The sequence below is a fragment of the Desulfocurvus sp. DL1XJH-121 genome (genome assembly GCF_054819825.1).
This window is the reverse complement of record NZ_JBTVWW010000009.1, coordinates 1-114,310: the sequence shown is the minus strand read 5'-3', so window position 1 is coordinate 114,310 and position 114,310 is coordinate 1. Positions and strand designations below refer to the sequence as shown.

The following is a 114,310-nucleotide window of genomic DNA, read 5'->3' as shown; positions in this document are numbered from 1 at the left end:
TGCATAGCCGGTGCAGCCAGGCGTCCACCAGCGGGGCGGCCAGATGGGGCGCCATGCCGCTGGGCAGGAAGGAATTGAAGCTGACCCGCACGTCGATGTAAGGCCTGCCGGCAACCAGAACCATCAGCTCCTCGGCCGGAAGGGGCTTATAACCCATAACCTCGCGGGCTTTGCGCCATTCCGAGGAGGTAATCAATTCGCGGTACAGGGACGCCGCAAGGGGCCGCGGCGTAACGCCGATCATCTCCGCCGGATTCCAATCCGGCATGACGCCGAGCACCGAACTCTCCCCGAACAGACCAGGCCTGGGCAGCATGCAGCGCTGAACAAAAGACTCCAGATAGCCCATGCGCCGGACTATGCGCCGGTCCATCTCCTCGGACCACAGGCGGCGAGCCGCTATGGGCCGGACCTGGAAGAGATGAACTCGCTCCTGGCCGTCGATGCCGAATTCTATATCCAGGGAACTGGAGCCGAATATTCCCTCCAGGCGCCCCGCCAAGGCCACCAGAGACTTCAGACGCGGGGAACGGAACATGTCCCCCCCTGCGCCGCGAAAAACGTGAACGGTCTTTGACGCGCCCTGTCCACCCGTGACCCGGTCGGTCTTACCTGACTCGTCGTAGTTGATGACGATGTAGGGCGAACCGTCCTCAATGCAACGGGTCATGATCACCCCGGAGACCCGCACGTCCTCCACCATGGGCTGGACCAGAACCTGGTCGCCGGATTCGCCGGGCAGGGCCCGCGCAACGGCCTCCACGGCCTCGCGCAGCTTGACCTCGTTGCCGGAATCCACATCCAGCAGAGACAAAAACGCCCCGGCATTGGAGCATTCGGCCGTGTCCTCGGCTCGGGCGCTGGAACGCACCACCAGCAGGCGCCCCACAAAGGCCGCGCGGATTTCGGCAAGCACAGCCTCCGGCTCACGGCGCCAGCGGGCCAAGGTGAAATAGATCAACTCAGGGATGTTCAGGTCCGGATAGACTGCACGCAGCCGCTCCAGGGTCACGGCCTTGCTGCCGGGAGCCATGCCGCCCACCGCCGCCCCTGTGGCGGATTCTGTTGCGCTGCGTTTGTCGTCCATGACACGGCCTCCGGCTAGATGACCAACGGTTTCATCTTCACGAAAAACAAACTCTCGATCTCCTCAGCGGAACGCTTGAGCAGACGTCCCTTGTTATCGATTGATATCCCTCTGTAATCAAAAGGAGTATCCAGTCTGACATGGACATCATAGTCCACGAGGAAACGCTTGATCAGAGTCACAGAGTGTTCGGCGTAGTGCAACATGTTGCCAGCGGCCACGGCGTCCGCCCCGCCCAAGAACGCCTGCTGGAAATGCTCCGGCCGGCCAGCCCCGCCAGCCAGGATCACGGGCACGCTCACCGCCCCGGCCACATGGAGCAGAAGATCAACATCCAGGCCCTGGCCCTGACCATCGCGGTCAATGGAGGCAAGCAGAATCTCCCCAGCTCCCAGGTCTTGGGCGCGGCGAGCAAGTTCGGCCGGGTCCAGGCCTGTGGGGGTCGCCCCCCCGTTGATCCAGGCGCGCCACTGCCCCTCCTGGCCACGCACGTCGATACTGGCCACCACGCTCTGGCTGCCGAAGCTTTTGGCAGCCGCGGTAACAGTGTCGGGAACCGTCACCAAGGCCGTGTTCAGCACGGCCTTGTCCGCTCCATAATACAAGACCTTGCGCACGGCCTCCAAACTGTCGAGGCCGCCGCCCACGGCCAGGGGAACCTGGCAACAAGAAGCGTAGCGCTTGACCCGCTCAAAAGCGGAATCATCGCCAAGCCCCCCCCGGTGCAGGCAGACGATCTCGTCCGCGCCCCAGGAATTGAAGTGCCTAATGGAGATTTCCGGACGCCCCAGGGGAAAATACCTAGAAAAGTCCACGCTCTGCACACAGATATCTTCCCGGATCAGGAGCTTGGCGATGACTCGCGGCTTAGGCATCAGGCATCCTCCGGGGGCAATGCAAAATCCAAAAAGTTGCGCAGCAGCATCAATCCGTAGACCTGGCTCTTCTCCGGATGGAACTGCGTACCCCAGATGTTGCCCCTGCGTACGGCGGCCACAAAGGATTGCCCGTGGACACAACGGGCCGCAACCACCTCTTCCGGGGTCTGCATATGATAGGTGTGGGCGAAATAGAAATGCGCGTCATGGGGAACGCCCTTGGCCATGGCGAATTCCCTGAATTCCGGCACGCTCCACCCCATGTGAGGCAGGCACACGCCCTGCGGCAAGGCGGCCACATGGCCGTCGATCCATCCCAGCCCCCGGCTGTACCCGAACTCATCGGAACTTTGGGCGAACAACTGCATGCCCAGACAGATGCCGAGAACTGGCTTTCCCTGTTCCATGACAGCCCGGGTAAGCGGCTCCTCAAGCCCTTGGGCACGTAGGTTGCGCATGGCCTCGGGGAACGCCCCGACACCCGGCAGAATGATGGCGTCGGCCTGCTCCAGCCCCTGGGCGGAAACGACCTCCGTGGTCCGCGCACCCAGAAGATGCAGAGCGTTGTGCACAGAATGAATGTTGCCGATCTTGTAGTCCACCACGGCCACGCGCGGCGTACGGCCCGAAGGAGCCCGCAGCCTGACGGAAAACCCGATGCTTCGGCCCGGGGCCAGAGGGATATCTACCTTGAACATGACGCCGTTTCCCATTTCCAGGCTCTGTTGTGCTACAAGGGACGCGGCCACCTCGGACCGCTTCTCCCTCTCGAGAATTCTAGCAAAAACCGATCCATCCTCCCGGGCGGATCATCCCCGGGCCAAGCCCCCCCGCAGAGCCCAGACCTTGACGAAGGCCCGCACCACATCGTCCACATCCTCATCGGCAAGCATAGCGTGCATGATATCGCTAATGAACAGGCGCCTCTGGTGCAGTTCCTCCACCACCGGGCACAGGCCTCGGTGGTAGCGCACGTGCGGGGCCAAGGTGAAGGGGAACCCCTGTGAGCCCATGGCCACCCGATGCTGGAACAGGGGCAGCCAGTAGATGGGCTGCACATACCCCCCGTAAATCTTTACCCCTTCCTTCTCGCGACCGCTGGTGGGCTGCAACTCGGCGCATACGGCCGCCAAAAAATCGTCACGTCCCACCCCGGCCCGATCCTCATCGAAAAGCAGCGGCAGCAGATAATAGGAATGCGTGGCCCCGGGGCGCAGGCCGCCGAATTCCAACGCGGGCAATTCGCTCAGGCCTCGCAAGGTCCGTTCGCAATGCTCCCGCCTGCGCTCAACCAGGGGATGCAGCTTGCGCAGTTGGCAACGCGCCACTGCGGCCTCCAGTTCCGTCATGCGCAGATTCTGGCCCACGAGGTTGGTAAGATCGGTCTCTCCCTTGGGACCGGCCACGGCCTCGGCATGGTTGCGCAGCATGCACATGCGTTCGGCCAGGGCCTGGTCGTCCGTGACCGCGATCCCGCCTTCTCCACAGTGGATATGCTTGTGGCAATTGAGGGAAAACACGCCGATGTGGCCCAGGGTCCCGGCCCTGCGGCCGTGCAACAGGGAATACGGGGCCTGCGCGGCATCCTCAATGACGGCGATCCCGTACCGGGAGGCGATGTCCATGATGGCTTGGAAATCCGCGGGCAGGCCGAAGATATCCACGGCCACGATGGCCTTGGTGCGCGGGGAAATCAATTCCTCCAGGCGTTGCGGATCCAGACAATAGTGGCGTGGCTCCACATCGCAGAACACAGGCACGGCCCCGAAGAACAAGGGCGCGGTGGCCGAGATGCACATGCTGTAGGGCGAGACGATGACCTCGTCACCCGGGCCCACACCGACCGCGCCCAAAGCGCAGAACAGGGCCGACGAGGCGCTGTTCACCGAGACCGCGCGGGCGCAGCCATACTCCGCGCACCACTCCTCTTCCAGGGCCCGCACTTCCGACCCCCCGTAGAAGCCCTCGGTCCAGCCACCCATGAACCGCGACAAATGGCCCGATTCCACCACGCGGACGACGGCCTCGCGCTCCTCCACGCCAATGGGATTATATCGCGGAAAGGGTTTTGTCCTGACTGCGGGGCCGCCCTTGACGGCCAATTCGTCATAGCTCTTCATGCAACACGATCCTCCTCAAGATACGGATTGCTCTGGGCCTCACCCTTGGCCGTACGCCCGGGCTGGAAGCTCTTCACGACCTTGCCGCACAAACGAGCCAGGACCAGTACCACGGAAGTCGAGCCCCAGACTTCGTCCGCGGCGGCGACCAGCGGCGCAACCCCGTGGCGGGCAAAAGCCCAGGGCACGCCCCGCTCATCCCAAGCCGCGAAATCAGCGGACCCAAGTGGCTGGGGCTGGCGAGGATGAGGCTTGACCAGAACCACTGTGCCCGGGGCTTGGCGCGGAATCCAATCCCCCAGATACGCGACAAGGGAAGACACGTCGTAGCCCAGCCCGTCCGAGGACCGGATCGGGTCCAAAAAAAGCACGGCCAAAGGCCCGTCTCCACCCCCCGCCGATCGCCGGACCTCGTCCCGGACTGCGGCGGGGACTGCGGCCACCTCCCGGGCATCGGCCTCCAGGGCCGGCTGGCCGCAGATAAGTGTCCGCCCAGGGCGTTTGCCCGCGAACCGGGGCTCCGCGTCCAGGGCCCGCTCCAGCATACGCTCGGCCGCGGCATCGGGCAGGCATACGAAATCCGGCATCGCGAGCTCTCCATCGCCCAGGAAATGCTCACTCCAATTCTTCCAGGCGTCGAATAACAGCACGCTGGTGATGCCAAGGTCGCTGCATTCCCGGATCAAGCGGCCGGTAAGCGCAAAGTCTGTGCAGGCACCCAAAAACAAGCAATCCGGCCGCAGCTTGGCCAGCAGCCCAGGGGCCAGGGCCAAGCTATCCCCGGGGTCGTGCTCCCGGGCCCAGCCCGTGGTGATCTGGAAGACCCCGGGCACGACCTCCGCAAGCTCCCGGCGCAGCTGGCGCATCACGGCATGGGCGCCGGGGTCGGCGGACAGCAGGCCCAGACGGCGCACCCCGGCCAAGGCCGGGGCCAGCATGGCCGCACGCTCAGGCACGGCCCATCTCCACGGCCAGGGCTTGGCACAAGGTCTCGGCGGCCAGGGCATCGGTGCCGCTGCAAACCGGTTCGGCCCGACCGGCCAAGACTGCGGCGACATTGTCGTAGAGGCTCTGCAGGGCTCCCTCTTTGCCCGTGGGACGTTCCTCCCCCGGACGCAGGCAGGGGCAGTGGTAGCGGGGGCTGTCCTGCACCTCGTACCCCCGGACCGAAAAGTCGTCCCGTCCGAACACCACCCTGCCGTCGGGCAAAAACACATCGCAATCGAAATGGGTGTAGCAGCGCTCGTCCAGCCCCTGGAGCAACACCGCGTCGCAGCGTTCGCAACGCAGGCAGGCAGTGACTGTGGGATCGTCGGCCCAATGATCGTAGCGCGCATCCAGGGCGCTGAAGCCCAGGACCTCCCCGAACAGATAGCGGGCCAGGTCCGCGGCATGCACCCCGTTGTGGCGCAGGCCCTTGGCGTAGCGGATGGTGGCCGCTACCGCCCCGCCTTGCAGGATGCGCGCACGCAGTTGTGCATAAGCCGGAATGAAGCGCCGGGTGTAGTGGACCACAAGGGGCACGCCCGCGTCCGCGCAGCGGCGCACCACCTCTTGGGACGCGGCCAAGGAAGAGGTCAGGGGCTTCTCGGCCACAATGGCACGCACCCCATGCTCCAAGGCCGCCTCCACGACCTGGGCATGGGCCAGTGTAGGGGTGCACACGGCCAGCACGTCGAGCCGTTCTGCGCGCAGCATGTCGGCGACGTCCGCATAGGCTCGAACGCCCCGGCGCGCGGCCTCGGAGCGGACAAGGTCCACATCCGTGTCGGCCAGGGCGCAAAGCTCGAACAGGCCGTGGGCCGCAAGGGCCCCGGCGTGGGTGATGGGCGCGGAGGCGCCCTCGGCGTCCAGGCGCGAGCCGATGCGCCCGGCTCCGGCCACTGCCGCCCGCAGCATCTCAGCCCTCCTCCGGGCGCTTCTGGCGCACGCCCCGGTTCAAGGCGGCCAGTTCGGGATGTTGCCGCAGGTATGTGACGATGTCCTCGGCCGAAAAATCGGGCAGCACCGGCAACAGGGCCTCAAACACGCGCCGCGCCAGCCTGAAGTCCAGATACTCGTCCACGGTCAGGCGCAGTTCGGGCCACATGTCCCTGGTCTCGGTCCAGCTGCTGGCGCTATACAACTCGGGATGCGTGTAGATGTAGTAGGAACCGTGCACACGGTCGATAGGGTCTTGGGTGCGCCGGCCCACATCCTCCAGCACGCTGGAGGGAAACATGCGCACGTCGAAGCCAATGGGCAGGGACGGGGGCATGTTGTTGCATGCGTAGTCGGGCCGCCCGGCCAAATAATGTTCGATGGTGCGGTCGATGTGCCGGTGGTCGATGAGCGGACAGTCCCCGGTGAGCTGCACGATGACGTCGGCCCCGTGTTCCCGGGCCGCGGCCAGCAGGCGGTCCAGGACGTCGTTTTCCGAACCCCGGAAGACTTTGACCCCGTTGTCCGCGCAGGTCTGGGCCACGATGTCGTCGGAGGGGGTATCCGTGGTGGCCACGACCACGTCGTCCAGCAGACGGCTGCGGGCCACGCGCGCGGCCATCTGCATCAGCATGGGCCTGCCCGCAAGGTCCAGCATGACCTTTCCGGGCAGGCGCGAGGACTTCATGCGCGCCTCGATCAGGGCCACAATCCTGGGTTTTCCGGTTGCTTCCATGTGCATCACTCCACGGGATTGTTGTCGAAATCCACCTTCAGCCGCCAGGACCCGTCCGGTTTCCGCCGCCAGAGGTCCCTGTTCCGGTAGCTTTCGATGATGTCGGTAAATTCCTGTTCGTCCATTTCCATGTAGCGCCGAAACTTCTCCAGATACCTTGGGGCGCATTTCCCGTCGTACAACTGGACAAGGCGGATCGCCTCCTCGCGGGCCATACGGCCCAGGCGGATCTCCTCGCAGACCTGGTCCGTGGCCTTGCCGAAGCCCAACTTGAGATACTTCATCATCTGGCCGGGGATGACGAAATCCTCGTCCAGGGCCTCGTGGCCGGTGATGTCCCCAATATCCTCTGGCGGATCGTCGCGCACCTCAAGCCCCCGGGCCATAGAGAACTCGGCGTTGTCCTTCCTGTTGAAGTCGAAAAAATACCCCAGATACACGACACGCAGCGCAGCCAGATCCATATCCCTGTCGCTGGGATAGCGATACCAGAACAGGTCTTTGGGCCCCACGCCCTCCGGGGCCAACTCATCGGGTCCACTGGCTATTGTGTTGCTGTACTTCATCTTGTTGGCGTCGCCGGTCTTGGAGCCGGTGCTCAACTCACCCATGGACGTGGCCGGATTGTCGCCCAAAAAGACCACGGGAATCTGATAGGCGATGGCCACGCGCGGGGCGCTGGCGTAAAGGGCCATCTCTGTGGATTTACACCAGTTTCCGTAACGTATGAAGCCCTCACGCAGCATCCTCTTCCAGACGCCCGGGGCCGGAGCCACCGTGGTCAGGTCGAACCCCAGGCTGATGAGGTTGGACAGATTGCGGGCCCCGCGTTCGGTCAACTGCTCCGGGGGGTAGCTACAGCACAAAAGCAAGGGATTCAGCCCGAGTTCGTCGCGCACGAATACGGCCTGGCGCGTGCTGTCCTTACCCCCGCTGACCCCAACGATGCAGTCGTAGCCGGACACGTTGTGCACCCGGCAATAGTCAGCAATTTTCTCAAGCTCACGACGGCGCTCACTCCAATCAAGACGCCGCCGCTCCTCGGCATAGCGGCAGGCCGGGCACACGCCCTCTTCGTCAAAGGCGATGCCGGGGCGGGTATCCGGCTGAACGCAATATTTGCAATAGCGCATGACTCCTCCCTCACCCGGCCCGGGGTTCCGGATCGGCTTCCGGCCGCAACAGCGCCGATTCGTTCCTGGCGATCCAGGGGTTGTCGAATTCTCCACGCGCCACGAGCCGCAGCAACTGGATCCGCGACACAAAGCCGAACAGCGGGAACACGCAGGCGTAGAACAGACGTCGGGCCCCCTCGGCCAGGCCCAAACCCCACCCCCGGGACAACCAGCGCACGGAAGGCAGCTCGCCGCTGAAGGGGCACAGCAGCAGGGGCCAGAGCCGCGGGCGCGGCCCTGCTTCGTGCCCATACCCCAGATCCGACATTTCCTGATCGAACAGGGCGTCCAGCAGCCGGACCTCATGCCCGGGCAACCGGGATCTCCAGCGTTCGGTCACGTAGCGGTTGGGTCCCGTGACCGTGTCCGCAACGCTCTGGGGGTCGTTGGCCAGGGGACCATCCGTGGCGACCTGGTAACGGCTGTTGTACGCGCCCGTGCCGCGCCAGGGCAGGCCCACGCTGGTGGGCTCAAAGCCCTCCTCGGCCCAGGGCCCGTAAAAATCGACTCCCAGCCAGGCGCAAAGCCTCTTCAGGGTATCTGTAAAACACAAATTGATATCTTCGTTGCGCAGGGTCAAAAACCGCCCACCGTGTTCGCTCTTGAGACGGTAGATGGTCCTGCCCGTGGCCGCCGCGTACCAGAGCCAATAGAGCCAGACGCTGTTCTCCGGGTGCAGGTCCAAACGCACAAGCTCGGCCAGGCGCGCAAGGCAGGCCGCAGGAGTGACGGCGTACATGTTGTCGTTGGCGTTCACGAACTGGTGGCGATTGGAGGCGAACATGGCTCTGGGATCTCGCACCAAGCTTACCATCCGCGCCTCAGGAAAATCGTGCAGGGCGGAATCGGCGATGCGCCCGGAAAAGCCCCCGCGCAGCGATTCGTGGCGCAGGCTCACGGCATCGGGAATCAGGATATACTTCACCTCGTCCAGATTGCGCCCCGTGCCCACGGCGTAGGCCCCATAGGCGGCGGCCACAAGATCACGACGAGATATCCTCGGGCCGCCCTGCACGCAGGCGGCAAAAAATTCGCGGGCCGCCCTGCGATCCAGCGGGCTTTCCGGGGACGCGCCGAAGCGGCGCATCGTCGCGGCCATTTCTTCTGTAACATCTTGGAAAACATATCGGAAATAGCTGCGGGTTGCGACGAAGTCGTAAGCCTGCTTCGCTTCGTAGGAAACCGACTCACCGAATTCAGCATCAAGATACGAGTACAAATAATGCACCCAGGGACACGTCAACACCTGGGGATGGCGGTCGAACAAACAGAGGAAAAAACCGTTTCCCGCGCGGCCCACATGGTCGAAGAGCAGTATGAGGTTCACACGCCCAGCAAAGTCCTTGAAAGCGGAAGAGGTCACGACTGCCCTCCCGTCTTCCGTTCCTGCCAGCAGGATTCCGGATACCAGGCGAGCCAATCCTCCCGGAACAGGGCGAAATGCACGATGTCCACTTCCTGCCCGTCCAGCAGGTAGTGGCGGCGGCGAACGCCGTCCTCCCGCATGCCGACCCCGCGGGCCAGTGCCGCCATGGCCCAATTGCAACGCATGGTTCCGGCCTGCACCTTACGCATGCCCAAGGCGCGGAACAAATGATCGCAGACGGCCGTCCAGGCCACGCGCCCCAAGCCCCTGCCCCGGGAAACGCCCAAAACGATGGAGACGTTGGCTAGGCCGTTGGCCGGGTCCACGGCCACGCCCACATTGCCGATGTGCACCCCGTCCGGCTTGGCACACACGGCCAGGAACAGGTCCGGAGGCTGTACGCCATGCAGATAGGCGCGGCAGGATTCCAGGGTATGCCTGCGGTGGCGTTGCTCGCTGTAGGCCGTGGTCTGCGGATCGTTGAGCCAGGAGACATACTCCGGCGTGAGGTGCTCCTCGGTGAACGGAACAAGGAACAGATCCGGGGCATCAATCATGGCCAGCCTCCCCGTCTTCCCAGCCCCGGCCCACGAGAATGGCTCGGCCCGAGCCTTCGGGCGTGTCATCCACCGAAGCGTGGGTGGTCCTGAAACGGCAGTCCTGCTCCACGGGCAGGCGCGCCTGCTCCACGCCCTCGTCATGCATATGGTTGAGCACGCTGTCCGCGAGTACCCAGTCCCGACCCTCGCGGGTCCAGACGTCCGGACTGCGGTGGGTGTCCACCAGTTCCGTAAACTCCCCGCGCTCCATGCCCAGCCAATGAAAGAAAACGTCCATGTCCGCAGGCTCGACCTGTTGATGCCTCCGTACCAGTTCGATGCCCTGCTCACGGGTCAGGCGCTTGAGCCGGATTTCGCGGCAGCAATGGTCCAGGACCTTGGAATAGCCCCATTTGCAGTATTTGGTGTAGTCGTGGACACCGGTGTAGTGCAGGGAATCCACGTCGCTGTAGGTGTCGAAGGTCCGCAGGACCGAAGCGGCCGCGTACCCGTAGCGGTCGATCATGGCCTCGTGCTGGGCCTTGGAATCCCAACGCAGGAAATTGCCCAGATAGATGCCCCGCACGCCCACAGCCTCGAGCTCGTTGTCGTCCGGGTACAGGAAGCCAAGCACGTCCCGCTCCTCCAGGGAGGGGTCGAAGGCCAGCAAATCCTCGGCCTCGAAACCCATGAGATCGTGTTCCCTGCGGTACTTCCTGGTCATCTCGGGTTCGTGCAGGTGCGAAAACATGCCCACCTGGTCCAGACCCTGATGCGCGCCCCAGATGATCAGGGGGATTTTCAGCCGCGCGGCGATCTGCACAGGATACGCGGTCTCCCCGGCCAGGCAGTGCCAGTACATGCTGCCCATGGCGCGCAGGGTGGCACGGGTCACGCGCCTCACAGAATCCGGGGACGCGGTGTGAGACATGAAGTCGCAGTCAAAAATCGTACGCAGCCGGGCTAGGTTCCTGATGCCCAGGGCGGTGTTGTACTGCTTGTTGTAGCTCACCAGCAGAGGATGCAGCCCGAGGACATGCTTGACCACATGCACGATGAAAAAGGAGTCCCGTGCCCCGCTCACGGGCACGATGCAGTCGGCCCGTCCACCCGAGGGGTCCTTGAAGGGCGCCACGACCCGCCGCAGGCGCCGCAGGCGCTCGTCCCAGTCCAGGACGTCCTTTTCCTCGTGCACCCGGCAGCCGCTGCAGACCCCCTCGTCGTCGAACACGATGTTCAGAGGGTGGTTGGCCGGATACAGACAGCGAGTGCAGTAGCGCATGGTCAACCCCTCGAAAACGGCGGCGGCGTCACCGGGAGCCCCCGCTGCAGGCAATAGGCTTTCTCGGCCGCGGCGAGGATCGCCCGCATCTGCCCCCTGGTCTTGACGTTGCGTACGCCGCAGAGGTCCTCGACGAACTCAACCTGTGCCGGAATCAGCTCCTCGGAGTAGGTGGAAAAAACCTTGCCCATAAGGTCGCGCTTGGCGCTCTTGGCGGACAGATTCTGCGCATGGGCGGCGGCTATGGCTTCGCTGTCGTAGCTCATGGAAAATTCCTTGCGCCTGACCAGGGCCGGCGTCCCGAGCAACGCGGCGTAGCAGATCTCCGTTCCCGAAAGCCCGGACACCAGCAAATCCGCGGAGCGAATGATGTCCGCTAGGCGGTACAGGAACCCGGGATCATACATGTGCCCGGCGGTGACGCAGTGGAAGCCGTGGCTGCGGTACAATTCGTGGCGGCCCAACAGCACGTCCTTCCAATAGACGCAGGCCACCAATCTATCGAATTTATTGAGCAACGGCTCCATCTCGCGCAACTGGCCCTCGGCGTCGAACTCCGCGGTGATATGGTGCGTGGAATGCAGCGGGAAGAAGACCAGGGTGCGGGTGCCATCGCGCGGGGGGGCGGGCGTGTCCAGATAGGACAGGACCGGCCCTATGGCCAGCGCGGTCTTGCCGCCCTTATTGCTGGCGTTGAAAAACTCAGCGTAGCGGGCCGATGAGCAGCACAGCACCGGCAGGGCGGACTTCTCCTCGGTGGGCCAGATGTAGAATTCCTCGCCCGGAGAATGCTCCAGCATGACCTTGAGAGGGTACTCCTCGGGCAGCCCCACGAAGCGCTTAATCACGTGGGCGTGACCATAATAGCCGTTGACGCTGTGCAGTTCCGAGCTCTCAAGGGGCCTGTCGACCGCCAGCTCCTCGATATTGGAACAATGAGGCAAAAACGTCACGAACCCACTCCTTTGCGGCGGACATCCGCCGCGCATTTCAGCGATTGCATCCGCACTCTTCAGCCCCTGGCCTCGTCCGGAAGGTCCTCCCGCAACTCAAAGGGATACAACGTGGAGCCGCAGGGCGGCATGTCCACGTTGACGTAGGATTCACAGCCCAGGCACGGCTCACAGAACTCGCCCCTGACCTGGCCCCGGCGCAGGCGGAAATGCTCCCCGCGCCACACCGAGGCTATGGACTCCTGCCGCAGGTCCCCCACGGGATGCTGCAGGTCCGCGTCCTGGAAGCAAAGGCTCACCTGCCCGGTCCAGGCAATACTAAGCCCGCTCCAGAGCCTGGGGCACGGGGACTTGCGCGTTGCTTGGCGCGTGTGGATCTCCGTCAACCCGTCCACTCCGGTTTCGGGCACGTCCTTGCGCAGCCCACCCCAAGTGTGCATGGTCACGAGCTTGTATTCGTAGCCCCCCTCCTCGCACCACTGCCGGAAGGGTTCAATGTCCCCCTCGTTGATGCCCGGATAGATCTGATAGGCGATCTCGATGCGCGGGCCTCCGCCCATGGCCGCCGTGCGGGCGTAAAGCTCCTCGATCCCGGTCTTGGCGATTTCGAATTCTCCGCCCACCCGGATCTGGCCGTAGGTCTCCTGGCTGAACCCATCCAGATCCACGCCCAGGATCGCCACCCCGGAATCCAGGAGCCGGGAAATATTGTCGTTCCTCCACAGAAGCTGGCCGTTGGTGAAGAGCACGGAGTTGGTCAGCCCCTTTTCCCGGGAATAGGCCAGCCGCTCGAACAGATCGGGGTCCATCAGCGGGTCGCCGATGCCGTAGTAGTGGATGTATGCGTTGGGATTTTCCCGCACTATCTCGTCCACGATCCTGCGGTACAGGCCCATGTCCATGACCCCGTGCGAGCGGGTCATTTTCTCCCGCGCGCACATGATGCAGCGCAGGTTGCAGTGCGAGGTGGTCTCCAGATAGATTTCGTCGGGAAAGAGCTCGGCCCGCTCGAAGTAGACCCGCGTCAACTCGTCGTCGAGCTCGCGTTCGCTGATGGAAAAATGGAAGGCCCCGCGTTCATGCTGCCATGAATCGGAAAAGGCGTGGGCCTTGAGCCTATCCAGGAAGAAATTGAGCGCCCCTTTGGCCCGCAGGTGCTTCTGCCATTTTCTGTTCGTGGATTGCATGGCTACCTCTCGTTTTCCTTACGCGTCATGCCGAAGCGGATGTGCTGCTGGCACGTCTCGTCGTCGCCCCCCTCGGGGAAGACCATGGGCAAGACGCCCTGCTCGTGGCAAAAGTCGAAAAACGACGTGTTGACGTCGATGTTGTCGCAAACCAGCACTCCGCCGGGGCGAAGGGCCGGAAAGGCCGCGTCCATCTCGAAACGCATGGTCTCGTAGGTGTGCTCGCTGTCGTGAAGGAAGAAATCAATGGCCTCGCCCTCGCGCAGCACCTGCGGCAGGACCTCTTCGGAACGGCCCAGGCGCAGGTCCCAGATCTCTTTGTAGGGTGCCGCCACCACCCAGCCGGGCTCACAGCCCCGGGGCAGCACGTCGTGGAAATTGTCCTGGTTGGCCGGCCCCGTGGCCGGATAGGACGGCAGGTCTATGGAGACCAGCCTGCCCGTTTTGTTGCGCAGCAAGGCGGCCAGGATGAACACGCTGGTCAGGCCGTGCAGGACCCCGGTCTCCACGAAGCGCTCGGCCCGCAGGGCGCGGCACAGGGCGTACATGGCCACCCGGTAGATGCCCAGGTCCAGAACCGAGGACCAGGACTTGGTCCGAAAGTCGCCCACGTCCCGCACCGCACCCTCGATGCTGTCCAGCAGGGCGCGGTCGCCCTCAAGCTCGCGCACGAACTCCGTGAGGTCGCCCATACCGAGCCTGGGCCCCAGATAGGCCATACGGTCGTAGATCATGTCCCGATTTGTCATGTTCACCTCGGCTTCTTGGTGAATGCGGCGCGCACCTCGCCCTCGGGGCCGAAGATCGTCCGGCCGTGGGGGGAGGCGAGCTGCCTGGGAATACTGTCAAAGTCCGCTGGCCCATCCAGGAGCCGAGTCTCGCAGGGCCAGAGGCCCTCGAACAGGGCCTGGACTTCGCTTTGGCGGTAATAGGTCCTAATGGGCGCGTAGACGTTGTCCAGGAACGTATACACCGTGCCCGGCCTGAGCTGAAATTCCATGAGGATAGTCTTGGCTTCCTCGGGGTCGATGTCGGCGAACAACTCCCTCAGCAGGTCGTAGCAGCGCCAAAACAAGCTGTCCGCGCCGTACAGATAGAGCCAGAACACGCCCCCGGGACGGGTGATGCGATAATGCTCCCGCAGCCCCCGATCCTGCTCCACGGTATGGTGCAGGACCCCGTTGGAGACCACCATGTCAAAGGACTCGTCGGCCCAGGCCGAAAGATCGGTGATGTCGGCCTGCACGAATTCCACATTCTCCAAGTCACGCTCCCTGGCCCGCTCGGCTGCGAAATCCAGGCTCTTCCGGCCGATGTCCGCCGCCACCACGCGGGCCGCCCCGAGTTCGGCCATGGCGATGCCGAAACGCCCGGTCCCGCAACCGCCGTCAAAACAAATCTTGCCCTCGAAAAACTCCCGGCCAAAGCCGTTGGCCGCCAACCTGCCCTTGATCAAGCCAACGGAATGGTCATAGGTCTTGCGGTCGTAGACGGTCCAGGCCTCCTCGTAGAGCCGCCGCACGCTTTCGCGCGGGGCCAGGGCGGAGCGTTCAGTTCCGCCGGGCAAAAACAGATTCAGCCCCGAATCCACAGACTTCAGCAAAGCCAGCTGCCGCTCCAGGCAGTCCGCCAGCGGGGGATACGGGTCCTGATCCAGGTCTTCGGCCAGTCGCGCCAGGACATCGAACAGCTGAATGCCGCACACAAAACGAACGTATCGATACATGCCCGCCATAGGCAGGTCCCGCATGCGTGCGGCGAAATCGGAAAGCCGCGATTCGAACATTTCTTTCATCTTCGTCGCCCCTGTAGGCTGAATAGGATTCACCCGTCGTCCCGGACGGCCAGAATATGACGCGCATCGCAAAAAAAGCCCTCATCCACCGCGTGCTGCAAAGGGTCCTCCAGGCGGCGCAACGCCTCGTCGGCCTCGCTCAGCAAGGCTTGTGGGCAATGGCCGTCCAACGCCAGCAGCAGTAGGCGGCGCAGGTCGCTGGCATCCTGTCCGAATACCCATTGGGCCAGCGGCTTGAGCCCGCCAAGACGAAGGCAGCGGTCCAAAGAGTTCGTGGTGAACAACTGCGTGTGCACCGCGCCGTCCAGGCTGCGCGCCGCGTGGCCGGAAATCACATGCTCCAGCAAGGTGGACAGGGAAAAGACCGGAACGCTCAGGGCCACCAGGGTCCCTTGGGGCCTAGTGGAAAACGCACTGAAAACGCTATGCAAATCGGGAACATGTTCGAAAACGAAAAAAGCCGCGAACACATCGACGTCACTGTCCTTGATGCGGCGGGCCAGATCCACGTCTCCGGCTTCCACCTTGGCTCGGGCCAGGATTTCAGCGGCACGCCGGGCCAGAAACGGATTCCTCTCACAGCCCGAAACCCGTCGCACCCCCACGTCTTCCAGGCACGACAGGAAAAGACCTTCCCCACACCCCAGTTCCATCCAGGATCGTGACAACAGGTCACTGCGGGTCAGGCCCGCTTCGGTGGCGGCGTCAATTATCCAGCGCAGCTTGGGCTCGTACACGCGCGAGCGCCGGTCAGCGGCCTGTGCCGCTGACAAAGGCGGATAAATGGCATCAAAAGACAGATCGCCGTCCCCCTCGGGCGGATAATCCGACGGAGGCTGGCAAGAGAGCATGATGTGGTCGCAATCGGGGCACTGCAGATATTCGACCCCGCGGTGCAAGAACACCTCCGCCCCAGCCAGGGAGCCACGGCAAACCGTGCAGACCGTACGCTTGGGGTATCTGGCCAAAGAATCGACGGCCCGTTGGGCCGCGGCCATGCAATCAAGGTCGATCTTCCGTATTCTCTCGAATTCCTTGCTCACGTCTGCCAACGGCTTGGAAAAAGCCGTACGCATGCCGCTTCTCCTCGCGTTAGGGCGCCTCGTCATCCTCCATTGCCGCCCACCGCTCCACTCCGGGAACGGAAGCCCCACAGGGGACTGCGTACAACATCGCGGAAGTCCTTTCCGCAACAGCAGAGGACGCACCCAGAAACCATATGCAAGGAAAGGACCAGAAAATCTCGATCAAGACAGAAAGGCATCGCGCCGCAGTATCCGCTGGCCAAGACCCCGCAAAAATTCTAGAGAAAGAATATATTACATAGAATTCCAGCCTGTCAAAAAAACCGAAAAAAGCTGCAGGGCAGCCTGCAGCCTTTTCCTCATTACCGAAAACCGATCTTCCGCTAGCGCATGATGGTCTGGCTGCGGTCCGGGCCCACCGAGGCGATGGTCACGGGCACGCCCAGGATCTCCTCGATGCGCGCGATGTAGTCCTGGGCGGCCTGGGGCAGGTCGGACAGGGCCTTGGCCCCGGAGATGTCCCCGCTCCAGCCGGGCAGGGTCTCGTACACGGGCTCCACGTCGGCCAAGCCGTTCTCCTCCAGCGGGGGATAGGCGATCTCCTGGCCCCGGTATTTGTAGGACGTACAGAGCTTCAGCTCGTCCAGCCCGCCCAGCACGTCCAGCTTGGTCAGGGCGATGCCCGTGGGGCCGTTGAGGCGCACGGACTCGCGCAGGATGACCAGGTCCAGCCAGCCGCAGCGGCGCTTGCGCCCGGTGGTGGCCCCGAACTCCGCGCCCACGCTCTGCAGGTGCCCGCCGTCGGCGTCTTCCAGTTCCGTGGGGAAGGGGCCCGCGCCCACGCGGGTGGTGTAGGCCTTGACCACGGCCACGATGGACGTCAGCGAACGCGCGGAGCAGCCCGAGCCGCTGGCCGCGTTGCCGGACACGGTGTTGGACGAGGTCACGAAGGGATAGGTGCCGTGGTCGATGTCCAGGTGCGTGCCCTGGGCGCCCTCGAAGAGCACGTTGCCGCCCTCTTCCATGGTCTCGCCCACGATGCCCGCCACGTCGCCCAAGTAGGGCACCATCCGCTCGGCAGCCCCGCAGATCTCCTCGAACACGGCGTCGGGGTCCAGGGGGGCGATGCCGTACATGTGCTCGAAGAGCGCGTTCTTCTCGGCCAGGGCGCGGCCGATCTTGGCGCGCAACAGGCCCAGGTCCGCCAGGTCGCCGGCGCGCACGCCGATGCGCGACATCTTGTCCTCGTAGCAGGGGCCGATGCCCCGGCCCGTGGTGCCGATCTTGTCGCTGGCGGCCTTGTAAGCCTCGCGCGCCCCGTCCAGGACCTTGTGATAGGGCATGATCACGTGGGTCTTCTTGCTGACCACCAGCCGCCCGGGGCCCGTGTCGATGCCCTTGGCCGCCAATTTGTCCACCTCTTGCAAAAAAACAACGGGATCGAGCACCACGCCGTTGCCGATGAGACAGCGCTTGGAACCATGCAGGATGCCGGAAGGAATCAGGTGCAGGATGACCTGCTCGCCTTCCACCACGAGGGTGTGCCCGGCATTGTTTCCGCCCTGGAAACGGACGATGACGTCGGCCTTTTCGGTAAGAATATCAACGATCTTACCTTTGCCCTCGTCACCCCACTGGGCGCCCATGACAACGGTATTTGACATTTCGATCTCCTTTGGTAAGGAACTGCGGTCTTGATCGCTTCCGCCGCCAGAAGCGCGGCAAAAGGCATCCTTGTCTAAGAAACGCCAGCAACAAAGTCAATGCTCTTGTATCGAAGGCCCTTGGCCCCGATCTTGCTTTATTTTAGATTATGATTTCTTTACCCAAACGATATACCAAGCCCGAAGTGCTTGTGGCCCTTGCCGTGGCCCTGGTGATCCTGGTGCAGCTGGCACTGGCCCTGCAATGGCGCTTCGGCGGCTTCGCCAGCAAGCGCGTGCTGCGCGTGGCCGCGCCCGGGCACGAATGGCTCGACGGAGAATTGACGCCCTTCGGCAAGGGCTTCGAGCACGAACTCCTGGACCGCTTCGCCGAAAACAGCGGCATGACCTGGACCTGGATCCGCACGGACAGCTGGGCCGAGGCCTGGACCATGGTCAAGAACGGCCGCGCCGACGTGGTGCCCGCCCTGGGCAGCCGCCCGCCCGAGGCCCTGGGCGTCGAGGTGGCCGCCGGGCCGGTCTACGCCCGCACCCGCCCGGTCATCGTGCACAGCGACAAGCGCCACGGCATCCGCGAGGACTGCGAGGTCTGCGAACGGCCCATCCTGGTGACCTCCAACCCCGTGCTCACCGACTCCCTGGCCGACGGCGCCGAGGACCTGGACTGCACCCCGCGCACCGTGGTCAGCCAGGGCCTGGACCTGACCCCGCTGTTGGACACCCTGTCCCGCAACCAGGCGCGCTTCGCCCTGGTGGACCAGCGGCGCTTCGCCCTCTGGCAACCCTTCTACCAGGGCATCCGGCCCACGCGCTCCCTGTCCAGGGACCTGGAGTACCGCTGGTACTGGAGCCGCCGCTCCCCCGAGCTGGCCAAGACCCTGGAGGTCTTCTGGGGCGACGTGCAGAAGAACGGGGCCCTGGCCGACCTGTACGACAAATATTTCGGATTCCTGCCCAAGGAGACCGACCGCTTCGAGCTCAGGAACCTGACCCGCACCCTGCTGGACGAGTTCCCCCGCTACCGCGAGACCATCCTCCAGGCGGCCCGGGACAACGGCATCGACCCCCTGCTGCTGGTGGCCATGATCTACCAGGAGTCGCGCTTCGACTCCGCAGCGCGCAGCAAGACCGGGGTGCGCGGCCTGATGCAGATCACCAGGGCCACGGCCCGCATCCTGGGCGTGAACCGCATGGACCCCTTCGAAAGCATCCAGGGCGGCGCGCGCTACCTGCGGCAACTCTACGACGGGCTGGAGGGCATGGGCCTGGACGAGCAGACCCGCTGGCTCTTCGCCCTGGCCGCCTACAACCGCGGCCCCGGGCATTTGCAGGACGCCGTGGACGTGGCCCGGGCCCTGGGCGGGCAAGGCCATTCCTGGCGCGAGCTGAAGACCGCCTTCCCCAAGCTCTGCTACAAGCGCTGGTTCAGCCGCGCCAAGTACGGGTACACCAAGGGATACGAAGTGGTCAGCTACGTGGAGAGCATCCGCTACTTCCGCTACGTGCTACACGGGCTCGTCGTCCTCTCGCGGCCGGAAGCGCAGCAGCTTGCCGCGCTTGTCGGCCCCGACGTCGGCGTCAGCTCCGTGCTCTGACATCTCGCCGAAGGGCGGCCTTGAGGACCCCACCAGATGGGGCTCCTCGGGCAGGTCGCCCAGGCCGCTGGACTGCTTCCAGTGGTAGTTGAACAGCTGGTTCTTCCAGCGCACGCCCTGGATCAGGCCGAAGATCGTGGCGGCCTCCTCCCAGCGCTTGGTGGGCTCGAAATTCTGAACTATGGCGGCGTACTTCTCCCACAGGGAGGTCAGGGACGCCTCGTCGAACGCCAAAAGCTGGCGGGCTATCTTTTCCAGGGCTCGTTCCACCCTCTCGCTCCCTCTGTTGTACGGATTCGACGCCCGGCCAGGACGCCTCGCCCAGGCCGGATTTTTGCGCCGCGTCCCGGTTTGCCCCCCGGACGGCGGTATGGTAACAGCACGTCTCCGACACGTAAATCCAGGAGGCCTCCCATGAGCGACCTGAAAAAGATGTATAAAACCCTGCTTCACGACCCCTTTCCCGGGGAAGTGACCCTCACCGTGGGCGGCCAGGAGCTGCGCTTCACCAAGCGCACCTGGACCATCGACGGCGAGGAAAAGGGCATCCGATACGGCGAGAACCCGGACCAGCCCGCTGCGCTCTTCGAGCTCACGGGCGGCGGCCTGACCCTGGAGGGCGTGCAGTTCCGCGGCCCGGGCCAGGGGCTGGTGTCCGCCCTGACCGAGGAGAACATGCTCCAGGCGGGCAAGCACCCGGGCAAGATCAATTTGACGGACGTGGACAACGGCCTGAACATCCTGCAGTACCTGACCGCCAAGCCCGCGGCCGTGATCCTCAAGCACAACAACCCCAGCGGCGCGGCCTGGAGCGGCGAGGGCGTGGCCGACGCCCTGGAAAAGGCCTGGAAGTCCGATCGCATCGCGGCCTTCGGCGGCACCGTGGTGGTCAACCGGCCCATCGACGACGCCACGGCGGCCATCATCAACGCCTCCTATTTCGAGGTGGTGGCGGCCCCCGGATACCTGGGTGACAGCCTGGCCACCCTCAAACAGCGCAAGAACCTGCGCATCCTGGAGATGCCCGGCCTGGCCAGCCTGGAGACCCTGGTGGGCCAGCCCTTCCTGGACATCAAGTCCCTGGCCGACGGGGGCATGGTCCTGCAGCTCTCCTTCCGCAACCGCATCCTCTCCACCGAGGACTTCATCCCGGCCACCGCCGAAAAGGACGGCTCGTCCTTCGCCGCGCGCAAGCCCACCCCGGCCGAGGCCGAGGATCTGCTCTTCGCCTGGGCCGTGGAGGCGGGCGTGACCTCCAACTCCATCATCTTCGTGCGCGACGGCGCCACCGTGGCCATCGGCACGGGCGAGCAGGACCGCGTGGGCTGCGCCGAATTGACCATCCACAAGGCCTACACCAAGTATTCCGACCTCCTCAGCTTCGAGGAGGAGGGCAAGAGCATCTACGAACTCAAGCTCCTGGCCGCCAAGGACCAGGGGGCCGCGGCCAAGCTGGCGGACATCGAGGAGAGCACCCGCGCGGCCCGGGGCGGCCTGCCCGGCAGCGTGGTGGTCTCCGACGGGTTCTTCCCGTTCCGCGACGGCGTGGACGTGGTCATGGCCCAGGGCGTGACGGCCATCGCCCAGCCCGGCGGATCCATCCGCGACTGGGAGGTCATCACCGCGGTGAACGAGGCCGCGCCCCAGGTGGCCATGGTCTTCACGGGCCAGCGTTCGTTCAGGCACTAGCGGACAACCGTAACCGCCGCCGGACCTTGCGCGAGCCGGAACCCGGACCCCCAGGGCGTCCGGGTTTCGTGCGTCCCGAGCCCGGCACAGGCAAAGGCGACACCGTGCATATCCATAAGGACCCGCGCGCATGAGCGACCTGGTACGCTATCCCGGAGCGGGCTGCGTCGTGGAGTTCCTCCAGGGCAACAAGCCGCAGATCGCCTGGGTGCTGGAAGAGCAGTCCGGCCGCTTCCGCGTGCTCACGGCCAACCGCCGGGAATCCAAGCTGCCCGGGGCGCGGCTGCTGCCCTGGTCCGGCCCGGCCCTGTCCCCGGACATGACCCGCGAGGAGGCCGTGCGCGCCCTGACCGAACGCGAGGAGGCCCGCGAGGCCCTGGCCGCGGGCGTGGACCCGGCCGAGATCTGGGAGCTGTCCCAGGGCGAGGTGGAGCGGGCCCCGGTGCTCTGGTTCGCGCAGCTGGTCTGGGACGAGCCCGGCGCGGACCAGGTGGCGGCCATGGGCCGCCGCATGCTGGAGCACAAGACCCATTTCAAGTTCCACCCCCCCGAGTTCGAGGTCCACCCCGAGGACAAGGTGGCCGCGCGCGAGGTGGAGGAGCAGGCCCGCCAGGAACGCGAGCGCCTGGTCTCCGCCGGCCAGGCCTTTTTCCACGGCCTGTGGGAGGCGCGCACCAAGGGCAAGGCCGCGCCTAAGCCCGAGCCGGAACTGGCCGAGGCCCTCAAGGACATGCTCTTCGCGGCCATGGCCGACACCTCCGGCTCCACGGAACTGACCACCTGGAACGCCGTGCGCAAGGGCCTGCCCGACCTCCCGCACCTGCCCCTGTTCCTGGCCCAGGCCTGGGGCGTGGCGCCCGAGCATTTCAACGTGCAGCTCCTGCAGGAGCGCTACGACTGGGGCGACGACTGGGCCCGGGAATTCGACGCGGACATGGACGAGCTGGAACGCCGCCTCAAGGAGCGCGAAGGGGAGCCCGAGGACGCGGCCTACGTGAGCATCGACTCGGCCAGCACCCACGACATCGACGACGCCTTTTTCATCGAGGCCGGGGAGAACGGCGGCTACCGCCTGCGCATCGCCCTGGCCTGCCCGGCCCTGGGCTGGGAATTCGGCTCGCCCCTGGACCGGGCCGTGCGCGACCGGGCCAGCTCCCTGTACCTGCCCGAGGGCGTGAGCCACATGCTGCCCGAACGCTACGGCATCGCCCGCTTCAGCCTGCATCAGGGCCAGGTGCGACCGGCCCTGGTCCTGGACTGCGACCTGGACGCCGAGGCCCGGCTGCTCGGCACCGCGCCGCGCGCCGCCTGGGTACGCGTGGCGGCCAACAGCACCTACGACGCCATGGAAGAGGCCCTCGAGGACGGCTCCGACCCCTTCCTGGCCATGGCCGCTGAGCTGGGCGAAAAACTCCGCCAGCGCCGCATCGACGGCGGGGCCGTGGTGGTGGACAGGCCCGACCCCAGGATTTTCCTGGAGGGCGAGGGCGCCGAGACCCGGGTGCGCATCGAGGAATATCCCAAGCACGAGCGCGCCCAGACCACGGTCAGCGAATTCATGATCCTGGCCAACTCGGCCGTGGGCCAGTGGGCCGCAGACCGCGACCTGCCCATGATCTACCGCACCCAGGACATCACCCTGCCCGGGGACGCGGCCGGGGTCTGGACCAGACCCGAGGACGCCCACCGCGTGGTGCGCCTCATGGCCCCCACCTGCCAGGAACTGACCCCCCGGCTGCACGCCACCATCGGGGCCACGGCCTACGCCCCCCTGACCTCGCCGCTGAGGCGCTACACGGACCTGGTGAACATGGCCCAGGTGCTTTCCTTCGTGGAGCGCGGCGAACCCAGATGGGACCGCGAGGAGCTGGGGCTGATGCTGCCGCTGATCACCGTGCGCACCGAGGCGGCCGGGCGCATCCAGCGCTACAGGCCGCGCTACTGGAAGCTGGTCTACTTCCGCCAGCGCAAGAAGGAGCTGTTCTCCGCCACGGTGGTGGAGGACGGCCAGCTGGTGATCCTGGCCCTGCCCAGGGAGCAAATGTTCGTGCGCTGCCCGCGCAATATCCTGGGGGACAAGATCTACCCGGGCCAGCAATTCCAGATCCGCCTGGGCAAGGTGGACCCGCTGAACAACGAGATCCGCGTGGTGGAGGCCCTGGAGGAATAGGCCCCAACCCCATAGCTTTCCGAATCAAAAAGCCCCATCCGAATATTCGGATGGGGCTTTTTGATTCGGAAAGCCGCGCCCGGGCGTTCTCCAAAAACAAGACCCCCTCGATCCGCACGGACCGTGGGCTTTTCCTTTTACCCCCGGCGTCCCAATAGCTTGGCGCTCATAATCGCCCTGCCATGGATCAGGTCCGAAAAATCCGAATCCTCTATGCCGCACCGCTCGGGATCAAAGGAACCTACCACCTCCAGCCCTTTGCGGGCGGCTATTTCCCTGACAAGAGCCTCGGCGCCGGTGATGATGGCATAGCGGCTGTCCGCGGCCATGCGCTGATACGCCAAACGCACGAAAGGCGGCAGGTAGATAACAACGGCAACCCCTACCCCATTAAGATAATCCAGAAAATCCTCAAACATTTTGATATGATACAGACGATGAAAATTTTCCATAGCATAGACGGACTGAGCCATCATCGCGTCCACCATCGCCGGGATCTCACTCTCCGGTATTGGCGCGCGCTTGCTCAACGGAGGCTCCATGCTGTTGTCTTTTCGCCGGATCACATGCTCGACGTCCAACTCTTCCGTAGCCCTCACACTTTCTCTCGCCCCAGAGAAAAACCTTTTGACATTCTCTTTGGTGTACCGAAACGATAACAGATTTGCATATTTCATGAAACCAGCATGTGCTGGAAAAGCAATTTTCCGACCCTGCTCAGCCGAAACATAGTGGACATATTCTTCCAGGCTTTTCCACTCCATCATCCCGCTGTTTTCGTTAAAATACCAAGGATCAACTCCAAGAACCACACAGCCCGGAACATAACCTTTTTCCTTCATGTATATCCCAACGACAGCCATGCAATCTTCCAACGTCGATCCACTCATGGCATGATTCAAATACGGCTTCGGATATGGCACATGCTCGGATCGGACTTTCAGCAGACGAGATGAACCCACCGCAATCGTCCCCACTTTTCCCTTGTACCTGAGGATGAGCTCTCTCTGATACGTCCTTTCATCGAAATTCAAAAAACCCAAAACATTGCTCCCTGATGCAACGAGTTGCGCAGCCTTTTGGAGTTGCCCGTCGTGGAACTGATTCGAAGCATCGACCGTCCTATTGAACAGCGCGATGCAAACAAGCGTAGCAATGACGAAGCAGACGAAGCTAAAAACCCATTTCTTACTCATAGAACACCTTAAAACTGGAAATACAGGAATTCGCTGGCTCTGTTGATATACAAAATTCCAACCACCGCCAGGGCCCAAGCAGCTGCGAAATGGGTCTTATCCACCCTAAAATCATCAGTCATCTGACTGGAATTCCGACAGAAAAAAGCCACCGCCAGCGAAACACCCAAAACAGCAAGAGGAACAACCCCTTCGCCGGGGGCGACATGCCGCAGCCATGCGCCGAATTGCAGGCCCGTCCCTTGCAAGGCGGGAAACACAAAGGCCGCTGTCTGCGGAAAGACCACGCCGTTCACCCCCGCCATGCCTTTGAGCACATCCAAGGCCTCGGAAAAGGAAGGAGCCCTGAAAAACACCCAGCAAACATTCACGAAATTGAATGTCACAAACCAAGCCAGCAAAGAGGGTAGCTTCCGGCCGGACAATTGCCAGAGACGATGAAGGCACAGGGCTAGACCGTGCAAGGCGCCCCAGGCCACAAAGGTCCACCCCGCTCCATGCCACAGCCCGCCGATCAGGAAGGTGACAAATAGATTCCGCAAGGTCTTCGGCACGCCCCACCGGTTTCCGCCCAGCGGAATGTAGACGTAATCCCGCAGAAAACGACTCAGGGTAATGTGCCAACGACCCCAGAAGTCCCGGACGGAAAGGGCCTTATACGGCGAATGGAAATTCTCGGGCAGGACGATGTTGAACATGCGCCCAATACCCAGGGCCATATCCGTGTAACCGCTGAAATCATAATACAACTGGATCGTGTAGGACAGGCTCGTAAACCAGGCTTCGAAAAAATTCAGACCTTGCGTCGCCCCGTATCCGTTGCCCACCCACACCGACAAGGTGTCCGCTATGACGGCTTTTTTGAACAGGCCGATAAAAAATAGGGAAAAACCCGCTGCGATGTTGTCATAGTTTATTGTTTGAATTTTTCTCGAGAACTGGGGCATCATTTCGCGATGATGAACAATCGGGCCAGCAATAAGCTGCGGAAAAAACAAGACAAACGCTGTGTAACTGACGACGCCATGCCTCTCGACCTTTCCTCTGCTGCAGTCGACAAGATAGGCTATCTGCTGAAACGTAAAGAAGCTGATCCCGAGCGGAAGCAATATATCTTTCTTTTCGAATTCTGATCCTGCAATAATGGCTATATTAGAAAATAAAAAATTATAGTATTTAAAATATGACAATGCCACCAAATTTATAACAACACCCGCACAAACAAAAAAAGACGTTTTTCTACTGAACCCCTCTTCTGCACATTCTTGAACCTTCTTTCCGACCCAATAATTGGATAAAGCAGAGCACATAATCATCGGTATATAGTATACGTTCCACCAACCATAAAAAAATAAAGAGCATGCAACGATCCACAAACAAAGCCTTTCACCGCTCGTACGCCGCGCCAACACCCAATACACACACAGAGCGAAAGGTAAAAAGAAAAATATAAATTCAAATGAATTAAACAGCATACTTCACCCTAAGCAAAAACGACACACCAGACACAAGAGACGCCCTTCTTCGAGCAGTCTATCACTTCACGCACCGGCAAAAGAAAAAACTCAAACGAAACCGACTGGTACACGATACCCGGCAAGACAGTCAACGCGCCGCTTGCCGCGCCGCCGCCAAATCCTATTTCTCCCCTAACGGAAGTCGGAGGCTCGCAGCCCGTGGCGCGAAAGCCGGTATTGCAGGGTGGTGCGCGGCATGCCCAGGATGTCCGCGGCCCCGCCCGCGCCGCCCACCACGCCCTTGGTCGCGGCCAGGGCGCGCTTCAGATGCTCGCACTCCATCTCTTCCATGGTCTGGAACCGGCCCTCGGGCCCCTGGCCGTTGCCCCGGCCCAGGAAGCCCTCCACGTCCGAGAGCAGCACGCGCTCGCCGGACCTGAGCAGCAGCATGCGCTGCACCATGTTCTTGACCTCGCGCACGTTGCCCGGCCAGGCGTAGCGCATGAGCCGGTCCATGACCTCGTCGGTGTACACGGGCCCGGGCTTGTGGAACTGCTCCATATAGAGGCTCGTGAGCCGGTGGATGAGCACGGGCACATCGTCCGGACGCTCGCGCAGGGCCGGGATGTGGATGCGCATGGTGTTCAGGCGGTAGTAGAGGTCCGAACGGAAATCGCCCTCCACGATGGCCCCCTCAAGGTCCTTGTTGGTGGCCGAGACCACCCGGAAATCCACGCTGATGGGCTTGCTCTCGCCCACGCGCTCCAGCTGCCCGTCCTGGAGCACGGTGAGCAGCTTGGCCTGCTGGGGCATGGGCAGGTCCCCGATTTCGTCCAGGAACACGGTGCCGCCCTGAGCCATTTCGAAGCGGCCCAGGCGCTTGGCCGCCGCGCCGGTGAACGCGCCCTTGGCGTGGCCGAACAACTCGCTCTCGAACAGGCTGGCGGCCAGGGCCGGACAGTTGACCTTGACCATCAGGGCGGCGTTGCGCGCGGACATCTCGTGGATGCAGTGGGCCACGCATTCCTTGCCCGTGCCGGTCTCGCCGGTGATGAGCACCGAGGCGTCAGTGGCCGCCACCATGCGCACCTGGCTCATGACGTCGAGCATGCTGTCCGATGAATAATAGAACTTCTCGGGGTCGTACTGCTGGTCCGCCTGCTTGCGCAGGTAGCTTTTCTGGCTCTGGAGGTTCTCGTTGATGGTCTGCAGACGGATGTGGTTGAGCATGTTGTCCACGGCGATGGCCACCTGGGGCGAGAGATCGTCCAGAAAGTCCACAATCTCGTCTAGATTCTCGGGCCGCTCCACAAAGGAAAAGTGCAGGGAGCCCAGGACCACGTCGCGGACCACCAGGGGAAAGGCCATGGTGGTGCGCAGCCCCGCGTCGCGCATGGTGTCCAGGTTGACGAAATAGCTCTGGTTGGTGACGTCGGGGATGACCAGGGGCTTGCGGCTGCGGATGACCATCTGGGCGATGCTGCCCTTTTCCAGGGGCCGGGCCGTGTCCCCGCCCAGGGGCACGCCCTCGGCCGTGGCGAAGTAGCTCAGGGACTTGGTATCCTGGTCGTAGAGGTTGATGCTGCAGCGGTCGAAATGGAACAACTTTCGCAGCTCGTCGGCGCAGGCCCTGAAGAGCTGTTCCCTGGAGGTTTTCTGTACGATGGCGTTATTTATGCGCAAAAGCGTCTCGTAGCGGCGTTCCGGATGCAGGTACAAGCGTGGCTCCTTGCGCCCAAATATGGGCAGCGGAAAACATATTGAATTTCTAAGCCTTTTCAGTCATACCCTGGGGAACGGCTCGTTTCTGGACGAATCAGTAGTCCCAGGGAGTCAGTATTTGAGGGGATATCTCACAAGCGCAAGACCTGCAAGCCCAATATCGGGCGCAGTGCCCAATGTTAGGCCCAGCCACAAAATGTCCCGCTTCGCCCTGTCTCGTTTAACCCTCCGTTTTGTCTGATCTTTTTTATTTTGTCCGTTTTGGAACGCATCTTGCCTATGGGCATGAGGAGGCGACACCTGTTATGAATTTCTCATTGCACTTCGACCACGGATCCAAGTCCATCGAACTACCCGACCACCTCACCGTGGACGTGTTGTCTCCCGTTTCCCCTCCGCTTCTGGAGGACCCCGCCAAGTCCCTGAAGGACTGTCTCGCCAACTGCGAGGCCGCCCGTTTCGAGGGCCTGGCCGCGCCGAAAAGCGTCGCCATCGCCGTGCCGGACGAAACCCGGCCCTTCCCCACGAGCGAACTCCTGCCCGTGCTGGTGGACCATGTGCTGTCCCGCTGGCCAGAGCTTTCGGCCGAAAGCATCACCGTGCACGTGGGCGGCGGACTGCATCCGCCCATGGATGAGGAAGGCCTGGCCCAGCTGGTGCCGCCCGAAATCCGGCGCGGAGTGAAGGTCGTGCCCCACGACGCCAAGAACGACCCCCTGGCGGACCTGGGCGTGACCTCGCGCGGCACCCCCGTGCAGATCAGCAAGGCCTACGCCGAGGCCGACCTGCGGCTGGTCATGGGCCAGGTGGACCCGCACCAGTTCGCGGGCTTCACCGGCGGCGCCAAGGGCGTGTGCGTGGGCCTGGCCGGGCCGGAGATGATCCGCCGCAACCACTCCATGCTCATCCAGGAGCGCGCCCTGCCCGGCGTGCTCGCCGACAACCCCGTGCGCCAGGACCTGAACGAGGCCGGGGACATGGTGGGCATCCATCTGGTGGTCAACGTGGTCAACGGCCCGGACAAGCGTCCGGTCTGGCTGGGCGCGAACACCCACCGCGAGCTGCTCGCCGAGGCCAGCAAGGTCTGCGCCTCGGTCTTCGGCGTGGAGCTGGACGCGCCCTACGACATCGTCATCGCCTCCTGCGGGGGCTACCCCAAGGACATCTGCCTCTACCAGTCGCAGAAGGGCATGTTCAACGCGGCCATGGCCGCCGCCCCCCATGGCAAGATTCTACTCCTGGCCGCCTGCCCCCAGGGCATCGGCGACGAGGCTTTCGAGGAATACGCCGCCCAGTTCGACAGCATGGAGGCCATGGGCGAGGAATTCCTCAATCGCGAGTTCAAGGTGGGAGCCCACAAGGGCTACCTCTTCAGCTGCAGCACCAGAGGCCGCGAGGTGGTGCTGGATACGGAAATGGATCCCAAGGCATTGTCCCGTTGCCATCTGGCGTCCGGTTCCGCGCAGGAAACCCTCCAGCGCTGGACCGCGAACCTGCCCGAGGGCGCGCGGGTTGCTGTGGTGCCGCACGCGAACACCACATTTTTTCATTATGGTGACGCGCACGCCTAGCGTGCGCTGCTTTGCAACATTCAAAGGAGGAAAAGATGATTCAGTTCCTGGTCCATGAGAAAGCCGACTCCGTCGGCGTGGCTACTGTGGACATCAAAGCCGGGGAGACGGCCAAGGGCCTGTACATGGACTCCCAGAACGCAGTTGAAGTCAAGGCTCTGGACGACATCCCGCTGGGCCACAAGATCGCCATGGGCCCCATGAAGGAAGGCGACACGGTCCTCAAGTACGGCCACGACATCGGTGTTGTGACCGCTGCTTTCGAGAAGGGCGCCCATGTCCACATCCAGAACCTGAAAACCAAGAGGTGGTAGTATAATGAGCCTGGGTAAAGTTATCGGATACCGTAGAGAGAACGGCCGCGTGGGCATCCGCAACCACGTCGCCATCCTGGCCCTGGACGACCTGTCCAACGCCGCCTGCGAGGCCGTTGCCAACAACGTCAAGGGCTGCCTGGCCCTGCCTCACGCTTACGGCCGCCTGCAGTTCGGCGAGGACCTGATGCTGACCTTCAGGACCCTCATCGGCCTGGGCTCCAACCCCAACGTGGCCGCCTGCGTGGTCATCGGCATCGAGCCCGAGTGGACCAAGATCATCACCGACGGCATCGCCAAGACCGGCAAGCCCGTCGAAGGTTTCTCCATTGAGCGCAACGGCGACCACCAGACCATCGCCGACGCCAGCCGCAAGGCCAAGGAATACCTGCAGTGGGCCACCGAGCTGCAGACCGAAGAAGTGGAGATGTCCGAGATCTGGATCTCCGTGAAGTGCGGCGAGTCCGACACCACCTCCGGCCTGGCCTCCTGCCCCACCGTGGGTAACGTCCTGGACAAGCACGTCGAGAACGGCGGTACCGCCCTGTTCGGCGAGACCAGCGAGCTGACCGGCGCCGAGATGGTCTGCAAGGAGCGCGGCGCCACCAAGGAAGCCGGCGAGAAGTTCCTCAAGACCTGGACCGAGTACGACGCCTTCATCAAGGAATTCAAGACCGACAGCCTGTCCGGCTCCCAGCCCACCAAGGGCAACATCCGCGGCGGTCTGACCACCATCGAGGAAAAGGCCTTCGGCAACCTGCAGAAGATCGGCAAGAAGTGCATGTACCAGGATGTCCTGGAGCCCGCCGAGGCCCCCAAGGGCCCGGGCCTGTGGTTCATGGACTCCTCCTCCGCCGCCGCCGAGATGGTCACCCTGGCCGCCGCCGCCGGCTACGTCGTGCACCTGTTCCCCACGGGCCAGGGCAACATCATCGGCAACCCCATCGAGCCGGTGATCAAGCTCTCCGCCAACCCGCTGACCTGCAAGACCATGAGCGAGCACATCGACTACGACTGCTCGGGCATCCTTCGCGGCGAGCTGACCCTGGACCAGGCCGGTGACGAGCTCATCGACATGGTCAAGCGCACCTGCAAGGGCCGCCTGACCGCCGCCGAGGCCCTGGGCCACCGCGAGCTGGTCATCACCAAGCTCTACCGCAGCGCGTAAGCCGTCACCCTCTAGACGAGGGAGATGCACAAAACAATGGACCGGGGCATTCTGCCCCGGTCCAATAAAGCAGGAGTGGCAAGTATGAAGAAGATTCTGATCCTGGCCGCCTTCGCGATCGGATTGCTCATCTCGGCGTATCCGGCCATGGCCGCCGACTACCCCAGCGAACCCATCACCTACTGCATTCCCTTCAATCCCGGCGGACAGTCCGACCTGGAAGCCCGCCGCCAACAGCCCCTGCTCGAGAAAGCCCTGGGCCAAAAGATCCTCATCCAGTACAAGCCCGGCGGCGGTGGTTCCGTGGGCTGGACTGACCTGATGAACCAGAAGCCCAACGGCTACTACATCTCGGGCATCAACGTCCCGCACATCATCCTGCAGCCTCTGGCGCGCGGCAATGCGGGTTACGAGACCGAGAAGATCACGCCCATCGCCATCTTCCAGACCACGCCCATCGGGCTGGCCGTCCTCAAGGATTCTCCCTTCAAGACCCTTGATGACCTTATCAAGTACGCCAAGGCCAATCCCGGCGCCGTGGTGGTTGGCGGCTCCGGCACCTGGAGCGGCCACCACATCGCCAACCTGCAGCTGCAGGACATGGCCGGCATCCAGATGACCTACGTGCCCCACAAGGGCGCGGCTCCGTCCGTCGCCGCCTTCCTGGGCGGCCATGTGCAGGCCATGTGGGCCAACTCCAACGACCTGGTCCAGCACGCCGACAAGCTGCGAGTGCTGGCCTTCGGCACGAAGAAGCCCTTCTTCGCCATGCCGGACGTGCCGACCTTCGAGAGCCTGGGCTACAAGCTCTACGCCGCCATCGACCGCGGCGCCGGTGCTCCGCCGGACACCCCGGCTGATCGCATCAAGGTCCTCGAGACCGCTTTCAAGAGCATCGTCGACAACCCCGAAGTCCAGGCCCAGATGAAGAGGGACGGTTTCGTGCCCGTCTTCATGAACAGCCAGGAAACCAAGGACTACATCGCGGAAATGACCGCCCAGTGGGCGCCTGTCGTGAAGAAGTTCAAAAAGTAGATCGATCCTCCTCCATGAAATAGGGGGAGGCGGGGACGACCCGCCTCCCCCGCACGGACAACCGCACATCTGCACGGAGCCGCAATGTTTGAGTATCTGTTGGACGGGTTGTTTCAGGTTTTCCACCTGATGAACTTCCTGTTCCTGTTCATCGGCGTTTTCGCCGGTATCGTCTTCGGAGCCCTGCCAGGCCTGACGGCGACGATGGGTCTGGCGCTTCTGGTGCCATTCACCTTCACCATGACCCCAGCCGCTGGCCTGATCATGCTGGCCGGCATCTACGTGGGCGCCATGTATGGGGATGCGATTCCCGCCATCCTCATCAACACCCCGGGCACCCCTGCGGCCATCGCCACGACTTTCGACGGGTTCCCCCTGTCCCAGAAGGGCATGGCCCAGCACGCCCTGGTGGCCGCCGCCGTGGCCTCGTCCTTCGGCAGCTTCGTGGCCAACATCGTCCTGGCCACCTGCGCGCCGCCGCTGGCCCAGGCTTCCCTGAAATTCGGCCCCCCCGAGTATTTTTGGCTTGGCGTCTTTGGTCTGACCATTATCTCGACACTGTCTACCGGTTCGGTGCTCAAGGGCTTTTTGGCCGGCTCCGTGGGCCTCTTGCTGTCCACCGTGGGCATGGCGCCCATCGGCGGCGACGTGCGCCTGACCTTCGGGTCCACGGAAATGCAGGCCGGCATCCAGCTCATCGTGGCCCTCATCGGCTTCTTCTGTCTGCCTGAGATCCTGTCCAGCGTCATCGGCCAGCGCCAGTCCAACTACAGCGAAGAGCGCGTCACCCCCAAGCTCTCCGTGATCATCGACACCATCGTCTACCTCATCAAGCAGCCCGTCTTGATGTTCCGCTCCTCGGCCATCGGCTGCGTGGTGGGCTTCGCCCCGGGCGCCGGCGGCAACATCGCCAGCATGGTCTCCTACAACGAGGCCTGCCGCTGGGACAAGCACCCCGAGGAATTCGGCAAGGGAACCCTCAAGGGCGTGGCCGCCAGCGAATCCGCCAACTCGGCCATGGCTCCCGGCTCCCTGATCCCGCTGTTGACCCTGGGCATCCCCGGTTCGCCCCCGGCGGCCGTCATCCTGGGCGCCCTGATGCTGCACGGCATGCGCCCCGGCGCCGAGCTGTTCACGGTCCACGCGGGCGTGGTCTACGCCTTCATCATGGCGCTGCTGGTGGCCGCCGTGCTGGTGACCATCATCGGCTCCTTCGGCTCCTTCTTCTTCGCCCGGATCATCAACATCCCGTCGAAGATCCTGGCCCCGACCATCATCTTCATGACCGTGCTCGGGTCCTACGCCATCCGCAACAACATCGTGGACGTCTGGATCATGTTCGTCTTCGGCATCGTGGGCTTCATCTCCAACAAGCTGAAGTTCCACCCCGCGCCCATCGTCCTGGGCCTGATCCTCGGACCCTTTGTCGAGGAAGGCCTCGTGCAGTCCATCCTGGGCGGCCACGCGGCCGGCGGCATCGTGCCCTACATGACCATGCGGCCCATCAGCGGCATTCTCATCGCCCTGTCGGTGATGTCCCTGTTCTGGCCCGTGTTCGCCTGGTGGCGCGCCAAAAAGTCCAAGGCCTGCGGCTGCAACGCCGGCCAGACCACCGAGGAGGCGTAGCCGTATGTTGAACTCCGATCTCTTAGTCGGCTCCGGATCCCTGATCCTGGCCGCCATCGCCTACTTCGTCACCCGCGACCTCTCCAGGCTGGGCGGGGTATTCGTCAACTTCACCCTCTGGGCCATGGTCATCCTGGGCGTCCTGGAAGTGCTCAAGGGCTTCATCAAGCCCGAACGCATCACCTTCTTCGAGTCCAAGGGCGAGCGAGACAACATCATCATCGGCCTCTGCATCCTGGGCGGCTACCTGGTGTTGTTGCCCCTGGTGGGCTTCTTGCCCTCCAGCCTGTTGGCCTTCGTGGTCATGAACCTCTACCTCAGCGACGTGAAGCTCTCCCAGAAGGAGATCTTCAAATCCGTCGCTCTGGCCGTGGTGATCGTGGCGGCCTTCTACTTGGTCTTCAGCCAGGTCCTGGAAGTTCCGCTGCCCAAAGGCATGCTCTTCGCCGAATAGGAAAAGACATGCCCCACTGCCCCTTTGACCAGATACTGCGCATCGCCCGGCGGACCCGCTCGGCCATCGCCTGCTGCAGCGTCTACAACCTGGAGAGCATCCAGGGAGTGATCGCGGCGGCGGAGGAAAAGCGGGCCCCGGTGATGCTCTCCGTGGGCAACGAGGCCGTGGAGCACTCCGGACTCTCGGCCCTGGGCCGGGCCGCCATGCGCGCGGCCGAGGAATCCCGGATTCCGGCCCTGGCCCATCTGAACCATGGGCGCAGCCTGGACATCGTGCTCCAGGCCCTGGACCAGGGCTTCAAGTCCGTGATGTTCGACGGCTCTCGCCTGGCCCCGGAGGACAACGTCCTGCACACTCGCTACGCCGTGCGGCTGGCGCACGAGGCAGGCGCGGTCATAGAGGGAGAAATCGGCCCCCTGCCGGGGGTCAAGAATCAGGACGGCCCGGTCATGGAGGATCTCCTCGACCGGGCCCTGTCCTTTGTGCGCGAGACCAGGGTGGACATCCTGGCCGTGTCCGTTCCCCAGGGCGGCCTGGCCGACCCCAAGGACGTGGGACGCCTGGCCAAGGCCCTGCCCGTTCCCCTGTGCATCCACAGGGGCAGCAGGCTCGGCCCCAAGGGCGCGGCTCTCATGGCCTCCGAGGGAGCCTTGAAGATAAACTTCCACACCGAGATCAAGGTCGCCATGTACCGAGGCCTTCTGGAGGACACCTCGGACGCCCTGACCATGAACCACAACGCCAGGGCCGCCCTGGCGGCCATGGTCCGGGAGAAGATCGACGACCTGGGAGGCACCGGCTCGGCCGCCTGACTCCCGCTCGTCCCGGCAACGCAAGAAAGCCCCCAGGTCCCTAGCGGACCCGGGGGCATGCTTGTTTATGGGGCCCGGCTCTATTCCTTGGAGCTGTCGGCCAGATCGGCCAGCTCGGCCAAGCGGTCGTTGACGCGCCGGTAGAGCGTGTTCTTGGGGAAGGTGCCCGTGGCCGTGCGCTTGCCCGCGGGCAGGCCGGTGAGCAGTTCCATGGCCTGCTCCACGCTGGTCACGGGATAGATGTGGAACTCGCCCCTGGCCACGGCCTCGCAGACCTCGTCGCTGAGCATCAGATGCTCCACGTTGTCCCGGGGCACGATGACGCCCTGGGTGCCGGACAGGCCGCGGCGCTTGCAGATCCTGAAGAAGCCCTCGATCTTGGGCGTCACCCCGCCCACGGCCATGATGGCCCCGGACTGGCTCACTGCGCCGGTGAAGGCCAGGGACAAGTCTATGGGCGTCTCGGCCAGGGCCGACAGCAGGGCCGCCAGCTCCGCGCCCGAGGCGGAATCACCCTCGATGCCCGCGTAGGACTGCTCGAAGGCCAGGGACCCCGTGAGCACCAGGGGCTTGTCCTGGGCGAAGAGCCTCAGGAGGTAGCTCTTCAGGATCATCATGCCCTTGGTGTGGATGGGCCCGCCCAGCTCGGCCTCGCGCTCCAGGTCGATGATCCCGCCGTGGCCCACGCCCACGGTGCAGGCGATCTGGTGGGTCAGGCCGAACTCGTGGTCCCCGTACATGACCACGGCCAGCCCGTTGGCCCGGCCCACGGCCCGGCCCGAGGTGGAGACCTTGATCAGCTCGCGGTCGTAGTCCGCCAGGAACTCCTCCTCGTAGAGGTTGGCCCTGAACTTGCGGTTGGCCAGGGCCTTGGCCAGGTCCGCGCGGCCCACGGCCCTGCGCCTGGCCTTGCGCGCCAGGGCCGAGGCCTCGATCATCACCTCCCGGGCCAGGGGGAAATGCAGGGACAGGCGCTTCTGGTCCTCGGCCATGCGCGAGCCGTGGTCCACCAGCCCGGCCAGGGCCTCGCGGTCGAATGGCAGCAGGTCCGCCGCGCGGATCATGGCCCCCAGGGAGAGCACGTAGTGGCCGATGTTGGCCGCTGTGCGCGGCACGCTGTCCTGCATGTGGGCCTTGAGCTTGAAGAGCTTGGGAAAACGGTCGTCCAACTCCAGGAGCGCCTCGTAGACCGCGTCCGTGCCCACCAGGACCACGCGCACATCCAGGGGGATGGGCTCGGGCCGGATGGTGCGGGCCCGGGAATGCTCCTGGCCGTCCCCGGGGTCCTCGACCCTGGCGCGGCCCGAGCGCAGGGCTCGGAGCAGCCCGTCCCAGGCCTCGGGGTTGGCGAAGAGGTCCTCCATCCTGAGCACCAGGAAGCCGCCGCTGGCCTTGTGCAGGGCCCCGGCCTTGATCAGGGAGAAGTCCGTGTACAGGGCGCCCATCTCGGCCTCGCGCTCGATGCAGCCCAGCAGGTTGGTCACCGTGGGATGGTCCTCGATGACGATAGGCGCGCCCTGGGTGCAGCAGTTGTCCACGAAGCGGTTCACGGTGTAGCGCGTGAAGAAGTCGTCGCCGGCCGTGGGGTCCAGGTGCCCCAGGACCGCAGCCGCGCCGCCGTCGTCCAGGGCCATGAAATTGTCCATGTGCTCCAGGATGTCCTTGGACAGGGCCTTCAGATAGCCGCTCATGGCCTTGTGGCGGCGGAACTCCTTGACCAGGGGCCCCAGGTGCCTGTCCACCAGGTCCGCGAGCACGGAATGCTCCAGGGACCGTTGGTCCTCCTGGAAATCCTGCTCCTCCTTGGAGATGCGCCGAAGGGACTGGGACATGTCCGCGAGAATCACGTCCCCGCGCTGCTTCAGGGTCTTGCGCAGCTCGGGCTCCAGGCGGTCGTAGTCCGCCTCGGAGATGACCTTGCCCTCCACCAGGGGATAGAGGGTCATGCCGCCCTGCTCGTCCATGTCCAGCTCGAAGCCCTGCTTGGAGGCCTTCTTCTCCATGGAGCGGATGAGGTCCTCGCGGCGGTCGGAAAAGCCCCGGGCCAGCTTCTCGCGCTTCTTCACGAAGGCGTCCTCGTCCAGGAGCTTGGGCATATCGCGGCGCACGGCGGCCACGGCGCGGTCCAGGGTCTTCTTGATGTGCTTGCCGCGGCCCGCGGGCACGGCCATCAGCCGCGGCCTGTCCGCGTCCAGGAAATTGTGCACGTAGAGCAGGTCGTCGGGCACGGGCATGCGCGCGGCCCGGGGCCCGAGGAAGCTGGTCACCAGATAGGTGCGGCCCAGGTTCGGGTCACCGGCCACGAAGACGTTGAACCCGGGGTCGTCGATGTCCAGGCCGGTTTCCAGGGCCATGAGCGCCCGGGGCTGGATCCCGTGGGCGGCGGGGCGCTCGGGAATCTTCGTGCTGTCGGCGTAGTGAATGCGGCTCGCGGGCAGGGTGGCGCGGAGCCTGTGGACGGGCAGGGCTTTGGGCTTGGGCATGCGTCTCCTCTCGTTGTGGGTGGGCCGAGTGTACGTGCGCGGCCCGGGTTTGTCACCAGGGCCGTAGCCGCCAAATGCAGACGGGCCAACGCAGGAAAACAACCTTTCCGTCATCTGGCGCCACGCGTTCGCCACGCTCTTGCGACACGACGGGCGTAGCACCCGGAAAACAGCGGATGGCCGGGGCGGCTTGCGATGATGCGGCGGCCGCCCCCCTGGCCACCCGCCCGGGGAGAACTACATGACGCGATCCGCACTGCGCTGCGACCTGCACGTCCATTCCAAGCATTCCCAGCGGCCCTCGGAATGGATCCTCCAGAAAATCGGCTGCTCCGAATCCTACACCGAACCAAAAGCCCTCTACGACATAGCCCGCCGCCGGGGCATGGACCTGGTGACCATCACGGACCACAACGTGCTGGACGGCAGCCTGGAAATCGCCCATCTGCCCGGCACCTTCGTCAGCGAGGAGATCACCACCTATTTCCCCGAGGACAGCTGCAAGGCCCACGTCCTGGCCTGGGACATCACCGAGGCCCAGCACGAGGACATCACCCGGGCCCGGGAGAACATCTACGACCTCACGGCCTACCTGCGCCAAGAGAACGTGGTCCACGCCGTGGCCCACCCCATGTTCGACATGAACAGCCGCCTGACCCCGGAGCATTTCGAGAAGATGCTCCTCTTGTTCAGGAACTTCGAGCTCAACGGCTCGCGGGACCACTCGCCCAACGAGACCATCCGGCTCATAGCGAAGCGCCTCACCGAGGACGACGTCGTCTTCCTGGCCGAACGCCACAACATGGCCCCGGCCATGGAGCGGGCCTGGGAAAAGGGCCTGGTCTCCGGGTCCGACGACCACTCCTCCCTGAACATCGCCCGCAGCCACACCAGGGTCCGGGACGTTCAAGACGCGGACGGCTTCCTGGCGGCCCTGGCCCGGGGCGAGGGCGAACCCGAGCAGGTCCCGGCCCGCCCCGCCACCATGGCCCACAACCTCTATTCCATCGCCTACCAGTTCTACGCCCACAAGTTCGGCCTCAAGGCCATGGTGGGCAAGGATCTGCTCCTGCGTTTCATGGACCGGGCCCTGACCCTCAGGGCCCCGGAGCCGCGCAACCGCATCTCCGCGCGCTTCCAGGATCTGGTCTCCCACCTGCGCGCGGCCTCGACCCTGCGCTCGCGGCCCAAGGCCCTCAAGGACCTCCTGCAACGCGAGGCCCTGGAGCTGGTCTGGGACGACAAGAGCCTGGTGTCGGGACTGGACGGGCGCGAGGACCAGCCCTGGCAGGCCGAGAAGGACTGGTCCGACTTCGTGGACCGGGCCGGGGAAAAGGTGCTCAAGCATTTCGCGGACACCATCCTCACCAGCCTGGGCGGGGCCGACGTCTTCGACCTGTTCAAGGCCGTGGGCTCGGCCGGTTCGTCCTACATCCTGCTGGCGCCCTACATGGTGGCCTACAACCTCTACGCCCGCGACCGCGTGTTCAGCCGCACCTGCCTGGAGCGCTTCATGCGCCGCCGGGGCGCGGCCCCGCGCCGCCGCCCCATGCGCCTGGCCCATTTCACGGACACCTACCTGGAGATGAACGGGGTGGCCATGACCCTGCGCGCCCAGGTGGAGGCCGCGCGCAAGAACAACAAGGACCTCACCGTGGTCACCTGCTACCCCGAGGCCGACGCGCCCCAGGGCGCGGAGCGCGAGGGGGTCAGGAACTTCGAGCCCATCGGCTCCTTCGAGATCCCCGAATATCCCGAGCTGACCCTGCGCTACCCGCCGCTTTTGAAGATGCTGGAATGGTGCTTCGAGGCCGGGGCCACCCACATCCACGCGGCCACCCCCGGCCCCGTTGGCCTGGCCGGGCTGGCCTGCGCCAAGATCCTGGGCCTGCCCCTGCACAGCACCTACCACACGGCCTTCCCGCAGTACGCCAGCGCGCTCACGGGCGACGCGGCCATGGAGGAGGGCATGTGGCGCTACATGGTCTGGTTCTCCAACCTCTCGGACGTGGTCTACGCCCCATCCTCGGCCATGGCCCACGAGCTCATGGACAAGGGCGTGGACCGCAAGCGCGTGGCCCTGTACCCGCGCGGGGTGGACGTGGAACGCTTCCATCCCGCCCGCCGCAACGGGTTCTTCCAGTCCCATTACGGCCTGGAAGCCGCCGAATTCAAGTTCCTGTACGTGGGGCGCGTGTCCAGGGAAAAGAACCTCGACGTCCTGGCCCGGGCCTTCAAGGACCTGTGCGCCAAACGCCCGGGCGTGCGCCTGGTGGTGGTGGGCAAGGGCCCCTACCTGGAGGAGATGCGCACGGAGCTGTCCGGGTTCCCGGCCACCTTCACCGGCCCGCTCATGGGCGACGACCTGGCCGCGGCCTACGCCTCGTCCGACGCCTTCGTGTTCCCGTCCACCACGGACACCTTCGGCAACGTGGTCCTGGAGGCCCAGGCCTCGGGCCTGCCCGTCATCGTCACGGACCAGGGCGGGCCGCAGGAGAACCTGGTCCCCGGGATCACGGGGTTCGTGGTGCCCGACGGGGAAGCCCGCCACTTCGAGCGCGCCATGCAGACCCTGGCCGACGATCCCGAACGGGTCCAGGCCATGCGCCGGGCAGCCCGCGACTACATGCAGGGCCGATCCTTCGAGAAGTCCTATCTCCAGCTCTGGGACATGTACCGCGAGGCCTCCCCCTTATAAGCAAGCCGTTGAAAAACAGCGATCGGCTGCGTTGCTGCAAAAAAATCAAACCCTCGTGTACGGGGAGTACACGTCGGCCTTGAATTTTTTTTGCGCCTTGCATCTCACTATTTTTGAACGGCCTGCTCAAAACAATTTTCCATCAATTTGCTAAACAAGACAGCGGATTTCACACAACCGCCACGCGTCCTCCCCACGGCCGCAACACCGATCGACTACGACTCCCGAAATCATCCGCCGCACCGGCGGCCCACCCCGGAGGTGATCCCATGCACCAGGCCCAACCCCTGGACAATCCCTTCAATCTCGACCTGCCCCTGTACCGGCCCGTCAAGGCCGTGATCCAGCCCCCCCTGGAAAAACTCCTCTGCCTGTCCACCCTGGGGTCCCTGTACTCCCAGATTTCCGGGCGCGAAGGCGCGGACTTTCTGAGCGACGTGCTGGACCTGCTCGCCATCCGCGTGGACCTGGCCGAGGGCGACCTGGCCAACATCCCGGCCGCGGGCGGGGCCGTGGTGGTGGCCAACCACCCCTTCGGGGCCATCGAGGGCGTGATCCTGCTCCAGGCGCTCCGCCGCGTACGCCCGGACGTGAAGGTCATGGCCAACCACCTCCTGGGCATGATCCCGGAGATGCGCGACCACATCATCGCCGTGGACCCCTTCGGCAAGGATTCCTCCACCAAACGCAATATTTCCGGCCTCAGGCAGGCCATCCGCTGGGTGCGCGGGGGCGGGCTCCTGGCCGTGTTCCCGGCGGGCGAGGTCTCGTCCCTGCAACTGCGCAAGGCCTCCTTCACGGACCCGCCCTGGAGCAGCTCCGTGGGCAGCCTGATCCGCATCGCCAAGGCTCCGGTGGTGCCCGTGCACTTCCAGGGCAAGAACGGCCTGCTCTTCCACCTCCTGGGCCTGATCCACCCGCGCCTGCGCACCGCGCTGCTGCCCCGGGAGATGCTCAACAAACGCTGCCGGGCCGTGCGCCTGGACGTGGGCCGCGCCGTGCCCGTGCAGAAGCTGGAGCGCTTCGAGGACGACGCCAAGCTCACGGAGTTCCTGCGCCTGCGCACCTATCTGCTGCGCGAACGCGGGGCCGGACAGGCCACCGTGGCGGCCCTGCCCGCGGCTGCGGCCAAGGCCCAGGAGCCCGTGGCCCCGTCCTGCGGGCCGGACCTCCTGGAGGCGGAGATCGCGGCCCTGCCCGAATCGTGCAGGCTCCTGATCCAGGGCGACTACACCGTGGTCTGCGCCCGGGGCCGGGACCTGGCCTTCCTGCTGCCCGAGATCGGCCGCCTGCGCGAGGAGAACTTCCGCGAGGTGGGCGAGGGCACGGGCCAGGCCAGGGACCTGGACCGCTTCGACGACTACTACCACCACCTGATCCTCTGGAACGCGGCCGAGCGCGAGATCGCCGGGGCCTACCGCCTGGGCCGGGCCGACGAGATCGCCCGCACCATGGGCGCGCGCGGCCTGTACACCTCCACCCTGTTCAAGTACGACAGGGCCTTTCTCGCGGCCCTGGGCCCCTGCCTGGAACTGGGCCGGGCCTTTGTCGCGGCCAAGTACCGCAAGAACTACAACCCCCTGATGCTGCTCTGGAAGGGCATCGCCCGCTTCGTGCTCATGAGCGGCGACATCCGCACCCTGTTCGGCCCGGTGTCCATCTCCAACGACTACCGGCCCCTGTCCCGGAACATGATGATGCGCTTCCTCTCGGCCCGCCACCGCCTGGACGCGGCCTGGGCCGGTGGAGTCCGCCCCCTGGTCCCGCCGCGCCTGCACACGCGCCTGCCCGGCGGCTTCCGCCTGGGCTCCGTGGCCGCCCTGTGCCCGGACATCGAGGACCTGGGCGCGGCCGTGGCGGACATCGAGGCCGACGGCAAGGGCATCCCCATCCTCCTGCGCCAGTACCTGAAGCTGGGCGGCACGGTGCTGACCTTCAACCTGGACCGGGAATTCGGCGACGCCATCGACGGGCTGATGGTGGTGGACCTGGCCAAGGCCCCGGCCAGGACCCTGGCCCGCTACATGGGCAAGGACGAGGCCGAGGCCTTCATGGCCCGCCACGGGGCGGACGCGGCCACTGCCGCCCGGCCTGCGGCCTGACGAGCCCCTTTCCGACGATCCTTTGGCGCCGCGGGGGCCCCGGGGGGCCCAAAAGGCCGCGCTTGGTGATCGGCCCCGCATGTGCTACCTTCCCCGGGCAAACGACCCAAGGAGGCCCACGGCACATGTCGTCGAGATGGATCCGCAACAAACTCCCGGAATTCGTGCGTGACGTGACGCGCGATTTCTGCCTCATCAGCCGCGAGCTGGAGCGGGAGTTCCGTCATTTCGACCGCAACGGGCATGTGGACTTCACGGCCCTGAACAATCTTCTGGGCCAGGAAATGAACAAGGGCCTTCTCTGGCGCCTGAAGGACACGGCCCACGTGCTGTTCAAGAGCGACGCCTCGCCCGGGGTGGGCCTTTTGGGCCAGTTCCTGGACTGGAGCTTCGGCTACATCTTCCACGACGCCATAAAGCTCAAGGAAGACGCCTACCAGCAGCAGAACTACGCGCCCTGGTTCCGGCAGCTGCAGAGCCGGGAGCTCTCGGGCGCGGACCGCACCTTCAGCCGCGACCTGTTCGAGGTCCTGGACCAGACCCAGGAAAGCATCCAGCGCGAGGTGAACCGGATCCGCTTTTTGCTCTACAACTGCCGGGCCCTGTTCACGGAGTATCTGCCCATACACAGCGACAACGAACTTCTGGCCCGCTTCCTGTTCGCGCAGAACGACCTGGTGCGCGAGGTCTTCGGGGACGGCTATCCCCGTCTCGTGGCCCGGATCTACGGCGACGCCCAGCACCGCCTGCCGCTGCTCGCGGCCCGCAGCCTGCGGCGCGGCGGCTGGCGCGAAGACGCGGCCAAGGCCCTGGAAGAGGCCGAACGCCTAAGCCCCCAGGACCAGGGCGTGCAACTCGAACGCAAGCGCCAGGCCCTGGCCGGCTCCCTGTAACACCCAGGCCCCGTGCCTTCCCCGGACCCGCCCCCGCGCCCGGGGACGGGCCCTGATTTTCGTTTGACGCGGGGACGCTTTTTGATACGGAATTTTGTGCGGCGGCAGGTCCCGCCGCCTTTCACGCCATCGCTCACGGAGGATTCTCAGACATGCCTTTCCTGCACTTCAACAAGGCCTTCGACTATTCCATCAAGAACCCCAAGGAACCCGAACTGTTCCGCGCCAACTACCCGTACACCCGGGTCAGCCGCGTGAGCTTTGACGACAACTTCAGCATGCCCCGCCCGCCGGAGCAGATCTTCATCACCGACACCACCTTCCGCGACGGCCAGCAGGCGCGCCCGCCCTACACGGTGAAGCAGATCGAGACCATCTTCGACTACCTGCACAAGCTGGGCGGGCTCTCGGGCCTGATCCGCCAGAGCGAGTTCTTCCTGTACTCCGAGAAGGACCGCAAGGCCGTGGAGCGCTGCCTGTCCAAGGACTACAAGTACCCGGAGGTCACGGGCTGGATCCGCGCCAACCCCGACGACCTGCGCCTGGTCAAGGACATGGGCATCCGCGAGACCGGCCTCTTGACCAGCGTCTCGGACTACCACATCTACCTGAAGCTCGGTAAGGACCGCGCCCAGGCCCTGCACGACTACCTCTCGGTGGTGGAGAAGGCCCTGGAGTGGGGCATCGTGCCGCGCTGCCACTTCGAGGACATCACCCGCGCGGACATCTGGGGCTTCTGCCTGCCGTTCGCCCGCAGGCTCATGGAAATGTCCAGCCAGAGCGGCCTGCCCGTGAAGATCCGCCTCTGCGACACCATGGGCTTCGGCGTGCCCTACCCGGGGGCGGCCCTGCCGCGCTCCGTGGCCCGCATCGTGCGCGCCTTCACCGACGAGGCCGGCGTGCCCAGCGAGTGGCTGGAGTGGCATGGCCACAACGACTTCCACAAGGTGCTGGTCAACGCGGCCACGGCCTGGCTGTACGGCTGCTCCGGGGCCAACGGCACCCTGTTCGGGTTCGGCGAGCGCACGGGCAACGCGCCCGTGGAGGCCCTGGTCATGGAGTACATCTCCCTGACGGGCGAGGACGACATGGCCAACACCGAGATCATCACCGAGGTGGCCGAATACTTCGCCGCCGAGCTGGACTACAGGATCCCGGACAACTACCCCTTCGTGGGCCGCGACTTCAACGCCACCAGCGCGGGCATCCACGTGGACGGGCTGATCAAGAACGAAGAGATCTACAACATCTTCGACACCACCCGCATCCTGAAGCGCCCGGTGCCCATCATCATCACGGACAAGACCGGCAAGGCGGGCGTGGCCTACTGGATCAACCAGACCATGGGGCTCACGGGCGACCAGATGATCGACAAGCGCCACCCGGCCGTGGCCAAGGTCCACAAGCGCATCGAGCAGACCTACGAGGCCGGGCGCACCACGAGCTTCTCCAACAAGGAGATGAAGGCCCTGGTCAAGCGCTACCTGCCCGAGTTCTTCGTCTCGGAATTCGACCACCTGAAGAAGGTCGCCCACACCCTGGCCGCCAAGATCGTGACCAAGCTCTCCGAGTCCTGCGACATCCGCAGCCTGAATTCCAACACGGTGGAAGGCTGCATGAACGATTTCCTGGACGAATATTCCTTTATCCAATACATCTATTTGGTGAATACCGAAGGAAGGCTCGTTGCGAGCTCCGTGTGCCACCCCGAAGACGTGCAGAAATACAAATCGTATGACTATGAAACGGATTTCTCGGACAGGGAATGGTTCACCGTGCCCATCCAGACAGGGAAGATGCATGTCACGGACTTCTACAAGTCCCATTTTACAGGCAAACTCTGCCTCACCGTGGCGACGCCTGTGGACGACGAAGACGACGAAATCCTTGGTGTGCTGGGAGCGGACATCCGGTTCGAGGAACTCCTGAAACGTCAGGAAGATCTGCAAGATGAGGTTCAACCCGACAACATGGATTAACACTCCGTTTCGGAAGCTGCTGCTCTTCATCGCCTCTCTGCTGGTCCTCAGTTCGGCGGGCTTCTACGCCCTGGAACTCAGGCCGCGCAACGTCGATTTCCTTTCCGCAATCTGGTGGACGGTGGTCACCCTGACCACCGTCGGATACGGGGACCTCGTCCCGGCGACAACGCCGGGACGGGTTCTCGGCATTTTCGTCATGGTCTGCGGAATCGGCATGGTCTCCACCCTAACCGGCAACCTGGCCTCCATCATCGTCGAGAAACGGGCCAAGCGCCGCAAAGGACTGCTCACCGTGAAGCTCAGCGGGCACATCGTCATCGTCGGCTGGAACACCTTCGCCAAGAACCTCGTGGCCACCCTCAAGGACGGCGGGGTGCTGTCCAAGACCAGCCTGGTCTTGATCAACAGCCTGACCCCGGAGGAGCGCGACTCCCTGGCCTTCGACCTGGACATGGGCGACGCCCTGCACTTCGTGTACGGCAACCCGGCCCACGAGAGCGTGGCTCACCGCGCCAGCCCCTCGAGCGCGCGCCTGATCTACATCCTGTCCCAGACCGGGGTCAGCGCCGCGGACGCGGACCAGCAAAGCCTGTACGCGGCCCTGACCATCCGCAGCCTGGCGCCCAAGACGCCCATCTATTCCGAGGTTGTGCTGGCCGAGAACCGCGACCATCTGCTCAGGGCCGGGGTCAACGAGATCGTGCCACGGGGCGAGGTGGCCTGCATGCTCCTGGGCCGCATGGGCAAGACCCCCTCGGTGTGGCCCTTTTTCCAGAGCCTGGTGGGCTCTCGCAACACCCCGGGGCTGTTGGACTACCGCCGCCTCACGGCGGACGAGAAGCAGCTGGACTGGGCCGCCCTGGTGCGGCGCGCCCGCTCGGGCGAGGGGGCCCTGCCCCTGGCCCTGTGCCACGAGAGCAAGGACCTGACCCTCAAGGACATGCTCGACGAGGGCTCGGCCCTGGACCAGTTCGTGCTGGAGCTGTTCACCATGGCCGGGCAGCAGACGTCCCTGGGGCACCAGGGCACGAGCATCGTGGTCAACCCGCCCGACGACCAGAGCCTGGAGGGCTTCGACGGGCTGCTCTTCCTCAAGACCCAGGGCGCGGGGGCCGCATGAAGGACTTCGACTGGCACGGCATCGCCATCTTCGCGGACATGAGCGACCAGGATCTGGACAAGGTCAAGGGCATCTTCACCAGGACCGCCGTGAAGGCGGGCGAGAAGATCATCAACGAGGGGGACACCGGGGACGAGATGTTCATACTGGTCTCGGGACGCGTGCGCATCACCAAGTCCATGATCATCCAGGGCATGACCCTGCCTCTTCAGGAGCTGCAGGACACGCGCAAGGTCCTGGCCACGCTGGACGGGAACCTCTGTCCCCTGTTCGGGGAGATGGGCCTCATCGACCGCGACACCCGTTCGGCCACGGTGGAGACCCTGGAGCCGTCGGATTTCCTGGTCACGGACCGCGAGCGGTTCTTCGCCTTCCTGCAGCGCGAGCCCGTCATCGGCTGCTGCCTGCTCATGGCCCTGGCGCGCCGCCTGGCGGCCACGGTGCGCAAGAACAATTCCGAGCTGGTCAAGCTGACCACCGCCCTGGCCCTGGCCCTGAGCCAGCGCTAGCAGTTCCCCGCCGCCATCGCGGGCGCACAAAAACGCGCAAGCCTCCCGGAATCACCGGCAGGCTTGCGCGTTTTTGATTCCGTAGCCGGGCGGCCTACTGGTGCAGCATGGCCTCGCCGAGGAACTTCACGGAAACCACCTCGTACTCGATGCGGCCCCTGGGGGTCTCCACGGCCACCTCGTCGCCCTCCTCCTTGCCCAGGAGCGCGCGGGCCACGGGGGAGAGGATGGAGATGCCGTTCTGCACCCAGTCGACCTCGTCGGGGCCCACCAGGGTGTAAGTGCGGGCCTGCTCCGTATCCAGGTCCTCCAGCTCCACGGTGGCCCCGTAGATGACCCGCTCGCCGCCCAGGGTGGCCAGGTCGATGACGTCGTACAGGGGCAGGCGGGATTCGATGAAGTTGATCTTGGCCTCGAGCATGCCCTGCCGTTCGCGCGCGGCGTCGTAGCCCGCGTTTTCGCGCAGGTCGCCCTCCTCGCGGGCCAGGGCGATGGCCTCGATCACGGCCGGGCGTTCCTTCTTGAGCTTGTCCAGTTCTTCGCGCACCCGGGCGTAGCCCTGTGCGGAAATGGGGATGCTGTTCATGTTCAGTCCCTCGAAATGGTGGATATATAGACAATAAAGAGGAGCCTCACCCCGGTGTCAGGGGGGCACGAGGCTCCAGGCGATCAGTCGTATTCGCGTGTGGACGCTGTCTTGTAGATACGACAAGCGCAGGAGATGGTCAAGCCCCGGAACGCGCCCGCTCCCCGGCGACAAAGGCCCGGCCCTGGGCCACCACCCGCACGGGCCCGCCGATCCAGGCCCCGGAAAAGCGGCCCGACGCGGGATCGAAGCACACCGAGGCCCGGATGCGCCCGCCGCTGGGCTGAAGCACGGACTCGTCCACGGGCCCGCCCGAGGCCAGGGCCAGGTGCAGGGCCAGGGCCATGGTGCCCGAGCCGCAGGCCGTCTCCAGGTAGGTGGAATCCGTATCCCGCACCCAGACCACCGGCCGGATGCCCGGGCCGTCTTCGTCCCGACCGTGCCACACGCAGCCCACGGCGTCCTCGGCGTCCAGGCCGTGGGCCCGGCGCAGGCGCGCGGCCTCGGCCACGGGATCCCTGGGGAAGGGATGCTCCTCCCGGTCCAGGAGCAGATGCGTGATGCCGTCCAGGGCCACGGCCCGGATGCCCGGGGCCATGTCGCGCACGCAGCCCGCGTCCGGGCGCACGGGCATGCTCACGGCGGCCTCGAAGACGCCTGACGCGCCCCGTACGAGCACGCGCAGGGGTTCGGGCACCCCTGACACGGAAATCTCGCTCTCGCCCCGCAGGCGGCCTTCCAGGGCCAGGACGGCCCCCAGGCAGCGGGCCGCGTTGCCGCAGAACTCGCCGCCCATCATGTCCAGCCGGGGCAAGGGCCCGTCCAGGCGCACGAAGCCCACCTGTTCGGCCGAAAGGTGCAGGGGATCCATGAGCTCCACGGCCAGGGCCGCGCGGCGCTCGGGGGTGAAGCCCTCGGCGTCCATGACCAGGATGGTGGTGTTGCCGCCCGGGGACAGCTTGTAGAAACGCAGTCCCTCGCCGCTCACGGCGCGTCCCCGCCGAACCAGCGGCCATGGGCGCGCACAAAGGCCCAGCTGGCCTTGAAATCCTCCACGGTGTGCGGCTCCAGGGTGGCCGTGGGCGCAAGCCCCCGGGCGCCCAGGGCGGCGAACAGCGCGTCGAAAGGAACCTCGCCGCGCCCCAGCCCCAGATGGGAATCCCTGCGCCCGTGGTTGTCGTGCAGGTGCAAATGCCCGAGATGCGGCCCCAGCACGGCCATCCAGTCCTCCAGGCTGCCCCTGCCGCCGCGCGCGCCGCTGAAGCTGCCGCCCCCGAAACTGAACCAGTGGCCCACGTCCAGGCAGGCGGTGACGCTCTCTTCGGCCAAGCCTTCCAGCAGCAAGGCCAGGGGCGCGGGGTCGATCTCGTAGGTATTTTCCAGGTGCAGGGGCGGATGCCCGGCCCGCTCGGCCAGCAGCCCGGCCCAGGTGGCGCGGGAAGTCTCCAGCCAGGCCTCGCGGCGGTAGCCGTCCTGGTCTTCGTTATACGCGGCGTGACCCACCATGTGGTCCGCTCCGTATTGCATGGCCCTGTCCATGCCCCGGGCCAGGCGCTCGCGCGCGGCCGCCAGCATGAGAGCGTCCGCGCCGCCGGGGTGCAGGTCCATGAAGGGCAGGTGCGCCCCGGCGCGCAGCCCGGCGTCCTTCAGCCGCGCGGCCAGGCGGGTGTGCTCGGCCTCGGGCACCTCGTCCAGGGCCAGGGCGTCCAGGCCCAGCTCGGCGTTCAGGCCCTGCTGCGCCACGAGGTCCACGAGCCCGGGCTCGCGCACGGCCAGGGACACGGGCAGATTGACGTACAAGGCGCGGATCATGCGGCCTCCGGCGGGGCTAGCGGGCGACGAGGGTCATATGGCCCAGGGGCCTGAAGGTGGTGGCCTGGCGCAGGGTCAGCTCCAGGGGCTCCCCCGCGCTCACCGTGACGTGCGCCCCCCAGGGCAGGGGCTCCCTGGGGCTGGTCACGGTGATCTTGGCGCGCGGCCCGTTGCCCCAGAGGTCGTCCAAAACGTATTCGCCCGGGGCCAGGGCCGCCGTGCCGTCGGGGGTCCAGGGCAGGAGGACCTTGTCCCCGTCCCCGGCCACCAGGCGCAGGGCCGACACCGTGCGCGGGGCCAGACGGATGTGGAAGTCCTCGCGCCCGCTGCCCGGCGTCTCGCGCACCACGCGGCAGACCCAGCGCTTGCTTTCGGAGTCCTGGGCCATGTAGCGGGCGATGAATTCGGCGGGATCGAGGATGATCTCCTCCCCGGCGTCCTGGCCGTCGTTGCGCCCGGGCTGGCTGACGAAGCCCTTGAAATTCAGGACTTCCTCGCTCTTGGAACCGCCCCACACGCCCTCCAGCACCAGTTGGTCGCCTTCCACGGCGTCCAGGGTGCCCCCGGCGGGGACGAAGCGCAGGGCCCCGTTGAGCCAGCACACGAACAGCGGCTTGCCGCCCCGGGACTCCCGGGGAACGCCCTTCCAGGCCACGTCCACCCGCGCCACGCGGGAGCCGTCGGCCTGCACGTCCAGGGAGGAAAAGGGCCGCAGGGCCAGGCGCGGGGATTCCAGGAGATTCAGGTTCGGCCTGTCCGCCGCGAACACCGCGCGCACCGGCTCGAACAGCGAGCCGTCCTCCGGGTCCGCGGACACGTCCAGCACTCCGTCGGGCGGCAGGGACAGGGTCACCCGATCCCCGGGGGCCACGCGGCGGCCGTTGATGCGCACCCCGGGCATGGAGAAGGCCTGCTTCTCGATGTCCTGCTCGCTGATCTCGGGCAGGCGCAACGAGACCCCGTACTGCTCCAGGGTCAGGGCGGTGGCCCTGAGCTGCCAGAGGACCTTCTGCCCCACCTGGGAGATGTTCTTGCTGACCTCGATGGCCAGGGCCGGGATGCCCGCGCAGGACAAAGCGTGGTAGGTCAGTGACTTGCGCTGCTCCGGATGGGCCGTGCCCGAGGCGAAGGTGTCGGTGTTGAAGAGCTGGAACTGGTAGGCCGGGACAATGGAATGGTTGAGCTTGGCCAGCACCGACGTGGCCACCTCGGCCAGGTTGATGCGGTTGGCGTACACGGGCGTGTCGATGATGATGGACTGCCCGTAGCGTCGCGGGTTGCGCAACCCGTCCACATAGGTGGGATTGTAGAACCCGCTGCCCTCGTGCAGGTGCACGAAGGCGTTGCTGCGCTCCAGCAGGAAGCGGATGGCCCGGGCCAGCCTGTCCTCGTAGAAGGAACTGTAGTCCTTGTCGAAGCGGCGGTTGAGGTCCACGTTGATCTGGCGCTTCTTGGCCAGCACCGTGGGCACGTTGGCCCTGGGAATGACGATCAGGTTGCCGCGCAGGACCTCGGCGCGGGTCAGGAGCTGCGCCGTGAGATACCCCGAAACCTCGTCCCCCTGGATGCCGCCCTGGACCATGACCGTGGGCCCGGGCTCCTCGCCGCGCAGGAAGTGCACGGCCAGGGGGTATTGCGTGCCCTCGAAGAGGACCACGCGCCTGTATGCGTCCGCCGCCGAAGCCTGCGCGCAGCACAGGAACACGGCCAGCAGCGCCGCCAGACTAAGACGAGATATACGCAAACGGGTAGGTTTCACTGAATATGACCTGGCCTGAAGGTTTCCTGATCACCAGCCTGAGGGCGAAGGCGTCGTTGCGGGTCACCGAGGCGGGCAGGGCGAAGGTGGTGCTGATCTGCTTGAAGCGCTGGATCTGGAAGACCAGATCGTTGTTGTTCAGCGTCAGGGGCCGGTCCTTGCCGCTGGTGGTGACCAGCTCCATGTCGGCCCGCCCGGAAACCGTCTCGTCGGTCTGCAGGTTGTTCAGGTTGAAGGTCACGCGCACCTTGGCGCCCTCGAACTTGGCCTGCAGGTTGTCCACCTTGACCTGCTGCAGGTCCACGCGCTTGAAGACCTGGGCCAGGTTGATCTTGGGCGCGGGCGGAGGCGCGGGGCGCTCCTTGGCCGGGGCCGCGACCACGTTGCCGAACAGCGCCTGCAGTTCGGCGGGGTCGTTGGACTTCAGGATCTTGTCGATGTTCTGGAGCCGCTCCAGCTCGATGCGGGCCTCGCGCAGCTCGCGCTGCATGGAGAGCAGGTCGTCGCGCAGGACGCGGTTCTCCTCCCAGAAGGTCAGGCCGAAATAGCCCCCGGCGCCGGCACAAAACACGAGCAGCAGAAAGAGGTACAGACCCAGCTTGAGCCACACGGGACTCATGCGGAAGCGCTTCACCGGGCTGTTGTCGCGCATCATCAGAACGTTGTATTTGGCCTTGGACATCTACAGGGCCCTCCAGTCCTCGCTCAGTATCTTCCAGCCCCCGTCGGAGGGGGCCATGACCAGTTCCTTGAGGCCGTGGTCAGAGTAGCCGTTGGACGCCTCGTAGCGCTGGTCGAAAGTCACGCGCACGCCCATGGGGTCCAGGCCGTAGCTGGCCGCGCCGAAGGTCACGCGGGCCGGGGGGGCTCCCGCCCACAGCTCGGCCTTCTGCTCCTTGATGGCGGCCACACCGGACCGTTCGCCCTGGCTGGCGTCCCGGGCGTACAGCGAAAGATAGGACCCCATGTCGCCCCGCTCCCAGGCCGCGCGCCAGGTCTCGATGAGTGGCGAAACCTCCGAGGCCACCCGCTTCAGGTATTCCTCGTCCAGGGTGCGCGGGGTCTGGATCCACTCGCGCCCGGCGATGCGCAGCACGCCGTCCTCCCCGCGCCGCCAGTAGAGGCGCTTGATGCCTTCGCTGGTCAGGCCAGGGGTGCGGTAATACTGCTTGAAATACGTGACCAGGTAGTCCGGCCCGGGCAGGGCGCGCACGTCGAGGACCATGACCTGGATCCAGGAATGGCTCCTGAACAGCCCCTCCTTGCGCCGCACGAAGGCGTCATAGGAGTTGCCGTGGGCCTTGTTGAAGTCCTCGGCCCCGTAGAAGGAGAAAAACGCCTCGGAACGGTCCTGCCAGGCTTCGGCCCAGGCCCGGACCCGCTCCACTGCCTGGTCCAGGACGCTGGTGTCGGCCCGTTCGCCCTCGGCCACGGTGACGTGGCTGGAGATGATCACGGGCAGTCCGGGGGTCATCTCCCCGCCCATGGAGCGCAAATCGTCGGTCTTCATGGCCACGCAGCCCCGCGTGTCCCTGGGCACCAGCTTCTTGCCCCGGCCGTGGACCCAGATGCCGTAGCCGGTCTTGCCCTTGATGCGGTCGATGGGATTGGGAAAATTCAGGTCGTAGGCCAGGTTGCCGTAGAGACCCCAGTCCAGGGTGCGGTGCAGGCGGCCCTTGATGAAGTACACGCCCTCGGGCGTGCGCAGGTCGCCCTCCACTACCTTGTCGCCGGGATGCTGGCCGGTGGTGCAGGGATAGCTGCCGATGACCTTGAGGGGGCTCTTGCACCTGTAGAGGGAAAGGGTCTGGGTATCCTTGTCCACGGCGAAAAATTTGCGCGGCATGGCCGGATGCCCGGAGATACGGGCCTCCCAGGCATGGGCCGGGGCCGCCGCACAGACCGCGAGCGCGGCCATGACGAGGAAAAACCTGAGAATTTTCACACCACCTCTACTCGAACCGCTCCCATTCCATGTTCACAACACCGGCCGGGCCGGAAACCACGAGCGTGACGGGCCCGGGGGCGAGAGCATCGAAGTGCAGGGAGTAAAAAGTCTGCCATCTGGTGTAGTAAGGGAAGAAGGCCTTGAGCTTGGTGTCGGGCCAAAGCCTGCGGTCCATTACCCTGATTTCCGAAGGGTATAGCCTGTTTACCCCCTGGAATGCAAACACCTTCCAGCGCTGGCTGTCCAGGGAGAGTTTCTCGTTGCCGTAGCGCGGGCTTTCCAGGGCCAGGACGAAATCCGCGCCCCGGGCGTGGGCCGCGCGTTGGTCGAAAAGGAGCTTTTCCTTTTCCGCGGCGCTCAGGGAATAGACCTCCGCGCTCTTGTCCGTGAAGGCCTCGCGCCAGGGCATGGCCTTCAGGGTGGCCGTGGCCGTGAACTCCATGTTCACCCCGTCGTAGACCACCTCCTGGCGGGTCCAGTCGCGCGTGGTGCGCACATAGGGGCCGGAGAGCCCGGGCCACAGGATTTCCTCGGCGTTGCGGCCAGAAAGCCCGCACGCGCACAGGGAACACACCGCCGCAGCCAACAGGATGACGCTAATCGCCCGCCGCATGGATAAGTTCGCTCCTGGTGAAGATGGACTCCAGTTCGTATCCGGCCCGGGCCAGATTCTCGCGCCCGCCCTCCTGCCGGTCCAGGACGCAGACCACGCCCACGATCTCGAGCCCGGCGGCGCGCACGCGCTCGCAGGCCTTGATGAGCGTTCCGCCCGTGGTGACCACGTCCTCGAGCATGACCACCTTGTCGCCCTGGGAGAAGTTGGCCAGGCCCTCCAGATACTGGTCCGTGCCGTGGCCCTTGGACTGCTTGCGCACGATGAACCCGGGCAGGGGCCGTCCTTCCGCGAAGGAGGTGACCGTCACCGCCGAGACCAGCGGGTCCGCGCCCAGGGTCATGCCCCCGACGCCGCACACGTCCTCGTGGTTCTTGAGGATTTCAAGGAACAACCGACCCAGGAGATAGGAGCCCTCGGGATGCAGGGCCGTCTGCTTGCAGTCGAAGTAATAGTCGCTCTTCTTGCCCGAGGTCAGGGTGAAATCGCCCTCGCGGTAGGACTTTTCCACCAGAATCCTGGCCAGCCTCTTTTTCATCTCCTGCATCCTAGCTCCCGAAAACGCGGTCGAAGATCATGTCCTCATGTTTGAGGTAATACCCGTAGTCGAAGATTTCGTCCAATTTTCCCGTTGAAAGCAGCCCGCTGATTTCCGGGTCCTTGCGCACCTCGTTCGGGAACTGCAAACCCTCGTCCCAGCAGCGCATGGCCACCTTCTGGACCATCTCGTAGGCCTTCTGGCGCTCCAGGTCCGTGCCCTCCAGGAGCTCCATGAGCACGCGCTGGGAAAAGAACAGCCCGTAGGAGCCGCGCAGGTTGCGCTCGATGTTGGCGGGGATCACGCGCAGATTTTTCAGCAGCCCGGCCAGGCGGTTCAGGGCGTAGTTCATGAGGATGGTGGAATCGGGCATGATCACGCGCTCCACCGAGGAATGGCTGATGTCGCGCTCGTGCCACAGGGCTTGGTTCTCCATGGCGGCCACGGAGTTGGTGCGCACCAGGCGCGAGAGCCCGGCCAGGTTCTCGGCGGAGATGGGATTCTTCTTGTGGGGCATGGCCGAGGAGCCCTTCTGGCCCTTGGCGAAGCCTTCCTCCACCTCCAGGACCTCGGTGCGCTGCAGGTGCCGCAGCTCCACGCAGAGGCGCTCCACGCCACCGGCCATGACGCCCAGGGCGGTGAAGAACGCGGCGTGGCGGTCGCGCTGCACGATCTGGGTGGACACGGGGTCCACGGACAGGCCCAGAATCTCCAGGGCGATGCGCTCCACCTCGGGGTTCAGATGGGCGTAGGTGCCCACGGCCCCGGAAATCTTGCCCACGCGCACCCCGTCGGCCGCGGCCAGGAAGCGTTCCTGGTGGCGCTTGAACTCGGCGTAGAACCCGGCCAGCTTCAGGCCGTAACTGGTGGGCTCGGCGTGGATGCCGTGGGTGCGGCCCATGCACAGCCGGCCCTTGTGCTCGAATGCCATGTCCCTCAGCACGTCTAGGAGATTCTGGATGTCGCGGGCCAGGATGTCCGCGGCGCGCGACAGGAGCACGCCGTTGGCCGTGTCCACGATGTCCGAGGAGGTGCAGCCCAGGTGGATGAAGCGCGAGGACGGCCCCACCTTCTCCTCCACGGCCGTCAAAAAGGCGATGACGTCGTGGCGGGTGCGTTCCTCGATCTCCAGGATGCGCGGCAGTTCGAAGTCGGCCTTGTCGCGGATGGCCTGCATGTCCTGGTCCGGGACCACGCCCAGGCGGTTCCAGGCCTCGCAGACCGCGACCTCCACCTCCAGCCAGGCCCGGAACTTGTTCTCCAGGGTCCACAGTTCGCCCATCTCCGGGCGGGTGTAACGCTCTATCATCTCGCTCTTCCGTGGGATGGTTCGCGGGTTGCCGCGCGCCCGGAGGGACGCGCCAAAAAAAAAGGCAGCCTCGGCTGCCTTGAGCCGCTAGGATTGGGCGGCTTGGGTCGCTTCTTTTGCGGCTGCGGCCTTGGCCGGCGGGTTTTCGGACTTGCCTTCACCCTTGCCGGACGTCTCCTTGCCGTTCCCGTTGTCCCCTGAGGAACTCGGAGCCGGGCAGGACCGACCATTGGAATAATCCGTCACGTACCAACCCGTGCCCTTGAGCACGAAGGACGTGTTGGAGATGATGCGTTCGGCCTCGGCCCCGCACACGGGACAGTTGACCTTCAGATCCTCGTGGCTTTTCTGCCACTCCTCGAAAATCTGTTCGCATTCCTTGCAGCGATACTCGTAAATAGGCATTTCTTCATCCACCTTGTCTTGATGGGCTTGCTCCCGGACCCGTCCAGCTAAACACGGGTTCCGGGCGTGTCAAGCCCGCGCGCGCCCGCGATGTCGCGGGCGCCGCTAAACGCCGCTTGCGCCGCGCTACGCCTTGGCCGCGGCCTTGGCTTCGCGGATGCGCTCCTTGAGGCTTTCCTTCTTGCGCTTGCGGCGGCGGTCCAGTTCCTTGAGGCGTTCGTGCTTCTTGTGCTTGGCCATGTGTATTTCCTCCAAATGGGTATTTGATCGCTTGTCGCGTCGAAACAGGCCCTATATCCATAAACCCCGAACCTTGTAAAGCGCAACCTGTGGCCCCGGCGTATCCCGGCCGGAGTCCGGCCATGCCTCGCGGAACGCGGGGACAGGGGCCGGGCGTTTCCTTTTCCCCGGGCCTGGGCTACCCTGGCCCGACCCCATGCAATCCTTGAGAATCCACCACCGGAGGAAGCCCGTGAAGCGCACCATGCACCTGCAGACCATCCCCCTGGACCTGGCCCTCTCCCGCACGCGCGACGCCCTGGACCGCGATGCCCTGGTGGGGTCGGAGCGCGTGCCCGCGCATCAGGCCGGGGGCCGGGTCACGTCCCGGGCCGTGCGCATCGAACACTGGGCCCCGCCGGAAAACTGCTCGGGCATGGACGGCGTGGCCGTGCGCGCGCAGGCCACCGCCCCGGCCAGCCCGGACAATCCCCTGCGCCTCTCCCCGGGCGCGGACTTCGCGCCCGTGAACACGGGCAACCCCCTGCCCGAGGGCCTGGACGCGGTGATCATGGTCGAGGACCTGATCCGCGAGGACGACGGCTGCGTGACCATCCAGGCCCCGGCCGCGCCCTGGCAGCACGTGCGCCGCAAGGGCTCGGACTATGCGGCCGGGCGCGTGCTCCTGCCCGCCGGGCACCTGATTTCGCCCGCCGACGTGGGCGCGCTGCTCTCCGCGGGCGTCTGGGAGCTGGACTGCGTACGGCGCGTGCGCCTGCGCATGATCCCCACGGGCGACGAGGTCCTGGACTTCACGAAGCGCCCGCTGCCCGGCCCCGGCCAGGTGGTGGAGAGCAACACCCAGATGCTCACGGCCCTGGCCCCGGCCTGGGGCTGCGAGGCCCTGCGCGTGCCCCCGGTGCCCGACGACCCCGAGGCCCTGCGCGCCGCCGTGGCCGAGGCCCTGGCCTCCGAGGCCCACGTGGTGGTCATGGGCGCGGGCACCAGCAGGGGCACGCGGGATTATTCGCGCGCCATTCTGGAGTCCGTGGGCGCCATCCTGGCCCACGGCATCCAGATGCGGCCGGGCAGCCCCACCATACTGGCCGTGGCCAGGCCCGAGTTCGGGGGCAAGCTGCTCGTGGCCGCGCCCGGGCCGCCCGCCGGTGCCCTGCTCTGCTTCGAGGAAATCCTGGAGCCCCTGGCGCTCTGGCTGGGCCGCAGGCCGCGCCGGGAACGCCCCAGGGTGCGCGCGGCCATGGCCTGCGCGGCCCTTTCCCGGCCCGGGGAACAGGGCGTGCTGCGCCTGGGCCTGGGCCTGGTGCGCGGCCAGGCCGTGGCCGTGCCCCTGCCCTGGCGTCTGGGCCGCGCCGTGACCATGACCTGGGGCCAGGCCGTGGCCCGCGTGCCCGCCGACTCGCCGGGCTTCGACGTCGGGGACGAGGTGGACGTGGAGCTGTTGCCCCACGCCTGCGAACCGGAACGGACCCTGATCCTGGCGGGGCCGCAGAGCCCGGCCCTGGTCATGCTGGCCGACGCCCTGCTGGGCCTGGAGGAGCCCGTGCGCCCGGCCCTGGCGCTCATGGACGCCCGGGCGGCCCTAGCGGCCCTGGACAGGGGCCTCTGCCACCTGGCCGTGGCGCCGGGCCCGGGCCCGGCGCAGCTGCCCGGCGCGGACGCGCACCTCGTGGCGCCCGAAGACCTCAGGGACGACCCGGGGGTGCGCGCCGCCCTGGCCCTGCTGGAGGACCCGGGATTCCAGGCCCGCGCCCGGGCCGCAAAAGGCTGACGCGCCTGGGCGCGCAGACAGCTTATCAGCCTTAGTGCCGCAAGCGTTCTCGGACCAGGCGAAGCTGTCCGGGGGCAGTCTTATTCGGGGTTCAGAAGCAGGCGGAAGGTGTACACGTCGTCGTCGTAGTTCTTCTTCACGTCGAACCCTAGCTTCTCGGCCAGGGAGGACATGCCCTTGTTCTCCAGAAGCGCCTCGCCGATCATGTACTTGGTGCCCCGCGAGGTGGCGTAGCGGATGAGCTTCTCCATGAGGATGCGGCCCAGGCCCTGGCGCTTGTAGTCTGAGCGCACCACGATGGCGAACTCGATGTCCGAGTTGTCGGGCTTGGTCATGCCGCGCACCACTCCCAGGGTCTCCGGCTCCCCGGGCGCGTCCGGGTTCTCGGCCGTGGCGATGAAGGCCATTTCCCGGTCGTAGTCGATCTGGGTCAAACGGATCATCTCCGAACGCGGCAGCTCGCGGATCAGCCCGAAGAAGCGGTAGCGGATGTCGTCCACCGAGAGCTTGGACAAAAACTCCCAGTGCGCGGGCTCGTCCTCGGGCCGGATGGGCCGGAGCGTCACCCCGCGCCCGTGGCCCAGCAGCACGCATTCCTCCAGCTCGCGCGGGTAGGGCCGGATGGCCAAGCGCGCCCCCGTGTCGCCCTGGTAGGCGGCCACGCAGATCTGCGCGTCCAGTGCCAGCACCCCCTGCTCGTCGCAGAACAGCGGGTTGATCTCCAGGGATGTGATCTCCGGGATGTCCACGATGAGCTGGGAGACCTTGGTCAGGGTCAGGCAGAGGGCCTGCACGTCCGCCGGGGCGCGGCCCGCGCCCCCGGCCAGGAGCCGCGAGATCTTGGTGCGCGAGATGAGCTCCTTGGCCAAGCTCATGTTCAACGGCGGCAGGGACACGGCGTGGTCCCCGATGAGCTCGGTCTCCGCGCCGCCATGGCCGAAATGCAGGTACGGGCCGAACACCGGGTCCAGCCCGGCCTTGATGAACAGCTCCCGGGCCTGGGGCCGCCTGCCCATGCGCTGCACCACATAGCCCGCCACCCGGCTGCCCGGTCGCGCGGCCAGCACGCGCTGGGTCACGGCCTGGGCCGCGTCGGCCACGTCTTCGGCGTTCTCCAGGTCCAGGGCCACGCCCCCGGCCAGGGTCTTGCAGAAGCTGTCCGGGGTCAGCACCTTCAGGGCCACGGGAAAGCCCATCTCTTGCGCCGCGTTCACGGCCGCGTCCGCGCTGCCCGAGAGCCGGGTCTCCACCACGGGCACGTCGTAGCAGTCCAGGATGTCCATGGCCTCGGGCACGGTGAGGGTCTCGCGCCCGGACTCCAGGGCCCCGGCCACCACCAGGCGCGCGGTGTGCGTGTCCGGGTCGAACTCCGAGGGCAGGGAGGCCGGGGTCTCCATGAGCATCTCCTGGTTGCGCCGATAGTGCACCAGGTTCAGGAAGGCGCGCACGGCCTTGTCCGGAGTCAGGAAGGTGGAGATGTCGGCCTCGCTGAACACGTCGCGTGCGCGCTGGGCGTTGTCCCCTCCGAGCCAGCTGGTGAGCACCGTGCGCTTGGCCCGCTTGAGGGTCGCGGCCACGGCCTCGGCCACCTCCTTGCCGTCCACCAGGCAGGAAGGCACGTGCAGCACCAGCACCGCGTCCACGCCCGGGGCCTTGAGCAGAATTTTCAGGGCCTTGGCGTAGCGCTCCGGCGGGGCGTGGGCCCCGATGTTCACGGGGTTCTCGGCGTCCAGGAAATGCTTTCCGGGCCCGCCCGGGTCGCCCTCGATAAGCTCCAACAGGGAGCTGCGGGTTTCCTCGTCCAGCACGGCCATGGCTCCGCCGCCGCCCACCAGCAGGTCCTGCACCAGGATGCCCGGGCTCTTGCCGTTGGCCAGGATGGCCAGGCGCTCGCCCTTGAGCGGGCGCGACCGGGCCAGGGTCTCCACGCTATCGAACATGGCGTCGATGTCCGGCACGCGCAGCATGCCCGAGCGGCGGAAGGCCGCGTCGTACACCGCGTCCAGGCCCTGGTCCCCGCCCCGGTAGCGGGCGATGAGGGACGAGGACTCCATGGTGCCGCCGGCCTTGATGACCAAAAGCGGCTTGTTGCGCGCCGTGGCCCGGGCGGCGGAGAGGAAGGACCGGGCGTTGCGGATCTCCTCCACGTACAAGAGCACCGCGCGCGTGCCCGGGTCGGAGTTCAGGTAGTCCAGGAGTTCGCCGAATCCGAAGTCCAGCTTCTTGCCCAGGGAAATGAAGTGCGAGAACCCGATACCCCGGTTGGCGGCCCAGTCCAGGACCGTCGTGAACAGGGAGTCGGACTCGGTGATGAAGGCCACGCGCCCGGGGGCCGCGTCCATGTGCCCGAGGCTGGCGTTGATGCCCACGCCCGGGGACAGGAAGCCTATGGAGTCCGGCCCCAGAAAGCGCAGGTCCGTCTGCCGGGCCGCGCTGAGGATGGCGTTCTCCAGCATGGTGCGCACGTCCGGGGGCAGGTCCGCGAAGCCGTTGCCGATGACCACGGCCCCGGGCACGCCGCGGCGTCCCAGCTGCAGCACGTAGTCCGGCACGGTCTCGGGCGCCGAGCAGATCAGGGCCAGATCCGGGGTCAGGGGCAGGGTGTCGATCTCGCGGTAGGCGGGGATGCCGTTCACCGAGGACAGGCTCTCGTGCACCGGGATCACCGGGCCGATGAACTTCCCGGCCAGGATGTTGTGCATGAGCACCGCGCCGGGGTGGCCGGGCTCCTCGGTGGCGCCCACCACGGCCACGGAGTTGGGCTTGAACATGGTGGATAGGCTGGCGAGATTCATGCGGGCCTCGGCCGGGTGCGGCTGTCGTTGGGGGCTTGCCAAGACGGGAGCCGCCGCCCGGAGGGCCGACCCGGGCGCGCCCGTGGCATGCGGCGCGTGGAAAATCTCACGGCTCCGTTCATACCATCATTTCCTGCCGTTTACCAAAAAATTCTGCCCGCCCGGTCCGCTGTTCCCTATACAGGCCTGTACCCGCCGGGGGGCAGATTCGGCAAGGCCGCGCCCCCGGCCGGCCGCCGGAACCTTCCCCGCGCGGCGCCCGCACGCCCAACGTTCAAACGGAGCAAGGAATGAACAAGGAAACCAGCATTGAAAGCATGATGCAGGAGAAACGCCTCTTCGAACCGCCCACCCAGGGCCGGGACAAGGCCTGGGTGCAGAGCCCGGAGCAGTACGCAGCCCTGTACCGCCGGTCCATGGACGACCCCGACGGCTTCTGGCTCGAGCGCGCCAAGGAGCTGCTCACCTGGTTCAAGGAGCCCACCAAGGGCGTGGTCGCGGACCTGGACAAGCCCGAGGTCTCCTGGTTCGAGGACGGGACCCTGAACGTTTCCTACAACTGCCTGGACCGGCACCTGGCGAACGGCCGCCGCAACAAGGCCGCCATCATCTGGCAGGGCGAGCCCGACGAGGACGTGCGGGTGTTCACCTACCAGATGCTGCACCGCGAGGTGAACAAGTTCGCGGCCGTGCTGAAGAAAAAGGGCGTGGGCCGGGGCGACCGCGTGGCCCTGTACATGCCCATGATCCCGGAGCTGGCCATCGCCATGCTGGCCTGCGCGCGCATCGGGGCCATGCATTCCATCGTCTTTGCCGGGTTCTCGGCCATGAGCCTGCAAAACCGCATCCAGGACTGCGAGGCCAAGGTCCTGGTCACGGCGGACGCCGTGCTGCGCGCCGGGCGCACCATCCCCCTGAAGCCCAACGCCGACGAGGCCCTCACGGGCTGCCCGTCCGTCCGCCACTGCGTGGTGGTGGACCGCGCGGGCACGGAAGCGCCCATGCTGGCCGGGCGCGACACCTGGTGGCGCGAGGAGATGGAGGCCGAGGACGTGGCCGGGTTCGTCACGCCCGAAGCCATGAAGGCCGAGGACATCCTGTTCATCCTCTACACCTCCGGGTCCACGGGCAAGCCCAAGGGCGTGGTGCACACCACGGGCGGCTACCTGGCCTACGTGGCCTCCACCATGCAGTACGTCTTCGACCTGCGAGACGACGACGTGTACTGGTGCACGGCGGACATCGGCTGGGTCACGGGCCACAGCTACATCGTGTACGGGCCCCTGGCCTGCGGCGGCACGTCCCTGATGTTCGAGGGCGTGCCCAGCTGGCCCGCGCCGGACCGCTTCTGGCAGATCGTGGAAAAATTCAAGGTCAACACCTTCTACACCGCGCCCACGGTGATCCGCGCGCTGATGCGCGAGGGCGTGGAGTGGACCGAGAAGCACGACATGAGCTCCCTGCGCGTCCTGGGCAGCGTGGGCGAGCCCATCAACCCCGAGGCCTGGATGTGGTACCACGACAACGTGGGCAAGGGCCGCCTGCCCATCGTGGACACCTGGTGGCAGACCGAGACCGGGGGCATCATGATCTCGGCCATGCCCTACGCCACCACCCTGAAGCCGGGGTCCGCCACCCTGCCCCTGCCGGGCATCGACGCGGCCATCGTGGACGCCGAAGGCAACGAGGTGGGCCCGGACCAGGGCGGCAACCTGATCATCCGCAAGCCCTGGCCCGGCATGCTGCGCGGGGTGTTCGGCGACCCGGCCCGCTACAAGACCACGTACTTCGAGCGCTTCCCTGGCATGTACGAGTCCGGGGACGGGGCCCGGCGCGACGCGGACGGCTACTTCTGGGTCATGGGGCGGCTGGACGACGTGATCAACGTCTCGGGCCACCGCATGGGCACGGCGGAGATCGAATCCGCCCTGGTGGCCCACGGGGCCGTGGCCGAGGCCGCGGTGGTGGGCATGCCCCACAGCATCAAGGGCGAGTCCATCTACGCCTACGTGACCCTGGCCGCCGGCCTGGAGGAGTCCGACGAGCTGGTGACCGAGCTGCGGGCCCACGTGCGCAAGGAGATCGGGCCCATCGCCTCGCCCGAGGTCATCCAGTTCGCCGAGGGGCTGCCCAAGACCCGCTCGGGCAAGATCATGCGCCGCGTGCTCCGCAAGATCGCGGCGGGCGTGTTCGACGAGTTCGGCGACACCTCGACCCTGGCCGACGCCACGGTCATCGACGACCTCATCGACGGCTACCACGAGATCATGGGGGACTAGGCTGGGAAGGCAGGGGCGCCGCCCCTGCACCCCGCCCAAGGGGGTGACCCCCTTGGGAATCCCCGTATGGGGAGTGTTCAGCGACAAACACAAATAAAAGGGCCGGGAGCTTGTGCTTCCGGCCCTTTTCGATTCAGGCTAACCCAGGCCCACGTCCAAGGCCATCATTACGGCGAAGCCCAGGACCGTGCCCATGGTGGCCCAGTCGCCGTTGCCCGAGGCCTGGGACTCGGGGATGACCTCCTCCACGGTGACGAAGATCATGGCCCCGGCCGCAAAGGCCAGGGCATAGGGCAGCATGGGCCGGGCCCAGAGCACGGCCATGGCCCCCAGGACCCCGGCGATGGGCTCCACCACGCCCGAGGCCTGGCCGTAGAAAAAGGCCTTGGTGCGGCTCATGCCGTCGCGCCGCAGCGGCACGGACACGGCCGTGCCCTCGGGAAAGTTCTGGATGCCGATGCCCAGGGCCAGGGCCACGGCCCCGGCCAGGGTGGCGGAGTCGATGTTCGCGGCCACCGCGCCGAAGGCCACGCCCACGGCCAGGCCCTCGGGGATGTTGTGCAGCGTGATGGCGAAGACCAGGAGCGTGCTGCGCTTCCAGTCCGTCCTGGGCCCCTCGGCCTCGCTCCTGGGCTGGTTGAGGTGCAAATGCGGCAGGGCCATGTCCACCACCCGCAGGAACACGGCCCCCAGCACGAACCCAGCCACCGCCGGGACAAAGGCCCAATGCCCCAGATGCGCGGACATGTCGATGGCCGGGGCCAGGAGCGACCAGTAGCTGGCCGCGATCATCACCCCGGCCGCGAACCCCAGCATCACGTCCAGGGTCAGCTTGGAAACGTTCTTGGTCAAAAAGACCACGGCCGCGCCCAGGGCCGTCACGCCCCAGGTGAAGCCCGTGGCCAGCAGGGTCTGCGGGACGGGCCCAAGCTCCTTGAATGCTTCGATCATACAACCTCTCCCAATTCCGAGTTCAAGGCTCAGTATAACTCTTTTGCTTGACGGGTCCAGCCCCCAAAACAGCTCTTACGGGCAGGGAATAGGGCCGCCCGCCCGCCCGGACATTGACTTCCAATACCAAGGAGGCATACTTCGGGCCCCGCGGCGTCTCCGTCAGTGCCGCTGTCTTTGGAGGAAGAATGCCAATCGTTGATTTGTTTGTCCCCTGCCTTGTAGAGGAATTCCTGCCCGATACGGCCCAGGCCTGCGTGAACGTGCTCACGCGCCTGGGCGCCGAGGTGTGCGTTCCCGGGGGGCAGACCTGCTGCGGCCAGCCCCTGTACAAGGCCGGACGCATGGACCAGGCGCGCGAAACCGCCCGCCGGCACCTGGCGCTGTTCGAAGGCGCCGAGCACGTGGTGGCCCCCTCGGGCTCCTGCGTCTACATGATGCGCACCCATTACCCCGAACTCTTCGCGGACGACCCGGGCATGCGCGAACGCGCCCTGGCCCTGGGCCGCAAGACCTTCGAGTTCTGCGAATACGTGGTCAACGTCCTGGGCGTCACCGATGTGGGCGCGAACCTCACGGCCCGCGCCGCCTACCACGACTCCTGCCAGGTTGGCCGTTCCCTGGGGCTGGTCAAGGAACCCCGCGCCCTGCTGGACGCGGTGCGTGGCCTGACCCGCCTGGAACTGGAACACCCCGGCGAATGCTGCGGGTTCGGCGGCCCCTTCAGCGTGCAGCACGCCGCTGTTTCCGGAGCCATCCTGGAGGACAAGCTCAAGGAAATCCTGGCCACGGACCCGGATTTCGTGGTCACGGCCGAGCCGTCCTGCCTGCTGAACATCCGGGGCGGCCTGAGCAAGCTTGGAACCGGGGTGCCCGTGACCCACGTGGCCGACGTCCTGGACATGGGGTTGGCGTCATGAGCAAGCCCGACTTCACCCAACGCTGCGAACAGGCCGTGGCCGACGCCCAGCTGCGCAAGACCCTGGCCCACGCCGCCGCGACTTTCTGCCAGAGCCACGCCCGCGGCTGGGCCACCCTGCCCGACGCCGAGGCCGCGCGCGACCGCGCCGCCGAGGTCAAGGCCCGCTGCCTGGCCAACCTGCCCGCCATCCTCAGAAAGCTGGAGGCCAACGTGCAGGCCGTGGGCGGGCACGTGCACTGGGCCAAGGACGGGGCCGAGGCCAACCGCATCGTGGCCGACATCGCCAAGGCCGAGGGCGTCAGGACCATCGTCAAAGGCAAGTCCATGGTCACCGAGGAGACGGGCCTGAACCATCTGCTCGAAGACGAGGGCATGGAGGTCTTCGAGACGGACCTCGGCGAATACATCATCCAGCTGGCCGGGGAAAAGCCCTCGCACATCGTGGCCCCGTGCCTGCACAAGAACCGCCGCCAGGTCTCGGAGCTGTTCAACAAGCACCTGGGCGAGCCCATCACCGACGACATCCCCAAGCTGACCCTCATGGCCCGCCGCGCTCTGCGCGAAAAATTCCTCAAGGCGGACATGGGCATCACCGGCGCCAACGTGCTGGTGGCCGAGACCGGCTCCGTGCTGCTCATCGAGAACGAGGGCAACATCCGCATGAGCACCACCCTGCCGCGCGTGCACGTGGCCGTGGCCAGCCTGGAAAAGGCCGTGGAAACCCTGGAGGACATGGCCACCATCCTGGCCGTGCTGCCCAGGTCCTGCACCGGACAGGTCCTGTCCTCCTACGCCTCGCTCATCACCGGCCCGCGCCGCGAAGGCGAGGCCGACGGCGCGCGCGCCTTCCACCTGGTGCTCCTGGACAACGGCCGCACCAAGATCCTGGCGGACAAGGCCATGCGCTCCATCCTGTCCTGCATGCGCTGCGGGGCCTGCTTCAACGTCTGCCCGGTGTACGTGCGCGTTGGCGGCCACGCCTACCCGGGGACCTACTCCGGGCCCATGGGCACCATCCTCGCGCCGCTCTTGGCCGACGCCCAGGGCAAGGACAATCCCTACTCCGCCTTCGCCTTCGCCTGCACCACCTGCGGGGCCTGCCGCGAAGTCTGCCCCATGCGCGTGGACCATCCGTCCCTGATCATGATGCTGCGCGAACGCTACGCGGACACCCGGTCCCCGCTGCCCGCCACTGCGGCCAAGGCCTTCACGCGCCTGGCCGCCAGCCCGCGCGCTTGGCGCATGGCCGGTTCCGTGGCCAGGACCCTGGACCCGCGCCTGAAGCTGGCCACGCACCTGCCGGGCATCGGCAAGGTGCTCTGCCGCTGGGCCGAGAAACGCGACCTGCCCGAATTCAAGGAACCCTTCTCCAAACGCCGCGCAAACCAGGGCGGGGGCAAATCATGAACGCACGCGAATCCATCCTCACGGCCCTGGAGGACGCCCTGGGCGCCGGAACCCTGGGCACCGGCCCGGCCATGAGCCAGGCCCCGGCCTTCGGCGCGGACGACTGGGCGCTGTACAAGGAGCGTGCGGACGCCTGCGGAGCGCGCTACCTGGGCGTGGCCTCCCTGGCGGAGGCCGCCGCGAGCCTGCGCGCCCTGATCCAGGAATACGAGGTCAAGACCGCCCTGGCCTGGGAGCATCCCGACCTGGACGCCCTGGGCCTCAAAGACATCCTCGTGGACGAGGGCGTCGCCCTGGTGCCCCACGACGCGCCCCTGGAAGAGCGCGCCCAGGTCGACATGGGCATAACCTCGGCCCACGCCGCGCTGCCCGAGTCCGGCTCGGTCATCGTCACGGCGCGCGCCGAAACCCCGCGACAGACCTCGCTCCTGCCGCCCGTGCACGTGGCCCTGGTGCTGCCCGGCAAAAGCGTACCCACCATCCCGGACCTGCCGCCCTTCATCCGCTCCCAGGCCGACGAGTCCGGCACCCTGCCCTCGGCCATGCACTTCATCACCGGCGCCAGCACCACCGCGGACATCGAAAAAACCATCGTCAAAGGCGTCCACGGCCCCACCGTGTGCGTCGTGTTGGCCGTGGAAGCATAGCGCATAGCGCGCGCGAAGAATTGCGAGGGAGGGGGCAGGGGGGCTTTTGAGGAAAGCCCCCCTGCCCCCTCCCTCGCGCTCCCTCCCCCATCCCCCAAACCTTTTTCTATGGGGGATGGTTCAAGGCCCGCAACCCTTATGCTGTAAGGGCTGATAACCAAATTTACCCAAATAAAGGGATTCCAAAGGGGGTTACCCCCTTTGGCAGGGGGCCCGGGGGACGGCGTCCCCCGGCCTCTTACGCCCGCGCCACGGCGGCGGAGGCCAGGGCGGCCACGGCGGTGACGCAGGCCACCAGGCCCAGGGCGTATTCCGGGGGCAGGAAGGTGATGGACAGGTTCAGGGGCGGGGTGTTGAAGAGCTCGGCCAGAGGCAGCTGCACGGCCTTGAGCAGCCCCAGGGACAGGCAGCCGCCCGCGAAGCCCAACACCGCGCCGCCCGTGACCAGGGGCAGGCGGATGTACCAGGTGCCCGCGCCCACGAGTTGCAGGATCTCCACCTCGTCGCGGCGCGAGGCCAGGGACAGGCGCAGGGTGTTGCCCACGATGAGCGCGGTGACCAGCCCCAGGAAGGCGATGAGCGGCCAGAGCACGCTGCGGGAGAACCCGCTCCAGGCCTTGGCCAGTCCCAGCTCCAGGGCGCTGTAGTGCACGTCCGCCACCCCGGGCAGCCCGCCGAGCTTGCGCAGCACGCCCTGGGCGAAGAGTTCGGGGTCCGCGCCCTGGGGCGCGCTGAACCAGAGCACGGCCGTGGCGGGCAGCGGGCTGTCGCCGGAGAGCCGCCGCAGGTCCTCGGGCGGGCTCTCCAGGGTCCGGGCCAGCTCGTCCAGGGCCTGGTCCGGGCTGAAGGTCTGTTTGCCCTGCAGGTGGTCCAGGGCGTCGAATTCCTGCCACTGGGCGCGCAAGGTCCGCATGTCCGCGTCGGCCCGCCAGTAGACCTGGAAGGCGAATCCGCCCTTGGCCGTGAGCAGCTCCTGGTTCAGGTTGACCACGAAGAGCAGGAACAGCCCGGCCAGGAACGCGGTGAGCGTCACGGCGGCCAGGGTCAGGGTCTGGGCCAGGGGGTTGCGCGCAAGGTCCGCGACCCCGCGACCCAGCAGGCGCAGGAGCGTCCTCATGGCTCCTCCGCGCCGGGCAGGCCCAGCTCGAGGTCCGGCGCCTCCCAGTTGGCGGCCACGGCGCGGCCGTCGCGCAGTTCCAGGCGCTTGGCCCCGGGCACGGCCTTGATGATCTCCTGGTTGTGCGTGGCCAGGATCACGGTGGTGCCGAAGGTGTGGAAGCGCTTGAAGACTTCCATGAGATGCCGCGCCAGTTCCAGGTCCAGGTTGCCCGTGGGCTCGTCGGCCAGGAGCAGCTGCGGGTTGGGCACGATGGCCCGGGCGATGGCCACGCGCTGCTGCTCGCCGCCCGAAAGCTCGGAGCAGCGGCACAGGGCCTTGTTCTCCAGACCCATGCTGCGCAAGACGGCGTTCACGCGGCGCTTGATGTTCTTCACGGGCATGCCGCGCACTTCCAGAGGCAGAGCCACGTTGGCGGCCACGCTGCGGTCCGCCAGGATCTTGAAGTCCTGGAAGACCACGCTGACCTGCCTGCGCAGCTGCGGCACCCGCCCGCGCCGGAGGTTCTTGAGCTCGAGGCCCGCCACCTCGGCGGAGCCGCGCTCCAGGGGCAGGGAGGCGTAGAGCAGGCGCAAGAGCGTTGTCTTGCCCGCGCCGGAAGGGCCGGTGAGGTAGAGGAACTCCCCTTTGTCCAGGGAGAAGGAGATGTTTTTCAGAGCCCAGTGCGTGCCGAAATTGTGCGACACGTGCCGGACCCGCACCATGGGCGTCGGCATATCACTGGGACGCTACAGGTTTTGCAACCCAAGGGCAACGTCCCGGTGCAGCGCCCTCCGGCCTCAGCCCAGGAAGCGTTCATTGGCCTCGCGCAGCCGCCGGGCGAGCTCCCCGGCCTTGGCCTCGGGGAAGCCGATGCGCGCGAGCCGGGGCAGGGCGTGGCCGCACAACTGGTCGAAAAAATCGCGCTTTTCCGCGACGGGCTTGTGGGCCATGTCCTTCCAGGAATCCAGGCCCCGGGCCTTGAGGGCCGCGTCGATGCCCAAGCGCAGGGCGCCCTTCACCGGCAGGGCGTCCAGGCCCGGAGCCATGTCCGTGACCACCCGGGCGAGGCTGACGATCTTCTGTTCCTGGCGTTCGATTCCCGTGGCGTTCATGTCCGCTCTCCTTGTGGGGGTTGGCTGCCGCCGCACCATGCGGCGCGGTCAATCTGTACCCCGGCACGCCGGAGGCGGCATTGACGCGGATCAACGCCTTGAAGAATTCCGGACGCTTACTGCCTGGGCCCTTGTTCGGACTCGTCCTCGGCCTGGCGCAGCTCCTCGGTCATGGCCGCGCGCAGCTGTTCGGAATAGGCGGCCAGGGCCTTGTGGTCGACGCCCGCGAGGACCTGGGCCTCGTCCCGGACCTCGGCCAGGGGCACGGGCAGGGAACAGATCAGGTGGATGCCGTAGGGCTTGCCGTTCATCTCGATCATGCCCAGGACGTTGGAGCGGCCCAGGCGGCGCTTGACGTCCGGGGGCATGGGCAGCGCGGCCAGGGCCTCGTGGGGCTGGAACAGGTAGCCCAGGCGCAGCCGGGGCGTGGTCATGGCCTCGTTCCTGAAGCCTTTGGACAGGTCCAGGCCGCCCTCGCGGGCCGCGTCGATCATCTTCAGGATGTCGGCGGCCATGGACTGCGCGTGGCCGTTCTCGTCTGCGGGCATGGGGTCCTCCTCGGCGGGGGGTTACGCGACCTGCACCAGCAGGCCTTTGAGGTAGTCGCCCTCGGGGAAGGGCAGGGCCACGGGGTGGTCCGGGGCCTGGGTGAAGCGGCGCACAATGCGCGCGTCCTTCCCGGCGTCCAGGGCCGCGCCCGCCACCACCTTCTGGAACAGGTCGGCGTCCATGAGCCCGGAGCAGGAAAAGGTGAACAGCAGGCCGCCCGGGCCCAGGAGCTTCAGGGCCTGGAGGTTGATGTCCTTGTAGCCCCGGCAGGCCTTCTGCAGGTTGGCGCGGGAGTCCGCGAACTTGGGCGGGTCCAGGACCACCACGTCGAAGGTCCGCTCCTGGTCGCGCATACGCCTGAGCGCCTGGAACACGTCCTCCTCCAGGTATTCGGCGGCGGCCTCATCCAGGCCGTTGAGGCGCGCGTTCTCACGGGCCAGGGCCAGAGCCGGGGCCGAGACGTCCACGTGGGCGCAGCGCGCGGCCCCGCCCAGCAGGGCGGAGACGCCGAAGCCCCCGGTATAGGAGAAGCAGTTCAGCACGTCGCGGCCCGCGCACATGGCGCCCACGGCGCGGCGGTTGTCGCGCTGGTCCAGGTAATAGCCGGTCTTGTGCCCGCCGCGCAGGTCCACCAGGAAGCGCGCCGGGGCCTCCTCGATCTCCACGAGGTCCGGGGGCGCGTCCCCCAAGAGCTGCCCGCTCACGGGCGTGAGCCCCTCGCGGACGCGCATGTCCCCGTCGGAGCGCTCCCAGAAGCCCTTGCAGCCCGTGATGTCCATCAGCCTGGCGGCCACCTCGGCCTTCCAGAGCTCCGCGCCGGCGGTCATGAACTGGCCGCAGAGCCAGTCCCCGTAGCGGTCCACCACCACGCCGGGCAGCCCGTCGGACTCGGCGTGCACCAGGCGGCAGGCCCGGGACGGCACGTCCGGCCCCAGGGCCTCGCGGGCCCGGACGGCGGTCCGCAGCCTGCCCTCGAAGAAGCCCGCGTCCACGGCCTCGCCCTCTTGGAAGGACCAGACCCGGCCCGTGATCTGAGACTCCGGGGAGTAGGCGGCCGCGGCCAGCCAGGTTCCGTCAGCGGAGACCACGTCCACGGTCTGCCCGAGCTTGGGCTTGCCCTGCACGGACTTCACGGCCCCGGAGAATATCCACGGGTGGCGCCTGAGCAGGGACTTTTCACGGCCTTTCTTGAGGATGAGTGTCGGCATGGCGCCCGTATACCAGCTTCCCGCAAGGGGTCAAACCCGCTTTTGGCCAGCCCGCCCGGTCGCGTGCGAAATGGAAACCCTGGCCTGCGTTTTGAGGTTGACCCTGGCGGCTGGTGGTCTACAATTGACGAAAACGCGAGAACCCAGGAAAAGCCATCAGGAAACGCCCATGGAATACCCCCTTTCGGACACGGAACTCTCCGCCCAAGACCAGATTCCCGGGGACGACCGTCCGCGCCGCAGCCAGAGGCAGGAGGCAAAGCCCTGCGCGAAGGCCCTGCGCGGCTCCGAGGCCCGGGAACTCGCCCACCTCAGGAAGATCAACCGCATCCAACGGGTCGTGCGCCCGGGCGGAGATCTCAACGAGACCATGAATCAGGTGGTCGAAGAGGTCCGGGACGTGTTCGACGCGGACCAGGTCATCCTGGTGCACCCCTGCCTGAGCGCCCACGGCTCCCTGCGCATCGCCTTTTCCAGCTCACGGCCGGGGGTTCCGGCCCCGCCCTACGCCCCCAACGAGGACGTGTCGGCGACCCGGGAGGTCGCGCAGACCCACCGCCAACTCCTGCTGAGCAAGGAGCCCCTGGTCACCGGGCCGGGCAGCCCGTACACCGTGCCCGAGCAGGTGGCAAAGGACCTGGGAGTGCGCACGGCCATGATCACGGCCCTGTACCCCAGGGAGGACGATCCCTGGATGCTGGCCGTGCACCAGTGCTCCCACGAGCGCGTCTGGAGCGAGGACGAGGTGCGGCTGCTCAAGGACATCGCCCAGATCATGGCCGCCATCCTCTGGGGCGTGCTCCTGGCCCAGGGGCTGGAAGACAGCAGGGAACGGATGCAGACCCTTTCGGCCCAGCTGTTCCGCGCCCAGGAGGAGGAACACAAGAAATTCGCCCGCGAGATCCATGACGACCTGGGCCAGCCCCTGGTGGCCATCAAGGTCGGCCTGGACAACGCCCTCTACGACCTGCCGGAGGACTCCCACCTCGGGCTCAAGCGCTGGCTCGTGTCCGCGGCCGGGCTGGCCAAGTCCCTGGTGGACCGGGTGCGCATGATGCAGGACGCCATGTACCCGGCCACGCTCCAGGATTTCGGTCTGCTCCTGGCCCTGGACGCCTTCATCAACAACTACCAGAAAATCTACCCCGGGCTGATGGTGAACAAGGTCGTGCTGGTACAGGAGGAGGACATCCCCGAGACCCTGGGCGTGATCATCTTCCGCATCGTGCAGGAAGCCTTGTACAACGCGGCCAAGCACAGCGGCGGAGACGCCGTGTCCGTGGCCCTGGAAAGGCGCGACCAGCGCCTGCGCCTGGCCGTGCGCGACAACGGCCAGGGCTTCGACCTGTCCGAGGCGGCCCCCTGCCCCGGCAGCCTCACGGGCCTGGGACTGCCCAGCATGCGCGAACGCGCGGAGATCACCGGCGGCGCCTTTTCCATCCATTCCGCGCCCGGCAAGGGCACCTTCATCCAGATCGAATGGCCCCTGCCCCGGGATTGATCTCCCGCCAGGAACCCTTGTCCCGCAAGGGCCGATAGCCTATTCCCCGGCCTGCGACACGCCCTGGACCCCGGCCTCGCGCAGCCAGGCCAGCATGGCCCCATGATGGGACCCCGCCCAGTATACGCGCCCGCAGGCGGGACAGCGGTGGAAGTCATGGTAGTGTTTCCTGGTCAGCGGCAGGAGCCGGTGCAGGATTTCGGCCTTGGGCACGGGGAGCAGCGGCTCGTTGCAGCGCAGGCAGCGCCCCAGGGGGCTGAAGGGCCCGCGCAGCCCGAACTGCGCGAGGATCTCCAGAAGCTGCTCCCGGGGGCGCTCGGCGCGCAGCAGGCGGCCGTGTGTCACGGCCGAGCGCTTGAGAAGGGCGCGGTCCCGGGAGAGCACGATGCGCCCCTCGCGAGCCGCGACCCGGGCGATATCCTCGTCGTCCCAGGCCGGGTTCCCGGCCGCGTCCAGGCCCAGCATGCGCAGGAGCGCCCCGAGCTTGGCCACGTTGGCGTCCACCACGAAGGCCGCGCGGGGAAGGGGCGCGGGGCGCAGCAGGCAGGGACGGGTCACGTCCACGGGCGCGGCCACGGCGAACACGTGCACCTCCAGCCCGGGTTCCAGGGGCTGGCCGAAGCCAGCCTCCAGGCCGTCCGCCAGGATGCGCCCCACCTCGGTGTGGGGCACGCCCAGGGCCTCGATGACGTCCTTGAGGGACGCGGCGCGGTCCACGGGATAGCGCACCACCCCGCTTTGCCGGGCCTGGCGCACGGCCTCGCGCGGCAGCTTGCCCCGGCCCCGGTTGCCCGGCTCCAGGAATTGCCGTACATCGTCGTGGAAGGTGAAAATCGCCTCGGGTGTCCGGCTCATGGCCCCTCGCCCCCGGCCTCGACACGTCCAGGAATCAACGGTTCTCCATGAACACCTACCTGATCATCATCCTGGGGTCCATGTTCGCGGGCTTCGCCCTGAGCGCGGCGGCGGCCCTCCTGAACATCCGGGCCCTGGCCCCGGATGTCCCCGGCGATCTCGCCGGGAGCATCGACGCGGCGGACTACGCCCGGTCCCAGGACTACGCCCGGGCCACGGGCCGCTTCGACCTGGCCTCGGACACCTGGCAGCTGGCCCTGGTCACGGCCTTCATCCTGGCGGGCGGCTTCGCCTGGGCCGACAACGCGGCGCGCGCCGCGGGCCTCGGCCCCCTGGGCACGGGGCTGGCCTTTTTCGGCATCCTGTTCCTGCTCTCCGAGGCCGCGTCCCTGCCTCTGTCCGCTTGGCGGACCTTCGTCATCGAGGAGCGCTTCGGGTTCAACCGCACCAGCGCGGGCACCTTCGTCCTGGACCGGCTCAAGGGCTGGCTCCTGGGGATCGCCATAGGCGGCCCGCTGGCGGCCATGGTGCTGTGGTTCTTCCACGTCGCCGGGCCCTGGGCCTGGGTCCTGGCCTGGGCCGGGATAGCCGTGGCCTCCGTGGCCCTGCAATACGTCGCGCCGGCGCTGATCCTGCCCCTGTTCAACACCTTCACGCCCCTGCCCGAGGGCGAGCTGCGCACGGCGCTTACGGACTACGCGGCGCGCGAGGGCTTCGCCCTGTCCGGTCTGTTCGTCATCGACGGGTCGCGGCGCTCGGCCAAGTCCAACGCCTTTTTCACGGGCCTGGGCCGCAGGAAGCGCATCGCCCTGTTCGACACCCTGGTCCAGGCCATGGACACCCGGGAAATCGTGGCCGTGGCGGCCCACGAGGTGGGGCACTGGCGCTGCGGGCACATCCTGCGCATGACCGCCGGGGCGCTGGCGCGCATGGGGCTGATGTTGTTCTTGATGTCCCTGTTCCTGGACAACCGCGAGCTGTTCGCGGCCTTCGGGGTGCGGGAGACGTCGGTGCACGCGGGGCTGGTGTTCTTCCTGCTGCTGTACACGCCCCTGTCCCTGGCCCTGGGGCTGGTGGAGCAGGCCCTGTCCCGGCGCTACGAGTTCCAGGCCGACGCCTTCGCGGCCCGCTCCACCGGGGACCCAGAGGCCCTGGCCTCGGCCCTGGGGACCCTGGCCCGCACCAACCTCGCCAATCTCACGCCCCACCCCCTGTACGTGGCCGTGCACCATTCCCACCCGCCGGTCCTGCGGCGCATCCGCGCCCTGCGCGCGGCCGTGCGCTGAAGGCCGCCCGCAGCCTACCGGCCCTTGCTGGGCAAGGGTTCGCGAATGCCGCCTCGCGCGGCGCATGCAACGGGAATCGAGGGAGGCGAGGCTCAGTCTCCGCTGATCATCTTCATGAACACAGCCACGCAGTCCGGACAGAGATGGCTGACCTTGGCCTCGTCGATGATGGCCAGGACGCGCTCCTCGGGCATGGGGTCGCGGTAGGGGCGGTTGCTGGTCAGGGCGTGGTAGATGTCGCCCACGGCGATGATCCGCGCCCAGAGGGGGATGTCCTTGCCCTTGAGGCCCTGGGGATAGCCCTTGCCGTCCATGCGCTCGTGGTGGCTGAGCACCGCCGGGATGAGCTGCTCCATGCTGGGGATGGGCTTGAGGATCTCCGCGCCGATGGTGGGGTGGGTCTTGATGATCTCGTATTCCTTGAGGGTCAACTTGCCGGGCTTGAGGAGCACGCTGTCCGGGATGCCGATCTTGCCCAGGTCGTGCAGGCGCGCGGCGATCTCCAGGCTCTCCAGTTCGTCCTCCTCGAAGCCCATGACCCGGCCCATGCCCACGGCTATCTCGGCCACGGCCTCGGAATGGCCCCGGGTGTAGACGTCGCGCGCCTCCAGGGCCTGGATTAGGCTGGTGATGGAGCCCAGCATCAGGGTGTGCTCGTGGCGCAGGCGCTCCTTTTCCCGCAGGAGCTTGCGGAAATGGTCCGAGAGCAGCTTCTCCATGGTGTGCAGCAGCTGCTCCATGCCGAAGGGCTTGACCAGGTAGGCGGCCGCGCCCAGCTGGTACATGCGGCGGACGAGCGCGGAATCGTCGTCCGCGCTCATGATCAGGAAGGGGATGTTCTCCAGCTCCGGGTCGGCCAGCACGCGCATGCAGAACTGCACGCCGTTCATCACGGGCATGTCGATGTCGCTGATGATGACGTCGGGCCGCACCCCGTCCTTGAGCATGTCCAGGGCCTCACGCCCGTTCTTGGCGCTCTGCACCTTGTAGCCGGCCTTGTCCAGTGCGCTGGCCACGGTCTTGCGGATGTATCCCGAGTCGTCCACCACCAGCACGACCCGGTTGCGGATCACGTCCTGGCGATCCAGGAACTCGCGCACGCTGGCCAGGAACTTGTCCGGCCCGCCGGACTTGGTCAGGTAGCCGTCCGCGCCCACGCGGAAGCCGCGCTCGATGTCCTCGTCGCGGTCGCGGGAGCTGAGGATCAATACGGGGGTGCTGCTCGTGGACGGATCGGACTTGATGGCCTCGCACATCTCGAAACCGTTCATATGCGGCATGTCCACGTCGGAGATGACCAGATCGAACTCTCCGGCGTGGCGGCGCGCGGTTTCAAGCCCCTTGGCGCCGTCCTCGGCCTGCGTGACCACGGCGCCCAATGCCTTGAGCTGCTTGAGCAGCGCCTTGCGGATGGTGATGCTGTCGTCAACTATGAGTATGCGGGGGTCTGGCATAGAAAATTCATATGTCGTTTTCCGTTTTTACGCAACGGACAACACGCGGCGCGAACGTACTGGGGCCCGCTGGTTTTCATGTCTTTGTCGCCGCGGGGAACGGCCGGTATCCACAAACCGTTTCCGCCGGGCTATACCTTTCCCGTGGCCAGGAGCCGCAGTCCTTCCCAGAAGAACAACAGAGCGAACACGCCCAGCACCGCGGCCATGACGCGCAGGACCAGGCGATAGCCCCGGCCCGCCAGGAGCCCGCGGGAACGTCCGGCCGCCACGGCCACCACTATCTTGGAACCCACTAGGCAGCCGTAAAACCCGGCCAGAAACAGCCCGGGCCCGGCCGCGCCCTCCTGGCGCCAGCCCGCCATCAGCAGCGGCGAGCCCACCGTGATCCAGAACAGGTAGGGATGGGGGCTCAGGATGTTGGCCAGCACCCCGCGCAGGAGGGAACGGCGCGCCTCGTCCTCACCGGACGCGGGGATCCGCGCCTTCCAGGCGTCCAGGGCCATCAGCAGGATGAAGCAGCCGCCCGCCAGGGACACGCCGCCCAGGACGCGCGGCAGCCCCGAGGCCTGGGCCAGCAGGAACGTGCACAGGACGATGATGGGCACATCCGTGACCAGGGGGGACAGGGCCACGCGCACCCCGGCCCCCGGCCCCGAGGCCACGGCCTCGGTGATGACCAGGGACAGAAGCGGCCCGGGCGACAGCCCGGCCGACAGGCCCAGCACAGCGCCCGACGCAAACTCGTTCCACAGGGAAAGCATAGCCGGATGGTGCCCGCCGAATGCGGAAAAAGCAAGGATTTCAGGAGCCGTCAACGAACCGTAATACGGCTCAGCCCATTGCCCAGGCCGTCCCAAAATGTGCGAGCGCAAGGCGCAAGAAGAATACAAGACCGACGCGTATCCAGACATACGCGAGGGCTTGTATTCTTCGAAGCAGCGAAGCGACGAAGCGATCGCGCGCTTTGGGGCGGCCTGGGCTACCAGGAAACGGGCAGGCGCACAGTGTTCCCGGCCTTGTTGGTGAACAGGAGGTGCCCGTGCTCCAGGCCGTAGAGGTACAGGTCGCGGGTCACGGCCACGTCCTGCTTGCAGTAGGCCACGATGTCGTCGATGCGGCCCTGTTTCCACCACTGAAGGGCCTGCAGCCCGTCCGCGGACTTCTGCGCGCCCAGGGTGGCCCCGGCCAGGTGGTCCAGGGACAGGCGGTAGCCCAGGCGTTCGTGGACCTTTTCCAGAATGTCCAGGGTGGGCAAGACCTTGAAGTCGAACTGCGTGTAGCCCTTGAGCACCGTGTAGTCGAAGCGCTTGATGTTGAAGCCCACCACCAGGGGCAGGGCCCGCAGGTCCTCCAGGAGCTCGGGAATCTCCTCCTCCAGGTAGGCCCGGGTCTCGCCCGTGTCCGAGTCGTACAGGCAGGCGCAGGACACGCCCATCTTCCAGGCCCGGTGCCAGCCGCCCACCTCCTGGGCCGAACGCCTAGTCTCCAGGTCGAAGACTCCGTAGCGCTCCGGGGCCCCGGCATTCTCGCGTGCGTCCGGGGCGGCGGGCCCCTCGATTTCAGTATATTGTTTTGTATTACTATACGTATTCATGTCCGTAGCTCCTTGTTCCATGGGCGGTGCCGGGGCGGAGATTTCCGCTGCCGTGGCCGTGACCTGGACGTGTGTGGGTTCCTCGGAAACAGGGCCGATGTCCGGCAGGGGTTCCAGGGCCGGGGGGGGCGCCTGTTCCACGACGCGCAAGAGGTACAGGGCCGCGGCCTTGTCGATGGGTCGGTTGCCGGAGCCGCACTTGGGCGAATGCACGCAGGACGGGCAGCCCGTCTCGCACGGGCATTCCGCGATCACCGACAGGGTGCGCGCCAAGAGCTCCGGGGCCAGATCGAAGGCCTGGTACGACAGGCCCACGCCCCCGGGCGCGCCGTCATAGATGAACACCGCCGCCGCGCCCACCTGGGGGTGGAAGGGGATGGATATCCCCCCGAGATCGTTGCGATCCGTCATCACCAAGAGCGGCAGGATGCCGATGGCCGCGTGCTCCAGGGCGTGGATGCCGCCCATGAAATGCAGATACTCGTTCTCCGCGCTCTTCTGCACGGCGCGCGGGATCTCAAGCCACAGGCCCTCGGTCTCGAAGGTCATGGGCGGCAGGTCCAGCGGCACCACCGTGAGCAGCCGCCCGCCCCCGCGCGCCCGGCGCTTCTCGTAGCCCGTGACCCGCTCCGTGACCTTCAGCCGGCCCTTGAACACGCGCAGGCCCCAGGCGACCCTCGCCCCCTGGATGTCCAGGATTTCCGTGTCCTTGTCCGCGCGCACCCGGGTGTACCAGTCCACCTTGGCCGGGCTCACGCGCACGGTCTGTGCGCCCAGGTCCAGGTCCTGGACCACGTAGCTTTTGCCCCGGTGCAGATACACGGCCCCGGGGTGCGTCTCCTTGAAGGCCCGGTGCTCGTCGATGCGCCCCACCTCCACGTCCTTGTCCCCCGCCCGGGTCACGATGGCGTACTGGCCCCCGGACCCGCGCAGGCTGATCTCGTGGTGCGGCCGCTTGCGGTGGGAATAGACCGTCTCCCCGTCGGCGGACAGCAGCAGCCTGCCCCGGTCCTCCAGGTCCTTGACCACCGGGGCCACCCCGAGTTCCCGGAGCCAGGGCTCGTCCGGCCGCATGGGCAGCTCGGCCGCCGCGCAAACCAGGTGCTGCTCCACGATGCGCGGGTTGTACGGATTGAGCACCGCGCACTCCGGGGAGCGGGCGAAGAAGTCCCGGGGATGGCGCATGAAATACTGGTCCAGCTGATCCTCCCCGGCGATGAGCGCCACGGCGGACTCCTGGGACGCGCGCCCCACCCGGCCCCCGCGCTGCAGGGTCTGCATCACCGTGCCCGGGTAGCCCACCAGGATGCACAGGTCCAGGCTGCCGATGTCGATGCCCAGTTCCAGGGCGCTGGTGGAGATCACGGCCAAAAGGTCGCCCGAGGCCATGCGCGCCTCGATGTCCCGCCGCTCCTCGGGCAGAAACCCGGCGCGGTAGGCGCTGATGCGCTCTTTGTACGGGCCCGAGCGCTCCGAGGCCCACAGGGCGATGAGCTCGGTCATGCGCCGCGACCCCGTGTAGACGATGGTCCGCAAACCCCGCGCCAGGGCCGCCTTGAGCATCAGGATTGCCACCTGCGACGGGCTGTCCGCCATGGTCAGGGCCGGATTCAGGAATAGAAAATGCCGCGCGCCCGCCGGGGCTCCGCTCTCGGTCACGGCCTCCACGTCCAGGCCCGTGAGGGACGAGGCCAGTTCGCGCGGGTTGCCCACCGTGGCCGAAAGGAACGCGAATTCCGGCTCGCCCCCGTAGCGCCGGCAGACCCTGAGCAGCCTGCGGAAGACCTGGGCCATGTGCGAGCCCAGCACCCCCCGGTAGGTGTGCACCTCGTCCACCACCACGTGGGTCAGCCCGGCGAAGAACGCGGCCCATTTGTCGTGGTGCGCCAACAGCGCCAAATGCAGCATTTCCGGGTTGGTCATCAGCACGTTGGGCGGGTTGTCGCGGATCTTCCTGCGGAAATGCTGGCTGGTGTCCCCGTCGTAGATGGCCGCCGTGGGGCGCTGCCCGGCCGGCCAGGTGGCGACCAGTTCCTCAAAGCCCCGGAGCTGGTCCTGGGCCAGGGCCTTCAGGGGGAACAGGTACAGGGCCCGGGAATCCGGGTTCTGCAGCACCTGCTCCAGCACGGGCAGGTTGTATATCAGGGTCTTGCCGCTGGCCGTGGGCGTGGCCGCCACCACGTTGCGCCCGGCCCGGAGCACGTCCATGGCCCGGGCCTGGTGGGAATACAGGGCCTTGATGCCCCGCCCCTCCAGCACCCGCTCCATGGTCACGGGCCAGGACTTGCGGCAGGTCCCGTGCTCGGCCGCGCGCGCGGGAACCTCCTCGTGGTGCGCCACCAGGGGGCCCAGCCGGTCCGAGGCTGTGAGCGCCTCGATGTATTCGCGTATGTCGGCCATTGCGGGGTGGGTTGCTGGTTATTCCGGGGGAGGGAGGGGGAACCTTTTCTTGAGGAGAAAAGGTTCCCCCTCCCTCCCCCGGACCCCCTCCCTTCCTCTCCAAAAGACCTTTTTCTTGGGGTGGGGGGATGCTTGTGTCAGTAAGGCTGGTAGGCTTTAAGGGCAGGGCCCGGGGTGTTCGCCCCGGACCCTTGGCTTCAGTTCATGATCTTGGTTTCGATGGCCGGGGGATTGAGCACGGTCTTCTTCACCGGGCACTGCTCCACGGCCTTGACGATGGCCTTGCGGTACTTCTCGGGAAAGCCCTCGGGCAGGGTCAACTGCAGGGTCATGCCCTCCAGGCAGGTGGGGTCGCCCACCTCGCAGACCCCGCGCACGGCCAGGCCCTCGGTGGGGATATCCCGCTCGGTGCAGAACTTCCTGGCGAACAGCGCCGAGCAGGAGGTCAGGCCCGCCAGGAACAGCAGGAAGGGATTGGCAGCCGTATCCTGTCCGCCCTTGGCCACGGGCATGTCCGTGGCGACGGCGTGCCCGTCCACGTTGACCACCATGCGCATGCCGTCCTCATATGTGATGTCCAGAATCTTCTGCATGGTTTCTCATCTCCCGTTTTTCTTGGGTTTGTCCCCGTCCTCCCGGGGAACGTGCACGAGCTCGCAGACTTCCGACAATGCTTTGAGAGGTTCCTTGTGCTGGAAGATGTTGCGCCCCAGGCAGACCCCGGCGGCTCCCGCCTCCAGGACCTCGGCGGCCATGTTCTTGAAGGCCTGCCAGCCGGGCTGGCTGGGGCCGCCCGCGGCCAGCACGGGCACCGGGCACGCGGCCACGGCCAGGGAGAAGCTCTCCCGGTCCCCGGAATAGGGCACGCAGACCACGTCCGCGCCCAGCTCGCCGCCCAGGCGGATGCAGTGGGCGATGAGCGCCGGGTCCAGCTCGTTCACGATCTGGCCGCCCCGCGCGAAGATGGTGGCCATCACCGGGATGCCCAGGGCGTGGGCGTCGTCCGTGACCATGCCGAAATCCTGGAGCATGCGGTCCTCCAGGTCGTTGCCGATGTTCAGGTGCACGGACACCGCGTCCGCGCCCAGGCGCAGGGCCTCGTTCACCGAACAGACCAGGCTCTGGTTGTAGGTGGGCAGCCCGTGCTTGGTGCCCGCCGAAAGATTGACCACCACGTTCTTGCCCAGGTCGATGCCGCCCACCGTGGCGCGGGCCATGCCCTTGTTCAGCACCACCCCCTGCACGGGCACCTCGCGCAGCCCGGCCAGCAGCGCGGGCACCTCGGCCAGCCCCGGGACCATGCCCTCGCTGGCCCCGTGGTCCAGCGCCAGGACCACGGCCCGGGCGCTCTGGGGATGAAACAGGCGGCCTAGCCGCCGCATGGTTCCTAGCATGTCCTCATCCTGTTTGTTCGTTCCTGGTTACGCCCGGGAGGCCCCGGGCACGGCACCACTTCAACTGAAAACCCCGGGCAGGTCAACACGCGAAACCCGGGCCCGGGCGTTGTCTTTTTTCCCCTATCTGCTACGCAATATTCCTCAACCAAAGGAGAGCCCATGGCCAGCAAGAAAGACCTCGTGAACTGGGTCCGGGAAGCCCTGGCGGAACACGGCGGGCACGCCACCATCGTCCAGGTCGCCAAATACATCTGGAACCGGCACGGCGACGCCCTGCGCTCCTCCGGGGACCTGTTCTACACCTGGCAGTACGACATGCGCCGGGCGGCCCAGGAACTCCGCGACAGCGGGGTCTGCCGCAACGCGGCGGACTGCCCGCAGGGCGTCTGGGTCCTGGCCTAGCGGGGCGCTTCTTGCCTGTCCCGGGGCCGTGGCGTATGGTCGCCGCCCAACCCGAAACAGCGAGGCCCCATGTTCATCGTGACCCTGACCTACAAAGCGCCCCTGGAGACGGTGGACGCCCACCTGGAAGCCCACCGGGCGTTCCTGCGCGCCCAGTACGATTGCGGCATGTTCCTGGCCTCCGGGCCGCGCAACCCGCGAGTGGGCGGGGTGATCCTGGCCCGCGCCGAGAGCCTCGAGGCCCTCATGGCCGTCCTGGCCCAGGACCCCTTCAACAGCAACCAGGTGGCGGACTACGACGTGACGGAGTTCGCCCCCGTGATGACCTGCGCGGAACTCGGCTTCCTGCGCACGGCCTAGGCTGCCCGCCGCCATGGCCGCCATCCCCGCCAAAAGCAAGATATTCGTGACCTGCGCGCGCGGGGTGCAGCCCGTGCTGGCCCAGGAGATACGCGCCCTGGACTTGAAACCCGAGGCCGAGTCCGCCTCAGGGGTCCTGGCCCAGGGCGGCCTGCATGACTGCATGCGCCTGAACCTCTCCCTGCGCACGGCCCACCGGGTGCTCTACCAACTGTCCCGCTTCACGGCCATGGACCCGGACCAGCTGTACGCCCGCGTGGCGGATCTGGCCTGGGAGGAGATCATCCCGGCGGACGGCTATTTCTCGGTCACCGCCAACGTGGACAACCCCACCATCAAGGACTCGCGCTTCGCGGCCCTGCGCGTCAAGGACGCTGTGGTGGACCGCATCAGCGAGCGCATGGGCCGCCGCCCGGACTCCGGCCCGGACCGCACGGGCTGCGTACTGGCCCTGCACTGGCAGGGCAAGACCGCCACCCTGTACCTGGACACCACGGGCGAGCCCCTGTCCATGCGCGGCTACCGCACCATGCCCCACAAGGCGCCCATGCGCGAGACCCTGGCCGCAGCCTGCCTGCTCACGGCGGGCTACGACGGCAAGGGCGCCCTGGCCAACCCCATGTGCGGCTCCGGCACCCTGGCCATCGAGGCCGCGCTCCTGGCCACGAACACCGCCCCGGGGCTGTTGCGCACGGGCTTCGCCTTCCGCAACCTGCTGGGCCACGACGCCGAGGCCTGGAACGCCCTGCGCGCCGAGGCCCGGGCGGCCATGCGCCAGACCACGGCCGCGCCCATCGCGGCCTCGGACATCGACCCCGAGGCCGTAACCGCCGCGCGCACCAACGCGGAGCAGGCGGGCATGGACATCCACATCGATTTCAGCGTCTGCGACTTCCGCGAATCCGCCGTGCCCGAGCCCCTGCGCCGCCGCCTGAACCTCGTGGCCGTGAACCCGGCATACGGCAAGCGCCTGGGCGACGAGGCCGAGCTTGAGGCCGTGTACAAGGCCCTGGGCGACTTCCTCAAGCAGCGCTGCGGCGGCTACGCGGGCGCGGTGTTCACGGGCAGCCTGGCCCTGGCCAAGCGCATCGGCCTGCGCACCCGCGAGCGCGTCATCCTCATGAACGGCCCCATCGAATGCCGCCTGCTGCTCTACGACCTCTACGCCGGAAGCCGAAAAGCCTAGAACCCCGCCGTTTTTCGCCGCGCCGCCCCCTTGCGCCCGCCCCGCTATTGCCCGTGGCGAAGCATCCGGGGTATACAGGCAGGCAAGACAAAGGGGGACTCATGAAAGCGACATGCCTCGCGCTGGCCCTGCTGGTGTTCGCTGGCGCGGCCCTGGCCGACACGGCCGTGATCCGGCAGGACGACACGGGCGTGTGCATCTCCATCAGCGGCTCCAGGAAAGAACCCGCGCCCCAGGCCGCCCCCGAGGCCCAGGCCCCCGCCCGGGCGGGCGAGCCCGCCGGCGAGATGCCCCCGGGCATGGACAAGCTCCTCTCCCCGGAGCAGCAGGAGCGGGCGCGGATAATCGCTGCGGTGCTCCAGGACTATTCGTCCAAGAACCACTACTCCGAATTCACCGAGACCCAGTGCAAGCAGATGAGCGAGGCCGTGTGGTTCCGTCTGACCTCGCGCGGCATCCCCGCGCGCATCGCAGGGGGCAACGTCGAAACCCAATGCGTGCGCGGCGGGTTCATCAATTACCTGAGCCTGGCCAACCACGCCTGGGTCATGGCCGCCCTGTCCCCGGGCCTGTGGATGGCCCTGGAAACCACCAGCGGCGCCCTGGTCACCCAGCGGGACAACCCCCTCTACTACACCAGCGCCATCTACTTCGACCGGCCCGACGACATGTACCGCTTCGACGGGCTGCGTCGGGAATTCGTCCAGACCCGCGACAAGGCGGCGGCCATGCGCCACAAGCTCAACGCGGACTTCGACGGCAAGCGGTTCCGCAAGGGATCTGAGCTGGATCTGGAGTATCGGAGACGGGCCCAGGAGATCAACGACCTCCAGGAAAAGAACGCCCAGCGCCTGAAGACCCTGGAGCGCATCTTCCAGGACGGGATATTCCTGCACTGAAACAGGGCGAAAAGATTCCCAAATTCTTCAGCAGCCACTTAGCGCAGGCCGTTCACAAATAGTGAGATGCAAGGCGCAAGAAAAATGCAAGACCGACGCGTACTCCCGTACGCGAGGTTTTGCATTTTTCGCAGCAACGAAGCAGATCGCTGTTTGTGGACGGCCTGCTACTGGCCTGTGAGATTGTACTTCTTGAGCTTGTACTGAAGAAGGGACTTGGAGACGCCCAGGGACTCGGCGGTCTTGACCTTCACGAAGTCGTTGCGCGCCAGGGCCCGGCGCACCAGGGCGGCCTCGATCTTCTCCAACGTGTCCGCCAGGTTCAGGCGGAAGGGCAACAGGTCCACCGCGCTCTTGAACTGCGACTCCTCGTCGCGCACCTCGGCGGGCAGGTCCTCCACGCGGATGGTGTCCCCGGGGGCCAGGACCACGCAGCGCTCCACCACGTTCTGCAGCTGGCGCACGTTGCCCGGCCAGTCGTACCCGGACATGTAGTCCAGGGCCTCGGGCGAGAAGCCCGTGATGCGGCTCTGGTTCTCCTTGGCGTACTTGTCCAGGAAGTGCGCGGCCAAAAGCGGGATGTCCTCGCGCCGCTCGCGAAGCGGCGGCATGTTGATGAGCACCACGTTCAGCCGGTAGTAGAGATCCTCGCGGAAGTCCCCGCGCTCCACGGCGGCGGCTAGGTCCGCGTTAGTGGCCGTGACCACCCGGATGTCCACCTCCACCTCCTTGGAACCGCCCACGCGCTCGAACTTGCGCTCCTGCAGGACCCTGAGCAGCTTGACCTGCATGTCCGCGGACAGCTCGCCGATCTCGTCCAGGAACAGGGTGCCCCCGGCGGCCAGTTCGAAGCGGCCCCGGCGGCTGGCCACGGCCCCGGTGAACGATCCCTTCTCGTGGCCGAACAGCTCGCTCTCCAGCACCCCGGGGTTCAGGGCCATGCAGTTCACGGACACGAAGGGCCCGTCCTTGCGAGGGGACGCGAAATGGATGGCCCGGGCCACCAGCTCCTTGCCCGTGCCCGACTCGCCCTGGATGAGCACGGTGCTGCGGCTGGGCGCGGCCTTGTCCACCATGCGCAGCACGTCGGCCATGGCCTTGGACCGGCCCACGATGTTGTGCAGGCCGAAGCGTTCCTCCAGGTTCTCGCGCAACAGCCGGTTCTGCTGCAGCATCCTGGCCATGCGCTCGGCCTTGGACAGGGTCAGCAGCAGCTCCTCGTTGGAAAAGGGCTTGGTGATGTAGTCGAAGGCCCCCAGGCGCATGGCCTCCACGGCGGACTCGATGCTGCCGAAGGCCGTCATGATCAGCACGGGGATGTGCGGATAGTTCTTATGCACGTGCTCCAGCACGTCCTGGCCAGTGAGCTCGGGCATCTTCATGTCCGTGACCACGATATCCACCTCGGATTCCTCCAGGTAGGCGAGTCCGAGCTCGGGGTTGCTCAGGGCGGTGACGTCGTATCCCGCGTCCGTGAGCAGGGCCTCGAGAATGAGCAGATAGTTCTTTTCGTCGTCAAGGACGAGGATATTGCTGGCCATTGGGGCTCCTTGGTTCGTTGCGAAGGGCTCGCCCCAGTTCGATCACGCGGCCGGGCGCGCGTCAACCCCGGGGGAAGGCCAGGGTGACCCTCGCGCCCCCGCCCTCGGCGTTGGCGAAGGACAGGGAAGCCCCGTGGCTGTCCAGGATGTTGGAGACGATGGCCAGCCCCAGGCCCGTGCCGTGGTCCTTGGTGGTGAAGAACGGGTCCGTGAGGCGCTCCAGGGCCTCGTCCGTGAACCCGGGGCCGCTGTCCGTGAACTCCAGGACCACCTCGCGGCGGTCCTGGCGGCCCGAGATGCGCAGGGTCCCGCCCTTCTCCATGGCCTGCATGCCGTTGACCATGATGTTGTACAGGGCGCGGTACAGGAGGTCCTTGTCGCCCTTGACGGCCATGGCCTCCGGGTACTCGCCCGCGAACTCCACCCCGGCCTCCCGAGCCTTGTGCTCCAGAAACGCCCGGGCCTGGTCCAGGACCAGGGCCAGGTTCACGTCCTCGCGCCGGGGCTTCTTGGGACGGGCGTAGTCCAGGAAGTCGTTCACGGTCTGGGACAGCCGCCTGATCTCGTCGAACATGATCTGGATGATGGACACGCGCGGCGAGTTCTCGGCCTGGGCCTTCTTGAGCAGCAGTTCCGCGCTGGACTGGATGATGCCCAGGGGGTTGCGGATCTCGTGGGCGATGCCCGCCACCACCCGGCCCATGCTGGCCAGCTTTTCGGACTGGTGCAGCTCGCGCTCCAGGGCGCTCATGCGCTGCACTCGGTCCGCGTTGATGGCGTCGGCCCTGCGGATGAAGACCAAGAGCATCAGGAACAGGACCAGGGCCGTGAACAGGCAGATGGCGATGATCACCCACTGGAAGTTCACCGCGGCCTTGAAGTCCCCGGTGATGTCCTGGGTGAATTCCAGGACACCGATGATCTGCCCGGCCGGGCCGCCGCGCAGGACCGGACGCTCGGTCTTCAGCGGATAGGTGATGCGCAGGATCACGCTGCCGGGCTCCATGTCGAATTGGAACATGGCCCACAGGGGCGAGGCCTTGGACACGATCTCGAAGGAATGCCGCTCCTGTTCCAGGGCCCGTTTCACGGCGCCGCCCGCCAGGTCCGTCCTGGCCACCAGGTCGGAGTCCGTGCTGTAGGCCACCACCCGGTCCAGGTCGTAGATGCGCAGCTCCAGCACGTGCTGGCCGTGGATGGTGTCGCGCACCACCCGGTCCATCTGCTTGTACTGGTCCTTGTTCTTCAGGCCCACGTACCCATACTTGAACACCGTGGGGATGGTGAAGCGCTGGAAGATCTGGTGGTTCAGGTTGTCGGCCAGGAGCATGGTGAAGCCCCGCTGCTTGGCGAGCAGCTTCTCGCGCGCCGTGTTGGCGATGAAGACCGACATCAGGAGCACGATGGTCAATATCAGGACCAGCGAGCTCCAGGTCAGGAACTTCACCATCTGGAACGGACGCGCTGGGTCCGAGAAGGGGGACGGGGACTTCATCAAGCCCTTGGCCTCGATGCGCGCAGGGCGCGCGGGTTGATCAGGATAACAGGACCTCGCCGACCCGGGTCAGGGCGTCGGCCAGTACCTCGTCGTCCACGGCGTAGGAGAAGCGCAGGCAGTTGTCGTCGCCGAACGCCGCGCCGGGCACCCCGGCCACGCCGGCCTCCTCCAGGAGCGCGGTGCACATGGTGGTGGAGTCGGGCATCTTGTCGTTGAACAGGGCGCTGACGTCCGGGAACACGTAGAACGCGCCCTCGGGCTTGGGGCAGACCACCCCGGGCCAGGTGGACATGATCTCCAGGCACAGGTCGCGCCGGCGCTCGAAAGCCGCGTTGCGCCCGGCCATGAAGTCGTGGGAGCCGGTCAGCCCGGCCAGGGCCGCCTTCTGCGTGATGGAGCAGATGCCGCCCGCGCTCTGGCCCTGGAGCTTGCACATGGCCTTGATCAGGTCGGGATGGCCCAGGGCGAAGCCCACGCGCCAGCCCGTCATGGCGAAGCTCTTGGACAGGCCGTTGGCGATCACGATCCACTCGGGATGCTTCTCCCAGGCCGGGGCCAGGGAAACGGGCTTGGCCGGGGAATAGACCAGACGGTCGTAGATCTCGTCGGAGATGACCAGCACCTTGCGGCTCACGGCCCAGTCCACCAGGGCATCCATCTCCTCGGCGGAGTACAGCACGCCCGTGGGGTTGGAGGGCGAGTTGAGGATCAGCATCCGCACCTCGGGGGTGTACGCGGCCTCCAGGTCCTCGGGAGAGACCTTGAAGCCCTTTTCCACGCCCGAGGGCACGATCACCGGCTCGGCGTCGGCCAACAGCGCCATGGCCGGATAACTGACCCAGTAGGGGGCCGGAATCAGGACCTTGTCCCCCGGCTCCAGATAGCACTGCATGATGTTGTACAATACCTGCTTGCCGCCGTTGGCGAACATCACGGCGTCACCGTCCGCGTTGGTATTGTAATATGTATTGAAATACTGCGCGCCGGCCGCACGCAGCTCCATCATGCCTCCGGGCTGCGTGTAGCGGGTGAAACCCTCGTCCATGGCGGCCTTGGCCGCGTCGCAGATGTGCTGCGGAGTGTCGAAATCCGGCTCTCCCACAGACAGGCTCGTGATTTTGCGCCCCTGTGCGCGCAGTTCCATGGCCTTGCCGGTCACAGCCAGAGTCGCCGACGGCTTGACGGCGGAAAGCTTCCTTGAAATCCTCATTTCTCGCCCGCTTTGAATGATGTTGTCGATAATGTCGGAACGCCCTCGTTCCGAATGGTTCGTTCTTAGGGTAATTTCCTTGGAACGTAAATGGCCGGGGATCCGCCCCGTGCCCAGGACTCAGATATATGCCGCAACCCCTTTTGCCCTTCCCCCCCGGCTGCGTAACCGCGCGCCTGGTGCGCCGCGTGAAGCGCTTTAGCGTGGAAACCGAATACCGGGGCGGGAGCCTCTGGGCGCACACCAACAATTCCGGGTCCATGCTCGGGCTGGTGCGCCCGGGCTCCGAGGTGCTCCTCTCCCCGGCCGCGAATCCCAATCGCAAGCTGGCCTGGACCCTGGAGACCGTGGACTTCCACGGCACGCGCGTGGGCGTGAACACGCTGACCCCCAACCGCCTGCTCAAGGCCGCGCACCTGGCCGGGGCACTGCCCGAGACGCGCGGCTACGCCGAATTCCGGGCCGAGGCGACCATCGGCGACTCGCGCCTGGACGCGCGCCTGGAGGGGCCGGGCGGCGTGCTCTACGTGGAGGCCAAGAACGTGACCCTGGTGGAGGACGACGTGGCCCTGTTCCCCGACGCCGTCACCGTGCGCGGCCAGAAGCATCTGCGCGAGCTCATCTCCCTGGCCGGCCAGGGCGTGCGCGTGGCCGGGTTCTATCTGGTGCAGCGCGCCGACTGCTCCTGCTTCGGCCCGGCGGACATGGTCGACCCGGACTTCGCCGACCTGTTCTGGCAGGCCCGGGACGCGGGCGTGGAGATCTGGCCCTATCTGGCCGAGGTCACGGCACGGGGCATCGGCCTGGGCCCCAGGCTGCCCCTGGCGCCGAGACCATAAGAGAGTGGGGGCCAGCCCCCGCGCCCCCGGCCAAGGGGGTCACCCCCTTGGCGATCCCGATATGAAAACGGCGAAGCCCGGAAGGGCTTCGCCGTTTTGTCGCGAATTGGCTAAAACAGGCGCTATCGGCCCCGGTGCATGGCCTCGATCTTCTTGTCCGTCTTGTACTGCGACAGGGCGTACACCGACCAGATGGCCGCCGGAATCCAGCCCAGGAGCGTGAGCTGCAGGATCAGGCAGAAGATGCCCTGGAAGGGCTTGCCGATGGTGAAGAACTGCAGCCAGGGCAGCAGGATGGCCAGGATCAGGCGCATGGGTTTCCCTTGTTGTAGGCTGTCCAAAAATGTTCGAGTGAGAGGCGCAAGGGAAAAGCAAGGCCGACGCGTATTCCAACGCTTCCGCTACGCGAGGGTTTGTTTTTTCCGCAGCAACGAAGCAATCGTGCGTTTATGGGCAGCCTACTGGTAAAGTTTAAGACTGTCGCCGGGATAGATGCGCGGGGTGTCCATGCCGTTCCAGTCGCGGATGTTCTGGGCCGTGCACCCGAAGCGCCGGGCGATGGAATACAGGGTGTCGCCCCGGCGCACCTTGTAGGTGATCAGGGTCTTGGCCTCCTGGGCCTCGGCCAGGGAACGCTTGGATGCGGCCGTGGACTGGTCCGGGATGTAGAGCTTCTGCCCGATGCGCAGGGACGCCCCGGAGGACAGGCCGTTGGCCTTGGCCAGGGTCTGCACGGTGGTCTGGTAGCGCTTGGCCACGGACCACAGGGAGTCGCCGCTCTTGACCACGTAGTTGGAGCGCGACTGGGCCAGCATGCGCACCTTGCCGTCCGCCGCCTCGGCCTCGACCGCGGCCGAACCGCCGTCCGCGGGAACCGTGAGCACCTGGCCCACCCGCAGGCCCGCCCTGGAAGACAGGCCGTTGGCCTGCGCCAGTTCGGCCACGCTCAGGCCGTTGGCGTTGGCCACGGACCACAGGGAGTCGCCCGGGGCCACGGTGTATTTCCCGTCCTTGGCCGCCTGGCCCGAGGCCACGCGCCGGGCGTTCTCCATGCGCTGCTTGCGCTGGGACTTGATCTTCTGGGCCGTGAGACGGCTCTCGCCCTTGCCCGGAATCTTGAGGCTCTGCCCGGGGCGCAGCAGATTGGAATGCTTGCTGTTATAGCTCTTGAGAACCTTGATGGGCACGCCGAAGCGGCGGGAGATGCGGTACCAGGAATCGCCCCGGCGCACCTTGTAGAAGCTGTAATAGGCCGTGTACTCCACCGGGTCCCCGTCCAGATAGGCCTGGGCGTCGGCCAGCTTGTCCTGGGGCAGGTAGACGCTGCTCTCCTCGTCGGGGTGGCTGCCGGGCTCGGCGTAGGCCGGATTGTGGTCCTTGAACTCGTCCCAGCTCAGGCCCGCGGCCTTGGCCACCTGGCGCAGGTCCGTGCGCGGGGGCACCGTGACCTCGGCCACCAGGCCGTCGCCGTCCCAGTCCGGACGGGTGAAGCCCAGGGAGTCCAGGTTGCGCACGATCTTGATCACCGCCAGGAGCTTGGGCACGTAGTAGCGGGTCTCCTTGGGCAGGTAATACAGCCTGCGGCCCCTGCGCCAGCGGTTCTGCTTCTTTTGCGAAAGCTCGAAAAAGTCGTCGCAGCCGGTGCGCTTGATGGCCCGCGCCACCCGGCCCTCGCCCGCGTTGTACGCGGCCAGCGCCAGATACCAGTCGCCGAACTCGTCGTACAGGGCGCTCAGGTAATCGGCGGCCGCCTGGGTGGACTTGTAGGGATCGTAGCGCTCGTCCACCCACCAGCCCACCTTGAGGCCGAACTTCTTGCCCGTGAAGGGCATGAACTGCCACATGCCCTTGGCCCCGGCGCGGGACCCGGCCAGGGGGTTGTAGCCGCTCTCCACGAAAGGCAGGTAGACCAGATCGTGGGGCAGGCCGCGCTCTGCGAACACCCGGCGCACGTAGGGCAGATACTTGGAGGACCGCTCCAGCCAGCGCTCGAAATTCTTGCGGCCCTTGCTGTCGTGGGTGAAGAACTGGAAAAAGGTGCGCACCTCCTTGGTGTCCACCTGATCCAGGTCGAAACGGATTTCGGGCTCCGTCTCCAGGGCCTGCTCCTCCTGGGCCGTGAGCGGGCTAGAGCCCTGGGCCGAGGCCTGGGCCTCGGCGGCCTCCTCCTCCACGGAGGGCACGGCCTCTTCCTGGGCCTCTTCCCGCTGCTCCTGGGCCTCGGAGGTGATCTCCACCCCCTGGTCCAGGGTCCCGGATTTCCTGGCCACGCAACCGGTCACGAGCAGCGCCGCAATGCACACGGCCGCCAGCGCGACCAGCCTCTTTCTATGCTCTGGATTCATGCCCTTTCCACGTGTATGTACTGATCAACAGGGGCGAGAGGCCCATTTTTCAGCATGTATTCTAGATTCTCTTTCAAGAAACTCTATTCTTAGTCAAGAGATACTTGCCCGCGAACGCGGGCTGCGCCGCCTCTGGCCGAGAAAAAACATTAACTATCACAGGGCCATATCATGCACGACAAGGCGCAGGAGCAAGGCCAGGGTCTGGTGCCCGGCCGCAAACCCGTTCTGGAGCAGCTTTCCGCCGCTCCGGACAAGGTGGACACCGTGTTCTTCCAGCAGGGTGTCCGAGGCCCGGAAATAACCAAAATCCTGGACCTTTGCAAAAAATCCGGCCTGCGATACCGGATGCTTCCCCGGGCCGAACTGGCCCGGCTCTGCCCGGGCAACACCCAGGGCGTGGTGGCCCGGGTGGTCTCCCGGGGCTTCGCCACCCTGGACGAAATCCTGGACGAGGCTGCCACTGCGCCCCTGCCGCTCCTGGTGGCCCTGGACCAGGTCCAGGACCCGGGCAACGTGGGCGCCCTGGCCCGCACCCTCTACGCCCTGGGGGGCGCGGGGCTCATCGTGCCCAAGGACCGCACGGCCTACATGGGCCCGGCGGCCTACAAGGCCAGCGCCGGAGCCCTGGCCCGGCTGCCCGTGGCCAAGGTGGTGAACCTGTCGCGCGCCCTGGACCAGTGCCAGGAGCGGAATTTCACCATCTACGCCGCCACGGTGGGCCCTCGTGCAACCAACATGTATGAGGCCGACTTGTCAACTCCGGCGGTCCTGGTCCTGGGCAACGAGGAAACGGGCGTGCGCCAGGGCGTGCTCAAGCGCGCGGACCTGGAGCTGACCATCCCCCTGGCCCGGCCCTTCGACTCCCTGAACGTGGCCCAAGCCGCGGCCATGATCATCGCGGAGTTCGCCCGCAGGCGGCTGGCCTAGACCTCGGGAACCCTGACGCACCAAGGCTTCATAACCTTTTCCGCTGCCGCTGCCGCGCTGCTTCTTTTCTTTGCCGTCCCCGGCTTGCGCGCCCCGGGCTTTCCATGGCGCTGAAGACAGGCTATGCTCTGCAAATGGAAAAAATCCGCCTGGGCATAGCCGCCTGTCTCCTGGGCCAGGAAGTGCGCTGGAACAAGGGCCACAAGCTGGACCGCTACCTGCGCGACGACCTGGGGGCCTTTGTGGACTGGGTGCCCGTATGCCCGGAGGTGGGCTGCGGCATGGGCCTGCCCCGGGAGACCGTGCGCCTGGCGGGCGACCCCGAAAATCCGCGCCTGGTGGGCACCAAATCCGGCCAGGACTGGACCGGACGCATGCGCGCCTGGGGCCGGGAACGCATCGAGGCCCTGCGTGCCGAGGGCATCTGCGGCTACGTGTTCAAGCACGGCTCGCCCTCCTCGGGCATGCGCGGCATCAAGGTCTGGCAGAAAAACGGCCAGCCCCTGTACAGCGGCACGGGCATCTGGGCTCGCATGGTCATGGACGCCTTTCCCCTCTTGCCCTTCGAGGACGACGGACGCTTGAACGACGCGGTGATCCGCGAGAACTTCATCGTGCGCGTGTTCACCCTCAAACGCTGGCGGGACATGCTGGACGCCGGGCCCGCGCGCGGCGCCCTGGTGGACTTCCACACCCGGCACAAGATGCTCATCCGCTCCCACGACGAGGTCACCTACCGCGAGATGGGCGGCCTGGTGGCCCGGGTTGCCGAGGACGGCCTCCAGGAGGTCCTGGACCGCTACTTCGCCCTGCTCTCCCGCGCCCTGTCCCGCAAGTCCACGGTCAAGAAGCACGTCAACGTGCTGACGCATTGCGTGGGGCATTTCAAGAAGCTGCTCACGTCCGACGAGAAGCAGGAGCTGCTGGAGGTCATCGACCAGTACCGCCTGGGCCTGACCCCGCTCATCGTGCCCGTGACCCTCATGAACCATTATGTGCGAAAGTACCGGGAGCCGTACCTGGAAAAGCAGTGGTACCTGCATCCCCACCCCATGGAGCTGCGCCTGAGGAACCATGTCTGACGCCGCCCCCGGGACCTGCTCCCGCCATACCCACGGCACAGTGGCCGTGCTCGGGGCCACGGGCTACGTGGGCGGACGGCTGGTGCCCCGGCTCCTGAACCGGGGGCTGCGCGTGCGCGCCGTGGGCCGCAGCCCCCACAAGCTCCACTGCCGCCCCTGGGGCGGGCACGAGCGCCTGGAGATCGTCCAGGCCGACGTGCAGGACCCCGACAGCCTGACCAGCGCCCTGTCCGGCTGCCGCACGGCCTATTATCTGGTGCATTCCATGGACCCCGGAGCCGGGGACTACGCCGAACGGGACCGCCAGGGCGCGCGCAACATGGTCCGCGCCGCGCGGGACGCGGGGGTCTGCCGCATCATCTACCTGGGCGGCATCACCCCCGACGACCCCCACCTCTCGGAACACCTGCGCTCGCGCGGGGAGGTGGCCGATATCCTCAAGTCCGGCCCCGTGCCCGCCACGGTGCTGCGCGCCGCCGTGATCCTGGGCTCGGGCAGCGCGTCCTTCGAATTGATCCGCTATCTTGTGGACCGGCTGCCCGTGATGATCACCCCCTCTTGGGTGCGCACCGAATCCCAGCCCATCAGCATCCGCGACGTCCTGGCCTATCTGGCCGGCTGCCTGGACCACCCCGAGACCGCGGGCCAGGACTACGACATCGGCGGGCCGTTCATCGAGACCTACGAACGCCTGTTCCAGATCTACGCCCAGGAGGCCGGGCTGCGCAGGCGGCTCATCGTGCCCGTGCCCATGCTCACGCCCCGCCTGAGCTCCCTGTGGCTGGGTCTGGTCTCGCCCATTCCCGTGTCCCTGGCCCGGCCCCTGGTGCTGGGCCTGCGCAACCGCGTGGTCTGCCACGACCACCGCATCCGCTCGATCATGCCCCGGGACTTGGTGGACTGCCGCACAGCCATCCGCCGGGCCCTGCAAAAGGTCCAGCAGCGGGTGGTGGACACGCGCTGGTCCGACGCCGGGCTGACCCAGCCCCCGGAATGGGCCGTGAGCGGCGACCCACGCTACGCGGGGGGCACCGTGCTCTCGGACGCCTACCGCGTGCGCCTGGGCGGCTGCCCCGAGGAGCTCTGGGACCGCGTGTCCGCCATCGGCGGCAACACGGGCTGGTACTACGGGGACCGGCTCTGGCGGCTGCGGGGCTTCATGGACAAGCTCGTGGGCGGGGTGGGCCTGCGCCGGGGCAGGCGCGACGACACCGGCATCGTGGTGGGCGACGCCCTGGACTTCTGGCGCGTGCTGGACGTGCAGCCCCCCAACCGCCTGCTGCTGCAGGCCGAGATGAAGCTGCCCGGGGAGGCGCTCCTGGAGTTCGCCATGGACCAGATGGACACCGGGGACACGCAGCTCACGGTCACGGCCACCTTCCTGCCCCGGGGCGTGGCCGGGCTGCTCTACTGGTGGTCCGTGTATCCCCTGCATGGGCTGGTCTTCCGGGGCATGATCCGCTCCATGGCCCGCACCACCCACTGCCCCATCCTGGACGGCCCCTCGCCCGTGCGCGCGGGCCAGGTGCGCTGCCGCCTGCCCGGGGCCGACGAGGGAGGCGAGCCATGAAGGTGCATCCCGGCCGCGTGCACGCCCTGCGTCCCCTCACGGGGGAGTTGTCCGCCGGGCCCGTTGTCTGCTGGCTGAGCCGGGACCAGCGCGCCCGCGACAACTGGGCCCTGCTCCACGCCCGGGACCTTGCCGAGAGCGAGCGGCCCCTGGTGGCGGCTTTCTGCCTGGCGCCTGGGTTCCTGGGCGCGACCCTCAGGCAATACGACTTCCTGCTCCGGGGCCTGCGCGAGACGGCCGCGCGCCTGGCCCGGCGCGGCATTCCCCTGGCCCTGCTCACGGGCGACCCCGTGCGCGAGATCCCGACGCTGTGCTCCGCCCTCGCGGCCAGCGTCCTGGTCACGGACTTCGACCCCCTGCGTGTGAAGCGCGGCTGGCTGCGCGGGGTCTGCGAGGCCGTGCGACTGCCCGTGCACGAGGTGGACGCGCACAACGTGGTCCCGGTGCGCGCGGCCTCGGACAAACAGGAATACGCCGCGCGCACCATTCGGCCCAAAATCCACCGCCTGCTCCCGGAATTCCTGGAGGATTTCCCGGAGCTCGAGCCCCCGGCGGTCCCGGCCCCGGCCTTGGCCGAACCGGACTGGGACGCGGCCCGGGCCGACCTGCGCGTGGACGAGTCCGTGGCCCCGGTGCCCACGCCCCCGGGCGAGGACGCGGCCCGCGCGCGGCTGGACGGCTTTCTGAACGGAATTTCTGGCTACGCGGTTCGGCGCAACGACCCCAACGCGGAGGCCGTGTCCGGGCTCTCGCCGTACCTGCATTTCGGGCACCTGGCCCCCCAGCGCGCCGCCCTGGAGGCCGGGCGCACGGGCCGGGGCGAAGACGCAGCCGCCTTCCTGGAAGAGCTGGTCGTGCGCAGGGAACTGTCCGATAATTATTGTTTTTACAATCCGTACTACGATTCGCTTGACGGCGCTCCGGCCTGGGCCGTGAAGACCCTCGACGCCCACCGGGACGACCCCCGGCCCCATCTGTACACATATGCCCGGTTCGAGGCCGCGCGCACCCATTCCGCCCTCTGGAACGCGGCCCAGGGCCAGCTGCTGGCCACCGGGACCATGCACGGGTACATGCGCATGTACTGGGCCAAGAAGATTCTGGAATGGAGCCCTTCGCCCGAGGACGCCCTGGCCACGGCCATCGCCCTCAACGACCGCTACCAACTGGACGGCCGCGACCCCAACGGCTACGTGGGCGCGCTGTGGTCCGTGGCCGGGCTGCACGACCGGCCCTGGAAGGAGCGGCCCGTGTTGGGCACGGTGCGCTATATGAACGAGCGCGGCTGCCGCCGCAAGTTCGACGTGGACGCCTATGCGGCCCGCTTCGCCCTTCCGGTCTAATCAGGGTCAAAACAGCCTATCAGCCCTTGCCGCACAAGGGTTTCCGGAAACAAAAAAAGCGGGGATGCTCGGCATCCCCGCTTGAATTGCATTCGGGATTCGATCCCTTATTTAAGCTCCTCAAGATGCCGTAGCCTGGAGTCCACGACCTTGGGGTTGGGATAGGTGCTGCGGATGGATTCCAGGAGTTCCCGGGCCCGGGGCACGTCGCCCTCGGCCTCGGCCTGTTCGGCCAGCAGATAGGCGGCCAGGGCCTTGAGCTCCTCGTCCGCCCCCTGCATGGCCAGGAGCTGCTCCAGGCGGGCCTGGGCCTGCTCCCGGTTCTTGAGGAAGGAATAGGCCTGGGCCAGTTCGTACAGGCACAGGGCCCGCGACCCGTCATCCGGCGCCGCATTCATGCAGTCATGCATGGATTCCTTGGCCTGGGCGTAGCGGCCCTGGAACTGGTGGATCTTGCCCAGGTTCCAGTAGACCTCCCAAAGCTTGTTCTGGGGCACCTCGTAGTCCGAAAGGAGCTTGCCCCAGGCCTCGGTGGCCTTGTCCCAGTCGCGCAGGTCCGTGTAGATGCGGGCCAGGCGCCAGAGCATGCCCGCCGCGCGGCCGGGGCTGTCCGAGAACTCCAGGTACGCGGCCTCCAGCACCGTGGCGGCCTTGCGCTGGTCCCCGAGCACGTTGTCAGCGATGTCCGCCAGCCGTTCCCAGGCGCGATACCTGGCCTCGCCCTGGGGCTCCGCCTCCAGGTAGCGCTCGTACAGGCTTTCGGCCTTGAGGTAATTGCCCCTGCCGTACTCCTCGTCGGCCTGGCCGATCATTCCGTGGTCCACGGACGGACCGCATCCGGCCGCCAGGACCAGAAGGAGCACGACAAGGGCCTTATGCATCTACTTGTCCAGGCCTTCCTGGGCTTCTTCCAGTTGCCTGTCGCGCACCAGGTCGAACCCGGCCACCTGCCCTTCCTCGGACATGCTCACCAGGCGCACTCCCTGGGTGGCGCGGCCCACCTTGCGCACGTCGGCCACGCCCATGCGGATGACCTTGTTCTCGCTGGTCATGAGGATGATCTCGTCGGCCAGGTCCACCATGATGGCTCCGAGGAGCCCGCCGGTCTTGGGCGTGGTCTTCATGGTGATGATGCCCTTGCCGCCGCGCGACTGCAGGCGGTAGAGGTCGTAGCTGGTGCGCTTGCCGTAGCCCTTGTCCGAGATGGTAAGGATGTCCCTGGTTTCGTCGGGCTTGGCCACCACGCCGGCCACCACCGCGTCCCTGCCGCGCAGGGCGATGCCCTTCACGCCGGCGGTGCCGCGGCCCATGGGCCGGGCGTCCTTGCAGCTGAAGCGGATGGAGAAGCCGTCGCGCGTAACCAGCACGGCCTCGTCGTCCGCGCCCACTTCCGTGACCTGCAGCAGCTCGTCGTCGTCGCGCACGTTCACGGCGATGATGCCCGTGGCCCGACAGTTGGCGTACTGATCCACGGCCGTGCGCTTGACCATGCCCTTCTTGGTGATGAACAGGAAGTAGCGCTCGGGCAGGAAGTCGCGCACCGTCAGGGCGTAGACCACGTATTCGTCCTTGCCCAGCGGCAGCAGGTTGTTCATGTGCACTCCCTTGGCCGTGCGCCCGCCCTCGGGGATCTGGTGGACCTTCATGCGGTACATGCGCCCGTTGTTGGTGAACAGCATCAGGCTCTGGTGATTGGAGGTCACCAGGAAGTTGAGAATGAAGTCCCCGTCGGAGGTGTGCACCCCGAAGATGCCCTTGCCTCCGCGCTTCTGGGCCGAATAGTTGGCCAGGTCCGTGCGCTTGATGTACCCGCGCTTGGACAGGGTGATGACCACGTCGCTGTCCGGGATCAGATCCTCGATGTCGATGCCCTCCAGGTCGTCGGCCACGATCTCGGTGAGGCGCGGGGTGGCGTAGGTCTCCTTGAGCTTCTCCAGCTCCTCCTTGATGACGCCCCTGAGCACCTCGGGGCGCTCCAGGATGCTCTTCAGGTATTCGATGGTCTTCAAGAGCTCGGTGTACTCTTCGATGAGCTTCTCGTGCTCCAGGCCGGTCAGGCGCTGCAAGCGCATGTCCAGGATGGCCTGGGACTGCTTGTCCGTGAGGCCGAAGCGCTCGTTCAGGGCTTCCTTGGCGTCCTGCGGGGTCGTGGACGCGCGGATGATCTTGACCACCTCGTCGATGTTGTCCAGGGCGATGCGCAGGCCTTCCAGGATATGGGCCCTGGCCTCGGACTTGGCGAGGTCGAAGCGCGTGCGCCGGATGATGACCTCGGAGCGGTGGTCCAGGAAATGGGACAGGATGTCCTTCAGGTTCAACAACTGCGGCCGGTTGTTGACAACGGCCATCATGTTGAAGCCAAAGGACGTCTCCAGGGCCGTGAACTTGTACAGGCTGTTGATGACGATGTCCGGGATCACGCCCTTTTTCAGGTCGATGACCACGCGGATGCCCTTGCGGTCCGACTCGTCGCGCAGGTCGGCCACCCCGTCGATGCGCTTCTCGTGCACCAGCTGGGCGATCTTCTCCACCAGGGTGGATTTGTTCAGGGCGTAGGGAATCTCGGTGATGACGATGGATTCCATGCCCCGCTTGCGCTCTTCCACCTTGAGCTTGCCGCGGATCTTCACGGAGCCGCGGCCCGTGCGATAGGCCTCCTTGAGGCCCTGGCCCGCGTACACGTAGCCGCCCGTGGGGAAGTCCGGCCCATGGACCAGGGCCATCAGATCCTCCACCGGGCGCTTGCGGTCCGCCAAGAGCGCCAGGAGCGCGTCCACCAGCTCGCCCAGGTTGTGGGGCGGGATGTTGGTGGCCATGCCCACGGCGATGCCCGTGGAGCCGTTGAGCAGCAGGTTGGGCACCTTGGTGGGCAGCACCGAGGGCTCCTGCAGGGAGTTGTCGTAGTTGGGACGGAAGTCCACGGTCTTCTTGTCGATGTCCGCCAGGAACTCGCCAGCCAGCCTCGACATGCGCGCTTCGGTGTAACGCATGGCCGCCGCGGAGTCGCCGTCGATGGATCCGAAGTTGCCCTGCCCGTCCACCAGGGGATCGCGCATGGAGAATACCTGGGCCATGCGCACCAAGGCGTCGTACACTGCGGAGTCGCCGTGGGGATGGTATTTACCGATGACGTCACCGACGACGCGGGCGGATTTCTTGTAGGGCCTGTTGAATGTGTTGCCCAGTTCGTATTGCGCAAAAAGGATGCGCCGATGCACGGGCTTCAGGCCGTCGCGCACGTCGGGTATGGCCCGTCCGATGATCACGGACAGGGAATACTCCAGGTAGGATTTCTGAATTTCCCTTTCGATGCTGATTGTCGAATTGTCCACGGGATGTCCTCGTCTTGTGTTTGCCTCGGGCCGGGCTTATGGCCCGGCCCTGCGTACCCGGGCGGTCCTTCCCGGGAAGGGGCTCGTGCGGACGCGGTCCGCCTGCGGGACGACCAGTTCCCGCCCGCTCCCTAGATATCCAGTTCCGCCACCATGAGCGCGTTGCGCTCGATGAACTCGCGCCGGGGCTCCACCTGGTCGCCCATGAGGGCGGAGAACAAGTCGTCGGCCTCGGCCGCGTCGTCCACGCTGACCTTGAGCATGGTGCGTTTTTCGGGGTTCATGGTGGTGTCCCAGAGCTGCTCGGGGTTCATCTCGCCCAGGCCCTTGTAGCGCTGCTGGCCCAGGCCCTTCTGGGCCTCCTCCAGAACGCCCTCCTGCAGGCTGAAGACATCCGCGAACTCGCTTTCGGACTCCTTGGTCACCAGCCGGAAGGCGAAGCCCCCGCACTGCTCCTTGATGTCCTGGAGCTTGTCGAAAGCCTGGCGGTAGATCTTGGAGTTGAAGAACTCCACGCCGATGCGCGTGTGGTGGCCCTGGAAGTTCTCGAAGATCACGAAGCGCCGGGATTCCACGCCGTCGTCGCTCATTTCCACGTGGGAGGCGTAGCCGTTTTCCGCAAGGTACTTCTCGAAGGCTATCCACTCGCCGTTGCTGATGGACGCGGGAGTGAGCTTGGCCCCGAAACCCAGAACGGTGTTGAACAGCACCGAGCTCATGGACAGGCTTTCGGCCTCGGCCACGCGCTCGGACAGGAACCTGATCTTGCCCATGAGCTGCACCAGCTTGGACTTCTTGAAGCTCGCGCCGTTGGCGGCCACGATTTCGATGTCCCCGGCAACGCGCTGCATGAGGAAGTCGTGCAGTTCCTTGTCGTCCTTGATGTACTGCTCCCACTTGCCCTTGTGCATGCGATACAGGGGAGGCTGGGCGATGTACAAATGGCCGCGCTCGATGAGCGAGGGGTACTGGCGGAAGAAGAAGGTCAACAGCAGGGTGCGGATGTGCGCCCCGTCCACGTCGGCGTCGGTCATGATCACTATCTTGTGGTAGCGGAGCTTCTCATAATCGATGTCCTCCTCGTCCTGACCTATGCCCGCGCCCATGGCGGTGATGAGGGCCTTGATCTCCTTGTTGCCGAGCATCTTGTCGAAGCGCGTGCGCTCCACGTTCAGGATCTTGCCCCGAAGCGGCAGGATGGCCTGGATGCGCGGGTCGCGGCCCTGCTTGGCCGAGCCGCCTGCGGAATCGCCCTCGACGATGAACAGCTCCGATTCCTCGGGGCTCTTGGTCTGGCAGTCGGCCAGCTTGCCGGGCAGGGCGTTGTCCGACAGGGCGCCCTTGCGCCGCACCAGGTCCTTGGCCTTGCGCGCGGCCTCGCGGGCCCGGGCCGCGTCCACCACCTTGTCCACTATGGCCCGCACGTCCTTGGGATTCTCCTCAAAGAACGTATTCAAGCGCTCGTACACGATGCCCGCCACCAGGCCGGCCACCTCGGAGTTGCCCAGCTTGGTCTTGGTCTGGCCCTCGAACTGCGGCCGGGGCAGCTTCACGCTGACCACCGCGCCCAGGCCCTCGCGGGCGTCGTCGCCCGAGAGCTTGGTGTCCTTGAGCTTCTTGGGCAGGTCCGCGTTCTGCACGTAGTTGTTGATGGCGCGGGTCAGGGCGGTCTTGAAGCCCTGCAGGTGCGTGCCGCCTTCCTTGGTGCGGATGTTGTTGGCGAACGTCAGCACGTTCTCCTTGTAGGAGGCGTTGTACTGCAGGGCAAAGTCCACGGTGATTCCCTCGGACTCGCCCTCGCCGTAGATGATGCCGTGCACCCCGCCGGAACCCGCGTTCAGGTCGCGCACGAACTGCTGGATGCCGCCGTCGTACTTGAAGACCTCGCGCTGCTGGGTGCGCTCGTCGCGGAAGTCTATCTCCAGGCCGGAGTTCAGGTAGGCCAGCTCCTGGAAGCGCTTGCGCAGCACGTCGTAGCTGAACTGGTTGACCTCGAATATCTCCTCGTCGGGGCGGAAACGCACGATGGTGCCCGTGCCCATGACCACGGAATCCGGGGCCGCGTCGATCTCCTTGAGGGGGATCTGAGGCACGCCGCGCTCGTAGCTCTGGAAGTACTTCTTGCCGTCGCGGCTGACCGTGACCTCCAGGTACTCGGACAGGGCGTTGACCACGGACACGCCCACGCCGTGCAGGCCGCCGGATACCTTGTAGGAGTCGTTGTCGAACTTGCCGCCCGCGTGGAGCACGGTCATGACCACTTCCACGGCCGGGCGCTTTTCCTTGGGATGCATGTCCACGGGAATGCCGCGGCCGTTGTCCATGACCGTGACGGAATTGTCCAGGTGCAGGTTGACCACGACCTTGTCGCAGTACCCGGCCATGGCTTCGTCGATGGCGTTGTCCACCACCTCGTAGACCAGATGGTGCAGGCCGCGCGTGTCCGTGGAGCCGATGTACATGGCCGGCCTCTTCCGCACGGCGGAAAGGCCTTCCAGGATAGTAATGCTGTCTGCTGTGTAGGCTTTGTTGGATCCGGTGTCAGTCACTGGGTGATTTCCTCGCTACTGGATGTCTTCCTCGCTATAGTACGTCTCTTCCACGATCTTCATCGGCATGATGATCACCTGGTAGTCCGCGTCGTCGACCCCGGCGATGCCGCAGGGACCCTCGGCGCCCGTGAACTTGAAGGTGACCTTCTCCGACTGGAAGTGGTTGAGAATCTCGATCAGATTCCTGGTGGGGAAAGCGATCTTCTCCAGGCCTCCGGAAAAGGAGACCTCCAAAGATTCCGAAGCCGTGCCCACGTCCTGGCCCTGGCTGTAGAGGGTCACCTCCTCGCCGCCGAACTGGAAGTAGGTGCAACGGTTGTTGTCCGTGTTGAAGATGATGATGCGCTCCAGGGCGTCGATCATCTCCAGCCTGTCCGCGCTGAGATCGGAAACCCCATCGTCTCGGATTTTGGACAGAAAAGTGTTGTAGTCAGGATATTTGTAGAATGACAGCGGCAGGCTGAACAATTCGCTCTTGTCCTCGGTGCGGAAGAACAGACGCTTTTCGTCCATGTTCAGCTCGATGACATCGGAAGTCAGCCACTTCTTGAGCTCGGTGAGGTACTTCTTCTGGATCAGCACCCCGCCCTCGGGAAGCATGGCCTTCACGTCGTCCTGCAGGAAACGGGTCATGGCGAACTGGTGGCCATTCAGGCCACAGGCCTCGATGTGCCCTTCCGGAGACGCGGCCAGGTTCATGCAGGCGATGGCCTCCATGGTGTCCTCGTCGCTGATGCAATACAGGGTGCGGTCGATGAGGTCCTGCAGGAAGTCGCCGGACCAGTACACGGAGTTCTCCTCCGGAAAGGCCGAAAAATCCTGGAACCAGCTGGCTTCGTTGGTGGGCAGCTTGTATCGCCGGTTGCCCTGCTGGATGGACAGGTACTGCCCGTCCGCGTCGGCCTTCAGGGTGATCTGCCCGGGAGGCAGCTTGCGTATCAGGTCGTAGAACGACCTGCCCTGGACTCCCACCAGGCCCTGGTCCACGATCTCCGCGTTGTACTGGCCGCAGAACTCGAGGTTGGAGTCCGTGGACATGATGCGCAGGGCCCCGCCCTCCACCTTCAGCCAGATGGTGCGCAGGAACGCCGCTCCGGTCTTGGCCGGGATGATGCTGGCGGACTTTGACAGTCCCTCGATGATGTCGTCTCGGAAAACCTTCAGGAACATGGGCGACTCCTTCTTCGTCTTCTTTTAAATATATAAAAAATTTGTAGAGGTTATTGGCCCGAAGCTTCTGTTCAAAAAGATATCAATATGCTTTTATTGTTCACTTTTTTATGAAAACTTCTGTTCCCTGTCCGGAGCCTTTCCCGGGGTTGGGAACACCCGTCCAAGGCCTTAGGCCTTTGCCAGGCATTTTTTCTTCAGGGCCGAGAGCATGTTTTTCATTTCTGTTTCATTGCTCTGTAATTGTTTGATTTTTTTGATGGCATACAGGGCCGTGGAATGGTCCCTGTTGCCGAACAATCTGCCCAGGGCCGGGTAGGAACTGCCGATGAGTTCGCGGCAGAGGTACATGGCCACCTGCCGGGCGCGGACCACGTTGTGGTGGCGCCTGCTGCCCGTCAAGTCCTTGCGGTCCACCCCGAAATGCTCGCAGACCATCTCCAGGATGACGTCCGGGCGCATGTGCTTCTTGTTGGACCCGGCGGTCTGGGAGAGGATCTGTTCGAAGTCCCGGTCCGTGAAGCTTTTGTTCACAAACTCTTTATATGCGTAAAATTTAAGAAGAATTCCCTGCAAGAACCTGAGATCCGTGAAGCGCTGGCCAAGGGTCAGGATCTGTTCCCTGGTCAGGGACAGACCCTTGGTGCGGCAGTAGGCCTCGATGATCTTGACCCGGATATCCAGGTCCGGGCGCTTGAGGTTCACTATGAGGCCCCACTCCAGGCGCGATTTGAGCTTGGGGTCCAGGAACTCGTAGGACGGCAATTTGTCCGAGCAGCAGAAGATCATCTGCTGCCTGTTGTCGTAGAAATGGTTGAACAGGGTGATGAGTTCGGACTGGAAGGCCTTGTACTTCTTGATCTGCTGGAAATCGTCCACGAACAGGAAGCGGAAGGAGCAGATGTGGCGGCGCGCGGCGAAGCCGTCCCCGTCGAAATGGCCCTGGTAGAGGTTGTAGAGATCCTCCACGTTGCCGAAGAACACCCGGTCCGGATGGAATTTCTTGCAGACCTCGTTGGCGATGGCCTTGAGCAGATGGGTCTTGCCCGCGCCCTGCTCACCGCTGACGATGAACGGGTTGAAGATGATGTCGTTCTGCTTGGCCACTTCCTTGGCCGTGGTCAGGGGGAAGAAGTTCTTCTTGTTGGTCAAGAAGGCGTCGAAGGTGAACTGGTGCCCGAAGGGGAAGTCGATGGACTTGCCCTGCTCCCCGAGCACGGACTCCCCGTCCCCGGCTCCGGAGTGGGTGTAGTGCAGCATGTAGCCGGGGCCCAGGAACTGGTGCAGCTCGCGCTCGAAGCTGTCCTGGATCAGGTCCGCGAACCAGGCCGCGAAAAAGGAGTGGGGAAAGCCGATATCCAGCCGCTTTTCCTGTTCCCTTACCTCCAGGCGCAGTGGGTCGTACCACTGCTTCAACTCCTGGCTCGAATAGGATTTCTGTAGGTGTTGGCGGAAGGATTCCTTCAAATCTGAACTCATGTCTGCGCGGCCCCGTGGGAGGGACAAAGCGGTTTGTGGAAAATGGATGGGAAAAAAGAATTAAAAAAGGGCCTTGGAGGTTTTCCTCAGCCCTCCGATCCACCGGACTTTTATACCGCAAATGCGCCGCGAAGCCAAGTGAAAAGCCAGCTTTCGGCCCTGTGCCTTCTACGCTTTCTTGGGAAAAAACACATTGCCTTCGCTGTTCTTTTTGGACAGCATAACAGATCCGGGCCGAGCCCGTAAAAAGTTTCAGGAGAAGAGTCATGGGCAAGAAACACGCTGTCGTGAAAACCATCAAGGAAATCAACGACAAAATCAGACGCGGCAAGGCCGTCGTCCTGAACGCCGAGGAAATGATCGAGGTCGTTCGCACCAGCGGCAAGGAACAGGCCGCCAGGGAAGTGGACGTCGTGACCACCGGCACCTTCTCGCCCATGTGCTCCAGCGGCCTGCTGTTCAACATCGGCCAGGCCACCCCTCCGACCATCAAGACGTCCAACGTCTGGCTCAACGGGGTCTCCTGCTACGGCGGGCTGGCCGCGGTGGACTCCTATCTCGGCGCCACCGAGCCCCGGGACGACGATCCCCTGAACAAGGTCTACCCCGGGCAGTTCAAGTACGGCGGCGGCCACGTCATCGAGGACCTGGTGCGCGGCAAGGTGGTGCACCTCAAGGCCACGGCCTACGGCACGGACTGCTACCCGCGCAAGGAGTTGGACAGGGACATCACCCTGGCGGACCTGCGCGACGCCGTGCTCCTGAACCCGCGCAACTGCTACCAGAACTACAACTGCGCGGTGAACCTCACCAGCCGCATCATCTACACCTACATGGGCCCGCTCAAGCCCAACTGCAAGAACGCCAACTACGCAACGGCGGGCCAGCTTTCGCCCCTGTTCAACGATCCGTACCTGAAGACCATCGGCCTGGGCACGCGCATCTTCCTTGGCGGCGGCGTGGGCTATGTCCTGGGACCCGGAACCCAGCACGTGACGAATCCCAAGCGCAACGAGCGCGGCATCCCCATGGGCGGCTCCGGCACCCTGATGCTCAAGGGCGATCTGAAGCAGATGAACGAGCGCTATCTGCGTGGCGTGTCCATCGTGGGCTACGGCTGCTCCCTGGCCGTGGGCGTGGGCATTCCCATCCCCATCCTCAACGAGGAGATGGCCTGGTACACGGGCGTGGCCGACGCGGACATCCTGATGCCCGTGAAGGACTACGGCTACGACTATCCCAACGGCTTGCCCAGGACCCTGACCCACGTGAACTTTGCGGACCTCAAGTCCGGCGAGGTGGTCATCAACGACGCGCCTGTGCAGACCGTGCCCCTGACCAGCTACGCCCGCTCCCTGGAGATAGCCAACGAGCTCAAGGACTGGATCCAGAAGGGCGAGTTCCTGCTCACCGAAGCCCAGGAAGAGATAATCTCCGAATAACCTCCCTCGCCCGGGCGCGGCGTACGCCGCGCCCGGGCAAGGTGTTTCCGCCATGCTTCCCACTTCCGCGCAGCTGTCGGCCCTGGCCGAACTGCAAACCGTCTTTGAACAGGCCGGTCCCCTGGCCCTTGCCGTGTCCGGCGGCCTGGACAGCCGATTCCTGTCCCTGGTCTGCTCGCGTCTGGGCCTGGACGCCCTGTGCGTGCATTTCAAGGGGCCGCACGTGCCCGCCAGCGAAAGCGAGCGGGCCGAGGCCTGGATGCGCGGCCTGGGCCTGGAATACCGCGTCCTGGACGTGGACCCGCTGGTCCTCTCCGAGGTGGCGGCCAATACCCGGGAGCGCTGCTACCACTGCAAGCGCCTGCTTTTCGAGACCCTCATGGCCGCGGCCCCGGGCCGGGTGGTCATGGATGGGGGCAACGCCTCGGACCTGGGGAAGTTCCGGCCGGGCATGCGCGCCCTGGCCGAACTGGGCGTTCGCTCGCCCATGGCCGAATGCGGCATCTCAAAGCCGGACATCCAGGCCCTGGGCGAACACCTGGGCCTGGCGGAACCGCGCCAGCCGGCCACGCCCTGCCTGCTCACCCGCCTGCCCTACGACAGCCCCGTGGACCGCGAGGCCCTGGCGCGCATCGAGGCCCTGGAGGAAGCGTGCCGCAAGGCGGGCTTTACCCGCTTCCGGGTGCGCCTGGTGGACGGGGAACCCCTGCTCTTCGCCCATCCGGACCAGCAAGGGCTCGAAGCGCCCCTGCCCGTCCGTTGGACAGAAGCAATAAGCGGTTTTTGGGACTCATAGGTAGGCCGCTGAAAAGACGCAATCTGCTTCGTCAGCGAAAAAATCCAGACCGCTTATGTATGTCTAATACACTACGCGTCCTGGATTTTTTTGCTTCCTCACATCTCACACCTTTTGAGCGGCCTACGGGAATTCTGTGTAGATCGATTTCTTAGATGGATGGAACCGTCCGCACTTCGAATCTTCCCTTCCATTCAGGCAGGAGTTCCAGGGTCGGGCCCTGGGGCGGGACGAGCTTCCAGGCGTGCAGCTTGAGCTTGGTCTTCGGCCCGTTGTAGCCGTATTTGCGGTCCCCAACGACGGGCGTCCCGCGTTCGGCCAGTTGCACGCGGATCTGGTGGGTGCGGCCCGTGCGCAGGTCGATCTCCAGAAGGGAGACGCCGTCGCGTGTTTCCAGGCAGCGGGCCAGGGCCAGGGCTGTCTTGCCCGCGCCCGCGCGGACGCGCTCCGCGCCCGGGGTCCCCTGCTTGGCCAACTGGTCGCGCATCTCCCAGCGGGCCCCCTCCTGCACCGTTCCCTGGACCCAGGCCAGATAGAACTTGCCGACCCTGTGTTCCGCAAAGGCTTCCTGCAGGGCGCGCAGGCCCAGGTAGCTGGTCCCGACCAGGAGCAGGCCCGAGGTGTCGCGGTCCAGGCGGTGGGCCGGGGTGGGGGTGAAGGCGGCGTCCGGGAACTGGGCGCGCAGGCGTTCGCTCACCGCGTCCGTATGCCCCGTGCCGGGCTGCACGGGCAGGCCGGCGGGCTTGGCCAGGGCCAGATACCCGTCGCCCTCGTGGATCACGCTCAGCGGTCCGCCCTGGGGGGCGGGTTGCGTCCCGTTATCGGCCGGGCGCAGCGGAGGGATGCGCACATCCTGCCCGGCGGCCAGGCGCTGGAAGGGTTTGGCCCGGCCCTTGTCCACGCGCACCTGTCCCGTGCGCACGATGCGCATGATCAGGGCGTCGGGCGTGTCGGGGCCCAGCCTGCGCCGCAGGAATTGCGCGAGCTTCTGGCCGGCCTCCTCGGGAGTGACCGTGACGTGCCTGGCTCCGGATTTCTCGTTTCCGGTCATGGGACGGTTCTACTTGATGTGGGCCGGAAGGAACAGGGCCAGGTCCGGCCAGATCATGAGCAGGGCGATGCACGCGGCGTAGGCCGCCAGGAAATAGCAGATGCCCTTGAATATCTTCTGGATGGGTACGCCCGTGGCCATGCTGGAGACGATGTAGGCGGACACGCCCACGGGCGGGGTCACCGCGCCCATGGTGGAGACGATGGTCACCAGCACAGAGAACCACATCATGTCGTAGCCCATGGCCTGGGCCATGGGGAAGAAGATGGGGATGGTGATGAGCAGCAGCGCCAGGGCGTCCATCACGGCCCCGCCGACGACGTAGATGGCGCAGATGATCAGGATCACCACCCAGTGGGGGATGTCCAGCCCCGAGACCCAGGCCGCGGCCTCGAAGGGCATGCGGGTCACGGCCAGGAAGCGCCCGAAGAGCACCGCGCCGGTGACGATCATGAAGATCATGCAGGACACGCGCAGGGTGTCGGCCACGGCGGCCACGAAGCGCTTCCAGGTCAGCTGGCGGGAGGCGAGGCTGATGGCCACGGCGAAGGCCGAGCCCGCGGCCCCGCCCTCGCTGGGCGTGAACATGCCTGCGAACAGCCCGCCCATGACCAGGGCGAAGAGCACCAGCATCTCGATGGACCCGGGCAGGGAGCGAAGCTTTTCGCCCCAGGTGGTACGCGGCCCGGCCGGGGCCCAGTCCGGGTGCAGGCGGCAGACGATCCAGACCGTGGCCAGGAACAGGCCCGTGAGGACGATCCCGGGCAGGATGCAGGCCCAGAACAGCTTGGCGATGGACTGCCCGGTCTGCAGGCCGATGATGATCAGCACCACCGAGGGCGGGATGACCACCCCCAGGGTGGAGCCCACGGCCACCGCGCCCGTGGAGAGCACGGAGTTGTATTTGTATTTATTCATCTCCGGCAGGGCCACGGTGCTCATGGTGGCGGCGGTGGCCGTGTTGGACCCGGAGATGGCCGAGAACCCGGCGCAGGCCAGGATGGTGGACATGGCCAGCCCGCCGCGAACCTGCCCGGTCCAGGCGTAGGCGGTCTTGTACAGCCGCTGGTTCACCCCGCAGTGGAAGCAGATCTGGCCCATGAGGATGAACAGGGGGATGACCGTCAGCCCGTAGGACGAGAACACGTTCCAGACCTCGGTGCCCAGCATGCCCAGGGCCGCCTTGGCGCTGGTGGCGTAGGCGAAGCCGGCGAAGCCCACGATGCCCATGGCGAAGGCCACGGGCATGCGCATCACGAAGAGGATGACCAGCAGGCAGAGGATGCCCAGGAGTCCGGCGGCGGTCAGGCTCATTTCCGGCCTCCCGGGGCGAACACCCGCAGGAGGTCCGCGATGAGAGCCAGACCCAGGACCAGGCAGCCCAGGGCCACGGCGAACACGAAAGGCGCAAAGGGCAGGTGCAGGTCCTCGGACAGCTCGCCGAACTCGATGAGGGACGAGGCGTATTGCGAGGTCTTCCAGGCCACCAGGATGAAGAACGCGGCGCAGGCCGCGTTGGAGATCACGTCCAGCGCCTTTTCAAGGCCGCGCGGCAGCTTGCCCGCCAGCATGGTCAGGGCGATGTGGCCCTTGTGCAGCTGGGTGGGGGCCAGGGCGAAGGCGCAGACCAGGGCGCCCGCAAAGCCCATGAGCTCGTAGGTGCCCCGGATGGGGGCCTCGAAGGCCCCGCGCATGAGCATGTTGGCGCAGGCCAGCACGGCCATCAGGGTCAGGGCCGTTCCGCCCAGAACCAGGAGCGCGGCGCTCATGCGCCGCACCGCCGTGTCCAGTATGTCCGCCAGTCGTTCGAGGGTATGCATCACAAAGATGCCGGAGGGCTCGTGCGCGCCCTCCGGCCCGGGTTGAGGCCTGTGGCCTTGGTTGCTCTATTGCTCGTATTTCTTGCGCAGGGTCTCGACGTCGGCCAGCACGGCGTCGGCGTCCACGCCCTTGTCCTTGGCGCGCTGCTTCCAGCCGTCGACCATGGGCTCAAGCAGGGCCTTGGCCTTGGCCGCCTCGGCCGCGGGCAGCTCCAGGATCTCGATGCCGTATTTCTGTTTGGACCAGACCACGGATTCGCGCACGTGGGCGTCCAGGTAGTTGCCGGTCCATTCGGCCTGCTCCGGGCCCATGTCGTCGAGGATTTTCTTCACGTCGGCGGGCAGGGCCTCGTAGCTGTCGCGGTTCATGATCACCGCAAAGGGGTAGACCACGAAGTTCGTGACCGTCTCGTGGCGCAGCTGCTCGGCGAAGTTGAAGTCCTTGAGCCAGTCGAAGGACGAGAGCACGCCCTTGATGAGGCCCTTCTGCAGGGCCTCCGGAGTCTCGGACGCGGGCATGGACACCGGTGTGGCGCCCAACAGCTCCAGCACCTTGGAGGCGCCGCCCGAGGCGCGGATCTCCATGCCCTTGAGGTCCGCCACGCTGGTCACCGGGGTCTTGCACATGATGTGCGAGGGGGCCGAGGTGAACAGGGTCAGGACCTTGACCCGCTTGAACTCCTTGGGGTCGTGCATGGTGAACAGTTCCCAGAGGGCCTTGCTGGCCGAGGCCGCGCCGGTGAAGCCCACGGGCTGCTCCAAGACGCTCATCAGGGGGAACACGCCGGGCTGGTAGGCCAGGCTGATGCAGCCGATGTCCGCCTGTCCCTGGATCACGCCGCTCCACATGTTCTTGGCGCCGAGCAGCGTGGACCCGGGATAGGTTTGGATGTCCACCTTGCCGTTGGTGCGGCTTTCCACCTCCGAAACCCAGCGCTCCATCTGGATGCAGGGGAAGGTGGGCGCGGGCGGGAAGTTGGCGTAGCTCAGGGTGATGTCCGCGCAGGCCGCGCCCTGGGGCCACCAGGAGACGACCGCTGCCAAGATAATGGCGACGAAAAGGGGCGCCGTTTTCCCGCAGGAAGCCGTGTTCGTGTTCCTGGTGGTGTTCATTGTTCGTCTCCCGGGTTGGGTTTTCCGTATGCGGTCCCGCGCCTTGCGCGCCGGGCTCCGGACGGTTCGGCTATTCCGATTCCGTGGCCGTCTTTTGGGACTTCTGCATTTCCGTGTCGATGGCGTAGGCGATGACCGTGGTCTTTCGCGCGTGGATGCCCAGGGTGCCGGGGTGCGTGTTCAGGCAGACGAACATGTCCATCTGACCGTCGTTGTTGATGTCCGCCAGCCCGTAGTCAGCCACGCTGCCCTTGATGCGCCGGGTCTTCCAGGCCAGGGACAGGCCCACGCCGTCCCAGAACAGGGCGTGGATCTCGCCGTTGGGGAAGAAGCGGTAGCTCTTGAAGAACTGGGCCGCCGTGGAGATGTTCTTGTTGGTCAGCACCTCGTTGGTGCCGTTGCCGTCCACGTCGGCCACCACCATGCGCAGGGGGATGTAGTAGTAGTTCATGTACTGGTCGCTGGACGTGCTGAATCCCTTGAAGGTGTCGGGAATCTCGAAGCCCAGGGCCGAGCCGCCGTACTGGTCGAAGGTCGTGGACTGCAGGTCGAAGGTCGGGGTGTATACCTCGATGCGGTCCTCGTTGTTGATGACCATCAGCTTGTAGTCCATGCCCTGGGTGGGCAGGAACGTGAAGTTGAAGCAGTTGGCCGTATCAGGCAGGGGCACGCGGCGGCCCTTGGCGTACTTGCCCTGGGCCTTGACCATCTCGAAGACGTTGGAGTCCAGCACGTTGTTGTCGCCGGTCTGCTGGCCCACCAGCACGGGCTGGTACAGGGGCGGCAGGGACACCACGTTGAGGAAGAAGGGAATGCGCTTCTCCTCGACCTTCAGGTGCCCGTCGCGGAAGGACATGATGTAGGAGCTGGCCTCGTTCTCGAAGAATCCGGAGATCACTATCTCCGGGTAGCCGTCCCTGTTGATGTCCAGGAGGTTGATGTTCAAAAGCTCGGTGCGGCCGCCGGGGTTCATGTTGTCCAGGCGCAGGAACTTTTCGCCCTCCACACGGTACACGTACACCGTGTTCTCGGAGATGAAGAGCATCTCATTCTTGCCGTCGTTGTCAGCGTCGCCCACGATCATGCCGTTGGACGTGAAGGGCAGGGTCGGGCTGCGCCAGCGGCCCGGGGTGTCCGTGCCGCCCGCGTAGCGGAACTGCGGGTTGAGGTAGAACTCCTGGGCCGGGCCGGTCTCGTTGTGGATCAGCTCGGGGTTGAGCTGCTTGACCAGTTCGGGCTTTTCCTCGGCCTGGGCCGCGGGCTCGGGCCGCTTGAATATCTTGGCGTTGATGTTCTTGGAAATCTTTTCCAGGCTGGGGATCAGCCCGCTGATGGTGGTCTGGTCGCTCTCGGGCTGCGTGGACTGGGGCCCCGTGGTGCGGACGTCGACGCTGCACTGGTCGCCCATGATGGTGATGCTGCCCCAGACCAGATAGTCGCTGCCCAGGGACGAGCGCAGGTCGGCGGCCTGGGTGTCGGACCCGGGCGCCTGGGCCTTGCCCAGTTTGTCCTTGCCGATGTGCTTGAAGTGGTTCTCCCATGCAAGGCGCGAAATAAGCATGTCCTGGACACCCCTGGAGAGGTAGGCATACTTGTCCGGGCCGTTGATGGTGAACGGCGTGACGGTGAAGGTCTTTTCCACGTCCTGGGCCAGGGCGGGCGCCGCAAGAACCAGGGCCGCGAGTGCGGCGGCAAGGAAACGAAGAACGGCCATGTGTCGAAGCTCCTATGGGTTGTGTGCCTGCGGCCTGGCCGCGGCAACGAATCCGCTTGATCCGGTCGGTTTTACGTATGAACAGTGAAGGCCAGGGCCCGCCGGGCTCCGGCGGGTGCTTTGCGGCCTTGAAAAGAAGAATCCTCTGTAGCACCTTCTTGTGCGGGACGCAAAAGGTTCCTGCCCCGTAAGCCGGGGCCAGGACAGCCCCGGCAACCCCGTCCGCACGGTGCGAAGCCCAGGCGAAGTCGAACAGCCAACCCCTATAACGAGAGACCATGAACAACGATACCGAGCAGACGGGACGCACCTTCCGCCTGGCCTGCCCCGAACGGGACCGGGCCCTGGCCGACGCCCTGCTGGCGGCCGAGGGCTACGCCTTCGAGACTGAGGCCTTTTCGCCCCTGGCGCGGCGCGTGACCGGCGAACCCCGTCCACTGGGCTCCAGCCTGGCCAACTTCTTCGGGCTGATCTACATCCAGGACAAGTCCTCCATGCTTCCGCCGCTGCTCCTGGCCCCGGAGCCGGGCGCGCGGGTACTGGACATGTGCGCCAGTCCCGGGGGCAAGACCAGCCTCCTGGCCCTGCTTGCCGGAGAGGATGGATTCGTGCTGGGCAACGAGCCCAGCCGCACGCGCCTGGAAACGCTTCGGCGCAACCTGCACCGCATGAACGCGGCCTCCTGCGCCACCTGTTCGGGCCCGGGCGAGGACCTGCCCCTGGCCGGGGGCTCCTGGCCCGCTATCCTCCTGGACCCGCCCTGCTCGGGCTGGGGCACCGTGGACAAGAATCCGTCCGTGACCACCATCTGGCGCGACGAGAAGACCGAGCCGCTCATCCGCCTGCAGCGCGACCTGCTGGCCAAGGCGGCCGAGCTCCTGGCCCCGGGCGGCGTGATCCTCTACTCCACCTGCACCACCAACCCGCGCGAGAACGAGGAGCAGGCGCGCTTCGCCCTGGGCGAGCTGGGCCTCGAGCTGGAGCCGCTGGACGCGCCCGCCGGGTTCGTGGGCGAGGAGACGTCGGTGCCCGGCACCGAGGGCGTGCTGCGCGTGGACGGCCGCGCCTCGGACGCCCAGGGGTTCTTCCTGGCCCGGCTGTGCAAGCCCGGCACGCCGGGGCCCGGACAGGTGGACGCGGGCGACCTTCCCGGCCGCGCCCTGCGCGCCGCCGAGGCCCAGGCCGTGGCCGACGCCGGGGCGGACCTTGCCGCCCTGTCCCCGGGCGAGGTGCTGCGCTTCAAGGACAACGTGTTTTTCGTGCATCAGGGCGCGCGGGAACTGCTGCCGCCGGACCTGCGCTGGCAGGGATACCTGCTGGGCCGTTTCACGGCCGACCGCTTCCGGCCGCATCCGCGCGTGCGGGTCCTGCTGCCGCAGGGGCCGGGGATTCCCTTCGTGGATGTGGACGAGGTGGAGGATGTGCGGCGTTTGCTCTCGGGGCAGGCACTCGAAGCCCCGGCTGGTGCCGCGTACGCGGTGTTGCGGTTTCGCGGCCATCCGGTGGCGCGGTTGACGGTGAAGGGGCGGCGGGCCTTGTGGAGTGAGCGTTAGGGGGTGGTTTGCGCCGGGCTTTTTTTGTCGTGGTGCAAAACCACTCGTGCCCTCCCTCCCCTCCCGCCGCGTTCTTTCGCGGGCAGGGCGTTTGTTTGTCGGGAATGATGGGGGAGATGGCGCGGCCGCGCCCCGGGCGGGTACGGGGGGCTTCGCTTCGTTGATTACCATCACAGCCGCTGCGCCCCCCGCACCCGCCCGGGGCGCTGGGAAGTGGCGGTGGTGTGGTCCCTCAATGATTCCTCCCCTCGTGTCGCGGCACAGGTAGTGCCGCCCCGTCGCACGAGCCCGGCTCCGCTTCGCTGATTTCCATCACAGCC

Annotated in this window: 95 protein-coding genes (1 of these 95 cut by a window edge); 35 read left to right on the top strand and 60 right to left on the bottom strand. The window is 66.0% G+C overall.

The window, feature by feature from the left end; genetic code table 11:
• From ACYYG1_RS08440 to ACYYG1_RS08360, 17 genes are all read right to left on the bottom strand, one after another.
• On the bottom strand, positions 1–1,087 hold the start of the coding sequence (locus ACYYG1_RS08440) for a PEP-utilizing enzyme (RefSeq protein WP_461209862.1). It extends 1,349 nt beyond the left edge of the window; 1,087 of the gene's 2,436 nt are visible here — the first part of the coding sequence; its start codon is at positions 1,085–1,087; its stop codon lies beyond the left edge, outside the window.
• A gap of 14 nt (positions 1,088–1,101) precedes the next feature.
• Entirely contained in the window at positions 1,102–1,962 is an 861-nt protein-coding gene (hisF, locus tag ACYYG1_RS08435; RefSeq protein ID WP_461209861.1) for an imidazole glycerol phosphate synthase subunit HisF, read from the bottom strand.
• Positions 1,962–2,663, bottom strand: a complete 702-nt coding sequence (hisH, locus tag ACYYG1_RS08430) for an imidazole glycerol phosphate synthase subunit HisH (RefSeq protein ID WP_461209860.1) — start codon at positions 2,661–2,663, stop codon at positions 1,962–1,964. The genes hisF and hisH overlap by 1 nt, the downstream gene beginning before the upstream one ends.
• Before the next feature lie 111 nt (positions 2,664–2,774).
• Complete coding sequence (locus ACYYG1_RS08425; protein ID WP_461209859.1) at positions 2,775–4,085, bottom strand: DegT/DnrJ/EryC1/StrS family aminotransferase; 1,311 nt, start codon at positions 4,083–4,085, stop codon at positions 2,775–2,777.
• Entirely contained in the window at positions 4,082–5,041 is a 960-nt protein-coding gene (locus ACYYG1_RS08420) for a hypothetical protein (protein WP_461209858.1), read from the bottom strand. Before ACYYG1_RS08420 ends, ACYYG1_RS08425 begins: the two co-directional genes overlap by 4 nt.
• Complete coding sequence (locus ACYYG1_RS08415) at positions 5,034–5,984, bottom strand: Gfo/Idh/MocA family protein (protein ID WP_461209857.1); 951 nt, start codon at positions 5,982–5,984, stop codon at positions 5,034–5,036. The genes ACYYG1_RS08420 and ACYYG1_RS08415 overlap by 8 nt, the downstream gene beginning before the upstream one ends.
• Position 5,985: 1 nt before the next feature.
• A complete protein-coding gene (locus ACYYG1_RS08410; RefSeq protein ID WP_461209856.1) occupies positions 5,986–6,741 on the bottom strand; it encodes a cytidylyltransferase domain-containing protein in 756 nt (251 codons plus the stop codon).
• 5 nt (positions 6,742–6,746) lie between these two features.
• Positions 6,747–7,874, bottom strand: coding sequence for an N-acetyl sugar amidotransferase (locus ACYYG1_RS08405; protein WP_461209855.1), 1,128 nt, complete (start codon positions 7,872–7,874; stop codon positions 6,747–6,749).
• A 10-nt stretch (positions 7,875–7,884) separates the two neighbouring features.
• The gene (locus ACYYG1_RS08400; RefSeq protein WP_461209854.1) at positions 7,885–9,279 is read right to left on the bottom strand and encodes a hypothetical protein; all 1,395 of its coding nucleotides are present in this window, start codon (positions 9,277–9,279) and stop codon (positions 7,885–7,887) included.
• On the bottom strand, positions 9,276–9,839 hold the full coding sequence (locus tag ACYYG1_RS08395) for a GNAT family N-acetyltransferase (RefSeq protein ID WP_461209853.1): 564 nt from the start codon (positions 9,837–9,839) through the stop codon (positions 9,276–9,278). The genes ACYYG1_RS08400 and ACYYG1_RS08395 overlap by 4 nt, the downstream gene beginning before the upstream one ends.
• Positions 9,832–11,103 carry an N-acetyl sugar amidotransferase gene (locus ACYYG1_RS08390; protein WP_461209852.1) on the bottom strand — a complete coding sequence of 424 codons (1,272 nt, stop codon included), beginning with the start codon at positions 11,101–11,103 and terminating at the stop codon, positions 9,832–9,834. Before ACYYG1_RS08390 ends, ACYYG1_RS08395 begins: the two co-directional genes overlap by 8 nt.
• A gap of 2 nt (positions 11,104–11,105) precedes the next feature.
• On the bottom strand, positions 11,106–12,056 hold the full coding sequence (locus ACYYG1_RS08385) for a hypothetical protein (RefSeq protein ID WP_461209851.1): 951 nt from the start codon (positions 12,054–12,056) through the stop codon (positions 11,106–11,108).
• 59 nt (positions 12,057–12,115) lie between these two features.
• Complete coding sequence (locus ACYYG1_RS08380) at positions 12,116–13,243, bottom strand: radical SAM/SPASM domain-containing protein (RefSeq protein ID WP_461209850.1); 1,128 nt, start codon at positions 13,241–13,243, stop codon at positions 12,116–12,118.
• A 2-nt stretch (positions 13,244–13,245) separates the two neighbouring features.
• Entirely contained in the window at positions 13,246–13,992 is a 747-nt protein-coding gene (locus tag ACYYG1_RS08375; RefSeq protein ID WP_461209849.1) for a class I SAM-dependent methyltransferase, read from the bottom strand.
• Positions 13,993–13,994: 2 nt separating this feature from the next.
• Positions 13,995–14,948 carry a class I SAM-dependent methyltransferase gene (locus tag ACYYG1_RS08370; protein ID WP_461209848.1) on the bottom strand — a complete coding sequence of 318 codons (954 nt, stop codon included), beginning with the start codon at positions 14,946–14,948 and terminating at the stop codon, positions 13,995–13,997.
• Positions 14,949–15,067: 119 nt separating this feature from the next.
• Positions 15,068–16,114, bottom strand: coding sequence for a class I SAM-dependent methyltransferase (locus tag ACYYG1_RS08365; protein WP_461209847.1), 1,047 nt, complete (start codon positions 16,112–16,114; stop codon positions 15,068–15,070).
• Positions 16,115–16,446: 332 nt separating this feature from the next.
• Positions 16,447–17,727 (bottom strand): adenylosuccinate synthase, encoded by a 1,281-nt coding sequence (locus tag ACYYG1_RS08360; protein ID WP_461209846.1) that lies wholly within the window; start codon positions 17,725–17,727, stop codon positions 16,447–16,449.
• Between the two features lie 185 nt (positions 17,728–17,912).
• Between ACYYG1_RS08360 and ACYYG1_RS08355 the strand changes: the two genes are divergently transcribed.
• Positions 17,913–19,322, top strand: coding sequence for an MltF family protein (locus ACYYG1_RS08355; protein ID WP_461209845.1), 1,410 nt, complete (start codon positions 17,913–17,915; stop codon positions 19,320–19,322).
• Here the strand turns inward: ACYYG1_RS08355 and ACYYG1_RS08350 are convergent.
• On the bottom strand, positions 19,233–19,592 hold the full coding sequence (locus ACYYG1_RS08350) for a hypothetical protein (RefSeq protein ID WP_461209844.1): 360 nt from the start codon (positions 19,590–19,592) through the stop codon (positions 19,233–19,235). The genes ACYYG1_RS08355 and ACYYG1_RS08350 overlap by 90 nt on opposite strands.
• A gap of 144 nt (positions 19,593–19,736) precedes the next feature.
• On the opposite strand from ACYYG1_RS08350, the gene ACYYG1_RS08345 reads away from it, so the two are divergent.
• Together ACYYG1_RS08345 and ACYYG1_RS08340 are read left to right on the top strand one after the other, a co-directional pair.
• The gene (locus ACYYG1_RS08345) at positions 19,737–21,011 is read left to right on the top strand and encodes an IMP cyclohydrolase (RefSeq protein WP_461209843.1); all 1,275 of its coding nucleotides are present in this window, start codon (positions 19,737–19,739) and stop codon (positions 21,009–21,011) included.
• Between the two features lie 130 nt (positions 21,012–21,141).
• On the top strand, positions 21,142–23,181 hold the full coding sequence (locus ACYYG1_RS08340; RefSeq protein WP_461209842.1) for a ribonuclease catalytic domain-containing protein: 2,040 nt from the start codon (positions 21,142–21,144) through the stop codon (positions 23,179–23,181).
• A 137-nt stretch (positions 23,182–23,318) separates the two neighbouring features.
• Here ACYYG1_RS08340 and ACYYG1_RS08335 read toward each other — a convergent pair whose 3' ends face one another.
• From ACYYG1_RS08335 to ACYYG1_RS08325, 3 genes are all read right to left on the bottom strand, one after another.
• A complete protein-coding gene (locus ACYYG1_RS08335) occupies positions 23,319–24,377 on the bottom strand; it encodes a hypothetical protein (RefSeq protein ID WP_461209841.1) in 1,059 nt (352 codons plus the stop codon).
• 8 nt (positions 24,378–24,385) lie between these two features.
• Positions 24,386–25,852: an MBOAT family O-acyltransferase gene (locus ACYYG1_RS08330; RefSeq protein ID WP_461209840.1), complete on the bottom strand. Its 1,467-nt coding sequence runs from the start codon at positions 25,850–25,852 to the stop codon at positions 24,386–24,388.
• Between the two features lie 174 nt (positions 25,853–26,026).
• Positions 26,027–27,553 (bottom strand): sigma-54-dependent Fis family transcriptional regulator, encoded by a 1,527-nt coding sequence (locus tag ACYYG1_RS08325; RefSeq protein WP_461209839.1) that lies wholly within the window; start codon positions 27,551–27,553, stop codon positions 26,027–26,029.
• Positions 27,554–27,861: 308 nt separating this feature from the next.
• Here ACYYG1_RS08325 and larAH5 point away from each other — a divergent pair, with 308 nt between their 5' ends.
• The 7 genes from larAH5 (at position 27,862) to ACYYG1_RS08290 (ending at position 34,539) form a co-directional block, all read left to right on the top strand.
• Positions 27,862–29,127: a nickel-dependent malate racemase, LarAH5 family gene (larAH5, locus tag ACYYG1_RS08320; protein ID WP_461209838.1), complete on the top strand. Its 1,266-nt coding sequence runs from the start codon at positions 27,862–27,864 to the stop codon at positions 29,125–29,127.
• A gap of 35 nt (positions 29,128–29,162) precedes the next feature.
• Entirely contained in the window at positions 29,163–29,441 is a 279-nt protein-coding gene (locus ACYYG1_RS08315; RefSeq protein WP_461209837.1) for a UxaA family hydrolase, read from the top strand.
• Between the two features lie 4 nt (positions 29,442–29,445).
• Positions 29,446–30,609, top strand: a complete 1,164-nt coding sequence (locus tag ACYYG1_RS08310) for a UxaA family hydrolase (RefSeq protein ID WP_461209836.1) — start codon at positions 29,446–29,448, stop codon at positions 30,607–30,609.
• Between the two features lie 84 nt (positions 30,610–30,693).
• On the top strand, positions 30,694–31,644 hold the full coding sequence (locus tag ACYYG1_RS08305) for a Bug family tripartite tricarboxylate transporter substrate binding protein (protein ID WP_461209835.1): 951 nt from the start codon (positions 30,694–30,696) through the stop codon (positions 31,642–31,644).
• Between the two features lie 84 nt (positions 31,645–31,728).
• Entirely contained in the window at positions 31,729–33,270 is a 1,542-nt protein-coding gene (locus tag ACYYG1_RS08300) for a tripartite tricarboxylate transporter permease (protein ID WP_461209834.1), read from the top strand.
• A gap of 4 nt (positions 33,271–33,274) precedes the next feature.
• Entirely contained in the window at positions 33,275–33,724 is a 450-nt protein-coding gene (locus ACYYG1_RS08295) for a tripartite tricarboxylate transporter TctB family protein (RefSeq protein WP_461209833.1), read from the top strand.
• Positions 33,725–33,732: 8 nt separating this feature from the next.
• On the top strand, positions 33,733–34,539 hold the full coding sequence (locus ACYYG1_RS08290; RefSeq protein ID WP_461209832.1) for a class II fructose-bisphosphate aldolase: 807 nt from the start codon (positions 33,733–33,735) through the stop codon (positions 34,537–34,539).
• A gap of 80 nt (positions 34,540–34,619) precedes the next feature.
• On the opposite strand, the gene ACYYG1_RS08285 is transcribed toward ACYYG1_RS08290, so the two are convergent.
• Positions 34,620–37,022: a Lon protease family protein gene (locus ACYYG1_RS08285; protein ID WP_461209831.1), complete on the bottom strand. Its 2,403-nt coding sequence runs from the start codon at positions 37,020–37,022 to the stop codon at positions 34,620–34,622.
• 241 nt (positions 37,023–37,263) lie between these two features.
• On the opposite strand from ACYYG1_RS08285, the gene ACYYG1_RS08280 reads away from it, so the two are divergent.
• From ACYYG1_RS08280 to ACYYG1_RS08255, 6 genes are all read left to right on the top strand, one after another.
• Positions 37,264–39,720 (top strand): glycosyltransferase, encoded by a 2,457-nt coding sequence (locus ACYYG1_RS08280; protein ID WP_461209830.1) that lies wholly within the window; start codon positions 37,264–37,266, stop codon positions 39,718–39,720.
• A gap of 269 nt (positions 39,721–39,989) precedes the next feature.
• Positions 39,990–41,822, top strand: a complete 1,833-nt coding sequence (locus tag ACYYG1_RS08275; RefSeq protein WP_461209829.1) for a bifunctional lysophospholipid acyltransferase family protein/GNAT family N-acetyltransferase — start codon at positions 39,990–39,992, stop codon at positions 41,820–41,822.
• Between the two features lie 125 nt (positions 41,823–41,947).
• Complete coding sequence (locus ACYYG1_RS08270) at positions 41,948–42,715, top strand: hypothetical protein (protein WP_461209828.1); 768 nt, start codon at positions 41,948–41,950, stop codon at positions 42,713–42,715.
• Positions 42,716–42,867: 152 nt separating this feature from the next.
• Positions 42,868–44,694 carry a triose-phosphate isomerase gene (locus tag ACYYG1_RS08265; protein ID WP_461209827.1) on the top strand — a complete coding sequence of 609 codons (1,827 nt, stop codon included), beginning with the start codon at positions 42,868–42,870 and terminating at the stop codon, positions 44,692–44,694.
• On the top strand, positions 44,666–45,817 hold the full coding sequence (locus ACYYG1_RS08260) for a potassium channel family protein (protein WP_461209826.1): 1,152 nt from the start codon (positions 44,666–44,668) through the stop codon (positions 45,815–45,817). Before ACYYG1_RS08265 ends, ACYYG1_RS08260 begins: the two co-directional genes overlap by 29 nt.
• Complete coding sequence (locus tag ACYYG1_RS08255; RefSeq protein WP_461209825.1) at positions 45,814–46,326, top strand: cyclic nucleotide-binding domain-containing protein; 513 nt, start codon at positions 45,814–45,816, stop codon at positions 46,324–46,326. Before ACYYG1_RS08260 ends, ACYYG1_RS08255 begins: the two co-directional genes overlap by 4 nt.
• A 94-nt stretch (positions 46,327–46,420) precedes the next feature.
• On the opposite strand, the gene greA is transcribed toward ACYYG1_RS08255, so the two are convergent.
• The 10 genes from greA to ACYYG1_RS08205 all read right to left on the bottom strand — a co-directional run bounded on the left by greA (position 46,421) and on the right by ACYYG1_RS08205 (position 55,296).
• Positions 46,421–46,912, bottom strand: a complete 492-nt coding sequence (gene greA, locus ACYYG1_RS08250; protein WP_461209824.1) for a transcription elongation factor GreA — start codon at positions 46,910–46,912, stop codon at positions 46,421–46,423.
• A gap of 139 nt (positions 46,913–47,051) precedes the next feature.
• Positions 47,052–47,900 carry a histidine racemase CntK family protein gene (locus ACYYG1_RS08245; RefSeq protein ID WP_461209823.1) on the bottom strand — a complete coding sequence of 283 codons (849 nt, stop codon included), beginning with the start codon at positions 47,898–47,900 and terminating at the stop codon, positions 47,052–47,054.
• On the bottom strand, positions 47,897–48,724 hold the full coding sequence (locus tag ACYYG1_RS08240; protein ID WP_461209822.1) for a sugar phosphate isomerase/epimerase family protein: 828 nt from the start codon (positions 48,722–48,724) through the stop codon (positions 47,897–47,899). Before ACYYG1_RS08240 ends, ACYYG1_RS08245 begins: the two co-directional genes overlap by 4 nt.
• A 16-nt stretch (positions 48,725–48,740) precedes the next feature.
• Positions 48,741–50,468 (bottom strand): M99 family carboxypeptidase catalytic domain-containing protein, encoded by a 1,728-nt coding sequence (locus tag ACYYG1_RS08235; protein WP_461209821.1) that lies wholly within the window; start codon positions 50,466–50,468, stop codon positions 48,741–48,743.
• On the bottom strand, positions 50,449–51,165 hold the full coding sequence (locus ACYYG1_RS08230) for a hypothetical protein (RefSeq protein ID WP_461209820.1): 717 nt from the start codon (positions 51,163–51,165) through the stop codon (positions 50,449–50,451). The genes ACYYG1_RS08235 and ACYYG1_RS08230 overlap by 20 nt, the downstream gene beginning before the upstream one ends.
• A complete protein-coding gene (locus tag ACYYG1_RS08225; RefSeq protein ID WP_461209819.1) occupies positions 51,166–52,428 on the bottom strand; it encodes a L,D-transpeptidase family protein in 1,263 nt (420 codons plus the stop codon).
• A gap of 7 nt (positions 52,429–52,435) precedes the next feature.
• Positions 52,436–53,044, bottom strand: coding sequence for an LptM family lipoprotein (locus tag ACYYG1_RS08220; protein ID WP_461209818.1), 609 nt, complete (start codon positions 53,042–53,044; stop codon positions 52,436–52,438).
• A complete protein-coding gene (pyrE, locus tag ACYYG1_RS08215) occupies positions 53,028–53,591 on the bottom strand; it encodes an orotate phosphoribosyltransferase (RefSeq protein WP_461209817.1) in 564 nt (187 codons plus the stop codon). Before pyrE ends, ACYYG1_RS08220 begins: the two co-directional genes overlap by 17 nt.
• Before the next feature lies 1 nt (position 53,592).
• On the bottom strand, positions 53,593–54,891 hold the full coding sequence (gene purB / locus ACYYG1_RS08210; RefSeq protein ID WP_461209816.1) for an adenylosuccinate lyase: 1,299 nt from the start codon (positions 54,889–54,891) through the stop codon (positions 53,593–53,595).
• 87 nt (positions 54,892–54,978) lie between these two features.
• Positions 54,979–55,296, bottom strand: coding sequence for an FmdB family zinc ribbon protein (locus tag ACYYG1_RS08205; RefSeq protein ID WP_461209815.1), 318 nt, complete (start codon positions 55,294–55,296; stop codon positions 54,979–54,981).
• A 472-nt stretch (positions 55,297–55,768) separates the two neighbouring features.
• On the opposite strand from ACYYG1_RS08205, the gene ACYYG1_RS08200 reads away from it, so the two are divergent.
• Positions 55,769–57,304: a molybdopterin-binding protein gene (locus ACYYG1_RS08200; protein ID WP_461209814.1), complete on the top strand. Its 1,536-nt coding sequence runs from the start codon at positions 55,769–55,771 to the stop codon at positions 57,302–57,304.
• An 80-nt stretch (positions 57,305–57,384) separates the two neighbouring features.
• Here the strand turns inward: ACYYG1_RS08200 and ACYYG1_RS08195 are convergent, their stop codons facing one another.
• Positions 57,385–60,099, bottom strand: coding sequence for a bifunctional acetate--CoA ligase family protein/GNAT family N-acetyltransferase (locus ACYYG1_RS08195; protein ID WP_461209813.1), 2,715 nt, complete (start codon positions 60,097–60,099; stop codon positions 57,385–57,387).
• A 290-nt stretch (positions 60,100–60,389) separates the two neighbouring features.
• Between ACYYG1_RS08195 and acs the strand changes: the two genes are divergently transcribed.
• Positions 60,390–62,378, top strand: a complete 1,989-nt coding sequence (gene acs, locus ACYYG1_RS08190; protein ID WP_461209812.1) for an acetate--CoA ligase — start codon at positions 60,390–60,392, stop codon at positions 62,376–62,378.
• 138 nt (positions 62,379–62,516) lie between these two features.
• On the opposite strand, the gene ACYYG1_RS08185 is transcribed toward acs, so the two are convergent.
• Positions 62,517–63,329 carry a ZIP family metal transporter gene (locus tag ACYYG1_RS08185; RefSeq protein ID WP_461209811.1) on the bottom strand — a complete coding sequence of 271 codons (813 nt, stop codon included), beginning with the start codon at positions 63,327–63,329 and terminating at the stop codon, positions 62,517–62,519.
• 188 nt (positions 63,330–63,517) lie between these two features.
• On the opposite strand from ACYYG1_RS08185, the gene ACYYG1_RS08180 reads away from it, so the two are divergent.
• Genes ACYYG1_RS08180 through ACYYG1_RS08170 form a run of 3 tightly spaced genes read left to right on the top strand, consistent with a single transcriptional unit; the run spans position 63,518 to position 66,305 of the window.
• Entirely contained in the window at positions 63,518–64,249 is a 732-nt protein-coding gene (locus ACYYG1_RS08180) for a (Fe-S)-binding protein (protein ID WP_461209810.1), read from the top strand.
• A complete protein-coding gene (locus tag ACYYG1_RS08175) occupies positions 64,246–65,658 on the top strand; it encodes a LutB/LldF family L-lactate oxidation iron-sulfur protein (protein ID WP_461209809.1) in 1,413 nt (470 codons plus the stop codon). The genes ACYYG1_RS08180 and ACYYG1_RS08175 overlap by 4 nt, the downstream gene beginning before the upstream one ends.
• Positions 65,655–66,305, top strand: coding sequence for a LutC/YkgG family protein (locus ACYYG1_RS08170; protein WP_461209808.1), 651 nt, complete (start codon positions 65,655–65,657; stop codon positions 66,303–66,305). Before ACYYG1_RS08175 ends, ACYYG1_RS08170 begins: the two co-directional genes overlap by 4 nt.
• Positions 66,306–66,543: 238 nt before the next feature.
• On the opposite strand, the gene ACYYG1_RS08165 is transcribed toward ACYYG1_RS08170, so the two are convergent.
• The 5 genes from ACYYG1_RS08165 to ACYYG1_RS08145 all read right to left on the bottom strand — a co-directional run bounded on the left by ACYYG1_RS08165 (position 66,544) and on the right by ACYYG1_RS08145 (position 70,273).
• Positions 66,544–67,422, bottom strand: a complete 879-nt coding sequence (locus ACYYG1_RS08165; protein WP_461209807.1) for a cell division protein FtsX — start codon at positions 67,420–67,422, stop codon at positions 66,544–66,546.
• Positions 67,419–68,108, bottom strand: a complete 690-nt coding sequence (ftsE, locus tag ACYYG1_RS08160) for a cell division ATP-binding protein FtsE (RefSeq protein WP_461209806.1) — start codon at positions 68,106–68,108, stop codon at positions 67,419–67,421. The genes ACYYG1_RS08165 and ftsE overlap by 4 nt, the downstream gene beginning before the upstream one ends.
• A gap of 93 nt (positions 68,109–68,201) precedes the next feature.
• Entirely contained in the window at positions 68,202–68,516 is a 315-nt protein-coding gene (locus ACYYG1_RS08155) for a hypothetical protein (protein WP_461209805.1), read from the bottom strand.
• Positions 68,517–68,632: 116 nt separating this feature from the next.
• Positions 68,633–69,064: a hypothetical protein gene (locus ACYYG1_RS08150; protein WP_461209804.1), complete on the bottom strand. Its 432-nt coding sequence runs from the start codon at positions 69,062–69,064 to the stop codon at positions 68,633–68,635.
• A gap of 21 nt (positions 69,065–69,085) precedes the next feature.
• The gene (locus ACYYG1_RS08145; RefSeq protein WP_461209803.1) at positions 69,086–70,273 is read right to left on the bottom strand and encodes a class I SAM-dependent rRNA methyltransferase; all 1,188 of its coding nucleotides are present in this window, start codon (positions 70,271–70,273) and stop codon (positions 69,086–69,088) included.
• A 169-nt stretch (positions 70,274–70,442) separates the two neighbouring features.
• Here ACYYG1_RS08145 and ACYYG1_RS08140 point away from each other — a divergent pair, with 169 nt between their 5' ends.
• A complete protein-coding gene (locus ACYYG1_RS08140) occupies positions 70,443–71,774 on the top strand; it encodes a GAF domain-containing sensor histidine kinase (RefSeq protein ID WP_461209802.1) in 1,332 nt (443 codons plus the stop codon).
• Positions 71,775–71,813: 39 nt separating this feature from the next.
• Here ACYYG1_RS08140 and ACYYG1_RS08135 read toward each other — a convergent pair whose 3' ends face one another.
• Positions 71,814–72,629 carry a Mut7-C RNAse domain-containing protein gene (locus tag ACYYG1_RS08135; RefSeq protein ID WP_461209801.1) on the bottom strand — a complete coding sequence of 272 codons (816 nt, stop codon included), beginning with the start codon at positions 72,627–72,629 and terminating at the stop codon, positions 71,814–71,816.
• A 47-nt stretch (positions 72,630–72,676) separates the two neighbouring features.
• On the opposite strand from ACYYG1_RS08135, the gene ACYYG1_RS08130 reads away from it, so the two are divergent.
• Positions 72,677–73,915, top strand: a complete 1,239-nt coding sequence (locus ACYYG1_RS08130; protein ID WP_461209800.1) for a M48 family metallopeptidase — start codon at positions 72,677–72,679, stop codon at positions 73,913–73,915.
• Positions 73,916–74,007: 92 nt separating this feature from the next.
• Here ACYYG1_RS08130 and ACYYG1_RS08125 read toward each other — a convergent pair whose 3' ends face one another.
• The 5 genes from ACYYG1_RS08125 to ACYYG1_RS08105 form a co-directional block, all read right to left on the bottom strand.
• Positions 74,008–75,369 (bottom strand): response regulator, encoded by a 1,362-nt coding sequence (locus ACYYG1_RS08125; protein ID WP_461209799.1) that lies wholly within the window; start codon positions 75,367–75,369, stop codon positions 74,008–74,010.
• A 131-nt stretch (positions 75,370–75,500) separates the two neighbouring features.
• Positions 75,501–76,133, bottom strand: a complete 633-nt coding sequence (locus ACYYG1_RS08120; RefSeq protein ID WP_461209798.1) for a LysE family translocator — start codon at positions 76,131–76,133, stop codon at positions 75,501–75,503.
• A gap of 218 nt (positions 76,134–76,351) precedes the next feature.
• The gene (locus tag ACYYG1_RS08115; protein WP_461209797.1) at positions 76,352–79,366 is read right to left on the bottom strand and encodes a DEAD/DEAH box helicase; all 3,015 of its coding nucleotides are present in this window, start codon (positions 79,364–79,366) and stop codon (positions 76,352–76,354) included.
• 197 nt (positions 79,367–79,563) lie between these two features.
• Complete coding sequence (locus tag ACYYG1_RS08110; protein ID WP_461209796.1) at positions 79,564–79,959, bottom strand: OsmC family protein; 396 nt, start codon at positions 79,957–79,959, stop codon at positions 79,564–79,566.
• A 6-nt stretch (positions 79,960–79,965) separates the two neighbouring features.
• Positions 79,966–80,760 carry a class I fructose-bisphosphate aldolase gene (locus ACYYG1_RS08105; protein ID WP_461209795.1) on the bottom strand — a complete coding sequence of 265 codons (795 nt, stop codon included), beginning with the start codon at positions 80,758–80,760 and terminating at the stop codon, positions 79,966–79,968.
• A 162-nt stretch (positions 80,761–80,922) separates the two neighbouring features.
• On the opposite strand from ACYYG1_RS08105, the gene ACYYG1_RS08100 reads away from it, so the two are divergent.
• The 4 genes from ACYYG1_RS08100 to ACYYG1_RS08085 all read left to right on the top strand — a co-directional run bounded on the left by ACYYG1_RS08100 (position 80,923) and on the right by ACYYG1_RS08085 (position 83,610).
• Complete coding sequence (locus ACYYG1_RS08100; RefSeq protein ID WP_461209794.1) at positions 80,923–81,165, top strand: hypothetical protein; 243 nt, start codon at positions 80,923–80,925, stop codon at positions 81,163–81,165.
• Positions 81,166–81,234: 69 nt separating this feature from the next.
• Positions 81,235–81,525 carry a YciI family protein gene (locus tag ACYYG1_RS08095; protein ID WP_461209793.1) on the top strand — a complete coding sequence of 97 codons (291 nt, stop codon included), beginning with the start codon at positions 81,235–81,237 and terminating at the stop codon, positions 81,523–81,525.
• A gap of 13 nt (positions 81,526–81,538) precedes the next feature.
• On the top strand, positions 81,539–82,711 hold the full coding sequence (locus ACYYG1_RS08090; protein WP_461209792.1) for a THUMP domain-containing class I SAM-dependent RNA methyltransferase: 1,173 nt from the start codon (positions 81,539–81,541) through the stop codon (positions 82,709–82,711).
• A gap of 101 nt (positions 82,712–82,812) precedes the next feature.
• Complete coding sequence (locus tag ACYYG1_RS08085) at positions 82,813–83,610, top strand: hypothetical protein (protein ID WP_461209791.1); 798 nt, start codon at positions 82,813–82,815, stop codon at positions 83,608–83,610.
• A 167-nt stretch (positions 83,611–83,777) separates the two neighbouring features.
• On the opposite strand, the gene ACYYG1_RS08080 is transcribed toward ACYYG1_RS08085, so the two are convergent.
• The 3 genes from ACYYG1_RS08080 to ACYYG1_RS08070 form a co-directional block, all read right to left on the bottom strand.
• Complete coding sequence (locus tag ACYYG1_RS08080; protein ID WP_461209790.1) at positions 83,778–85,151, bottom strand: sigma-54-dependent transcriptional regulator; 1,374 nt, start codon at positions 85,149–85,151, stop codon at positions 83,778–83,780.
• 61 nt (positions 85,152–85,212) lie between these two features.
• Complete coding sequence (locus tag ACYYG1_RS08075; RefSeq protein WP_461209789.1) at positions 85,213–86,646, bottom strand: sensor histidine kinase; 1,434 nt, start codon at positions 86,644–86,646, stop codon at positions 85,213–85,215.
• 40 nt (positions 86,647–86,686) lie between these two features.
• Positions 86,687–87,859 (bottom strand): pyridoxal phosphate-dependent aminotransferase, encoded by a 1,173-nt coding sequence (locus ACYYG1_RS08070; protein ID WP_461209788.1) that lies wholly within the window; start codon positions 87,857–87,859, stop codon positions 86,687–86,689.
• Positions 87,860–87,987: 128 nt separating this feature from the next.
• Between ACYYG1_RS08070 and sfsA the strand changes: the two genes are divergently transcribed.
• Positions 87,988–88,698 (top strand): DNA/RNA nuclease SfsA, encoded by a 711-nt coding sequence (gene sfsA, locus ACYYG1_RS08065; RefSeq protein WP_461209787.1) that lies wholly within the window; start codon positions 87,988–87,990, stop codon positions 88,696–88,698.
• Between the two features lie 122 nt (positions 88,699–88,820).
• On the opposite strand, the gene ACYYG1_RS08060 is transcribed toward sfsA, so the two are convergent.
• Both ACYYG1_RS08060 and ACYYG1_RS08055 read right to left on the bottom strand, forming a co-directional pair.
• Positions 88,821–89,012, bottom strand: a complete 192-nt coding sequence (locus ACYYG1_RS08060; protein ID WP_461209786.1) for a YqaE/Pmp3 family membrane protein — start codon at positions 89,010–89,012, stop codon at positions 88,821–88,823.
• Positions 89,013–89,156: 144 nt separating this feature from the next.
• Entirely contained in the window at positions 89,157–91,043 is a 1,887-nt protein-coding gene (locus ACYYG1_RS08055) for a LysM peptidoglycan-binding domain-containing protein (RefSeq protein ID WP_461209785.1), read from the bottom strand.
• A 171-nt stretch (positions 91,044–91,214) separates the two neighbouring features.
• Between ACYYG1_RS08055 and rlmB the strand changes: the two genes are divergently transcribed.
• From rlmB to ACYYG1_RS08035, 4 genes are all read left to right on the top strand, one after another.
• Positions 91,215–91,973: a 23S rRNA (guanosine(2251)-2'-O)-methyltransferase RlmB gene (gene rlmB / locus ACYYG1_RS08050; RefSeq protein ID WP_461209784.1), complete on the top strand. Its 759-nt coding sequence runs from the start codon at positions 91,215–91,217 to the stop codon at positions 91,971–91,973.
• A gap of 104 nt (positions 91,974–92,077) precedes the next feature.
• Complete coding sequence (locus ACYYG1_RS08045) at positions 92,078–93,055, top strand: YbgA family protein (RefSeq protein ID WP_461209783.1); 978 nt, start codon at positions 92,078–92,080, stop codon at positions 93,053–93,055.
• A complete protein-coding gene (locus ACYYG1_RS08040) occupies positions 93,048–94,625 on the top strand; it encodes an SDR family oxidoreductase (protein ID WP_461209782.1) in 1,578 nt (525 codons plus the stop codon). Before ACYYG1_RS08045 ends, ACYYG1_RS08040 begins: the two co-directional genes overlap by 8 nt.
• Positions 94,622–95,968, top strand: coding sequence for a deoxyribodipyrimidine photo-lyase (locus ACYYG1_RS08035; RefSeq protein ID WP_461209781.1), 1,347 nt, complete (start codon positions 94,622–94,624; stop codon positions 95,966–95,968). The genes ACYYG1_RS08040 and ACYYG1_RS08035 overlap by 4 nt, the downstream gene beginning before the upstream one ends.
• 107 nt (positions 95,969–96,075) lie before the next feature.
• Here the strand turns inward: ACYYG1_RS08035 and ACYYG1_RS08030 are convergent, their stop codons facing one another.
• The 5 genes from ACYYG1_RS08030 to ACYYG1_RS08010 all read right to left on the bottom strand — a co-directional run bounded on the left by ACYYG1_RS08030 (position 96,076) and on the right by ACYYG1_RS08010 (position 104,501).
• A complete protein-coding gene (locus ACYYG1_RS08030; RefSeq protein WP_461209780.1) occupies positions 96,076–96,849 on the bottom strand; it encodes a tetratricopeptide repeat protein in 774 nt (257 codons plus the stop codon).
• Positions 96,850–99,300, bottom strand: coding sequence for a DNA gyrase subunit A (gyrA, locus tag ACYYG1_RS08025; protein WP_461209779.1), 2,451 nt, complete (start codon positions 99,298–99,300; stop codon positions 96,850–96,852).
• Positions 99,301–99,431: 131 nt separating this feature from the next.
• Complete coding sequence (gyrB, locus tag ACYYG1_RS08020) at positions 99,432–101,849, bottom strand: DNA topoisomerase (ATP-hydrolyzing) subunit B (RefSeq protein WP_461209778.1); 2,418 nt, start codon at positions 101,847–101,849, stop codon at positions 99,432–99,434.
• 15 nt (positions 101,850–101,864) lie between these two features.
• Complete coding sequence (gene dnaN / locus ACYYG1_RS08015; RefSeq protein ID WP_461209777.1) at positions 101,865–103,022, bottom strand: DNA polymerase III subunit beta; 1,158 nt, start codon at positions 103,020–103,022, stop codon at positions 101,865–101,867.
• A 171-nt stretch (positions 103,023–103,193) separates the two neighbouring features.
• Positions 103,194–104,501, bottom strand: coding sequence for a DnaA ATPase domain-containing protein (locus ACYYG1_RS08010; protein ID WP_461209776.1), 1,308 nt, complete (start codon positions 104,499–104,501; stop codon positions 103,194–103,196).
• Between the two features lie 266 nt (positions 104,502–104,767).
• Here ACYYG1_RS08010 and ACYYG1_RS08005 point away from each other — a divergent pair, with 266 nt between their 5' ends.
• Both ACYYG1_RS08005 and larE read left to right on the top strand, forming a co-directional pair.
• Positions 104,768–105,943 carry a homocysteine biosynthesis protein gene (locus ACYYG1_RS08005; protein ID WP_461209775.1) on the top strand — a complete coding sequence of 392 codons (1,176 nt, stop codon included), beginning with the start codon at positions 104,768–104,770 and terminating at the stop codon, positions 105,941–105,943.
• Positions 105,944–105,995: 52 nt separating this feature from the next.
• Positions 105,996–106,739, top strand: coding sequence for an ATP-dependent sacrificial sulfur transferase LarE (gene larE, locus ACYYG1_RS08000; protein WP_461209774.1), 744 nt, complete (start codon positions 105,996–105,998; stop codon positions 106,737–106,739).
• Between the two features lie 151 nt (positions 106,740–106,890).
• On the opposite strand, the gene ACYYG1_RS07995 is transcribed toward larE, so the two are convergent.
• The 5 genes from ACYYG1_RS07995 to ACYYG1_RS07975 all read right to left on the bottom strand — a co-directional run bounded on the left by ACYYG1_RS07995 (position 106,891) and on the right by ACYYG1_RS07975 (position 112,437).
• Complete coding sequence (locus ACYYG1_RS07995; RefSeq protein ID WP_461209773.1) at positions 106,891–107,790, bottom strand: RluA family pseudouridine synthase; 900 nt, start codon at positions 107,788–107,790, stop codon at positions 106,891–106,893.
• Between the two features lie 9 nt (positions 107,791–107,799).
• Positions 107,800–109,104 carry a TRAP transporter large permease gene (locus ACYYG1_RS07990; protein ID WP_461209772.1) on the bottom strand — a complete coding sequence of 435 codons (1,305 nt, stop codon included), beginning with the start codon at positions 109,102–109,104 and terminating at the stop codon, positions 107,800–107,802.
• On the bottom strand, positions 109,101–109,610 hold the full coding sequence (locus ACYYG1_RS07985; RefSeq protein ID WP_461209771.1) for a TRAP transporter small permease: 510 nt from the start codon (positions 109,608–109,610) through the stop codon (positions 109,101–109,103). The genes ACYYG1_RS07990 and ACYYG1_RS07985 overlap by 4 nt, the downstream gene beginning before the upstream one ends.
• 66 nt (positions 109,611–109,676) lie before the next feature.
• Entirely contained in the window at positions 109,677–110,723 is a 1,047-nt protein-coding gene (locus ACYYG1_RS07980; protein ID WP_461209770.1) for a TRAP transporter substrate-binding protein, read from the bottom strand.
• Between the two features lie 70 nt (positions 110,724–110,793).
• Positions 110,794–112,437 (bottom strand): FG-GAP-like repeat-containing protein, encoded by a 1,644-nt coding sequence (locus tag ACYYG1_RS07975; RefSeq protein WP_461209769.1) that lies wholly within the window; start codon positions 112,435–112,437, stop codon positions 110,794–110,796.
• 278 nt (positions 112,438–112,715) lie between these two features.
• Here ACYYG1_RS07975 and ACYYG1_RS07970 point away from each other — a divergent pair, with 278 nt between their 5' ends.
• Positions 112,716–113,990, top strand: a complete 1,275-nt coding sequence (locus ACYYG1_RS07970) for an NOL1/NOP2/SUN domain family protein (RefSeq protein WP_461209768.1) — start codon at positions 112,716–112,718, stop codon at positions 113,988–113,990.
• Positions 113,991–114,310: the final 320 nt, after the last annotated feature.

What these genes read in the sequence shown, in the direction of transcription:
- ACYYG1_RS08240 (WP_461209822.1), bottom strand. Translation starts at nt 48,724, where the DNA reads ATGATCCGCGCCTTGTACGTCAATCTGCCCGTGTCCCTGGCCGTGCGC.
- ACYYG1_RS08030 (WP_461209780.1), bottom strand. Translation starts at nt 96,849, where the DNA reads ATGCATAAGGCCCTTGTCGTGCTCCTTCTGGTCCTGGCGGCCGGATGC.
- ACYYG1_RS08425 (WP_461209859.1), bottom strand. Translation starts at nt 4,085, where the DNA reads ATGAAGAGCTATGACGAATTGGCCGTCAAGGGCGGCCCCGCAGTCAGG.
- ACYYG1_RS08260 (WP_461209826.1), top strand. Translation starts at nt 44,666, where the DNA reads ATGAGGTTCAACCCGACAACATGGATTAACACTCCGTTTCGGAAGCTG.
- ACYYG1_RS08115 (WP_461209797.1), bottom strand. Translation starts at nt 79,366, where the DNA reads ATGGCCGACATACGCGAATACATCGAGGCGCTCACAGCCTCGGACCGG.
- ACYYG1_RS07980 (WP_461209770.1), bottom strand. Translation starts at nt 110,723, where the DNA reads ATGAACACCACCAGGAACACGAACACGGCTTCCTGCGGGAAAACGGCG.
- hisF (WP_461209861.1), bottom strand. Translation starts at nt 1,962, where the DNA reads ATGCCTAAGCCGCGAGTCATCGCCAAGCTCCTGATCCGGGAAGATATC.
- ACYYG1_RS08035 (WP_461209781.1), top strand. Translation starts at nt 94,622, where the DNA reads ATGAAGGTGCATCCCGGCCGCGTGCACGCCCTGCGTCCCCTCACGGGG.
- ACYYG1_RS08220 (WP_461209818.1), bottom strand. Translation starts at nt 53,044, where the DNA reads ATGCGGCGGGCGATTAGCGTCATCCTGTTGGCTGCGGCGGTGTGTTCC.
- ACYYG1_RS08275 (WP_461209829.1), top strand. Translation starts at nt 39,990, where the DNA reads ATGCACCAGGCCCAACCCCTGGACAATCCCTTCAATCTCGACCTGCCC.
- ACYYG1_RS07990 (WP_461209772.1), bottom strand. Translation starts at nt 109,104, where the DNA reads ATGAGCCTGACCGCCGCCGGACTCCTGGGCATCCTCTGCCTGCTGGTC.
- ACYYG1_RS08405 (WP_461209855.1), bottom strand. Translation starts at nt 7,874, where the DNA reads ATGCGCTATTGCAAATATTGCGTTCAGCCGGATACCCGCCCCGGCATC.
- ACYYG1_RS08135 (WP_461209801.1), bottom strand. Translation starts at nt 72,629, where the DNA reads ATGAGCCGGACACCCGAGGCGATTTTCACCTTCCACGACGATGTACGG.
- ACYYG1_RS08205 (WP_461209815.1), bottom strand. Translation starts at nt 55,296, where the DNA reads ATGCCTATTTACGAGTATCGCTGCAAGGAATGCGAACAGATTTTCGAG.
- ACYYG1_RS08255 (WP_461209825.1), top strand. Translation starts at nt 45,814, where the DNA reads ATGAAGGACTTCGACTGGCACGGCATCGCCATCTTCGCGGACATGAGC.
- ACYYG1_RS08180 (WP_461209810.1), top strand. Translation starts at nt 63,518, where the DNA reads ATGCCAATCGTTGATTTGTTTGTCCCCTGCCTTGTAGAGGAATTCCTG.
- ACYYG1_RS08285 (WP_461209831.1), bottom strand. Translation starts at nt 37,022, where the DNA reads ATGCCCAAGCCCAAAGCCCTGCCCGTCCACAGGCTCCGCGCCACCCTG.
- ACYYG1_RS08415 (WP_461209857.1), bottom strand. Translation starts at nt 5,984, where the DNA reads ATGCTGCGGGCGGCAGTGGCCGGAGCCGGGCGCATCGGCTCGCGCCTG.
- ACYYG1_RS08305 (WP_461209835.1), top strand. Translation starts at nt 30,694, where the DNA reads ATGAAGAAGATTCTGATCCTGGCCGCCTTCGCGATCGGATTGCTCATC.
- ACYYG1_RS08005 (WP_461209775.1), top strand. Translation starts at nt 104,768, where the DNA reads ATGGGCAAGAAACACGCTGTCGTGAAAACCATCAAGGAAATCAACGAC.
- ACYYG1_RS07970 (WP_461209768.1), top strand. Translation starts at nt 112,716, where the DNA reads ATGAACAACGATACCGAGCAGACGGGACGCACCTTCCGCCTGGCCTGC.
- greA (WP_461209824.1), bottom strand. Translation starts at nt 46,912, where the DNA reads ATGAACAGCATCCCCATTTCCGCACAGGGCTACGCCCGGGTGCGCGAA.
- rlmB (WP_461209784.1), top strand. Translation starts at nt 91,215, where the DNA reads ATGCACGACAAGGCGCAGGAGCAAGGCCAGGGTCTGGTGCCCGGCCGC.
- ACYYG1_RS08130 (WP_461209800.1), top strand. Translation starts at nt 72,677, where the DNA reads ATGAACACCTACCTGATCATCATCCTGGGGTCCATGTTCGCGGGCTTC.
- ACYYG1_RS08280 (WP_461209830.1), top strand. Translation starts at nt 37,264, where the DNA reads ATGACGCGATCCGCACTGCGCTGCGACCTGCACGTCCATTCCAAGCAT.
- purB (WP_461209816.1), bottom strand. Translation starts at nt 54,891, where the DNA reads ATGATAGAGCGTTACACCCGCCCGGAGATGGGCGAACTGTGGACCCTG.
- ACYYG1_RS08375 (WP_461209849.1), bottom strand. Translation starts at nt 13,992, where the DNA reads ATGACAAATCGGGACATGATCTACGACCGTATGGCCTATCTGGGGCCC.
- ACYYG1_RS08390 (WP_461209852.1), bottom strand. Translation starts at nt 11,103, where the DNA reads ATGCGCTACTGCACTCGCTGTCTGTATCCGGCCAACCACCCTCTGAAC.
- pyrE (WP_461209817.1), bottom strand. Translation starts at nt 53,591, where the DNA reads ATGCAGGAGATGAAAAAGAGGCTGGCCAGGATTCTGGTGGAAAAGTCC.
- acs (WP_461209812.1), top strand. Translation starts at nt 60,390, where the DNA reads ATGAACAAGGAAACCAGCATTGAAAGCATGATGCAGGAGAAACGCCTC.
- ACYYG1_RS08145 (WP_461209803.1), bottom strand. Translation starts at nt 70,273, where the DNA reads ATGCCGACACTCATCCTCAAGAAAGGCCGTGAAAAGTCCCTGCTCAGG.
- ACYYG1_RS08110 (WP_461209796.1), bottom strand. Translation starts at nt 79,959, where the DNA reads ATGCAGAAGATTCTGGACATCACATATGAGGACGGCATGCGCATGGTG.
- ACYYG1_RS08125 (WP_461209799.1), bottom strand. Translation starts at nt 75,369, where the DNA reads ATGCCAGACCCCCGCATACTCATAGTTGACGACAGCATCACCATCCGC.
- ACYYG1_RS08120 (WP_461209798.1), bottom strand. Translation starts at nt 76,133, where the DNA reads ATGCTTTCCCTGTGGAACGAGTTTGCGTCGGGCGCTGTGCTGGGCCTG.
- ACYYG1_RS08345 (WP_461209843.1), top strand. Translation starts at nt 19,737, where the DNA reads ATGAGCGACCTGAAAAAGATGTATAAAACCCTGCTTCACGACCCCTTT.
- ACYYG1_RS08230 (WP_461209820.1), bottom strand. Translation starts at nt 51,165, where the DNA reads ATGTCCAAGGCCAAATACAACGTTCTGATGATGCGCGACAACAGCCCG.
- ACYYG1_RS08380 (WP_461209850.1), bottom strand. Translation starts at nt 13,243, where the DNA reads ATGCAATCCACGAACAGAAAATGGCAGAAGCACCTGCGGGCCAAAGGG.
- ACYYG1_RS08155 (WP_461209805.1), bottom strand. Translation starts at nt 68,516, where the DNA reads ATGAACGCCACGGGAATCGAACGCCAGGAACAGAAGATCGTCAGCCTC.
- ACYYG1_RS08080 (WP_461209790.1), bottom strand. Translation starts at nt 85,151, where the DNA reads ATGGCCAGCAATATCCTCGTCCTTGACGACGAAAAGAACTATCTGCTC.
- hisH (WP_461209860.1), bottom strand. Translation starts at nt 2,663, where the DNA reads ATGTTCAAGGTAGATATCCCTCTGGCCCCGGGCCGAAGCATCGGGTTT.
- sfsA (WP_461209787.1), top strand. Translation starts at nt 87,988, where the DNA reads ATGCCGCAACCCCTTTTGCCCTTCCCCCCCGGCTGCGTAACCGCGCGC.
- dnaN (WP_461209777.1), bottom strand. Translation starts at nt 103,022, where the DNA reads ATGTTCCTGAAGGTTTTCCGAGACGACATCATCGAGGGACTGTCAAAG.
- ACYYG1_RS08010 (WP_461209776.1), bottom strand. Translation starts at nt 104,501, where the DNA reads ATGAGTTCAGATTTGAAGGAATCCTTCCGCCAACACCTACAGAAATCC.
- ACYYG1_RS08290 (WP_461209832.1), top strand. Translation starts at nt 33,733, where the DNA reads ATGCCCCACTGCCCCTTTGACCAGATACTGCGCATCGCCCGGCGGACC.
- larE (WP_461209774.1), top strand. Translation starts at nt 105,996, where the DNA reads ATGCTTCCCACTTCCGCGCAGCTGTCGGCCCTGGCCGAACTGCAAACC.
- ACYYG1_RS08185 (WP_461209811.1), bottom strand. Translation starts at nt 63,329, where the DNA reads ATGATCGAAGCATTCAAGGAGCTTGGGCCCGTCCCGCAGACCCTGCTG.
- ACYYG1_RS08075 (WP_461209789.1), bottom strand. Translation starts at nt 86,646, where the DNA reads ATGAAGTCCCCGTCCCCCTTCTCGGACCCAGCGCGTCCGTTCCAGATG.
- ACYYG1_RS08310 (WP_461209836.1), top strand. Translation starts at nt 29,446, where the DNA reads ATGAGCCTGGGTAAAGTTATCGGATACCGTAGAGAGAACGGCCGCGTG.
- ACYYG1_RS08165 (WP_461209807.1), bottom strand. Translation starts at nt 67,422, where the DNA reads ATGAGGACGCTCCTGCGCCTGCTGGGTCGCGGGGTCGCGGACCTTGCG.
- ACYYG1_RS08085 (WP_461209791.1), top strand. Translation starts at nt 82,813, where the DNA reads ATGAAAGCGACATGCCTCGCGCTGGCCCTGCTGGTGTTCGCTGGCGCG.
- ACYYG1_RS08410 (WP_461209856.1), bottom strand. Translation starts at nt 6,741, where the DNA reads ATGGAAGCAACCGGAAAACCCAGGATTGTGGCCCTGATCGAGGCGCGC.
- ACYYG1_RS08265 (WP_461209827.1), top strand. Translation starts at nt 42,868, where the DNA reads ATGCCTTTCCTGCACTTCAACAAGGCCTTCGACTATTCCATCAAGAAC.
- ACYYG1_RS08315 (WP_461209837.1), top strand. Translation starts at nt 29,163, where the DNA reads ATGATTCAGTTCCTGGTCCATGAGAAAGCCGACTCCGTCGGCGTGGCT.
- ACYYG1_RS08095 (WP_461209793.1), top strand. Translation starts at nt 81,235, where the DNA reads ATGTTCATCGTGACCCTGACCTACAAAGCGCCCCTGGAGACGGTGGAC.
- ACYYG1_RS08330 (WP_461209840.1), bottom strand. Translation starts at nt 25,852, where the DNA reads ATGCTGTTTAATTCATTTGAATTTATATTTTTCTTTTTACCTTTCGCT.
- ACYYG1_RS08335 (WP_461209841.1), bottom strand. Translation starts at nt 24,377, where the DNA reads ATGAGTAAGAAATGGGTTTTTAGCTTCGTCTGCTTCGTCATTGCTACG.
- ACYYG1_RS08360 (WP_461209846.1), bottom strand. Translation starts at nt 17,727, where the DNA reads ATGTCAAATACCGTTGTCATGGGCGCCCAGTGGGGTGACGAGGGCAAA.
- ACYYG1_RS08105 (WP_461209795.1), bottom strand. Translation starts at nt 80,760, where the DNA reads ATGCTAGGAACCATGCGGCGGCTAGGCCGCCTGTTTCATCCCCAGAGC.
- ACYYG1_RS08300 (WP_461209834.1), top strand. Translation starts at nt 31,729, where the DNA reads ATGTTTGAGTATCTGTTGGACGGGTTGTTTCAGGTTTTCCACCTGATG.
- ACYYG1_RS08100 (WP_461209794.1), top strand. Translation starts at nt 80,923, where the DNA reads ATGGCCAGCAAGAAAGACCTCGTGAACTGGGTCCGGGAAGCCCTGGCG.
- ACYYG1_RS08270 (WP_461209828.1), top strand. Translation starts at nt 41,948, where the DNA reads ATGTCGTCGAGATGGATCCGCAACAAACTCCCGGAATTCGTGCGTGAC.
- ACYYG1_RS08045 (WP_461209783.1), top strand. Translation starts at nt 92,078, where the DNA reads ATGGCGCTGAAGACAGGCTATGCTCTGCAAATGGAAAAAATCCGCCTG.
- larAH5 (WP_461209838.1), top strand. Translation starts at nt 27,862, where the DNA reads ATGAATTTCTCATTGCACTTCGACCACGGATCCAAGTCCATCGAACTA.
- ACYYG1_RS07985 (WP_461209771.1), bottom strand. Translation starts at nt 109,610, where the DNA reads ATGCATACCCTCGAACGACTGGCGGACATACTGGACACGGCGGTGCGG.
- ACYYG1_RS08055 (WP_461209785.1), bottom strand. Translation starts at nt 91,043, where the DNA reads ATGAATCCAGAGCATAGAAAGAGGCTGGTCGCGCTGGCGGCCGTGTGC.
- ACYYG1_RS08365 (WP_461209847.1), bottom strand. Translation starts at nt 16,114, where the DNA reads ATGCGTACGGCTTTTTCCAAGCCGTTGGCAGACGTGAGCAAGGAATTC.
- ACYYG1_RS08070 (WP_461209788.1), bottom strand. Translation starts at nt 87,859, where the DNA reads ATGAGGATTTCAAGGAAGCTTTCCGCCGTCAAGCCGTCGGCGACTCTG.
- ACYYG1_RS07975 (WP_461209769.1), bottom strand. Translation starts at nt 112,437, where the DNA reads ATGGCCGTTCTTCGTTTCCTTGCCGCCGCACTCGCGGCCCTGGTTCTT.
- ACYYG1_RS08395 (WP_461209853.1), bottom strand. Translation starts at nt 9,839, where the DNA reads ATGATTGATGCCCCGGATCTGTTCCTTGTTCCGTTCACCGAGGAGCAC.
- ACYYG1_RS08140 (WP_461209802.1), top strand. Translation starts at nt 70,443, where the DNA reads ATGGAATACCCCCTTTCGGACACGGAACTCTCCGCCCAAGACCAGATT.
- ACYYG1_RS08060 (WP_461209786.1), bottom strand. Translation starts at nt 89,012, where the DNA reads ATGCGCCTGATCCTGGCCATCCTGCTGCCCTGGCTGCAGTTCTTCACC.
- ACYYG1_RS08195 (WP_461209813.1), bottom strand. Translation starts at nt 60,099, where the DNA reads ATGAATCTCGCCAGCCTATCCACCATGTTCAAGCCCAACTCCGTGGCC.
- ACYYG1_RS08170 (WP_461209808.1), top strand. Translation starts at nt 65,655, where the DNA reads ATGAACGCACGCGAATCCATCCTCACGGCCCTGGAGGACGCCCTGGGC.
- ACYYG1_RS08175 (WP_461209809.1), top strand. Translation starts at nt 64,246, where the DNA reads ATGAGCAAGCCCGACTTCACCCAACGCTGCGAACAGGCCGTGGCCGAC.
- ACYYG1_RS08090 (WP_461209792.1), top strand. Translation starts at nt 81,539, where the DNA reads ATGGCCGCCATCCCCGCCAAAAGCAAGATATTCGTGACCTGCGCGCGC.
- ACYYG1_RS08340 (WP_461209842.1), top strand. Translation starts at nt 21,142, where the DNA reads ATGAGCGACCTGGTACGCTATCCCGGAGCGGGCTGCGTCGTGGAGTTC.
- ACYYG1_RS08040 (WP_461209782.1), top strand. Translation starts at nt 93,048, where the DNA reads ATGTCTGACGCCGCCCCCGGGACCTGCTCCCGCCATACCCACGGCACA.
- ACYYG1_RS07995 (WP_461209773.1), bottom strand. Translation starts at nt 107,790, where the DNA reads ATGACCGGAAACGAGAAATCCGGAGCCAGGCACGTCACGGTCACTCCC.
- ACYYG1_RS08295 (WP_461209833.1), top strand. Translation starts at nt 33,275, where the DNA reads ATGTTGAACTCCGATCTCTTAGTCGGCTCCGGATCCCTGATCCTGGCC.
- ACYYG1_RS08150 (WP_461209804.1), bottom strand. Translation starts at nt 69,064, where the DNA reads ATGCCCGCAGACGAGAACGGCCACGCGCAGTCCATGGCCGCCGACATC.